This window comes from Tenacibaculum mesophilum (genome assembly GCF_003867075.1).
Lineage (GTDB): Bacteria > Bacteroidota > Bacteroidia > Flavobacteriales > Flavobacteriaceae > Polaribacter > Polaribacter mesophilus.
The window spans coordinates 2133701-2249043 of the sequence record NZ_CP032544.1 but is presented as its reverse complement, the minus strand read 5'-3'; the positions used below and the strand labels follow the sequence as shown (position 1 = coordinate 2249043).

The window sequence follows — 115343 nt, the reverse complement described above, 5'->3', positions numbered from 1 at the left end:
TTTTTGTTTTCTTCAATAAGTACTTTTGTTCTCTTCCTAAAATACCCAATAAATTTATAGTCTACTTGTTTTAGGTTTTTAATAGAATCTCTTAGTTGAATTACTTTGTTAAGCCCACCTTTTAGCTTTAATGAATATTCATTTTTTTTATAGCTAGCTTCTTCATAATCCTCAATAATGTTTGTTAATTCGCCCTCTAGTTCTTTTTTTTCAAGTTCAAAAATTGCCTTGAGTTCAGAATAGTCTCTAGCATTTTGATAAGACAAAAAACCAATAACAAGTATTAGTAAAATTAAGAAGGCAACAAAACTATTATTTTTTATTTTTGAGACTATCATCATTTTAAAGGGTATAAAAAAAGGGGACGCTCTGTGCTAATATACTATTTATTTTTTAACACATTTATAAATAAAAGCAGGTGGAAAGTTTAATGGTTCAAAGCTCAAATTTATGTTGTCTCCAAAAACTTCTTTTAGTTTTTTGTAGTAAGTTAAGCTATACTGATATTGAATAAATAGTCCAGATGGAGCTAAAAAGTTATAGCTTTTTGTTAAGATAGCGTGCGATATTTCTTTTGGGATTATGGTAAGGGGCAAGCTAGAAACAATGTAGTTGGCTTTTGAAAAACCAAGCTTTTGTATTTCAAGTTTTATGTTTTCTGCAGAAGCCTTTAAAACAACTAATTGTGGATGTTGTATTTTTTTTAATTCTCTATAGAAAGCATCATTTATTTCAAAACATATTAATATGGTGTTGGGTTGAAGTTTTTTTAGTAAATATTGTGTTATGGCTCCGTTTCCAGGTCCTAACTCTACAATAACTTCAGCAGACTTAAAATCAATTTCTTTTAGCATCTTGTTAGCTAGGTATCTAGAGCTTGGAACAACTGTGCCTGATGTTTTGTAATTTTTTACAGCTTCTTTAAAAAAATTAAACTTTTTACTCAAAATATAATTTATTGTTGTTTTTTGTATCTTCCTATGTTAAAAAAGGCTTGTAAAGATGCAATTTTTAAAAGAGATATTCTACTTATTCTACCCCAAATTATGTGTAAATTGTGAAAAAACGTTATTACAAAATGAAACACTTCTCTGTGTTATTTGTAAAAACGACTTGCCAATTATAGACGATAATAAGCATATAAATGTTACATTAATGTCAAATTTTTATGGGAAAGTATCAATACAAGCAGTACATTCTTTTCTTTTTTACAGGAAGAAAGGAGTTACCCAAAAATTGATCCATCAATTAAAGTATAAAAATCAGCCAGAAATTGGAATATTTATTGCTGACTGGTTTGGAGAACGATTAAAAACATTAAATACTTTTATAGATATAGACTATATTATTCCAGTACCATTACATTTAAAAAAGCTTAAAAGTAGAGGATATAATCAAGTAACCATGTTTGGAAAACGATTAAGTGATATTTTGAATGTAGAGTATAAGCCAGATATTCTTATAAGAACTTCCAAAACTAAAACGCAAACATTAAAACAACGATTTGAACGGTTTTCTAATAACAAAACAAAGTTTAAACTTGTAGATACAACACTTTTTGAAAATAAACATATTTTACTTATTGATGATGTTATTACAACAGGAGCAACATTAGAAGCTTGTGCAAACGAACTTTTAAAAACGCAAAACATAAAGATAAGTGTTGCTACAATGGCGTATACACAAAAAGACTAATACCATTCCATCTTAATTTACTACTTTTGAAAATGGATTTTAAACCAATAATTTGTGAAAAATAAACACTTTATTTTAGTAACTCTTTTCGCTTTTTTAATAAGTAGTTGTGCACGTAAAGGACGACCAGAAGGAGGTCCAAAGGATGAAACCGCACCAATAATGGTTACTGCAAATCCTCCTTATGAAACTATTCATTTTAAAGATGATAACATTCGTATTTATTTTGATGAGTATATTGTTTTAAAAGACCTACAAAAACAGTTGGTAGTTTCTCCGCCAATGAAAAATCCACCGTTAATTACACCACAAGGAACACCAAGTAAGTATATTAATATTAAAATATTAGATACGTTACAGAAAAATACCACCTATACTTTTAACTTTGGAAATGCAGTTCAAGATAACAACGAAAACAACAAGTTAGAGAGCTTTAAGTATGTGTTTTCAACAGGAGACTATATTGATTCTTTAAAAATTAAAGGTGCAGTAGCTGATGCTTTTGATAAAAAAGAGGTGAAAGAAGTTAGTGTTTTGTTATATAAGATTGATAGTACCTACAACGATTCTATTGTTTTTAAGAAAAAGCCAAATTATGTAACAAGCACGCTAGATTCTACAAATTTTGAGTTTAGTAATTTACGTGAAGGAAAATATTTAATGCTAGCATTAAAAGAGCCTTCAAGTGATTATATTTTTAATAGTAGAACAGATAAAATTGGTTTTGTAGTAGATACAATTACGTTACCAAAAGATACTTTGCTAAACAAACCTATTCGTTTTTTTAAAGAAATTCAGCCATATGAGTTTAAAAGAGGAAAAGAAGTAACAAAAGGAAAAATTCAGTTTGGTTTTGAAGGGAAGCAGGAAGATATGAGTATTGAACTGTTATCGGAAGTTCCGCAAGATTACAAGTCGTTTACTCAGTTTGAGGAAGATAAAGATACACTCAATTATTGGTATACACCTGTAGAGAGAGATTCATTGAATTTTATAGTAAATAATCAGAATTTTAAAGATACTGTTACAGTGTTTTTAAGAAAAAAGAAAATTGACTCTTTATCTGTGTCATCTAGTGTAAGTGGAGTTCTTAACCTGAAAGATACTATGTTTATTAAAACAAATAACCCAATTGTTTCTTTTGATAAATCGAAGTTTTCATTGATAGATAAAGATACTGTTGATGTACCTTTTGAATTGCAAAAGCAGTCGATTAATAAACTAGCTGTATTGTTTGAAAAGAAACCTAAATATGGATACATTTTTAAAGGCTTACCTAAAGGAATAACTGATGTTTTTGAAACTACAAACGATACGTTAGATTATAAATTCACAACGCGTACTGTGGAAGATTATGGAAGTATTGTTTTGGATGTTAAAAACGAAACAGAATATCCTGTTATTATTGAATTATTAAGTCAAGATAAGGTTGTAGAAAAAAGGTATCTTACTTCTTCTAAAAAGATAGAATTTATCTTACTAGAACCCAAGGAATATAGTGTTAGAGCTATAGTTGATGAAAATAACAATCGTATGTGGGATACTGGAAATTTCTTATTAAGAAAAGAGCCAGAGCAAATTATCTATTTAGAAACTGTATTTAAACTAAGGGCTAATTGGATACAAAACGAAACATTTGTAATAAAATAGATAATATCATCTTGAAAGAGTAAAGAAACCGAATAGAGAAGCAATTAGTTTCTTTATTCGGTTTCTTATTTACATTATATTTTACTGTTTCTAGAAAATATTACTGTTTTTACAACAATTCTTCACAATAAAAACCATAATGTTGTATTGCTTTTAAAATGGCATCAGCTTTAATCATTTGAGTCTCTACCCGAAGAATATTATCGCAATCTTCTAAGTCAAAATTCCAGCGGTCATTTTTGGTAATCAAACGATTTAAAGTAGGTTGAACAATTTTAATTTCATTGTTTTTTGTAATGGATGTCTTAAATACCAAAACTGTTTTCATTTTAGTTTGATTAACGTTCATAAAAATATGGAGGTTCAATACCTAAAGCGCGCAAATACACATAGGCTTGTCCGCGATGATGGATTTCGTTGTCAATAAAATAGAATATTGATGACCAAACCGTACCTTCATATTGACCAAATATTTTAATGTTTTGTTGAAACTGCTCTGGTTTTATCTGTGCCCAATAAGTATTTATTTCGTCAGTAGCCTTGTCCCAGAGTTCAATAATTTTTGCTTTTTTGTTACCGTGGTCAACCCTTTCAATTAATTCTTGAATTTCTCCAGTAGCAATTTCTTTAATACCAGGTCCAGCTATACCTAAAAGTTCCATAACCATATCAGCAAAAGTACGCATACCTCCTATAGAGTAATTAAAAAAGGCTTCCTCAGGAAAAGCTTCAATAGTTCTTCGGGTTAAACCTCGATGCCCTTGCCAATGTGCTAATAACTCAGAAGGTGTAATTACTTGTTCTAATAATGTGCTTGTTGTTGATTCCATAATTGTAATTTTTATTATTTGAAATCAAAATTAATATGGGGTGGTGACAGCTTTATGTCAGTAGAAAAAAATAAATCTTAAAAAGACTATTGACAAGCGGTTGTCACTTACTGTATGTTACTTTGTATAAAGTATAGTTATTATGTTGAAGCTAAAATTTAAAAAATACTTCAGCCTGAAATCCTATCTTTGGGAAATATGTTATAGCATTATGAGTTTAGACACGGTAAAACGTTTTGATAGAATTGTGGCAATACTTATTCAGTTACAATCTAAACGTATAGTAAAAGCACAAGAATTGGCTGATAGATTTGAGGTGAGCCTACGTACTATTTATCGTGATATACGAACCCTTGAAGCATCAGGTGTGCCCATAATAAGTGAGGCTGGTGTTGGTTATTCTATTATGGAAGGGTACCGTTTGCCTCCTGTTATGTTTACTAGAGAAGAAGTAGGAAGTTTTGTGGCTGCCGAAAAACTAATGCAGAAGTTTGTAGATAAATCATTAGGGAATTATTATGAGTCTGCTATGATGAAGTTAAAATCAGTGTTGCGTGGTCGTGAAAAAGATTGGATTTCTGCCTTAGAATCACAAATATTAGTGGACCCTACAAATAAATTGTTCAACGATAGTTTACCAAATGCACTTGAAACCTTGTTTGAAAGTATTGCTGAAAAAAGGCAGGTATTTTTAAAATATCAGGCGGTAAATAGAGAAACACCTTCTAAACGTTTTGTGGAACCTGTGGGTATTTATCACGAATCAGGATTTTGGTATGTATTGGCTTTTTGTCATTTAAGAAGCGACTACAGGCAATTTAGAACCGATAGAATGTTAGCGATAAAATCAACTGAACATAATTTTACTAGAGAACATATTACGTTAGATGAATACCGAAGCCAGTATGAAAACACACCCAAAACAAAAGTTGTTATTTCTGTTGATAAAAGTGTGGTGCGATATATTAACAATAGTAAAATGCAACATGGTTTTATCTCTGAAAAAGTAAAAGGAAACCAAGTGGAAATGACATTTATGACTTGCTATGTTGAACACGGTTTTTCAAGGTGGTACATTGTGTTTTCAGATTATGCCAAAATAATTGAACCTGAAAGTTTAAAACTTCAAGTAAAAGAGATTTTAGAAAAGGCAATTACAAAACTTTAATGCGCCTCTAACCAGTTTGCTCCTGTATCTATTTCAACATCTAACGGAACGCTCATTTTAAAAGCGTTTTCCATTTCCTGTTTAATAATCGGTTTAATAATATCTAATTCATCTTTATGAGCATCAAAAACCAATTCATCATGTACTTGTAGTAACATTTTCGACTTGAAGTTTTCTTGTTCAAATCGCTTGTAAATATTAATCATGGCAAGTTTAATGATGTCGGCAGCTGAACCTTGAATAGGAGCGTTCACAGCATTTCTTTCTGCAGCACCACGAACAATAGCATTACGAGAATTGATGTCTTTTAAATAACGACGACGATGTAAAACGGTTTCAACATATCCGTGTTCACGAGCAAAATCTACCTGCTTAGAAATATAATTTCGTAGTTTCGGATAGGTTGCATAATAGGTGTCAATCAACTCTTTTGCCTCTTTACGAGATAAATCGGTTTGATTGCTCAATCCGAAGGCAGAAACTCCATAAATAATTCCGAAGTTTACAGTTTTAGCATTGCTACGTTGCTCGCGGGTTACTTCCTCAATAGGAACATTAAATACTTTTGCAGCAGTAGAAGCGTGAATGTCTTCACCGTGTTGAAAGGCTTTAATCATGGTTTCTTCCTCACTTAAAGCAGCGATAATTCGTAATTCAATTTGACTGTAATCAGCCGCTAGCAATACATAGTCTTCATTTCTCGGAATAAAAGCTTTTCGTACTTCTTGCCCACGTTTTGTACGGATAGGAATGTTCTGTAAGTTCGGATTGTTAGAACTTAAGCGTCCTGTAGCTGCTACAGCCTGAGCGTATACTGTGTGTACTCTCCCAGTTTTAGGGTTAATTTCATTAGGAAGTGCATCAACATAAGTGCTTTGTAGTTTTTTATACTGACGATATTCTAAAATATCAGCAACTATTTGATGATCTTTCGCTAAATAAGAAAGTACATCTTCTGCTGTAGAATACTGCCCTGTTTTAGTTTTTTTAGGTTTATCAACTAGTTTTAACTTGTCAAATAAGATAGGACCTAATTGCTTTGGAGATGCAATGTTAAATTCTTCACCGGCTTGTTCGTATATGTTTTGCTCAAGTTGTGAGATGTCTTTAGATAAGGCTTTCGAAAGTGTTTTTAAGAAGTCAGTATCTAAATTAATACCTTCAATTTCCATAGCTGTTAATACAGAAACTAATGGTGTTTCTACTTCGTTGAATAACTTGGTAACATTGCCACTTTCCAACTCCTTAGAAAAGTGCTCTTTTAATTGATAGGTGATGTCTGCATCTTCAACTGCATATTCGGTTTGTTTTGGTAACTCAACTTGTCGCATTGAAAGTTGATTTTTACCTTTTTTACCAATCAATTCTGTAATAGAAACTGGTTGATAATTTAAGTAGGTTTCAGCAAGTACATCCATATTATGACGCATATCAGGATTGATAAGGTAATGCGCAATCATGGTGTCAAACAAATTCCCTTTTACAGGCATGTTGTAATTTGACAATACTTTGATATCGTATTTTAAATTGTGGCCTATCTTTTCAATGTTTACAGCTTCAAAAAATGGACGAAATTCTTCTAAGATAACTTTTGTTTCTTCTTGATCTTCCGGAAATGAAACATAATAGCCTTTACCAGCTTCCCATGAAAAAGCAATTCCAATTAGCTCAACTTCTAAGGCCTTTAATCCAGTTGTTTCAGTATCAAAACACACAGAATTTTGTTGCATTAATTTCTCTAACAATAATTTTCTTGAAAGAGGTGTATCTATTAATTGATAGAAATGATTCGTGTTTTCAATGGTTTTAAAGCCATTAATATTTGTGTCTTTAGTAGCACTTCCACCACCAGGAGCTGCAAATAAATCAAATTGACCTGCGGCACTAGTCTTTGTTGTTTTAGGTTTTTCTACTACAGCAGTAGTTTCTTCAGAAGGAGCAAATGTTTTTAAGAAGTTTTCCGTTAAACGACGAAATTCTAATTCAGTAAAAATTTCTTTGGTAGCTTCAACATTGGGTTGCTCAAAAACCAATTTATCCAATTCTAACTCAACAGGAACATCTAGCATAATGGTTGCTAGTTTTTTAGAAAGCAAGCCTAATTCTTGATTAGCTTCTACCTTTTCTCTCATTTTTCCTTTTAACTCATGGATGTTTTCAAACAAACCTTCCATACTACCATAAGCAGCAAGAAACTTCTTGGCTGTTTTTTCACCAACACCAGGTAATCCAGGGATATTATCAACAGAATCCCCCATCATTCCCAAAAAGTCAATTACTTGCAACGGGTTTTCCACACCAAACTTAGTTTTCACTTCTTCAACACCCCACTTTTCATATCCATTTCCCATACGAGGTGGGCGGTACATAAAAATATTATCAGAAACCAGTTGGGCAAAATCTTTATCAGGCGTTACCATGTAGGTGTGTAGTCCTTCTTTCTCAGCTTTTTTAGCCAGCGTACCAATAATATCATCGGCTTCGTACCCTTCTTTTACAATGGCAGGTATGTTCATGGCTCCTAATATTTTTTCAATGTAAGGCACAGCTAAACGAATGGCTTCAGGTGTTTCTTGTCGGTTTGCTTTATAATCTTCAAAAGCTTCAACGCGGTCAGTACTTCCTCCTTTGTCGAAACAAACGGCTAAATAATCTGGCTTTTCACGCTTTATTACATCTAGTAAAGAGTTGGTAAACCCCATAATAGCTGAGGTGTCTAACCCTTTAGAGTTGATACGTGGGTTTTTAATAAAGGCATAATACCCTCTAAAAATTAAAGCGTACGCGTCGAGTAAAAAAAGTCGTTTTTGATTTGCCATGTTAAGTCTTAAGCCTATTGAAATAAAATGTTGATATCGATTTGTTTACAGAAAAAGTAGAAAAACTATCGTTTCTATGAACTTTGGAGGTAAAGCTACAAAACTTTAACAAGATGTTAAAAATCAATTTTAAGAATCGCAGTATCTTTGTTTCTCCTTAAAAATGAAATAGATGTCTCGTTGGTTAGTAACAGTTATTATAATATCCGCAATAATTATTGTGTTTGAAGCGTATGCTTTTCAAGCAATAAAAACACTTACAAGAAGTAAAATTATTCGTTATGGATGGTTGTTAATTGGGGTATTAGCTTACATACACTTTTTTTATGTGATTTTTGGTTACGATAGGAGTTCGGGGCAAACAAGAGAGTTTCAATGGGCAATGGGAATGCTTTTACTTGTTTTAGTTCCTAAGGTGGTGATTTTTTTATTAATGTTTGGAGAAGATGTGGTTAGATGGTCTCAAAAAGGAATCTCATTTTTGTTTAAAGAAGAAACCAAAGACTTGGTTGGTAGAAGAGCTTTCATATCAAAACTAGCTTTAGGACTGGCAGCACTACCGTTTGCAAGTATGTTGTATGGTATTTTTAAAGGAAAATACAATTACAAAGTGCTTAAATACCAGTTAAGTTTTAAAGATTTACCAGAAGCTTTTGATGGTTTTACTATATCTCACATTACTGATATTCACTCAGGAAGTTTTGATAATAAAGAAAAAATTAAATATGGAGTAGATTTAATTAACGAGCAAAAATCTGACATGATTTTATTTACGGGAGATATTGTAAATAATTTTGCACACGAAATGGATGATTGGATTTCTGTTTTTTCAAAGTTAGAGGCACCTGTTGGAAAATACTCAGTATTAGGTAATCATGATTATGGTGATTATTCTGATTGGAAAACTCCAGAAGATAAAAAAGCAAATTTCAAAGCAGTAAAAGATATTCATCCAAAAATAGGATTTGAATTATTATTAAATGAGCATAAATACATTGAAAAAGACGGACAAAAAATAGCATTGATTGGAGTAGAGAACTGGGGAAAGGGCTTTAATAAAGCAGGAGATCTTAAAAAAGCATCAGAAGGGGTAAGTAAAGATGATTTTAAAATTTTACTGTCCCACGACCCAAGTCATTGGGAATATAAAATAAAACAAGACGATTTTAATTATCATTTAACTTTAAGCGGACATACGCATGGTTTACAATTTGGGATTGAAATTCCTGGTTGGATAAAATGGAGCCCATCAAAATATGTTTATAAACAATGGGCAGGGTTATATAAAGAGTTTAATAGGTACATCAATGTGAATAGAGGGTTTGGTTACCATGCCTTTCCTGGTAGAGTAGGGATTTGGCCTGAAATTACCGTAATTGAGCTAAAAAAAGCTTGATTTTTCAGTATTTTTAAGATTATCATAATAATTACCTAACAAAAAATTAGTAATTTTAGGCACTTTACTGATAAAACTTATGCAAAAGATGACAAAGTTTGGTGAAATTATAAGCATTAACAAACCTGTGTTAATCGATTTTTATGCAGATTGGAGTGAACTAGAACCTAGTTTAGATACACTTCGTGATGTAGCTGCTGCATTAGGAGACAAAGCCAAGGTGATTAAAATAGATATTAACAAGAATGAAATTCTTGCAGATGCCTTACGTGTTAAAGGAAATCCAACTTTTATGATTTATAAAAATGGAGAGATGAAATGGCGCCAAACTGGAGAGCAAGACGCTAATACGTTAATAGGCTTAGTTCAGCAGTTTGTTTAAGAAATTGCCTTAAACTTATAACCTTGTAACGAAAATTCTTCTAGAACTTTTGGAAGCACATAATATAACTTGTCGCTAGCTTTTATACTATCGTGAAAAACGATAATACTCCCATTTTCTACATTTCTGAGTACATTTTGTAAACATTTTTCTTTAGTAATAGTCGGGTCAAAATCTGCTGACAATACATCCCACATAATAATTTTATAACCATTAGCAAGAAGTTGTTTGGCTTGTTTTCTTTTTATTTTTCCGTAAGGAGGGCGAAATAGTTTTGCAAGAAGTTGTTTGGCTTGTTTTCTTTTTATTTTTCCGTAAGGAGGGCGAAATAGTTTTGTTTTTTGATGCGATAATAAGTTTTCGCATTTGTTTATGTTGTTAATATAAGTTGTATTGCTGTTTTTCCAGCCGTTTAAATGATTAAAAGTGTGGTTTCCTACCGAATGTCCTTCATTAACAATTCTTGAAAAAACAGCGGGGTATTTTCGAATATTATCACCAATACAAAAAAAAGTAGCTTTTGCATTGAATAGGTGAAGTTGGTCAAGTACAAATTCTGTTACTTTTGGAATAGGTCCATCATCAAAGGTTAGAAATATTTCTTTTTGAGTAGAAAAAAAAGACCACGTATATTTAGCGAATAAACGTTTAAGTATACGTGGTGTCTTTATAAAATATAACCTCATTAAATTAAGGCTTAATAGTATCGAGTTCTTGCGGAAGCTCAGGCTCTTCTTCAGGCATTAAATGACTAAATAGACGAGCATGTGTTATATAATCTTCAAAAAACTTTTTACCATAATCTTCATCTTTGTCATATCGAGTAATTTGCTGAACTAAGTTTTGATACATGTACAGAGTTGTTTCTAAATTATCGATGATTAAATCAATGTCCTGAGTATTAAATGTGCTATAATACTTTAACTTCTGTTGGAAAATATCAGCTAAGGTTTCGGCAGTTTCTCTAGCTTTATTAATATCACCAATACGATAATACAATTCTGGATAGCCTAAAGAGAAATTGTAGTGATCAAAATCTTTAATAGGCATTTTGTGTAACGATAAATCTAACACGTCTTTTGCATTTACAGAATCTCCTTTTTGTAAGAATTCTTCAGATAAACGAATTAAGTTATTACGTAATGAAATTGCGTTACGCTTACTTTGCTCATCTAGGTAAATTTCTCCGTTATTGATTGTTTTCCAATCCCATTTTTTAACATTGTTATACATTTTTTCAGGATCTATGCGTCCCATGTCAAAAATTGTTCGCCCTTTATTAGATGTTTTTATAGGTACTAATTTGTACGCCATTCCATCTAATTGTAAGTAATCTTTTAGCCAAATGTATTCTTCATCAGCATTTGCACCACCAGTAAAGTAAATAGGTCGCTTCCAGTCGAAATTATTTAAAATGTCTAGCATTAAAAGTCTTGCTTTAGATAAACCTCTATCATCAACAGTAATGTCAATATAATCTACCATTTTATCAGCATCTTTTTGTGCTACTAATCCAGTTTTTAAAGCATTTTCTTTGTTAACAGGAATACGAATTCTGTTGGTTGGATAAAATTTTTCCTTAGCGCCATCTCCTGCGTCTAAATAAGTGGCATCATTATCACTAGCTATCCAACGCATAAAATCTTTTATATTAAGTAAAGAATCTTTTAACTGTGGAAGTGGGTAGTAGTATGCCATATCCAAGGTTCCATACTTGTACTGATCGTGTGTTAACTGTGATGGAATAGGGTCAGCATCATAGGTTTTCTTTTTCATTTGATCGATGTACCAATCTGTTTGAAAAAGACTTGTGTTTACTATTTTAATATCTCTGCGAACACCTTCTACTTGTTGCATGTACCAAAGAGGGAAAGTGTCATTGTCTCCAATAGTAAAGATAATCGCATTCGGGTCACAACTTTCTAGATAGGTTTGTGCATTTAGCTGTGCTAAATAACGGTCAGCTCTATCGTGATCATCCCAATTTTGGAAGCCCATTAAAGCAGGGACAGCTAGTAATGAAACCACTGAAACAGCAATTGCAACTACCTTTTTAGGAGCATACTTTTTAAAGTAATCATAAAGGGCAAGTACTCCAAAACCAATCCAAATAGCAAATACATAAAAGGAACCAACTACCGCATAATCACGTTCACGAGGTTCAAAAGGTTTTGGGTTCGTGTAAAATATGATAGCTAATCCTGTGAATAAAAAGAACAGTGTTAACACATAAAAATTCTTCTTATCTCTATTGAGTTGATATAACAAACCAATAAGCCCTAAAATAAAAGGTAAAAAGAAGTAAGTGTTACGTCCCTTATTGTTTTTAATATCATCAGGTAAGTTTTGTTGTGAGCCTAAGCGAGCCTCATCAATAAAATCAATACCGCTTAACCAGTTTCCATTTTCAATATCTAGATGTCCTTGAATATCGTTTTGACGACCTACAAAGTTCCACATAAAATAACGCCCGTACATATATCCAAATTGAAAATCAACCATGAATTTTATGTTTTCTAAAAACGTTGGACGTCTTTTACTTCGAGCAGGAATTCCAGCAATACTTTTGTATTGTTGTTCAGAAGCAGGATTTACCATACGAGGAATAAACCCTTTGTGTTTGCTTGAGTAATTAGGAAGTACATTTTTGTACCTGTTTACAATAACATACTTGCCATCTATTTTTTCGTACTTAGGTTTATCGTCTTTATAAGGATTGTCGGCATCTTGTTCTCTATCATAAGCTACAGAATAGTAATTATCATAAAAAACATTTGCATCACCATATTGTTCACGATTGTAGTATGCTAGTAGTTCACGCGCACTTGATGGGTTGTTCTCGTTAATAATGGTATCAGCATTCGCACGTATTGGTAACATTAACCAAGACGAGAAACCAATCATTATGAATAATACTGAAAGCACTAAAGTATTTGCAGTAACTAAGTTCTTTTTACGTGTATATTTTAATCCGTAAAAGAATAAAGCTATTAAAACAATTCCAGCTATAATAGTTCCTGAATTATAAGGTAGTCCTACTTGGTTGATAAAGAATAACTCAGCAACACTAAAGAATTTTAAAGTGAAAGGGAATAAAAACTTAAACACAAACGCTAAAACTAATATTGCAACTAGTGTAGCAATTGCAGTTGTTTTGATGTTGATATCCTTATATGTTTTGAAGAAATATACCAAAACAATTGATGGAATTACTAATAAGGATAATATGTGAACTCCAAAAGATAATCCAACTACAAAACTTATCAATACCAACCATTTATTTCCTCTAGGAGTATTTAATTCACTTTCCCATCGTAACCCTAACCAAAATAGTAGCGCCATTAAGAAAGAAGACATAGCATACACTTCCCCTTCAACAGCACTAAACCAAAAACTATCTGAAAAAGTATACGCTAAAGCACCTACTAATCCGCTTCCTAATACAGCAATAGCTTCATTATTGCCCAGTTTTCCGTTTTTTATAGCCATTCTTCTAGCTAAATTGGTAATTGTCCAAAACATGAAAAGGATAGTAAAAGCACTTGCCAATCCAGACATAAAGTTGACCATTTTTGCCAACTGACTAGGGTCACTAGTAAACATAGCGAAAAAAGCACCTAACATTTGAAATAAAGGAGCACCAGGAGGGTGTCCAACTTCTAAATTTACAGCAGTTGCGATATATTCTCCACAATCCCATGAACTCACTGTGGGTTCAAGAGTTAAGGTATAAGTGATTAACGCTACTGCAAACGAAACCCATCCTAAAATGATGTTCCACTTTTTATAGTTAAACTCAGTCATAGTTTTTTGTCTAGATATAAAGTACGAATGTATTAATTACTAATGATTTTTTCGTTGAAAACAAAAATATAATTTTAACAGTTTCTCTAAAATAGCGACTTATATAAAGTTCTGTTAAATGAAATTTTTGAGGTTGAAAAAGAAGTAAACGAAAAAAAGCATAAAAAATTTGCTGAAATATAATTTTGTTCTATATTTGCACCCGCAATAAGCAATTGGCCTATGGTGTAATGGTAACACACCGGTTTTTGGTACCGATATTCAAGGTTCGAGTCCTTGTAGGCCAACAAAATCCTTACGAGTTTCGTGAGGATTTTTTTATAAAAAGTGTTTAATGATTTCTAAATATAAAACTTTGTTTTTATATTTGCACTGTAAACATTGGCCCATGGTGTAATGGTAACACACCGGTTTTTGGTACCGATATTCAAGGTTCGAGTCCTTGTGGGCCAACTAAAAAGTCTTAACTGAATAAGTTAAGGCTTTTTTGTTTGTAACAAATTCATACAATAGTCGTCTTCAATTAAAACACTATTATTATGAAACGAATTGCAACCATCTTTTTCTGCTTTTTTGTGTTAAGTTCTTTTGCGCAAAAAGAAAACTTTAAAACATTTTATCAATCTAATAAAGATAGAGCAGAGGTATCTTTAAATATTCCTAGTTTTTTTGCCAATATGTTCATCTCTGATGAAGATACTGATGAGTTTGGAGTTTTCTTAAAGAAATCTAAAAACTATAAAATTATGGTGTTCAATAACAACATGGCTTCAGTACAAAAAGATTTTAAAAAGTTTGCACGAAGAAATAAATTGAAAACTTTAGTAAGAGTAAAAGACGGTAAGGAAAGGGTAACGGTGTATTTTAGAGAAAGAAAAGACCGTATTAAAGAAATTATCGTCAATGTTCATGATAAAAGTGACGAAATGGTATTATTAGGAATTAAAACCAACCTTACCATGGATGAATTATCTGCTATGGTAGAAGCATCTACAAAAAATAAAAGTATAGCTTCAAATTAGAAGACTTCTATGTTCCCTGAGCGTAGTCGAAGGGAAGTATATAAAGTAGCATTATAGAAAACCCCGACATTTTACAGTCGGAGTTTTTTGTTATTTAACCCACAAGTTCTTTTAGGTTCTCTACTACTTTTTTACTATTTCCAATAAAAATTTGGTCATCAACAATAAAAACTGGGCGTTTTAAAAATGTATATTCATCTAAAATATACTGTTTGTAATCAGCTTCCGTTAAATTTTGATTCTTTAAATCCATTTCTCGATACAGTTTAGCACGTTTATTAAATAAACTTTCGTAGCTGTCTGTTAACTCGCGCATTGATTCCAGCTGAGCAACTGTAATTGGGTTGGTTTTTATTTCTTGCTTTTCAAATCCGTCAATATTTACTTCTTTTAAAATTCTTCGACAAGTATCACAAGTTTGTAAAAAATAAACTTTTTTCATCTGTTTACGTTTTTATTGTATTAGCTATAGTTTAGTTTTAACCATTAAATAACAAACACTCATTGTAGGTTTTCATGGCTAAATAGGTATCTTTGAAATAGCTAAAATAACTAGAAAAATGAACAAACAATTTGAAGTTTTAAAAAAATCGAGAACGTTAGTTTTAAAAAGAATAGAAGGTTTATCGCATGAACAATTACATATAATTCCAGAAGGATTTAATAACAACATTGCTTGGAATGTAGCACACTTAGTGGTTACACAGCAACTATTGCATTATAAAATGTCTGGATTGGATTGCTTAGCACCTGATGAGTTAATTGAAGGATACAGAAAAGGAACATTTCCTACCAAAGATTTTACTGAAGAAGAATTTGAAGAAGTAAAAGAACTGTTAATTGGATTACCAGATACTTTAGAAGAAGATTTTGAAGCAGGAATTTTTAAAACGTATGAAGAATACGAAACCAGTACAGGTTTTGTGATAGATTCTTTTGAAAGCGCTATGGCTTTTAATAATTTACACGAAGGTATGCATTTAGGTATTATTATGAATTTGACCAAATTGGTGTAAACCTAACGAGACAGGTATACATTCAGGTGAAAAAAATGTCAAAGCATGAAATTCAATACGAAAACAATACATGGAGGTCAAAAACCTGAAGAAGCTACAGGTGCAGTAATGCCTCCTATATTTCAAACATCAACCTACGCACAGTCGAGTCCAGGTGTTAACAAAGGATATGCGTATTCACGTTCAGCTAATCCAACGCGTACTGCTTTAGAAAGTGCGTTTGCTACTCTTGAAAACGGAACACACGGATTTGCTTTTTCTTCTGGTTTATCGGCGATAGATTGTGTGTTGAGAACGTTAAATTCAGGTGATGAGGTAATTGCAGGAGATGATATTTACGGAGGAACATATCGAATGTTTACGAACATGTTTGAAAAATATGGATTGAAATTTCGGTATGTGGATATGAATGAGGTTACGAATGTAACCAATGCTATTTCTGAAAAAACAAAACTCATTTGGATAGAAACACCGACCAATCCGCTAATGAAAATTGCGGATATTGAGGAAATTACCAAAGCAGTAAAAAATATAAAAACATCTATTGTAGTTGCGGTTGATAACACGTTTGCAACCCCTTATTTACAGCGTCCGTTAGATTTGGGAGTTGATATAGTGATGCATTCGGCAACAAAATATTTAGGAGGGCATTCTGATTTGGTGATGGGAGCTTTAATGGTAAAGGATGTTAAACTTGCAGAACAATTACATTTTATTCAGTTTGCAGCAGGAGCTATTGCAGGACCTATGGATTCGTTTTTAGCGCTTCGAGGAATAAAAACGTTGCATTTACGTATGCAACGTCATAGTGAAAATGGAAAAGCTGTCGCTGAGTTTTTAGTAAAGCACCCAAAAGTAAGCGAAGTATTTTATCCTGGGCTGAAAAGTCACCCTAATCATGAAGTTGCCAAAAAGCAAATGGATGATTTTGGAGGCATGGTTTCTTTCAGATTGAAAGATGAGAGTAAACAAGCTGCTTTAACTTTTTTAGAAAACACTCAACTATTTACGTTAGCAGAATCGTTAGGCGGTGTTGAAAGTTTGGTAAGTCATCCAGTAAGCATGACACATGCATCCATTCCTGAAGAGGAACGTTTGAAAATAGGAATTACTGATTCTTTAATTCGTTTAAGTGTTGGAGTAGAGGATATAGAGGATTTATTAGCAGATTTAGAACAAGCGCTTTCTAAATAAATAAGACAATCAAGAATAAAAATGTAAAAAATCGAAGCATCAAACCTTCGGTTTTTTATGTTACAGAGTATAAAATATACCGTTCGGTATATTTTGTGTATATTTGTATCTCAAACTTTTTTAAAAAATGTCTAAATCTGAAAGAACAAAGGCTTTTATAATAGAAACAGTAGCTCCTATTTTTAATAAGAATGGCTATGCAGCTATGAGCTTATCTAAAATTACAGAGGCTACAGGTTTGACTAAAGGAGCCATTTACGGACATTTTGAAAACAAAGAAGAGTTAGCCATAGAATCGTTTAAGTTTTCAGTAAGAAAAGTACTAAAAGACCTTAATGAAACTGTTAATAAGGGTGAGACACCTATAGAAATGTTACTTAATGTGGCACTTTTTTATGAAGGTTATTATGAATATAATAAGCAATTTGGCGGTTGCCCTATTTTAAACATCGGTGTAGATGCTAATAATCAAAATAAGGTAATTGCTCAACTGGTTCAATCGTACAATCACAGAATTTTAGAACAGTTTTCTATACTCATTGAAAAAGCAAAAGAAGCCAATGAGATTAAAAATTCAATAGATAGTATGTTATATGCTAAACGCTTTTTTTACATGATTGAAGGAGCGGTATATATGACACATATAATGAAAGATGACTGTTACTTAAAAGATGTATCTACAGTACTACAACAAATTATAAAACAAGAATTACAGAAATAACTATTTTTTTAACCAAAAATATACCGAATGGTATATTTCAAACTTAATACCATGGAAATACCAAAAATTTTAGAAAGTAAAACAAAAATCAGATTTCAAGATTGCGATCCTTTTAATCATTTAAATAATGCATCTTATTTTAATTACCTTATCAATGCTAGAGAAGATCAATTAATAGCTAATTATAATTTGGATATATACCAACACGGAAAAGAAAGAGGAAAGAGCTGGGTGGTAGGTTCACATCAAATAGCTTATTTAAAACCAGCAACCTTAATGGAAACAGTAACAATAGATTCTCAGTTACTTAATTATGGAGAAAGAAATTTGTTAGTTGAAATACGTATGTGGAATGAAGAGAAAACAGAATTGAAAGCGATACTTTGGAGCTCTTTCGTGTATTTTGATTTGATAAAATTATCTACAGCAAAACACTCCGAAGATTTACTAGAATTATTTGAAAATGCAGTATTACCAATAGAACAAGCTAGTTTTGAAGAAAGAACAAAAAGTTTTCGATATCAAAAAGTATCATAAAAAAAAGACCTGCATTTTGCAGGTCTTTTTTATTTATTGCAAAAGCTAAAATTATTTAGCAGCTGCATATCTTCTTTCTACTTCGTTCCAGTTGATTACTTTAAAGAAAGCTTCGATATAATCAGGACGACGGTTTTGGTAGTTTAAGTAATAAGCGTGTTCCCAAACGTCTAATCCTAAGATAGGAGTTCCGCCACAAGTAACACCAGGCATTAATGGGTTGTCTTGGTTAGGAGTAGAGCAAACTTCTATTTTTCCTCCTTTGTGTACACATAACCAAGCCCATCCTGAACCAAATTGTGTCGCAGCTGCTTTAGAAAAAGCATCGATAAAAGCTTCTTTTGAACCAAACTCAGCTTCGATAGCATCTTTTAATTCTCCAGATAAATAACCTCTATCTTCTGGGTTCATTACTGTCCAGAATAAAGAGTGGTTATAAAATCCACCTCCGTTATTACGAACACCAGCGTTGTTCATGTCTAAGTTAGTTAAAATATCTTCGATAGATTTTCCTTCTAAATCAGTACCTTCAATAGCAGCATTTAATTTAGTAGTATATCCGTTGTGGTGCTTGCTATGGTGAATTTCCATAGTTCTAGCATCTATATGTGGTTCTAAAGCGTCGTAAGCGTATCCTAATTCTGGTAAGTTAAAAGCCATAATTATTTGTTTTTTAATAGATTAATTTTTTCGTTTTTCCGAATGTAAATTTAACCCAAAAAAATAAGGCAAACAACTGTTTGCCTTATGGATAATTTATTTGAGTATAAATAATAACTATTCTTTAGTATACTGGTTTATCATCAGATGAAAATTTAGTCATAAACTCTTCCGCTTTTTCAACCATTTGTATACTTCCACAATAAAAAGGTACACGTTGATGTAACTCGGTAGGTTTAATATCTAAAATACGAGTAAACCCATCAGAAGCTTTACCACCTGCTTGCTCACAAATAAACGCCATAGGATTACATTCGTATAATAAACGTAACTTTCCTTTTGGTGTTATAGCAGTAGCAGGATAAATATATACACCACCTTTTATCATATTTCTATGAAAATCTGAAACTAACGAGCCAATATAACGTGCTGTATACGGACGGTTATCTGCTTCGTTTAATTCTTTACAGTGAATTAAGAAACGTTTCATTCCTTCTTGGAAATGTGTGAAATACCCTTCACTTACTGAGTAAATTCTACCAATTTCAGGATAATTCATGTTAGGGTGCGATAAGTAAAAAGTACCAATAGCAGGATTTAACGTAAATCCATTCACTCCATTACCAGTAGTAAAAACTAACATAGTTGAGGTGCCGTAAGCTACATAACCAGCGGCTACTTGCTCACTACCTTTTTGTAAGAAATCTTCTTTGGTAACAGGAGTTCCAACAGGAGAAATTCTTCTGTAAATAGAAAAAATAGTTCCTACAGAAACATTTACATCAATGTTAGATGACCCATCTAAAGGATCCATTAACAACACATATTTATTTTCGTTGGCTTTGTTTTGACCTTCAACTACAACAAAGTCGTCTTCTTCTTCACTAGCAATACCACAAACAATTTCACGATTAATCAATGTTTGCTTAAATAAATCGTTCGCTAAAACATCTAGTTTTTGTTGTGCTTCACCTTGTACATTAATGTCACCAGCAGCTCCAGTAATATCAACCAATCCAGCTTTTCTAATTTCATGGTTTACTACTTTAGCAGCTAAACGGATAGAATTTATTAAGCGAGATAATTCACCAGAAGAATATTTAAAGTCTTTTTGTTTGCTGATGATAAACTCACCCAGCGTCATATGCTTGTTACTCATGTCAAATTTTTGTGTTGTGCGTACAAAGATGCCAACTTTTATTTAGTATTTTAAAATTTTCAACAAAAAAATATGATGTGTTTTAATTTTTCATTTGTTTTATCAGAAAGTTTTAAGAGAAGTATCTTTACCAAAAAAAGTAAGAAATGAGTTTTATTATCAGACCTGGAGAGCAAAAAGATGCTCAAGCTATATTAGATTTAATCGTCGAATTAGCTGTTTTTGAGAAGGAACCCAACGCGGTTAAAATTACGGTAGAAGACATTATTAAAGATGGTTTTTCTGAAAAACCGAAGTTTAAAACCTTTGTAGCTGAAGAAGATAATAAGATTATAGGTATGGCGTTGTTTTATGAACGCTATTCTACATGGAAAGGAAAAGCAATTCATTTAGAAGATCTAATGGTAACGCAATCTAAAAGAGGTATTGGAGCAGGAAAAGCATTGTATAGTGCTGTTATGAATTATGCACATAAAAACAATTGTAAAAGAGTGGCGTGGGAAGTATTAGATTGGAATACAGGGGCTGTTGATTTTTACAAAAGTACAGGCGCAACGGTATATGATGAGTGGAGAGTATGTCATATGAATGAACAAAGCTTAGAACAATTTTGTAATGAGAATATTTAAGTTTGGAGGAGCATCAGTAAAAGATGCGAATGGAGTAAAAAATGTTGCAAAAGTATTGCAACATGAAGGCACAGAAAATACGTTAGTTGTAATTTCTGCCATGGGAAAAATGACCAATGCTTTTGAGCAAGTGGTTGATGATTATTTCTATAAAAAGGAAAGCCTTAAAGATTCTTTGAGCTTTGTAGAAGACTTCCATCAAAAAATGTTGAACAATTTGTTCAGCACAAACCATGAATTATATAATAAAGTAAATCATTTATTTGGTGAATTGAGTGGTTTCATGGCTCGAAACACTTCTAAAGATTATAATTATGTGTATGATCAAATGGTTGGTTTTGGAGAGTTATTATCTACCACTATAGTAAGTGCTTATTTATCTGAAATAGGAGTAGAGAACCAATGGTTAGATGTAAGAGAGTACATAAAAACTGACGGTACTTATCGTGATGCTAAAATTAATTGGGAGCAGACACAACAACAAATTCAAGAAAAAGTAGATGTATCTAAATTAAATATTACACAAGGATTTTTAGGAGGGTTTGGTACAGAAACAACAACGTTAGGAAGAGAAGGATCTGATTATACCGCAGGTATTTTTGCCTATTGTTTGGATGCTGATAGTGTTACTATTTGGAAAGATGTACAAGGAGTATTAAATGCAGACCCTAGAGTGTTTTCAGAAACAGCTTTGTTACAAGAAATTTCGTATACTGAAGCTATTGAAATGGCTTTTTATGGAGCCTCGGTAATTCACCCAAAAACAATTCAACCTTTAGAACAAAAGAACATCCCATTATATGTGCGTTCGTTTGAAGATGTTACAAAATTAGGAACATGTGTTGGGAGAGGGAAAAAAATAACACCAGAAGTTCCTTGTTTTATCGTAAAGAAAAATCAAATTTTAGTAGCAATTTCAGCAAAAGATTTCTCTTTTATGGTAGAAGATAATATTAGTGATGTTTTTAAGAAGTTACACGACTATAATTTAAAAGTAAACTTAATTCAAAATTCAGCGATCAGTTTTTCTGTTTGTATAGAAGATAAGTACAATAATTTTGAGAATTTTTACAACGATTTAAAAGGGGCTTATAAAATAAGAGCTTATAAGGATACTACTTTATACACAATTCGTCATTTTAATGATGAAGCGATAAAAACGATAAGAAAGCGAGGAAAATCAATCATTCGTCAAATAAATACTGAAACAGCACAGTTAGTGATTCAAGAAAACATGTAAAGCTTGCAAAAAATCGATTATATTTGCAGTTATGTCAATTGATAACTATGTATGGGATTAGTAACACCTAAAGAAGTTGCAAAAGCAATAGGAGCCGACAAGTTCGGCGTTTTCGGAACGTTTTCAGGTTGGTTGCTGATGAAAGTTTTGCGAATTTCTACCGCCAATGAAATTTATAACAAGCACAAGCACAAAAAAGATTTACCTTTTTTAAATGGTTTGCTTGATGAGTTTCAAATAGAGTTTGAAATTCCTGAAGAAGATTTAAAACGTATTCCTAAGGAAGGACCTTTTATAACAATTTCTAACCATCCGCTTGGAGGGATAGATGGTATTTTATTATTAAAACTCTTATTAGAGCACAGAGCTGATTACAAGATTATAGCGAACTTTTTATTGCACAGAATAGAGCCTTTAAAGCCTTATGTAATGCCAGTAAATCCTTTTGAGAATCATAAGGATGCTAAATCGAGTGTAGCAGGAATTAAAAATGCCTTATTACATTTAAGAGAAGGAAAGCCGTTAGGGCTTTTTCCAGCAGGAGAAGTATCTACGTATCGTGATGGAAAATTAATGGTTGATAAAGAATGGGAGCAAGGGGCTGTACGCTTGATAAAAAAAGCGAAAGTACCTGTTATTCCTATTTACTTTCACGCTAAAAATAGTCAGTTGTTTTACACATTGTCTAAGATTAGTGATACGCTAAGAACTGCAAAGCTTCCGTCAGAATTATTATCTCAGAAAAATAGAGTTATCAAAGTAAGAATTGGTAAACCAATTTCAGTAAAAGACCAAGATTCATTTACTGAAATACCTGATTTTTACCAGTTTTTACGTAGAAAAACGTATATGTTGGCGAATCCGTATGAGAAAGCATCTCCGAAAATATTGTCAACACACAATTTAAAAATTCCGAAGAAAGCCAAAAAAATCACTTCTCAAAAATCACCAGAGTTATTTGTAAAAGAAGTTGACGCTTTACGAGAAAAAGGAAGTAGATTATTACAGAGTAAGAACTACGAGGTGTTTTTTGCAAGTGCAAAAGAGATACCAAATATTTTACATGAAATAGGGCGCTTACGTGAAATTACCTTTAGAGAAGTAGGAGAAGGAACAAATAAACCTATTGATTTAGATAGGTTTGATAAATATTATCACCACTTATTTTTATGGGATGACCAACAAAACAGATTGGTTGGAGCCTATAGAATGGGCTTAGGAAAAGATATTTTTAAGAAACACGGAATAAATGGTTTTTATATTCAAACATTATTTAGAATAGAGCCAGAATTGTATCCAATGATGGAAAAAACCATTGAAATGGGACGTGCCTTTATTATTAAAGAATATCAACAAAAACCAATGCCATTATTTTTATTGTGGAAAGGGATTGTACATGTTACATTACGTTACCCAGAACATAAATATTTAATGGGAGGAGTAAGCATAAGTAATCAGTTTTCTGAATTCTCAAAATCGTTAATGATTGAGTTTATGAAATCTCATTATTACGATCCGTATGTAGCACAATATATTCACCCTAAGAAAGAATTCAAGGTGAAATTAAAAGATGCTGATAAAGATTTTGTATTTGATGCTACTGAGGCTGATATGCAAAAATTTGATAAAATTATAGACGAATTGGAGCCAGGAGAATTACGTATTCCGGTATTGATTAAGAAGTACGTAAAACAGAATGCTCGTTTAGTTGCATTTAATGTAGATCCGAAGTTTAATAACGCTATTGATGGGTTAATGTATATAAAGGTAGCAGATATACCAGAAAGCACTGTAAAACCTGTTATGGAAGAATTTCAAGAAGAATTAGAACGTCGCGCAGCAGAGAATTTAAATAAGTAGAAGCCAAGTTAAAAATAGCATAAACTAAAAAAGCATCGTACTACTCAGTACGATGCTTTTTTAGTTTGTATTGCTTATAGGTTATTTGAATAACCTAAATATATCGTTTCCGTTGGCAAATAATAATAAGGCAATTAATAAGATAAATCCTGTAATTTGAGCATATTCTAAGAACTTATCACCTGGTTTTTTACCAGTAATCATTTCCCATAAGGTAAATACCACGTGACCACCGTCTAAGGCAGGAATTGGTAATAAGTTCATAAATCCTAACATGATAGATAAGAATGCGGTGATACTCCAAAATGTTTGCCAGCTAAACTCTGAAGGGAATATACTTCCAATAGAAATAAATCCACCTAAACCTTTGTAAGCACCTGTACTAGGATTTAAAATCTTTTTCATTTGCTTAATATAGTTGGTTAAGGTTGTCCAAGCTTTATTTGTACCAGCTGGAATAGCCTCTCCAAAAGAATAGGTTCTTTCAGCTAAATTGTAATACCCTAGTTTTTCTAAATCTGTTAAAGGTAAGCTTGTAGCATAAATTCCTAGTTTTCCTTCGTCAGAAACTTTAGCAGGAATAGTAATGTTTTGGCTATTTCGTTTAACAGTAACATTTATTTCCTGTCCTTTTTTACTTTCTAAAATTACTTGAACTTGATCAAAATAAGGAGTAGAAACGCCATCAATAGCGGTTATAATATCTTTCTTTTGTAACTCACTTTTACTATTTGGAGAGTCTTCAGGAACTTGTCCAATTACAAAAGGTTGCCTGTACATTATAAAAGCTCCAGCATCTTTGCCTCTGTCAACTAATTTCGAGATAAAATCTGTAGGAATTTCTTTTTCAAGAACAGTTCCGTTTCTTTCTATTGTGTAATTAGTACCATTGATGAACTCTAAAGGAAGCTCTCCAAACTTCTCAATTTTTTGTCCGTCAATAGTTAAGATTTTATCTCCTGTTTCTAAACCTAAATCTTTTCCTAATTGATCTTGAACCCAAACTCCATCTTTTAAGCTTTCATTCGGTAAGTATTTCTCACCATAAGCCCACATTAAACATATATAAATTAAAATACCTAGTATAAAGTTTACAATAACACCACCTAACATAATAATTAAACGTTGCCATGCAGGTTTAGAACGAAATTCCCAAGGTTGCGCAGGTTTTTGCATTTGTTCAGTATCCATGCTCTCATCAATCATTCCCGCAATCTTCACATAACCTCCTAACGGAATCCAACCAATACCATAAACAGTTTCTCCTACTTTCTTTTTAAATAAAGAGAATTTATAATCGAAAAACAGATAGAATTTTTCTACTCGGGTTTTGAATAATTTGGCAGGAATAAAGTGTCCTAATTCGTGCAAAACGATTAAGAGCGATAAGCTTAAAATAAACTGTGATGCTTTTATTAAAATCTCCATAAATGGTGTTCGTCTAAATTTAAAATCTGACAAATGTACGTTTTTAACAACAGTTGTAAAAGTTTGCACGTAAGTTAGCCTTTGGTTTTAACAAAGTTTTTAGGATAGTGGTTTATAAACGCTGTTTTTAGTCGTATTTTTGTAGAAAATTTTAGTACTGTGGATATTAAATTCTTTAAAAAATCAAAAAGCACCTTAATTTTTATTTTAGTTTTTTGTGCTATTGGAGTTCCTGTTTTTTATCATTTGGTAAAAGTTGATAACAAACTGCCTATTTATAACCCTGCTGATATTAACCCTAAATTGGTGGATAGTTCTGTAAGAAACAGAACAAAAAACCATAGAGTAGGTGAGTTTTCCTTAATTAACCAGAATGGAGATACGATTACGAATGCTGATTATAAAGGAAAGATTTATATAGCCGATTTCTTTTTTACCCGTTGTCAAACTATTTGTATTGCGATGGCGTATAATATGAGTGAGTTGCAAGAGCATTATAAAAATGATGACGACATCATGTTTTTATCACACTCCGTGACTCCAGTAATGGATAGCGTTCCACAATTACGAAAGTACGCTACTGAAAAAGGGGTGATTGATGGAAAATGGAATGTAACTACAGGAAAGAAGAAACATATTTACAACTTAGCACGTAAACACTATTTTGCTGTATTGGATGAAGGTGATGGCGGAGAAAGTGATTGGGTTCACACAGAGAATTTTGTGTTAATTGATAAAGAAGGACGCATAAGAGGTTCGTATGATGGAACTAAAAAAGAAAATATGCAGAAAATTATTGATGATATTACACTGCTTAAAGAAGAGTATAAAAAGTAATTTGCAGAGGAGGTTTCTACAAAAGACACATATGAGTTGAAAAAAAGACCTTGATGTTTTTACAAAAACATCAAGGTCTTTTGGTTAAAACGTCTTGATGAGTTTTACTTCCTATTTCCATCCCCATCAAAGTTCTTATTTATTTCTTGTTCGGTTTTAACAACCGATACAGCTAATGATAATAACATAATTGCCATAGGTTGCCATGTTAATTCTTTTGATATAAAGGCTAAAACCAAAGCAGCAACTAACGAAATTGCTGAATACTTCATAAACTCTTTGGTGAAAAAAGTATTGGCAAATTGCCAAATAGTATCATTTTTCATAGTTTTATTAGTACGATACCCATAAATAGCATTGATTTTTTTAGGTGGAAAAAAATGAAAAATAATACTGAATAAAAAAAGCAATCCGTTTATAGAAAGCACATAATAAAATGGATTCATGGTTTAATTTTTAATAGAATTTATAATTCCTTTTAACAAGGTATTTACGTCTGCGTTTTTGGTAAGTCCTGTACGAACTACAACCAAATCTTGACTAGGCAAAATAAATACATTTTGACCTTTATATCCGTTAAAAGAAAACATATTTTTTGGAGCATCAGGATAACGCCCACCAGCATTTAACCAAATTTGTGCCCCATACCAACCATCAGAAGTTGGAGTAGGCGTTGTAGCGTAGTTTACCCAGTCTTTATCAAACAAATGTTCTCCGTTCCACTCTCCGTTATGTAAGTATAACAAACCAAGTTTAGCCCAATCTCTTGCCGTTGCCCAGGCGTATGAAGAGCCTACAAAGTGGTTACTCATATCCGTTTCAACAATCATTGAGTTCATGCCTATTTTATCAATCAAACCACTATACCAAAAATCAAGATACTCTTGGTGTGTGTTGAATTTTGTTCGTAAAATACCCGATAACAAATTAGACGTTCCAGAAGAATAATTCCAAGTTTCGTTTGGTTTTCCTACCAATGGTTTGTTTACTTGAACTTTGGTCATGTCTTTTTCTAAAAACAACATTTTAGTAACATCAGAAATGGTATTATAATCTTCTTCCCATTCCAAACCGGAATTCATTTGTAATAAATTATGAATTGTAATGTTTTTACGGTCGTCATTTTTCCATTCAGAAAATAAGTTGTCTTCTTGAACATCAACTTTCCCTTGACATTTTAAAATCCCGAACAATGTTCCTGTAATACTTTTGGTCATAGACCAACCTAACTGCTTCGATTCTTTGGTAAAACCAGTATCATATTTTTCAAAAATAATCTTGTCTTTATATACCACTACTACTGAGCGTGTTTGATTTCTATCATTAAAAATAGTATCAATAGTTTCGTTTAGTTTTGTATAATCAATGTTAGCGAAAATAGTGTCCTTATGATCTGCATTTCCATAAGGAAAAGGAGTGATATTATCAGGTTCAGAACGTTTTGGAGTAAGTTGAGGTTTGGTAATATCAAAATCATTAGTAACCAAAACAGCTCCAAGGCCTTCTCTATAAATAGCTTTTCTTTTTAGCAATCCATATACAGAACCAGTAGCTGATTTTTCTTCTGTATTAATTTTATCAGAAGTAATATTTATGGGAGAAAAATTATTGTCATTAGCATCGGTAAAAGCTAAGCTTCTTCCTGCTAGAAATACTGATGAAGCGGTATTTTTAGCGGAGTATCCTGCCAAAATATTTAACTTCGGATAGTTGTAAAAAACAGCAATTGTTAAAGCAATTAAAACGAGTAAAAGAATTCTTTTTAAATTTTTCATGGAATGGGTTTCTAGCAAATGTAAGAATTTAATTGTTTGATGTTTGTATTTAAAACGCAAGCCCTACCTTTGTACTAAATTTGATATTTTATATGTTTAGTATAGATAAAATTCGCGCTGATTTTCCTATTTTACAAAGAGAAGTACATGGAAAAAAATTAGTGTATTTAGATAACGGAGCAACTTCACAAACACCACAGGTAGTAATTGACACTATTGTAGATTATTACTCTAATTACAATGCAAATATTCATAGAGGTGTACATACATTAAGTCAGGAAGCTACTGATAAGTATGAGGAAGCAAGGATTAAGATTCAAAAACATTTCAATGCGAAGCATTCGTATGAAATTATTTTAACTTCAGGAACAACACATGGGGTTAATATTGTAGCATCTGGTTTTGCTTCTATTTTACAAGAAGGAGATGAAATAATTGTTTCAGCTTTAGAGCATCATTCTAACATTGTGCCTTGGCAAATGTTATGTGAAAAAACAGGAGCTATTTTAAAAGTAATTCCGATGGATGAAGATGGTTCTTTACGCATGGACCTATACCATGAATTATTGAACCCAAAAACAAAATTAGTTTTTTGTAACCACGTGTCGAATGCATTAGGAACAATTAATCCAATAAAAGAAATTATTCATGCAGCACATAAGTTTGGAGCTTATGTATTGATTGATGGTGCACAAGCAGTACCGCATATAAAACCTGATGTACAAGCATTAGATGCCGATTTTTATGTAGCTTCAGCTCATAAAATGTGCGGACCAACAGGTGTTGGAATGTTGTATGGTAAAGAAGAGCTATTGCAGTTATTACCACCATACCAAGGAGGAGGAGAAATGATTGAAACCGTAACTTTTGAAAAAACTACGTATGCAGGATTGCCTCATAAGTTTGAAGCGGGTACACCTAATATTTGTGGAGGAATAGCTTTTGGAGTTGCTGTTGATTATATGAATTCAGTTGGTTTTGACAACATAGAAAAGCAAGAAAACGAACTGTTATCGTACGCAACCCAAGAATTAGAAAAAATAGATGGATTAAAAATCTATGGAACAACTAACAAAACATCTGTTATCTCTTTTAATTTAGAAGGAATACACCCGTATGATGTTGGAGCTATTTTAGATAAGTTAGGTGTTGCTGTTCGTACAGGTCACCATTGTGCACAACCTATTATGGATTTTTATTGTATTCCAGGAACAGTGAGAGCTTCTTTTTCTTTTTATAATACCAAAGAAGAAGTTGATGTATTGGTAAACGCAGTTAAGAAAGCGCAAATGATGTTAAGTTAGAAGAATTTAGCATAAGAATATAAAAAAGCCTCCATTTGGAGGCTTTTTTAGTTTATAATAGTTTTTTTACTAATCTCTTGACATAAATATTTGTAATACATACCAGAATAATAGCATTAAAGAAGCAAATAAGCCTAATGCTGCAGGAATGTAATCATCCGTAGAAAACTTGTGAACTAAGTTAGATGTTTGGTATAAAATAGAACCAGCAGCTAACACACACATTCCAACAGAAAACCACAAACCTAAATTAAATCCGAATAAAGCACCAGCGATAATTAATCCGATAGCGATAAAGAATCCAACAGATAATCCAGCTCTAATAAAAGAAAAATCCTTTTTAGTAATAAAAACGATTGATGAAATTCCAACAAACAATGCTAACGTAACAATTCCTGCTTGTTTTATAACATCAAAGTTATTGGTATAAGAAATAGCAATGTAAATTAAAGGGATAAAAATAAATGCTTCAGCAAAGATATACCCTGAATATGCTAAGTATTGTAAGTTTTTGTCAGAAGTTTTTAAGGCAGTACTTTCTGCATAGTTTGTAATTAACATAAAACCACCCAGTAACAATAACCATTTATAACCTTGGGTCATTGATAAGGCAAATTCTACAATCGTAGCACTTTGTAAAAATAAATATTCAAACAAAACAAACAATAATACGCCACCAGCAACGTGCGCATAGGTTTTTTTGTAAAAAGCAATTCTGTCAGTTTCTGATACTTGTGCAACAAGCACTTTTGGTTCAAATGAGTTTTCCATAATTAATTTTTTAAATACGATGTAAAGATATGTTTTTTAGGTGATTTTAAATTTATCTTTCCATGTTGTAGAAAATGCAATTTAAGTGTATTAAAAATGTCGTATTTAAAACTTATATTGTTTAAAATTGACGTTTTTTTATTGTTTTTGTTAAATTTTAACATTCTAAGATTGTTAGGATAAGGGTGTTCCCAAGTGATAAAACCTAATAAATTAACTTTTTTTTAACTTTTATTTAGCGTTTAAAAAAAATCATATATTGCATATCGTTAAAAAACCCTTCAAATAACTATCAAATTTATAGGTATTTAACAATTTAATTGATGATATCTTTTTTTTTGAGTTTTTTAACAAGTTTGTTGCCTTATGGGCAGTTTTATCAATAACTAATTTTTTAATTATTCACAACATGAAAAGAATTTTTTTAACACTAGCTGTAGCAGCCTCAGTTTTAGTAGGATGTCAGGAAAACTCTAAAGACGAAGCTTTAGACCCTCAAGAATCAATTGATATGAGTGACTTTTATGTAGAAACAGAAGAAGTTTCTCATAGAGGAGGGTCAGAACAATGCCACTCAATGAGAGTTTTAAACAGGCAAGTAAAAGAAAATCCAGGGTTATACAAAAAAATGTATGATATTGAGTATGCTACAAGAAAAATAACAACAAAGAAAGGTAAACCAGGGGGAGGAAGTACTGGAGGAGATGTAGATGTAGCTCCAATAGAAGATGGTTTAGGAACTATTAATATTCCTGTATATGTACATATTGTTTTACCAAACTCTAATAGTGTTACAAATTCTCAAATTCAAGCACAAATGAATGTATTGAATGACGACTTTAGTAATCCAAATACAAATCAACTTCCTTCAGGGGCTTCGGATTTTATCAACGATGCAACTGATACAGGAATCCAGTTTACATTAGCAGGTACTTTTAGGCATGATGACTCTAGGTCATCTTGGGGAACTAACGATGCTGTTAAGGCTGCTTATCCTCCAATTACACCAGAAACACACTTAAATGTTTGGGTATGTGAAATAGGAGGAGGTATCTTAGGATATGCTCAATTTCCAGGAGGTTCTTTATCTACAGATGGTGTAGTGTTATTAGCAGGAACTTTACCAGGAGGGTCTTCTGCTCCATATAATATGGGTAGAACTGCAACCCATGAGGTTGGTCATTACTTAAATTTACGTCACATTTGGGGAGACGGAAGATGTCGTCAAGACGATTTCGTAGCTGATACTCCATCTTCTGATGCCTCAAACTACGGATGTCCAACGTATCCAGATGTTAGCTGTAAATCTGCTGATATGACAATGAACTATATGGATTATACAAACGATGCTTGTATGTATATGTTTACTGATGGTCAGCGTAACAGAATGAGAGCTTTATTTGCTTCAGGAGGAGCGAGGTCTTCTATGATATAAGTTTAATAAGTCTTTTTTTAAGACGTTCTCAATAATTATTTTAAAACCAAGAGATGTACATCTCTTGGTTTTTTTTACTTTTATGCGGATAAATAATAACTTTTTATTTTGAAAAACATTAAATTCCCAACTCCGCATACTATCTTATTATTAATTGCTGGGTTGGTAGCTATTTTAACATGGTTTGTACCAGCAGGTAAGTTTGACACGTTACAGTATCAGAAAAACAATAATTCATTCACGTATTCACACTTAGAGGAAGAGAAAACAATACAGGCAAGTCAAGAAACATTAGAAGGCTTAGGAATTAAAATTCCATTAGAAAAGTTTATCAACGGTGATATCGCAAAACCAATCAGTGTACCAGGAACGTATACTCAGCTAGATCCAAAACCACAGGGTTTTTTAGACTTTTTTAAATCGCCAATAAAAGGAATCATTCAATCGTCAGATATTATTTTATTTGTCCTGATTTTAGGAGGAATTATAGGAATAATGAATTTCACAGGTGCTTTTGATGCTGGAATAGCTTGGTTAGCAAAAACATTGAAAGGAAAAGAGTACTGGCTTATATTTGTGGTAACAACCTTAATAGCTGTAGGAGGTACAACTTTTGGGTTGGCAGAAGAAACCATTGCCTTTTATCCAATACTAATTCCTATATTTTTAGCAGCAAAATACGATGCTATAGTAGCTTTAGCTTGTGTGTATATTGGGTCGTCGATTGGTACAATGTGTTCAACGGTAAACCCGTTTAGTGTTATTATTGCTTCAGATGCAGCAGGAATTAATTGGACTACTGGCTTTACAGGGAGGTTGTTAATGCTAATTGGAGGAATTATAATATGTGTAATTTATATTTTACGTTATGCAAACAAAGTTCAAAAAGACCCAACAAAATCCATTATTTACGATCAAAAAGAAATGATTGAAAGTCTTTTTGGCAGTTCAACATCAAGTACACATAGCTTAACAGGTAGACTACGAATTATATTAACCATTTTTACCATGTGTTTTGTAATTATGATTTATGGAGTATCTCGTTTAGGATGGTGGTTTGAAGAAATGACTGTGGTGTTTTTAATAGGTGCTATTTTAATAGGTTTTTTAGCTAAGATGAAAGAAGAAAACTTTGTAAACACGTTTATTAAAGGAGCAGGAGATTTATTAGGAGTTGCTTTTATTATCGGTATTGCACGAGGAGTTTCCGTATTAATGGAACAAGGTTTAATAAGCGACACTATTTTACAACACGCAAGCGAGTTTACTACAGGAATGTCTAAAGGAATTTTTACCAATGTAATGTTATTCATTTATTCAGGACTATCATTTTTTATTCCAAGTTCATCAGGAATGGCAGTATTAACGATGCCCATCATGTCTCCGTTGGCAGATACAGTTGGTGTTGGTAGAGAAGTTATTGTAAATACCTATCAATATGGTATGGGGTTGTTTGCTTTTATCAACCCAACAGGCTTAATTTTGGCATCTTTAGCCATTGTGAAAGTAGGATATGATAAATGGTTAAAGTTTGTAATTCCGTTAGTAATTATCTTAACAATTTTTACAATGCTAGTTTTAACCGCCCAAGTATACTTGTAAATAATGAAACAAATTTATGCGCTGTTTTTCTTGATATTTTTCTTCGGATGCAAGCCAGAAACTAAACTGACCAATATGAAAGAGAAAGTTGTAATCGCTCATCGAGGAGCCTCAGGATACTTACCAGAACACACGATGGAAGCCAAAGCCATGGCATACGCAATGAATCCTGATTATATAGAACAAGATTTAGTATTGAGTAAAGATAACATCCCAATTGTGATTCATGATATTTATTTGGATGATGTTACTGATGTTGCTGAAAAATATCCAGAAAAAAAACGAGAAGATGAACGTTTTTATGTAATTGATTTTACGTTTGGAGAATTACAAAAACTAAATGTAACAGAACGTTTTAATCCGAAAACAGGAGAACAAGTGTACCCGAATCGATTTCCGAAGGGGAGAGGCAACTTTAAATTACACTCTTTACAAGAGGAAATAGAGCTAATTCAAGGACTAAATGCTTCTACAGGAAAAAATATCGGAATTTATCCAGAAATTAAAAACCCAGCATTTCATCATAAATATGGAAAAGATATTGCTAAAATTTCGTTGGATATCCTTTCAAGCTATGGCTACAAAACAACGAACGATAAATGTATGTTTCAATGTTTTGATGCGAAAGAATTGGAAAGAGTTCGAAAAGAATTGAAGTCCGAACTATTCTTGGTACAATTAATTGAGTTCCCTGAGGAAACCAAAGAATTAGTACATTTAGCATCGTATGCAGACGGGTTGGGACCTTGGTACAAGCAAATTTTAGATAAAAAAGTAGGAGAGAAGTGGCAGTTTACAACACTAGTTAAAGATGCTCACAAATTAGGACTACAAGTACATCCATATACTTTTAGAGCAGATCAACTGGGTGAATTTTCTTCTTTTGAAGAAATGATGCAAGTACTGTTTTTTGAAGCAAATGTTGATGGCGGTTTTACCGATTTTCCAGATAAAATGGGTCAGTTTTTAGCTACACAGTAACCTCTAACAATTTTTTTCTATATACTGAAAGTAGTTTTGATTTAGAAATAAAACCAATGTACACTCTGTTTTTTACCACGGGTAAATTCCATGCGCCACTTTCTTTAAATTTTTGCATGACTTTTTCAGTGGTGTCATTATAAAAAATAATTGCCGGAGCAATTTTCATAATATCTCTTACCTTCGTAGTTTCATATAATTCTTGATTAAACATCATAGGGCGGATATCATCTAATAAAACAATCCCCATAAACTTATCTTCATTATCAACCACAGGAAAAATATTACGTTTTGATTTGGCAACTGCTTTTTTTAGCATATCTCCAAGACTCATTTCAGGATGAATTTTTACAAAGTTTTTTTCAATAATTTGACTCGTTTTCATCATCATCATCACATTTTTATCTTTGTTATGCGTAATTAACTCGCCACGTTCTGCTAGTTCAATTGTGTAAATAGAATTTGATACAAAATACTTGGTAATAGCATAGGAAACAGCAGAAACAAGCATTAATGGAACAAATAAATCATAACCTCCAGTTATTTCAGCAATTAAGAAAATAGCCGTTAAAGGTGCGTGTAAAACACCAGCCATTAAGCCCGTCATACCAATCAATGTGAAGTTAGTTTCTGAGACATCAAACCCGAATTGATTGATAATTTTAGCAGTAACATTTCCCAAAGCACTTCCCATAACAAGTGTAGGAATAAAAATACCACCAACTCCGCCAGCAGCAAAAGTAGTAGTCATGGCAATTACTTTAAAAACACCAATAATTAACAGAAAAATAATAACCATCCAAACATTATTAAAATCAATGTTGTAATGAATATTCTTAAGAGCGGCACTGGCATTTTCAGACAATAAATTGTTGATAATTCCATAACCTTCACCAAATAAAGGAGGAATTAAAAACAGCATTATACCAATTGCAATTCCACCAAATACTAATCGTTTAAAAGGAGTGTATTTTTTGAAAAAATTAATAATTCTAAAATAGATTTTAGAAAAATATACAGAAGAAAACCCTGTAAAAATAGCCAAGGCTATGTAAAAGATAAGATCGTTAATTTCAAAAGCATCTTGTAGTTGTACACTAAATAATACATCTTTTCCTAAAAAGAAATAAGAAGTAATCACCGCTGAAACCGATGCTAATAATAAAGGAACTAAAGATGCAAAAGCAAGATCCAAACTAAAAATTTCCACTGCAAAAATGATAGCAGCAATAGGAGCTTTGAACATTGAAGACATCGCACCAGCGGTAGCACAACCAATTAGCAGCATACGAGTTCTCATATTCATATGAAAAAGCCTAGCAACACCAGAGCCTAAGGCAGCACCAGTACTTACAGCAGGGCCTTGTAGCCCTACAGAACCTCCAAAACCTACAGTTATAGGAGCGGTAATTAATGAAGCATAAATTTTATAACGTTCAATAATTCCATTCTTTTTAGAAATAGATTGTAAAGTAGTAGAAATACCATGATCAATATCTTTTCTAATTAGATATTTTTTAATGTAATACACTAAAAATAACCCGATGATAGGAAAAATAAAGTATAATGAATGATGATAATCTTTAATAAGTCCATCTTCTAAAATACGATGGAAGTAAAAAGTAAGGTTCTTAAGAATTAAGGTACCAATACCCGCTAAAAACCCTACTAAAATGCTTAAAACATATACAAACTGTCGTTCAGAGATATGTTTGTATCTCCAAATTAATATTTTTTTATAAGCTTCTTTAGATGTAGGCATTGTGTTCTAGATGCTTAGTTAATTTTTGAAAAGCTAAATATGAATAATTAAAGATATAATTTATTAAGAAAAGTTGTAGGTTTTTATAAAAAAGAAAAATCCCATTCTAATTCTAGAACGGGATTTTTTATTGGTTATTACGAAGTAAATTGTATTCGATGTGGTAACCCTCTTGTTTTGTAACAAGGTAGACTACCCTTTGATATCTAGTTTAATGCTCAATTCTTGTAATTGCTCATCGTCTATAGTTGCAGGAGCATCAATCATTACATCGCGTCCTGAGTTGTTTTTAGGGAAAGCAATAAAATCACGAATGGTTTCTTGACCTCCTAAAATAGCTACCAAACGATCTAAACCGAAAGCTAAACCTCCGTGAGGTGGTGCTCCGTATTCAAAAGCATCCATTAAGAATCCAAACTGAGCTTTTGCCTCTTCTTCGGTAAATCCTAAATGCTTAAACATGATAGCTTGTGTTTCTTTATCATGAATTCTAATAGAACCTCCACCAATTTCGTTTCCGTTTAACACTAAATCGTAAGCATTTGCTTTTACAGCTCCTGGATCAGTATCTAATAATGCTAACTGACCTGGTTTTGGAGAAGTAAATGGGTGGTGCATTGCGTGGTAGTGCCCTGTTTCTTCATCTAATTCTAGTAATGGGAAATCGATTACCCATAACGGAGCAAACTCGTTTGGTTTACGCAAACCTAAACGTTCTGCTAGTTCCATACGTAACGCACTTAATTGCGCGCGAACTTTGTTAGTATTTCCTGAAAGGATACAGATTAAATCTCCAGCCTTCGCTCCTGTAGCTTCAGCCCATTTAGCTAAATCTTCTTGGTCGTAGAACTTGTCTACCGATGATTTAAAACTTCCATCTTCGTTGCATTTCACGTACACCATTCCTAAAGCTCCTACTTGCGGACGCTTTACCCAATCGATTAACTTATCAATCTCTTTACGAGTGTATGAAGCGCCTCCTGGTACAGCAATACCTACAACTAATTCAGCATCGTTAAATACTTTAAAATCTTTGTGTTGCGCTACTTCGTTTAATTCACCAAATTCCATCTCAAAACGGATGTCTGGTTTATCATTTCCGTATTTACGCATAGCTTCATCAAACGTAATTCTTGGGAATTTGTCTACTTCAACTCCGTTAATTTCTTTTAATAAATGACGTGTCATTCCTTCAAAAATTTCTAACACATCCTCTTGCTCAACAAATGCCATTTCACAGTCTATCTGTGTAAATTCTGGTTGACGGTCGGCACGTAAATCTTCATCTCTAAAACACTTTACAATTTGGAAGTATTTATCCATACCACCTACCATTAACAATTGTTTAAAAGTTTGTGGTGATTGTGGTAAGGCATAAAACTGACCAGCATTCATACGAGAAGGTACTAAGAAATCTCGTGCTCCTTCTGGAGTGGATTTGATTAAATATGGAGTTTCCACATCAATAAATCCTTTGTCAGATAAATATTTACGAACTTCCATCGATACTTTATGACGGAAAACTAAGCTGTTTTTAACTGGGTTACGACGAATATCTAAATAACGATATTTCATACGTAAATCTTCACCTCCATCTGTTTCATCTTCTATTGTAAAAGGTGGTAATTTAGCTTCGTTTAAAATTTCTAAACTAGATACTAAAACCTCTACATCACCTGTTGGAATATTTGCGTTTTTAGATTGACGCTCAATAACTTTTCCAGTAACTTGCACTACAAACTCACGCCCTAAAGTTTTTGCCTTCTCCATTAAGTCTTTAGAAGTGCGTTCCTCGTCGAAGATTAACTGTGTAATTCCGTAACGGTCACGTAAATCTACCCAAATCATAAAACCCTTATCACGTGATTTTTGTACCCATCCAGAAAGGGTAACTTCAGTATTAATGTGCGATGCTCTTAACTCACCACAAGTATGCGTTCTGTACATTTTTAAAAATTTTATTCTCGCATAGCGAGATTTCTTACAAATTGTCATTCCGAACTTGTTTCGGAATCTAGAAATTTTTGCTGTGCAAATTTAACTATAAATGTTAGTTTGTAAAAAATTACCACGACTTAGTTTTTATGACTTTAAATCATTTGTTTTGCAGTATAAAAACCTTTTTCAAATGACATTAGACGTATTTAAACAAACCATACAAAATACACCAAAAAAAGTTGAGTTTTCTGACACTATTTCGGTAATTGAAAGCCTGTATAGTTTCACTCCTACTGCCTTTAAAAATGGAAGTTTATACAACGAAGCTGAAAAAAATCAAGGTTCGTGTAAAATATTTTCGTTTGCTATACAGCAGGGATTTAGTAAAGAAGAAACCTTAGCGTGTTTTGGAAAATATTATTTTGAAGATGTGTTATATAATCCAGAAGGAACAGATCATCAAAATATTAGAAACTTTATAAAAACAGGTTTTGAAGGCTTGCTTTTTGAAGGAGAGCCCTTGGCTAAACATTAAAAGCTCCTCTTTTTAACTTCTGAAAATACTTAGCAGCTTCTCTCTTTACTTTTGGCGCTAAAATTAGTGTTGAAAGCACAGTAGGAATTGCCATTAAAGCATACGCACTGTCAATTAGGTTAATAACAAAGTCTAATTTTATAATAGAAGCAATTACAATAGTAATGATGTAAATATAATTGTATGATTTTCCAATCTTGGTGTTAGTTAAAAAGCTTAAACAACTCAATCCATAAAAAGAGTAGGTGAACAGTGTTGAGAAAGCAAATATTAATACACAAATGGTTAAAATAATACTTCCAATCTTGTAAGGAAGTACCGCATCAAATGCAGCCAGTGTCATAGAAATTCCATTACCTTCAAAATTTTCCCAAACTCCTGAGGCTAAAATGGCTAATGCAGTTAAAGAACAAACTAACAAGGTGTCAATAGCAGGCCCCAGCATAGCGACTAATCCTTCACGGATTGGTTCTTTGGTTTTTGCAGTCCCATGCATCATAGGTGCAGTACCTAAGCCAGCTTCGTTAGAAAAAGCAGCACGTTTTACTCCAGTGATTATCAAAACCCCTAAAGCACCACCTAAAACAGATTTTCCTGAAAAAGCATCCTCAAAAATTAAAGAAAAAATAGATGGAACTTGTTCTAATCGCAAAAATAAAATGGTTAAAACAGTAAGTAAATAAATCACAACCATTATAGGAACTAATTTTCCTGCAACACTACCAATTCGTTTAATTCCACCAAAAATAACCATGGCCACTATAATAGCAGTAGAAATACCTAATAGTAATTTAGCTGTAAAATGGCTAGATTCTTGTATTTGAAAAACATCTACTAAGGTTTGTGTTAGTTGGTTGGCCTGAAATGCAGGTAGTGTACCTATCAATCCAGCTGCTGAGAAGAATAGTGCTAAAGGTTTCCATTTTTTTCCTAAACCCTCAGTAATTACATACATAGGCCCTCCTTTTACGTTTCCGTTTTCATCTTTTCCGCGATACATTACTGATAAGCTACAGGTGAAAAATTTGGTAGCCATACCTACAAAAGCACTAATCCACATCCAAAAAATAGCACCCGGACCACCTGTTGCAATAGCAATGGCAACACCACTAATATTTCCCATTCCTACCGTAGCTGCAATAGCAGATGATAAGGCTTCGTAATGTGATAAATCTCCAGGAGAGTCTACTTTGTCATATTTTCCTCTTAAAATAGCAATAGCATGACCAATGTACCTGAACGGAATTAACCCTGAATAGATAAAAAGGTATAATCCACCACCAATTAATAAAATTAGTAAGGGAATTCCCCATACCCAAGAAGAAAATTGAGCAATTGAGTCTTGAATGTTTAAAAACATGAAATAGGATTTTTACGAAAGTACTAAAAAGTGATAGTAAAAAAAGAACGATAGCTGTGATTTAACAACTATCGTTCTTTTGTGAATTTTTATTTACAAACAATTCCTTTTTTTCCTAAGAATTCAATGTCTCTTAAAAAGCCTTTTTGAATGGTTTCTGCTTGAAAAATAAAAGTTTTATCATGTAGTCTGTTGTCTTCAAAAAATGTTACCTGAAAACGGTTGTCTAAATCGAACAATTCAGGTTGCATTAATTCAAACTTTTGATAACTATTTGCAGGAAGAGTATCTATTTTTCTTCTGAAAATAGAAGTAGTTTTAGTATCTGAAAATCCTTGTGAAACAATTACGACCATTTCTAAATCAACATCTTTTCTGTTTAGAATATATACATTCCAATCCTCTTTACCATCAATTTCATTAGTTTCTAAAACTACTGCGATTTCTACACCTGTTACCTTAGGGATTTCAATATCTTTTCTCATTGAAAACTTTTTAAAATGGAAAGACGAAAGTTTAACGCTTTCGTCTTTTATTTTTTGAATTTATCTTTAAAATTAAATTACAGATTTAAACTGTTCTAAGAAACGTTTGTCATTTTCATAGAACATACGAATATCTGGAATTTGGTATAATAACATTGCAATACGTTCAATACCCATTCCGAAAGCATAACCACTATATTTTGTAGGGTCGATATTACAGTTCTTTAAAACATTAGGATCTACCATACCGCATCCCATAATTTCTAACCAACCAGTTCCCTTGGTAATTCTGTAATCGGTTTCAGTTTCTAATCCCCAGTAAATGTCTACTTCTGCACTTGGCTCAGTAAATGGGAAGTACGACGGACGTAAACGTATTTTAGATTTACCAAACATTTCTTTGGTAAAGTATAATAAGGTTTGTTTTAAATCGGCAAAAGAAACGTCAGTATCTATATATAACCCTTCTACTTGGTGGAAAATACAGTGTGCACGTGCTGAAATATCTTCGTTTCTAAACACACGTCCTGGAGAAATGGTACGAATTGGAGGTTCGTTGTTTTCCATATAACGCACCTGAACTGATGAGGTATGTGTTCTTAGTAATGTGTCAGGATTCTTTTCAATAAAGAAAGTATCCTGCATATCACGCGCTGGGTGATATTCTGGTAAATTTAAAGCAGTAAAGTTGTGCCAATCATCTTCAATTTCTGGTCCTTCAGAAACAGTAAAACCAATACGGTTAAATACTTCTATAATTTGATTCTTTACTAAAGAAATCGGGTGTCGAGAACCTAAGTTGATTGGTTCAGATGGACGCGTTAAATCACCATAAACACCTTTTTCCTCAACAGCATTCTCAATAGCCTCTTTTAAAGAATTTACTTTATCTTCAGCTGAAGTTTTAAGTAAATTTATGGTTTGCCCAAATTCTTTCTTTTGGTCGTTAGGTACATTTTTAAATTCAGTAAATAAATCTTTTAAAATTCCTTTACTTCCTAAATATTTAATTCTAAATGTTTCAATTTCTTCTTTTGAAGTGGTATTAAAAGCTTTTACCTCTTCAATCAATTCTTTTACCTTGTCTAACATAATCTTTCCAAAAGTTAAGGTGCAAATTTACGTTTTTTTGTCTAAAAAAAAGGACTTTTAATAGGGTTTGCATAAACACCAATAAAATAAGGGAAATAAACGGTAAAATAGAAATTAACGAATAGTAAAATAATTATATTTGCATAGTAAAATTGTTAATATTATAAAATAACAGAACAACAACTAAGTTTATGGAATCTAACATACAAGCATTTATGGATTACGTAAAAGAACGTAATGCATACGAACCAGAGTTTTTGCAAGCTGTACATGAAGTAGCAGAAACAGTAATTCCGTTTATAGAAAATAATCCAAAATATCAGGGTAAGAAATTACTAGAGCGTATGGTTGAACCTGAACGTACTATTATGTTTAGAGTGCCTTGGGTTGATGATAACGGAGAAACTCAAGTAAACAGAGGATATAGAGTTGAGTTTAACTCAGCAATTGGTCCTTATAAAGGAGGGTTACGTTTTCATCCTTCAGTAAACTTATCAATCTTAAAATTTTTAGGATTTGAGCAAGTTTTCAAAAACTCATTAACAACCTTACCAATGGGTGGTGGTAAAGGAGGATCTGACTTTAACCCTAAAGGAAAGTCTGACCGTGAAGTAATGGCTTTTTGTCAATCATTTATGACAGAGTTAGCACGTCATATTGGACCTGATACTGATGTTCCTGCTGGAGATATTGGTGTTGGAGGTCGTGAAATTGGTTACATGTTTGGTCAATACAAGCGTTTACGTAACGAATTTACTGGAGTATTAACTGGTAAAGGAGCTTCTTGGGGAGGTTCATTAATCCGTCCTGAAGCTACAGGTTATGGTGATGTTTACTTTGCAGAAAACATGTTAAAAACCAAAGGAGATTCTTTCGAGGGTAAAACTGTAGTTGTTTCTGGTTCTGGTAACGTAGCGCAATATGCTACTGAAAAAGCAACTCAATTAGGAGCTAAAGTGGTTACTTTATCTGATTCATCAGGTTATATCTATGATGAAGACGGTATTGATGCTGAAAAATTAGCTTTTGTACAAGAGTTAAAGAATGTAAAACGTGGAAGAATCCATGAATACGTAGAAAAATACCCATCAGCAAAATTCTTCAAAGGTGAAAGACCTTGGGGAACTAAGTGTGATGTGGCTTTGCCATGTGCAACTCAAAATGAGTTAAATGGAGATGAAGCAAAAGTATTAGTTGATAATGGATGTATTTGTGTTGCAGAAGGAGCAAACATGCCATCTACTCCAGAAGCTATTGAAGTATTCCAAAATGCAAAAATCTTATTTGCACCAGGTAAAGCTTCAAATGCAGGAGGTGTAGCAACATCTGGATTAGAAATGTCTCAAAACTCTTTACGTTTGTCTTGGACTCGTGAAGAAGTAGATAGTAAGTTACATTCTATTATGAATAATATTCACGAAGCTTGTGTAAAATATGGTACACAAGAAGGTGGGTATGTTGATTATGTAAAAGGAGCAAATATTGCTGGTTTTGTTAAGGTTGCTGATGCAATGTTGGATCAAGGAGCGGTATAATTTTATAGATAATAACATTAAAGCCTCATAGAAATATTTCTATGAGGCTTTTTTATTAGGGGATAATCGGTAAGTAATTACTTACTACTACTTTTCTGTATAGTTAAAGGCATTTTATAAATATGGTTTTTTAACTTAAATTCATTATTTATAAACTTATAATTTAATCTGCTTTTTACATAGTGACAAACTTGTTCAGTATCACAGTTAACATTCAAAATAACTATTTCTCCGTTTTTGTTTATTAAAAATTCTACGGTAGTTTTTACTTCTTTATCTAGAACAAAGTTAGGGTTACCTAATAGTTCAACGATTTTTGTTCTAATTTTCTCTTTTGCAGGATTTTCGTTTGTTGAAAAAACTGAAGTACTCATTAGAGTGACGAACATTAATACAAATAACTTTTTCATTTTTTAGAGTTTTAGGGTTTGTTTTAAGTTTGTTTGTTAAAATTTAACACTGTAAAAGTATTGTAAATGAGGCTTTTAATTGGATGTTGGTAATTAATAAAATATTGTTTTAAAGTAAAATAAATAAGCGCCTTATAACTGTTTTACAAATAATTAATATTGAATATATTTCTTTTTTTAAGTTTCTTTTTTGATGAATTTTAAACAGTTTAGTGATTTTTATTAAAATATATAAGATTGTTTTTTAAAATTTATCGAATACCTAAATACTTAAGGTTAGCTTTATGTTATAAAGCTTGCTTGATTTTTGTATTTTCGAATGATAATTTTTTTAAATGACAGCAAATAAGAGAAAAAATAGATATACGATTGCTTTTTATAATGTTGAAAATTTATTCGATACTGTAGATAATCCAAATACTTTTGATGATGATTTTACACCAAATGGTAAACTAAGATGGAATAGAAAAAAGTATGGTCATAAACTTAGAAAAATAACATCTGTTATTAGTCAGTTAGGAAATAACCAATCAGCATATCCACCTGTTATTATAGGATTGGTTGAGGTTGAAAATGCCATTGTTGTAAACGATTTAGTAAAGCACAAAAACCTGTCAAGATTTAATTATGATTATGTTCATTACGATTCACCAGACGAAAGAGGTATTGATGTTGCTTTGATGTATAACAAAGATTTTTTTAAGGTTATATTTTCAGAAACGCATTCACTTTTATTAAACGATGAAGAAGGTGGGGTAGATTATACGCGTGATTTATTAGTGGTTAAAGGGATGCTTAATGATGAAATAGTATACGTTTTAGTTAACCATTGGCCTTCACGTAGAGAAGGGGTGTCAGAAACTGAAAATAATAGGATAAAAGCAGCCCAATTGACTCGAAGTGTTATGGATAAGATTAAAGAAGAAGAAAGTACTGCAAAGTTTATTATTATGGGAGATTTTAATGATAACCCCGTAAATAAAAGTGTTGAAGAGTATTTGATGTCAGATGATTTGTATAACCCAATGAAGCCTTTATATAAAAGAGGTAAAGGAACAACCACTCATTTCAAAGAATGGCATTTATTTGATCAGATTATGTTTTCTAGAGATTTTTTTGATGAGAAAAAAAGTAAGTACACATTTTTAGATGCAAAAATTTATAATAGAGATTGGTTAAAAATATTCAATGGGAAATATGAAGGAAGTCCGTTTAGAACTTTTATAGGACCTTTTTATAAGGGCGGGTTTTCAGATCATTTTCCTGTTTATATTACTCTAGAAAAAGATAGATAAAAAAATCCTGAGAAAACTCTCAGGATTTGTATTTTGAATAAAATCAATTGTTACTCTACAGTAACCGATTTTGCTAAGTTTCTTGGTTGGTCAACATTTTTATCCAACATTACTGCTATATGGTATGAAAGTAATTGGAGTGGTATTGTAGTTAATAAAGGAGAAAAAGCTTCTTCTGTATCTGGTATTTCAATTACATGGTCAGCTATTTCCTTAACTGTTTCATCACCTTCCGTAACAATTGCTACTATTTTACCGCTACGAGACTTAATTTCTTGAATATTACTTACTACTTTTTCGTAATGTCCTCTACTTGTTGCAATGACAAAAACAGGCATGTTTTCATCAATTAAGGCAATCGGTCCGTGTTTCATTTCAGCAGCAGGATACCCTTCAGCATGAATGTAAGAGATTTCTTTTAGTTTTAAAGCCCCTTCTAAAGCAACAGGAAAGTTAAACCCTCTACCTAAATACAAACAGTTTTTAGCGTCTTTATATACGGCTGCTATTTCTTTAACTTGGGAATCAATTTTCAATAAACTTTCTACCTGAGTAGGAATTTGTTGCATCGTTTGTAAATAAGTATTTACTGCAGATGTTGATAAAGTTCCTTTAGCTTGTGCTAGTTTTAAAGCAATTAGAGAAAGTACTGTTATCTGTGTTGTGAATGCTTTAGTTGAAGCTACTCCAATTTCTGGACCAGCATGCGTATAAGCACCAGCATGTGTTTCCCTAGCAATTGAAGAGCCTACTACGTTACAAATACCAAAAACAAAAGCTCCTTTAGATTTAGCAAGTTTAATAGCAGCTAAAGTATCAGCTGTTTCACCAGACTGAGAAATGGCAATTACTACATCTTTTGGGGTAATAATAGGATTACGATATCTAAACTCTGAGGCATATTCAACTTCAACAGGAATACGTGCCATATCTTCAAAAAGATATTCTCCAACCAACCCTGCATGCCAAGAAGTACCACAAGCTACAACGATAATTCTGTCTGCGTTTAAGAATTTAGACATATTATCATCAACACCAGCCATTCGTATAATTCCCTCATTAGCTAACATTCTTCCCCTGTAAGTATCTATAATAGCTTTAGGTTGTTCATATATTTCTTTCAACATAAAGTGATCATAACCACCTTTTTCTATCTGTTCAAGACTTAATTGTAGTTTTTGAATATTCGCATCAATTTCTTTATCACTCTCAATTTTACGAACTTTAATCCCTTTATCCTTTTTTATAATAGCTAATTCACCATCTTCAAGGTAAATAGCATCTTTTGTATATTCAATAAAAGGAGAAGCATCAGAAGCTACGAAAAACTCTTCGTTGTTTTTTCCAACCCCAATAGCAATAGGGCTACCTAATCGAGCTACGACTAATTCATTAGGTTTTGTTTTGTCAAAAACAGCAATTGCATAAGCTCCAATTACATTGGTTAAAGCTAATTGAACAGCTTTTCCTAATTTACATTCCTCGCTTTTTTTTATTTCTTCAATAAGGTTTACTAAAACCTCAGTATCGGTATCACTTTTAAATTCATAGCCTCTAGAAAGCAATTCTTTTTTAATGGTATCATAGTTTTCTATAATTCCATTATGAACAATTACAAGATTTTCAGATTGAGAAAAATGAGGATGAGAATTTATATCATTAGGAACGCCATGTGTTGCCCAACGAGTATGTCCAATGCCTATTTTGCCATTTTTTCTTTTTTCTTCTTTGTTTGTAATTGTCTCTAAATCAGAAACTTTTCCTTTGGTTTTTGATAAGTGCATTGTTTCACCATCATACATCATGATTCCCGCACTATCATAACCTCTATATTCTAAACGCTTTAATCCATTAATTACAATTGGATAAGCTTCTCTATGTCCAATATATCCAGTAATTCCACACATACAACTTACTTTTCTTTTGAATATGATATTTTTAAAACAGCTCTTTTAGTTCCGTTAGTAGTCTCATTACCATCTAACAATGTTACAGCCCTTGGGTTCCAGTTATAGGATTTAACAGAGGTTGTTAAAACATTATTAACTACAGGGGCATCTGTAGGATTGTATACTTTTAAAACTAAAGGATCAGTAGTTGTGTTTTCTTCTCCCGATAATAGTTTGGAAATGTAATCGGTAATTCTAAAAGTATATTTTTCAGGGTTATCATCGTCAGTTTTCTTTAAAACTCCGCTAAATGAAGCTGGATCAACATAAGCATCTGTTAACTGAGTTGGTGAAATGCCGCCTGCCTCGTTTTTCTTATTTTGATATAAGAATAATTGCTGAGGAATAACATTGGCATCATTATTAATTGTTTGGTTTATATAAAAAGTAAGTGAGGCATCGTTGATTAGCCAGTTATTACTTTTTAATTCTTGAACTTTTGTCTCGTCTAAAATTTCAACTTCTGCAATCCTACCAGCTGTTCCTTGAATAACAAAGTTGTTAGCGGGAGCTGGATTTGCAGCAGGAGTCATTTTATAAATACTATTTCTTACACCAGAAAGAGGAAAGCTATATGTGCCCTCAGTGGTTTTTTTTATAGTTGTTCCATCAATATCAGATTTAGTGTACAGGAAATCTACAGATGGAGTAGGTGAAGAAGCTAGATTTAAAGGAACTAGTGACCCATCACTTCCTGTAGCGACTATTTTAATTCCTCTAAAATAATTGTCAAAAGCTTCCTTAGATGCAAATTCTACTCTATGAAATTTATCCCAAAATAATGCTTTCATTTTTGTTATATCCAATGGAATTGCTAAAAATGGAACCTTAAGGTTTTGAGAGTTTAAAGCTCTGACAGTATCTTTGTAAGTTGTTGTGCTTGTTAATGAAGAAGACCTGTCAATTCTGTCAAAAATAAAAGTAGTATCTGTGGCTTTAGGTTTTAATTCATAAATACCTCCTTCACTTAATACGTTGTCACCTAAATATTCATTATCAGAAAAAAAAGTATTTCTTTTAGACGGATCACTAGGGTTTAATGTATTTAAATATGTTTCATTTTCTAGTACCTGAACATTAGTTGCTATATCAGGATTACCTAAAATAGAATCTAATTTAAAACTAGTAACGCCATCGGTTGTGCCTAAAGAAGTAGCTTGGTATGGAATTTTTAAGATAACCTTATCAAGGTTAAATACAGTGGTATCTGTGTCTTTATTATTTAAGTTTGGTATATAACCAAGTTGAGAAATGATTGACGCTTCAATTTTTTCAGCATTAGGATTGTTATACACTCCTAGCCAATAATCACTAATAGTAGCGTTAATATTATCAGCTTGTACATTTTTTGTGTCTATTGGAGTTATTTTAACATCCAATAGAATTTCTCCTGTTTCAAACTTGTCATTATTAATAACATTTGTCCCAACTTCACTAAAGTCTTTTTCACAAGATGTAATAGTTACTAAACATAGCAAGCTAATACCAAGTACACCAATTTTTCTAATCATTATTCGCTTAATTCTAAAACGTTATCTTTATAAAATTCTAAATATGCTTCAGTTAAGGTTTCTTCCGATTGAAAATCTAAAACTTTTACATTATTGTTATTAATATAGGTTTCAACTTCTTCCGGTAAAACTTCACTGCCTTTTATGATAGCATCTGAGTTTTCAATAGCACTTTTCAAAATGTTTAAATGACTCGGTGTTTCGATAGTTGCTACCTTTGATTCCTCAATCTTATCAAAACGAACTTTATTAGCCATTTCTTTATTTAAATCTTCAATGTCACTATTGTAAAGCGAAGTTACAATCTTACTTTCTGCAAACAAAGGTTCTTCTTTATAATATTCTCTTAAATATAGAGGTAATAAAGATGCCATCCATCCATGAACATGAATAATATCAGGAGCCCAGTTTAATTTTTTAACGGTTTCAACTACACCTTTAGCGAAGAAAATCATACGCTCATCGTTATCTTCAAAAAGCTTATCGTCTTCGTCAGAATAAACTGCTTTACGCTTAAAATATTCATCATTGTCAATAAAGTATACTTGCATTCTTTCTTTAGGAATGGATGCAACCTTAATTATTAAAGGCATATCCATGTCGTTAATAATTAGGTTCATACCCGATAGACGAATAACTTCGTGTAACTGATGCCTTCGCTCATTAATCACCCCAAATCGAGGCATGAAAATACGGGTTTGAATTCCTTTAGAATGTGCATTTTTAGCAACGTTAAATGCGGTAGACGATAATTCTGTTTCTGGTAAATATGGTGTTACCTCTGATGAAACATATAAAATTCTCTTATCCTTCATTAAATCGGTCTCTTTTATTGAAGGTGCAAAAATACGAAAATTAATGCAAAAATCGTGTTAAATTGCTAATTTTGCATGCATTTCAATTAAATAACAATGAAAATTTTCACAAGAAAATCTGAAATAAAAGAGTTTTTATCATCTCAAAAAAAGGATAAAAAATCAATCGGGTTTGTTCCAACTATGGGGGCTCTTCATCAAGGGCATTTATCGCTTATTAGAAGAGCAAAAAAGAAGAATGATATTGCAGTAGTTAGTGTTTTTGTAAATCCTACACAGTTTGATAATAAAGAAGATTTAGATAAATATCCCAAGACTTATGAAAGTGATGTGGAGTTGTTAACGTCTGCTAATTGTGATGTGTTGTTCTTTCCTTCAGTAGAAGAAATATATGCCGAAAATATTACATCAGAAAAGTTTGATTTTGATGGGCTAGAACATCAAATGGAAGGGAGGTTTAGAGATGGTCATTTTGATGGTGTTGGAACAATAGTAAAAACGTTATTTGAAATAGTAGAACCAGATACTGCTTATTTTGGTGAAAAAGATTTTCAGCAATTGCAAATTATTAAAAAGTTAGTAGAAAAATATAACTTACCAGTAAAAATTAAAGGAAGACCAATTTTTAGAGAAGATGATGGGTTGGCTATGAGTTCTCGAAATACGAGATTAACAAAAGAATACCGTGAAGCTGCACCATTTATCTATAAAACATTAAAAAAAGCAAAAAAGAAATTTGGAGTAAAAGATCCAAAAGAGTTAACAAAATGGGTGAAAAAACAATTTAAAAATCATCCGTTACTTGAATTAGAATATTTTACCATTGCAGATGAAAAAACATTGCAAACGGTAACAGAGACTAAAGAAAATATGAAGTATCGTGCGTTTATAGCTGTTTTTGCTGGAGACATTCGCTTGATAGATAATATTCGTTTAAAGAGTTAATGTTTGAGCTTAAGAATGAGCTTTGTAATAATGTTAAAATCATCAAAAAACAATCTAGTATTCATTAAAAAACAATTATTTTTGCAGCATGTTAGTACAAGTAGTAAAATCTAAAATACACCGCGTTAAAGTAACCAACGCGGATTTAAATTATATAGGAAGTATCACCATTGATGAAGATTTAATGGATGCTGCTGGAATTATTGAAGGAGAACGTGTACAGATTGTGAATAACAATAATGGAGAGCGTTTAGAAACCTATGCAATTCCAGGACCAAGAAAGAGTGGTGAAATTACTTTGAATGGAGCAGCAGCTCGTAGGGTTCAAAAAGGAGATGTACTTATCTTAATTGTATATGCTTTTATGGAGTTAGAAGAAGCCAAAAAGTTTAAACCACAATTAGTATTTCCTAACGAAGAAAACAACTTGCTAGAATAGTTTGAGTATATCAGTAAAGAAAATCACAAAAATACTATTACCTCTCATTTTGGGAGGTTTTTTAGTTTGGTATTCATTGTCAAAAATTTCAATTGAAACCTTAGTACAATATTTTAAAGATGCTAATTACGGATGGATAGCTTTAGGACTGTTTTTTGGGGTGTTAAGTCACTTATCTCGTGCTTATCGTTGGAAGTTTTTGTTGGAGCCTATGGGGTATAAACCAGATTTTGGCAATAGTACTATGGCGGTTTTAGTAGCGTATTTGGTAAATTATGCAGTGCCAAGAGCAGGGGAAGTGTCTCGTGCAGCTGTAATGACTAATTATGAAAACATTCCGTTTGAAAAAGGTTTTGGTACTATTGTTGCCGAACGAATGGCAGATTTAATCATGATGCTTAGCATCATAGTAATCACACTTTTTGTACAGTTTGATTTTATTTTTGAATTACTAACCGAGAATTTTAATCCAATGAAAATTGGAATTCTTATTGGTGGTTTGGTTTTAGTGTTTATGATTTTTACAAGGTTTGTAAAAAAAGCGCAATCAGGAATTGGACTAAAAATCAAAAATTTTGTAGCAGGATTAATTGAGGGAGTAACCAGTATTTTGAAAATGCAACATAAATGGGCATTCATATTTCATACCGTATTTATTTGGGTAATGTATGTGTTAATGTTTTGGGCAACCATTCCAGCAATTGATGGATTACAGGTTCCGTTAGGAGGTGTTTTAATCGGGTTTATCGCTGGTGGATTTGCGATTGCGGCGACTAATGGAGGGATAGGATTGTATCCTGTTGCCGTAGCTGGAGCTTTGGCTTTATTTGGAATTGCAGAAGAACCTGCAACAGCCTTTGGTTGGATTATGTGGACAGCTCAAACGGCTATGATTATTGTCTTTGGAGGGTTAGCATTTTTGTTCTTACCCATCTATAATAAAAACAAATAGTTTTCTTTTCTTTGTAAGTAAATCTTACAAATCGAATGGCAAAAACCAAAACAACTTTTTTCTGTCAAAACTGTGGCGCGCAACACGCGCAATGGGTAGGGCAATGTGGCTCATGTAAAGAATGGAACACTATTGTTGAAGAAGTGATTCAAAAAGAAGAAAAAAGAAGTTGGAAATCGCCATCAAACACACAAAAAAGAATAGCGAAACCTTTACGAGTTGAAGATATTCAATTGAATCCAGAAGAGCGATTTGGCACCAAGAATCAAGAGTTAGATACTGTTTTAGGTGGCGGATTGGTGAAAGGAGCGGTAGTGTTATTAGGCGGAGAACCAGGAATTGGTAAATCTACGTTGTTGTTACAAATTGCTTTACAAATTCCGCAAAAAGTATTGTATGTGTCTGGAGAAGAAAGTCAGTCGCAGATAAAAATGCGTGCTGAACGTATCGAAGGAAAAAATCCTAACTGTTTAATTCTTACTGAAACGAATACCCAACAGATTTTTAAAAATATTGAAGAAGTTCAGCCAGATGTGTTGGTAATAGATTCTATCCAAACCTTACATACGAATACGATTGAAGCTTCTCCAGGAAGTATTTCGCAAATACGAGAAACTTCCGCAGAACTCATCAAATTTGCGAAGGAAACAGCAACTCCCGTATTATTAATCGGGCATATTAATAAAGAAGGACATATTGCGGGGCCTAAGATTTTAGAGCACATGGTAGATGTGGTGTTACAGTTTGAAGGCGACCGAAACCATACCTACCGTATTTTACGCTCACAAAAAAATCGTTTTGGTTCTACGGCTGAATTAGGAATCTACGAAATGTTATCAGATGGATTGCGGGAAGTGTCGAATCCTTCTGAAATTTTAATTTCGAAAAAAGATGCTGATTTAAGTGGAACTGCGATTGCATCCACCTTAGAAGGTATTCGTCCGTTAATGATAGAAATTCAAGCCTTAGTTTCAACAGCGGTTTATGGAACACCACAAAGAACTACCACAGGATATAACTTAAAACGCTTGCATATGATTTTGGCGGTGTTAGAAAAGCGTGCAGGATTCAAGTTAGGAGCGAAAGATGTATTTTTAAATGTAACAGGTGGAATTCATGTAGACGATCCAGCAATAGATTTAGCGGTGGTAGCAGCGATTTTATCATCAAACCAAGATTTAGCCATCAATCCAGATGTGTGTTTTGCAGCTGAAGTTGGTTTAGCAGGCGAAATTCGTCCTGTTTCTAAAATAGATCAACGAATAACCGAAGCTGAAAAGTTAGGGTATAAAACATTTGTGACTTCAAAATACAACAAGATTACTAGCAAAAATAATTCTATAAAACTGATTTTAGTGAGTAAGATTGAAGAGGCTTTTGCTACCTTATTTGCGTAAATTAATTCAAATGTGGGTTAGACTGTTAAAATGTCACGTCGAGTGATTCCGATACTATATCGGAATTGTATCGAGACGTCATTAGTTGGTTTTCGATACATCTCCCTTTAGTCGATACTCGAACTGACAGCATTTTTTTGTATTGTTTACATTAAATTATTCTTTCTTTTTCTTGCCAAAAAGTCGGTTAAAAAAACCTTTAACTCCTTTTTCTCTGTATGGAGGACAGTCAATTGACGAAGAAATCTCTTCAGGAATATCGAAAGGAGTTAAATATTTATTTCTTAACTCAGGATTGTTTTCAATTTCTTTAAGAATGTTCGCTACAATAGGTAGCGCTAAAGAAGAACCAGAACCATTTCCGCTCGTAAAATGCACATCGTTTTTAGAAGTCCCTACCCAAGTTCCGAGAACAATATTCGGTGTATAAGCCATAAACCAAGCATTGGTGTAGTTTTGAGCAGTACCCGTTTTACTGGCTAACGGACTTTTAATTTTATACCTGTTTCGTATGCTAGCTCCTGTTCCTTGTTCTACAGCTTGTTGTAATATGGTGGTTAAGGTTTGCGCGCTTTCTTTAGTGAATACTCTTTCGGGTTTTTTCGCTTCGCTTTCATAAATAATATTTCCTTCCTTGTCGGTAATTTTATGAATCATGTACACATCATTCATTTCACCATTATTAGCAAAGGCACCGTAAGCTCTTGTGGCTTCAAAAAGCGATACATCAAGTGTTCCCAAGGCAATGGAGGGAGCATTGTTAGGAAATTCAGGAAAGTTCAAAGCTTTGCAGGTAGTAATAAGCCTCTCTTTTTCTAGTTTAAAATATAAATTAACGGTAGGAATGTTCATAGATTTTATCAAGGCATACCACATGGCAACTTTTTTATCGGGAGTTGAGCTATGGTCGGCATTTTTCGGTTCCCAATTATCGTATTCTGGATAAGTTTTTTCTTCGTTTTCAAAATAATCACACGGAGCAATTCCATTTTCTAATGCTGTAGCGTACAAGAATGGTTTAAATGCCGAGGCTATTTGGCGGTGTGATAGCACCATATCAAAAGGAAGCGTGTTAAAATTGTTGCCACCTACCCAACTCAAAACAGCTCCGTTTTTCGGATTCGTAACCAAAACAGAAGCATTTAGCATTTTATCGTAATACCAAAGACTGTCAATTTTGTTGCCTATGATGTTTTTTGTACTATCCCAGTCAAATAGTTGGATAGTTCTCTTTTGCTTATCTTTTTCTGTAAACTGCTGCTTTTTTAACCATCTATTTTTTAGTTTGTTTGAAGCTAATTCTTTGTCTAATTGTTTTTGTTTGATAATGAGCTGTTCTTTAGCAGCTTTTTCTGCAATTTGTTGAATTTCATAATTCAGTGTCGTATAAATTTTTAAACCGTCTGTTTTTAAGTTGTAATTAGTGTTTGCAGTGTCATTAATAGCTTTTATAATTTCTAAAGCTTTTTTCTTAACTTGATAAGTGAAATAACCAGCGGTGGCATTTACATCAAGGTTTTTGTAGTTAAGTGTAATAGGTAGTTTTTGTAAACTGTCGGTAACCTTATTACTTATATACGATTCGCTATTCATTAACTGAAGAACCGTATTACGACGTTTTTTGGCATTTTCTGGATTCAAGCGTGGATTGTAATACGTATTGGCTTTTAACATTCCCACAAGTACGGCAGACTCCTCAATGTTTAATTCGCTAACTGATTTGTTAAAAAACCGATTGGTGGCTGATTCTATTCCGAAACTATTTTCGCCAAAAGGAACAGAATTAAAATACAGTTGTAGTATTTCATCTTTGCTATATAGGTTTTCCATTCGACTCGCAATGATGAGTTCTTTTATTTTATTGATGGGCATACTCAAAAAACCGTGGTATTTTCTTCCGTAGAGGTTTTTAATTAACTGTTGCGTAATGGTACTTCCACCGCCTCCAGAAGCATCTTGTAGTAAGATACTTCTAAAGAAAACACGTGCATAACTTTGACCATCGTAGCCATTATGGGAATAGAATCGTTTATCTTCTGTAGCTATTAACGCTTCTTTTAAGTAATTTGGAATTTGTTCTAGTCGAACATTGGTTCTGTTTTCAGCAAATAGTTTACCTATAATTATCTCGTCTGATGAATAAATTAAAGAAGCTTCTTCATTGATGATAGATGTCAATTCTTCTTTATTAGGGAGCTTCCCAAAGACTTCAAAATATACTAACGAAAATAATACTACTACTAAAAGAACTCCAAACAGTATTAATCCTGTAGCGTATTTTAACAAAAGAGTTAATTTCTTACTTCCTTTAAGTTGAAGTTGTATTTCTTTCAATATTTTCATTGTACAAAATAACGAATTCTAGTTGGTAAAATTGTAAGAGTGTAATATAATGGTTTGGGTTAAGAGAGATGTGATTAGAAATTGGTTTTAATTTGTTAGAGCGCTTTCAATTATAGAAAAAGTTTTATCTACGGGGTTTATTTCTGCTTTTATTCCGTAGGGAATTGTGAAAGTAGGGCAAGTATGTCCAAAATCCATTTCTGTAATTATTGGTAAATCTGTTAAACCAGCTTCGTCTCTAATTACTTGAATTAATGCTTTCTCATATTCTACTACATATTGATTATTGTAAGGTCTACCAACTATTAATCCTTTAATATTATGTATAATACCGGAAGCAACATAGTTTCTTAAAATCCAAAGAAAATAATGGGGAGGCATCATTGCTTCTGATGTTTCAAAAAACAATATTTTACCTTTCCAATCTGAAGGGCTTACCCATAATTTTGTGTCTTTTAAGGTTTCTAAAACATCAAAACACCCCCCTAATAGCTCTCCAGATACTGTTTTTGTACCCTGTAAAAACTTCCATCCATTGGGTTTTGTTAATTGTCTTGATATATTTTGGTTTTCTGGATTCTCCCATTCTAATCGTTCAGATGTCCAACCTTCAGTATTAGGGCTAATTTTCCCTATAATTTTATTAGAAAATAAAGTTTGGTTAATGTCATCTATTTGGTATTGATGCATTCCATTATTTTCAGCAAATCCAACAAGTGTTGAAGTTCCATAAAAAGATGTTACTCCCGCTTTATAAAAACAAAAATGTGTTACAGTAGAATCTGAGAAACCAATAAAAATTTTCGGGTTTTTTCTAATAATATCTAAATCGATAAAAGGTAGCATTCTTATGCTGTCGTCTCCTCCAATGTTAGAAATGATTGCTTTTATAGACTTGTCCTCAAGAGCTTCCATTAAGTCTTCAGCTCTTGCTTTTGGGTTTTCATAAATCCATTTAGCAGGTTTTAACGCATTTCTAGTTTCAACAACTTCTAAATCAAAATTATCTTGTATCTGTTTTTTTCCTGTTTGATATCTATTAGGTATTTCTCCAGCACCTCCCCATGATAAAGAAATTGTAGCTACTTTATCTCCTTTTTGTAATTTTTTTGGTTTTATCATGGTTGTTTTTAAAAGTGTTTTTATGGTTGTAAGTTTATAAAAAACTTTATTTTTTGGAGGCGAAGTTAACCTTTTTTGCAATAAAAAACCTCGCTTTAGCGAGGTTCAGAACTAAAGTAGTTTACGTCTAACAACATCCACCACCATCGTAATGATAGGTAGATTCTGAGAAAAATATATCGTCTCTTCCTAACGCTTTTAAAGCTGCGGCTGTTTTATCACAAATCGCTAAGGGTTGATTTTTTAATAAGGTGTGTCCTGCTCCGTCATCAAAATAGTCTTCATCTCCAAAGTAAATGGCAGCTTTACCTGTAAATACACATGGACCATCAGCAGGCATTGGATCTTTAATCGCAGCTACTTCAATCGATTCGATATAAATCAATTCATCGGTAGGGTAATTTTTGGGGTCTAAAATTCTGTATGGTTTACGTGCTCTAATTTCAATAGTTCCAAAACCAGCATCCGTCAGCATTTTTACGTATTCCTTAATCGGTAAACTTCCGCTTAAGCATAAGGCACGTAAACGTTCGTCATTACGCAAGGTTTCGTTCATAGGTTGCTCACACGTAGGATCACTCATAACCAAACGTCCGTGAGGTTTTAACACGCGGTACATTTCAGCAATGGCTTTTTTCAGTTCTTCAGCTTTAAAAATGTTAAACAAACAGTTTTGAGCAGCTACATCAATAGAGTTGTCCTCCACAGGTAAGTGTAAAGCATCACCTTTTCGTAAATCGACAAACTCACTTTTAAACCAAGGATTTTGAGCTTCTGCTTCCACAAAATTTTTTCGAGAAGCCTCTAGCATTTCATCTACCACATCAATTCCAATCACTCCGTTTTTCTGACGTGAGAAATAAGAGAATTGTAACAATTCCATTCCGCCACCAACACCTACATATAATATTTTAGGATTGTTGGTTAAATCACGAGCATGTACGGTAGAACCACATCCGTAGTTCATTTCTTGCATGATTTTCGGAATTTTTAATCCTGGTAACTCCCAAATAGGGTTTGTTGTACAGCATAAACCAACATCAGGGGTTAACGCTGCTTCTTTGTATACATTTTTGGTGGTTTCTAAGTAACTCATATTTTTTAAGATTAAAGACCGCTACGCTGTTAGATAAAAGAATAAAGGCTTGTGTTGTTTGTCTAGGTTCTTGATTCTAATAGTCTTGCTTTATAATTTGTTTTGTTATTTCGAGCCTTTCGACTGCCGCTTAAGACATGCTAAAGCGAGAAACCTCAAGGTTGGATGCTACTTCCATTAAAAAGATTCCTTCACTATGTTCGGAATGATGTTATAATTCATTAATTAATTCTTTAAAAAGCGTGATCATTTTAGGTTCTGCTTTTCCTGCAACTTCAATGATTTCGGTAATATTTACAGGTTGTAAATTTTTGGGATCGCATTCATCGGTTAATACCGAAACAGCTGCACACGGAATGTTGAGTTGTTTTGCTACGATAACTTCAGGAACAGTGCTCATTCCTACCGCATCTACTTCTAAAATTTGTAACATTCTATACTCAGCTCTAGTTTCCAATTGCGGACCTACAACACTAGCATATATACCTTCTTTCAGGTCTATGTCGTTAGCTTTAGCAATAGCTTTCATTTGAGTGTTCAATTTTTTTGAATATGGTTCTAACATATCGGCAAAAATATTTCCAAACTCATTTGCTCCTTTAAAGGCTAGAGGAGAACCTCCTTGTAAATTCAAATGATCTTCCAATAGCATTAGATCCCCCTTTTTATAAGAAAGGTTGATAGCGCCTGCAGCATTAGAAACTAACAAAGTTCTAATACCTAGTGCGTGCATAGTTCTAATACCGTAGGTCACTTCCCATAGATTATACCCTTCGTACATATGAAAACGACCAGACATAACCACTACTTTTTTACCCGATAAGGTTCCGTAGATTAATTTTCCTGAATGAAATTCTACAGTTGCTTGTGGAAAGTGTGGAATGTCAGCATACGGTACTTCTTGTTCAATGGTTATTTCATCGACTAATTTCCCTAAACCTGTTCCTAAAACAATTCCTATTTCTGGGTTGGTAATTCCTTTGTGTTGAAGAAATTCTTGTGTTTCTTGTAGTTGTTGTTTTTTTAGCATTTTATATTGTGTTTGTCATTGCGAGCGATAGCGAAGCAATCTTTAAGTTATGACTTCGAGATAGGCAGGTTACTTCGTTCGTATACTCCCTTGTAATGACGGTTAGTTTAAAAATTGATTGAATACTGGGTTGTTTTTGATGTCGTCAAAAACATCTACATCATTTAAGGTTTCTAACAAATGTACTGATTCGTTTTGTAAATCGTTTAAGGTATCTTTTCTAACAGTTGAGGTTCCCCAGTCTTTATTTTGAAAAATATTAGCATGGAGTTTTTTCATGCCTAATAGGTAATAACCACCATCTTCTGCAGGTCCCATAACTACATCATTAGAATTCAATTTTTCAAAAGCTTCATTGATGTGCTCGGAAGTTAAATCAGGTAGATCACTACCAATAATTACAACTTTTTCATATCCAGTAGAAAATGCTTGTTGAAAAGCGTTGTGCATTCGTATACCTAAATCGTTTCCTTCTTGCAGGTGCTTTTGATATACTGGAGCATTCCAAATATCATTTTCGTGAACTTTTACCGAGTAGTATACAGCTTTATCGCAAGTTAAATTTTGGGTAACTTGTTTTGTGTGTTCTAATAAGAATTTATAAATATCTAACGCAGCTTCGTCTCCAATTGTTTTAGCTAAACGTGTTTTTACTTTACCTAATTCTGGGTTTCTAGTAAATATTAGAAGAAGATTTCTCGACTGCTCTCGAAATGACACTTCATTTTGATTATTCATATATTTTTTCTCCTTTGTGTAACCATTTACTCCATTCTTTATTGAAAGCATGGACTTTTTCTGTAGGTTTGTTTTGTAGGTTAACGATTGTGTTTCCTTGGTTTTTCCATTCGAAAATACCACCATATAGGTTAAAAATGTTGATAAAACCTTCTTTTTGTAGTTTTTCGGCAATGTCTTCTGAACGAATTCCTAAAGAACAATATACTACAATTTTGGTATTCTTGTTTTTAGGAAGTTTTGCTAAGGTGTTTTCTAAATTAAAAAGATCATAACCGACACAAATAGCATTTTTAAGATGACTGACTTTGAATTCTCTAGGTTCACGAGCGTCGAGTATAATTGTGTTGTCACCTTGAGCGGAGTCGAAAGGCTTTTCTTTTTGTAGTTCACTAACAGAAATATACGGAACACTTTCAGTATTATATTTTTTCAATAACTGTTCTAGGTTCTTTTGAGAAAAAGAATTTATGGATATTAATAATATGAGAAAGAAGAGGTTTTTCATATCTAAAAAACATTCACGGTGTTTGATAAAATCTATAGAGAATTAAAGTGATTATATCTCGATACAATTTTTCTTCCAAAATGTCAGAAAAACCACTCGATGTGACATTATTTTACTTTTACATAACTTCATTGTTTTATTAATTCATTGAGCTATGCTACGGTTCCTTGACAACTACTTCCTGCACCAGCGGTACAACCATAACAGTGTTGATTGATAATGATATTTCTGTTTTGTAATAATGCTTCGTTGTATTCAGAAATGTGCTGTGATTTGCTTGCTACTTTTAGATTTAGCATTTGATTGAAATCGCAATCATATAAATATCCGTCCCAACTTACCGATAGTGTGTTGGTACACATTACATTTTCTACTGCCATAGGATTGTAGGCTTCTACTAACGAATACATATAATCTTCATAATTTTCGGAAGCAATTAAGTAATCTAAAAATCGACTGATAGGTAAATTGGTAATAGCAAAAAGTGAATTGAAAATAATATCAAAATCTTCTTTCAAAGCTTTTTTAAAATCAGCTTCCAAAGCTGCTTGGTCTCCTGGTAAGAAAGCTCCTGATGGATTATAGACTAAATCTAGTTGTAAGCCAGTTCCTTCAATTCCATATCCCACAGCATTTAGCATTTTTAAAGCTTCAATAGATTTGTCGAAAACACCATCACCGCGTTGTTTGTCGGTTTTTCCACGAGTCCAGTGAGGCATAGAAGAAACTACATGTACATTGTGCTTTTTAAAAAACTCGGGTAAATCGTAATACTTTTTATTCGCTCTAATAATAGTTAAGTTAGAGCGCACAATAAAATCTTTAATTCCTGCTTTGGAAGCTTCTTCTACAAACCATCGAAAATTCGGATTCATTTCAGGAGCTCCACCCGTTAAATCCAGGGTGTGTGCTCCAGTTTTTCGAATCACATCTAAACATTGCTCCATGGTTTCTGTGGTCATAATTTCTTTTCGGTCAGGACCAGCATCAACATGGCAATGTGCACAAACTTGATTACACATGTACCCTAAATTAATTTGAAGAATTTCTAATTTTTTAGGATGTAATGGAAACTGATTGGTCTCTTTGAGTTTTTTGGCAAACGTAGGTAATTCACCATCAGCAAAAATTCCGTTTGAGATGATTTCAAGCTGGCGTTGCGTGTTAGCTAAATCGTTGTTTCTAGATTTTAAAGATTTTTTCATTATCCTTTCTATAAAGCTGAAATAAGGTCAGCTTCTCATCTTTTTTAGTGTTTAATATCCTTTGACTAGTTCCTAATGTAGTTTCAATCAAAATACACTTTGATTGAAACTAATGCTCGGGATAAGCGATTCACATAATTTTGATTTTCAAAATTAGTTTTCTGCTTACATTTCTAATTTATTGACTTTATTCATCATTTGAACCCCGTGTACTAAAGTTGCTCCACTTTTAATGGCAGCTCCTACATGAATGGCTTCCATCATTTCCTCTTTAGTAATACCTCGTTGTAATCCGTCTTTAGTGTATGCATCAATACAATAAGGGCATTGTTCAGTATGTGCAACAGCTAAAGCGATTAAGCTTTTTTCACGTGCGGTTAGAGCTCCTTCTTCAAAGACTTTTCCGTAATAATCAAAGAACTTGTTTCCTAATTCTTCACTCCATTCTGTTATTTTGCTAAACTTTCGTAAGTCGGCTGGATCGTAGTATGTTTTTGACATGTTATTTCATTTCTATTAAAAAAGTAAAAATACCAAATTGTTTTCACTGCTGTTTTACAAAAGGGTAATGAGATTATTTTCCATTTAAAGACCAATCGTATTTTAAATAACTAACCTTTGCTTTTTGATTAATTTTTACATTTGAGTATTGATTCAGAAAATTGATTAAGTCTCCTTTTTTTGTGAAATCTCCTTGAAACCATTCGAATATTTTAGATAATTGGATGTTATTTTCTGAGATTTTATTTCTTGAAGAATCATTGATAAACTTTTTCATTAAAAGAGTAGTTTTTGATTCATAATTTTTTTCTGTGAAGGCATAATTTGGTAATTGAGGACAAGAGCCTGATGCGCAGTTTACAGCGACATGAATTTTTGGGTCGCTATATTTTTTACGTAAAATTTCATGTTCAATTTGATTTAAGGTATAGGTTTTACCGCCAACTTTTGCAAAAGGAATACTCCATGCGTCTTTACCTTTCTTTTTAATATTCATAATGCTTTTAAGAGGATAATTGTCCAAAATTAGTTGAATGGTGTACGCATTATATGCGTTTGCCCAAAAGGCTTTAGCTTTTGAAGTTGACCAAGATTTTTGAGGTTTTATGTTTGCTAACTCATTTAAATAAGCTTGAAGTTTAGCTTTGTCTTGTTTAAACCCTTTGTAGTTAACGCTTCCTTTTGTATTTACATGTTTTTTTAGTAACGCATCAAAAGTGTTGGTTTGAGCAGTAGAGTTTAAGAAGAAAGCTAAACTTAACAGTAAAAATATATTTCGCATGATTTTCGATTTTAAAGTTTAGACGTAGGTTTTGAGGGAACATTACAGAGGATGTTTTTAAAAGTTTGATACAAAAAAACCTTAACATTTATTTGTTAAGGTTTTAAAATTATTGTTTTCCCTGAAGTTTTATATTGAAGTACCATTCATGTTTTATCCAAGTATTCCAGTTTTTCAGATTATTATTTAAGGATATATTGGACTGACCAGAGTAACCTTGTCCAAAACAAAGTCCGTTTCCACTATTAATGTATGCGGAAGAGCCTGTATTTACACCTAAGTTAGCTCCGTCAATCAAGTACCATGTGAATATATATTCAGTATTTGCTTCAAAAAATAGTTGTAAATCAGAAAGATTAAAGTCAACCCATCCACCAAGAAATGTTGAGTCTAACTCTGTTATGGCAGTGGAAACTATTTCACCTCTTATGTTTCTAATGTCTAGGTTTAGTTTAATTGTCTTATTATGTGGAGTTCCAGTTTCATGATGTTTAAAGTTGCTTTCTAGTTTAACACTAAAAGAGGATAACTCTGTGTCGTTTTGGAATAATACACTTTGACCAGTTCCTAGGTTTCTATCGTATGGTGATATATCTGGAGCGTTAGTTCTGTTGTCTCCGCCAAACCATTTATTAGCATTTGATTGATTACAGGTGTTTGAAAAAGAGTTGCTAACGTGTTCTAGAATTACGGTGTAAGTTTTTTCAACGCCATTTTCTGCCTTAACTGTAAAGTTAACAGGGGAAGAGTAATCTATTATATCGCTTGGTAGAGGAGAAATTGAAGCTTTTTCTGATATGTTTATTTCAGTTGTTAGGTTAGAGAGGTTTAAAAAAGTAGGAAGTTTTTTTGTTATTTTATTTTCTATATTATCAATACTTGTTACTAATGTTTGATTTGTTGTTTTAATTTTAAAAGAAATGATATCGTTTTGGTCGCTTAATTCTCTTTTAATATCAATAGTATAGGTTTTAGTAGTGCCATTTTCTGCGGTTACAGTAAAAGTTAGTGGTTTGTTTATTTTTGTGATTGATTTTGGATCTGGGTTTATGGTGGATTTTTCAGAAATAAATACTTCTAATTCAACATCGTCCAGTTCTACGTAGTCGGGAATTAGACCTATAATAGAGTCTTCTGAAATTTCAAAATTTTTAATAAAATTTCCTTTTTTGATAGAAAAGCTTAGTATTTCATTTTCGTTACTTGAAATGTAATTATTTATTAGTATGTATTCTTTGTTACAAGACAAAGTAACTATTAGGACTGTTATAAGAAAAAATAGGGCTGTATTCCTTTTCATAATTTTTAATTTTAAAAGCTAAGATAGGTGTAAATTTTATAAAACAAAAAAGCCTTAACAAATAAATGTTAAGGCTTTTGTACTGAAGGCGGGACTTGAACCCGCACGGGCATTACGGCCCATTGGATTTTAAGTCCAACGTGTCTACCAATTCCACCACTTCAGCGTATGTGCTTTGTTAATGACTACTTTTAAAATGAAACCTCACTCATATAAGTGAGGTTTCTTGGTACTGAAGGCGGGACTTGAACCCGCACGAGCATTACGGCTCATTGGATTTTAAGTCCAACGTGTCTACCAATTCCACCACTTCAGCATACTCTTTTATAAAAAGGATTGAGCGAAAGACGGGATTTGAACCCGCGACCCTCACCTTGGCAAGGTGATGCTCTACCCCTGAGCTACTTTCGCGTAGTCATTTTTTATTTTAATGAACGTGCATTACTGCGAATGCGGGTGCAAATATAACACCATTTTTTTAATTACAAAGCAGTTTTCATTTTTTTTTAATTTTAATTCCAATAAAATTTTATGGTTGTTCAATAAGAATGGAATATCTTTGCAGAAATTTTTTAAAATTAGAAGTGGATTCTGTTTCATCTGTACATACTAAAACTTCCATAAAATCAATAGTTAAAGACTTTAAACAGTTAACGAAAGTTGGGTTGTCTATTAGTGTGGTTTTTACTTCTATCACTGGATATTTATTAGGGGCAGAATCGATTAATTACACTACAATAATTTTATTAGCTTTAGGAGGATATTTAATGGTTGGAGCGTCAAATGCTTTTAACCAAGTAATAGAAAAGGATATTGACGCCGTAATGCAACGTACTAAAAACCGTCCTTTACCTTCTGGAAGAATGTCAGCAACTGTAGCTTTAATTATTGCTACACTATTTACTGTTGCTGGTATTGCTATATTATACGTAATCGATCCTAAATGTGCCTTATTTGGCGCAATTTCCATCTTTTTATATACAAGTGCTTACACACCGTTAAAAGCTGTAACACCTTTGGCTGTTTTTGTAGGGGCTATTCCTGGGGCTATTCCTTTTATGTTAGGTTGGGTAGCTGCAACAGGAAAATTTGGTATAGAAGCAGGGTTTTTATTTATGATTCAGTTTTTTTGGCAATTTCCACACTTTTGGGCTATTGGGTGGCTTCAGTTTGAGGAGTACAATAAAGCAGGGTTGCATATGCTTCCAATGGATAAGAAAGACAAAGGAGCTGTTGTTCAGATTATCTTTTATACATGTATTATGATTTTAATGTCGATTGCGCCTGTATTAAAGGTGACGGGAGATTTTTATATATATCCTATAACAGCAGTAATTATTTTATTATTAGGAGTGTTGATGTTGTATTACGCGATACAGTTATACAAAACAGAAAAAAATACAGATGCTCGTAAGTTAATGTTAGCGAGTGTTTTTTACATTACAATTGTACCCATTATTTATGTGGTAGATAAATTTTTACACTAATGAGTGAACAAACGTTACAAGAAGAGTTAAAAGTAGCAAAACGTAAATCGGCAAAACCTATGTTGTGGATTTCCATGATTAGTATGGTAATGTTTTTTGCAGGGTTAACAAGTGCTTATGTTGTTAGTATGAACCGTGAAGATTGGGTGACGTTTGATTTACCTCAAGCTTTTTACATAAGTACTGTATTAATAGTGTTGAGTAGTGTTACGCTGTTTTTTTCTCAAAAACTATTAAAAAAAGATAATATACAAGCTTCGTTTACTTTATTACTAATTACTTTAGTCTTAGGGTTAGGTTTTGTATGGTATCAATATGTAGGGTTTAACGAGCTAAAAGCTGTAGGGCTTTACTTTACAGGTCCTGAAAGCACAGTGTCTACATCATTTATTATAGGAATTACGTTTATGCATGTTTTACACCTATTAGCGGGTGTAATAGTGCTTTTTGTCGTTATTTATAATCATTTTAAAAAGAAGTATTCTTCAGCTGATATGCTTGGATTTGAACTAGGTGCAATCTTTTGGCATTTCGTTGATGTGCTATGGATTTATCTATTTTTCTTTTTCTATTTTATTAGATGATGAAAAATGCGTAATTTTGGCGCACTGATTTAACAAAAATTAACAATAAGAGATTTATGGGAGCAAATATTGCTGTAAATTCTGACAACAAAGAGACCTGGGGCGGAGGTGGTGTAAAACCATTTGGAGCTAGTTATGGTAAAATGATGATGTGGTTTTTCATCGTATCAGATGCATTAACTTTTTCGGGCTTTTTAGCAGCGTATGGTTTAACACGTTTTAAATTTATTGATTCTTGGCCTATTGCTGATGAGGTATTTACACACTTTCCTGGATTACACGGTGTACATGCACCGATGTACTATGTAGCATTAATGACATTTATTTTAATTGTATCGTCGGTAACAATGGTGTTAGCTGTAGATGCAGGTCATAAAATGCAAAAGAAAAAAGTAGCTTGGTATATGTTTGCTACTATCGTTTTTGGTATTATTTTCGTTGGGTCACAGGCTTGGGAATGGAAAAACTTTATTAATGGTTCTTATGGAGCTGTAAAGTCTGCAGATAATCATATTTTACAGTTTGTAAAAGATGGTCATCAAATTGCATTAGCAGATTTTGTTCATAACGATAGAAAAGATGAAAGAATACAACACACCAGAGAAAATGGTTTATGGTTTCAAAATGAAGCAACTATTTCTCAGTATTCAGTAGCTCAGGTACAAGAAGCTTTTAAAGCAGATCCATCTTTATTAATAAGAATTGAAAAAATTAATCCTGAAACGAAACAAAAAATTGTTTTGTCAAGAGAAGAAAGTATTGCAAAGTTAGCTACAGCTACAAAAGTTGTTGAAGGTGCTAACTTAATAGAAAATGAGTATGGAAATCCTATCTTTGCTGATTTCTTTTTCTTTATTACAGGATTTCACGGATTTCACGTATTTTCAGGTATTATTTTAAATATCATTATTTTCTTTAACGTTGTATTAGGTACCTACGAACGTAGAGGACACTACGAAATGGTTGAGAAGGTAGGTTTATATTGGCACTTTGTAGATTTAGTTTGGGTATTTGTATTTACTTTCTTCTACTTAGTATAATTAAAAAAACAATAGTAAAAATGGGTCACGCACACGAATCAAATACAAAAAGAATTTGGGTTGTTTTAGCAATCTTAACAATAGTTACAACAGTAGAGGTAGTATTAGGTATTATTAAACCAGCATCTTTACACCTACATGGTTGGGGTACTAGTTGGTTAAACTGGATATTTATAATATTAACAATCGTAAAAGCATACTATATAGCATGGGCTTTTATGCATTTAGAAGGAGAAAAGCCATGGCTTAGACGTTCTATAGTTTGGACGGGAGTTTTCTTAATTTGCTATTTAGTTACACTCGTTTTAATTGAAGGTGATTACTTATTTGAAACATTATCACCATTAGTAAAATGGTAATCGTATAAAAACAGTTAAAAGGTGGTGTAAACCACCTTTTTTTATATAAGAACATTAAAAATGAATAAAACGAAAAGAAACATAGTGTTATTTGCACTGTTTATTGTGCCGCTATTGTTTTATATATTTTTGTCATTAGGAATTAATAACTTTGCTAAGTTACCTGTACTAACAGAAAATGTAATTGATGTCTCATCAATTAGTAATAAAGATCAGTTTGATAAGAGAATATCAATAGTTACCTTTATAGGAAGTAATGTACAAGACACAAAAGGAGAATTATTTAATCTCAATGAAAAAATCTATAAACCATTTTATGGATTCAAAGACTTTCAGCTAGTTGTTATTGCTTCTAAAGAAGCAAAAGAAGAAGTAGAAAAACTTCAGAAGGAAATAGGAGTTTATACCAATATGATAAAATGGAACTTTATCTTTGCTAGTGATGCTGAAATTGAGGTACTGTATGATAGCTTTAAAACAAACCAATCATTAGATAGAAATTTACATTCTTCAAAAGCTTTTATAATTGATAAAAATGGGAGCTTAAGAGGCAGAACAGATGATGAAGATAGTTTAGGAGGAAAGTTGTTTGGTTATAATATGAAGTCTGTAGCTGAATTAAACAATAAAATGAAAGATGATGTTAAGGTAGTATTGGCTGAATATCGTTTGGCATTAAAAAAGAATAACGCAGATAGAGAAATTTAAGGAAGACTCACATGAAAAAACAAAATTATTCATACATAGGTATTTCACTAATAGTATTGCTTTTTGGTATTTATGCAATTCCTAAGATTATAGCACATTTTCAAACAGCAAATCTGCATAAATTTAATAAAGTACCCGACTTCGAATTTATCAATCAAGACGGTGAAACAATCACCAATAAGGACTACGAAGGAAAAGTATATGTAGTTGAGTTCTTTTTTGCCACTTGTCCTACTATCTGTCCTTTAATGAATGCACAAATGGTAGAAATTCAAAATGAATTTATGGGGAATCCTAATTTTGGTATAGCATCATTTTCAATTACTCCAGAAATTGACACACCACACCAATTGAAAGAATATGCTAAGAATAATGGTATAAACCATAGAAACTGGCATTTACTTACTGGAAAACCAGAGGATATTGTATATGATTTGTCAAATGAAGGTTTTAAGCTGTATGCAGGGAAAGGAGAAGCTAGCCATGGTGGATTTGAACATTCTGGTTTGTTTGCATTAGTAGATAAAGATGGATATATCCGTTCAAGATTTGATGAACATGGAAATCCAATTATGTATTACAGAGCCTTAGATGAACATAATTTCGGAAACCAAATTAGTGAGTTAAAAGAAGATATTAAGTTATTACTGAAAGAGTAACATGAGTGCAACAGAAGAAAAAAAATATAAAAAATTTATTACTATAGTTTCTATCGTAATCCCTATAGCAGTAGCTGCTCTATTTGGAATTAAAATACCTAATGTAGAACCATTGTCTTTTTTACCGCCTATTTATGCTAGTATAAATGGTTTTACGGCTATGTTGCTCGTCGCTTCAGTAGTTGCAATCAAAAACGGAAAAATAAAATTACATGAACAGCTAAATACCACAGCTATTGTTTGTTCAGCACTATTCTTAGTGATGTATGTAGCATATCACATGACTTCAGATTCTACTAAATTTGGAGGAGAAGGAATAATTAAATATGTGTATTTTTTCATTTTAATTACTCATATATTATTGTCAATAATCATTATTCCATTTGTATTGATAACTTTTATGAGGGCTCGTTTGGGTAATTTTCCTGAACATAAAAAAATAGCAAAAATTACATTTCCCTTATGGTTATATGTAGCGGTTACTGGAGTAGTTGTTTATTTAATGATATCACCTTATTATGTTTAAAAAGATTATATTTTTAATATTACTTGGTTTTTCTTTCAATACTTCAGCACAATGTGCAATGTGTAAGGCAGTGATAGAAGGAGGAAATGAAACTATTGCTGAAGGAGTAAATAATGGAATAACTTATTTAATGGTGTTTCCATATATATTAGTCGGACTTTTATTTTACTTTATTTATCGTCACAAAAAGAAAGCAAAAAATTAGTTTTCCTAAAAATCAAGAATTTTTTGTAACATTTTTTTGTTTTAATCGTCACATAGTAGCAATAAATAAAATAACTTACCATATTTACATATTAAGTTATAAAATTGTTTGCTAGCTTTTGTAATTAATAGAAAAGCGATATATTTCTACTTTTAGAAATATCAACTAACTGAGTTTAAATAAAAAATATTGATCTTTTGAAAACTAAAATTGCATTATTTGCAGCTATTTTTACTTCTGTAGCTGTTTTTTCACAAAAACAATGGACACTTAAAGAGTGTGTAGATTACGCATTAAAAAATAATATAACAGTTAAGCAAAACCGCTTAAATATTGAGATTGCTGAAGCAGATGTTAAAAGTAATAAAGCTAATTTTTTACCAAGTATAAATGCTTCAACATCAGGAAACCTTTCTACTGGGTCTTCATTTGACCCTGTATCTCAAAACAGAACAGAAAATACAACCCTATTTGGAGGGGCGTTAGGTGTAAATGCTAGTTATACGGTTTTTAATGGTTTTAAAAACTTAAATCAAAAAAAGCAAGCAGTATTAGGAGTAGAAGGGAGTAAACTAGATTTAGCCAAAGTAGAAAATGATATTTCACTTAATGTAGTTAATGAGTATTTAAATGTATTATTTGCTAAAGAAAATTTATCAGTAGCTAAGGTGCAAGCAGAAATCAGTAAAAAGCAAATTGAAAGAGCAAGAGCTCAGTTTGAAGGAGGAGTAATACCCAAAGGAGATTTATTAAACGTCGAATCTACGGCTGCAAATGATGTTCAAAATGTAGTACTACAAGAAAATACTTTGAGTATAGCTTTATTAAGATTAAGTCAATTATTACAAATTCCTTCCAAAGATTTTAATGTAGCAGATATTGAAGTAGGGTCTCCTTCAGCAGCATTATTATATGATAACGCAAATGTGGTATATGAAAAAGCATTAACTGTTTGGCCAGATATAGAAAGAGCTAAATTAGATGTTGAAAGCACTAAATTAGGTGTTGAAATTGCTAAATCAGGATATTATCCTACTATCAATGCTTCTTTAGGAGCCAACACAAATTATAGGTATTTTTTAGATCCTTCAGCTCCAGCAGGTAGGCTTTTAGATCAGTTAGATGGTAATTTAGGTTTTAGCCTAGGATTTAGCGTTAATATTCCAATTTTTAATGGGTTTAGAAATGATGCTAATGTTGAACGATCTATTGTAAATAATTCAATTAGTGAATTTAGATTGGAAAGTCAAAAATTACAGTTGCAACAAGAAATTGAAAGAGCTTTTTTAGATGCTAAAGCAGCTGCTAAAACATATGAAGCAGCACAAGTATCATTAGAGGCTCAAAAAGAAGCCTTTAAAAATGCACAAGTTAGTTATGACTATGGATCAATGACTCAATTTGATTTTGATCAAGTACGTAATCGATTAGTAAATGCAGAAGGAGCAATGATTAGGGCTAAATATGATTATGTATTTAAAACGAAAGTATTGAAATTTTATTACGGGGAGTCAATTGTTGACTAACTAAGAAAAATTTATTTATTGTTGAAAAAGCCTTGTTAGAATTTTACTAATGAGGTTTTTCTTTATAATGTATCTTTGCCAAAAATAAATTTTCAGATTTGGCAACAATCTTACACATAGAAACAGCAACAAAAAACTGTTCGGTTAGCGTAGCAATAAAAGGAGAGCTTTTAGCTTTACAAGAGTTAAATGATGGAAATTATTCACATGCTGAAAAGCTGCATCCATTTATTCAACAAGTAATGAAAAAAGCAAAGCTTTCTTTTAATGATATTGATGCTGTTGCAGTAAGTAAAGGTCCTGGTTCTTATACAGGACTACGTATTGGAGTGTCAGCAGCAAAAGGATTATGTTTTGCTTTTGACAAGCCTTTAATATCTATTGAAACATTACAATCATTAGCTCATAAAGTTTCTGTAAAGGAAGGAGTTGTTGTCCCGATGTTAGACGCACGTCGTATGGAAGTATATGCAGCTGTATATAATTCTAAATACGAACAGGTAAGAGATATAAAAGCAGAAATCATAAATGAAAGTTCTTTTGAAGAATATTTATCTAAAGGGAAGGTATACTTTATAGGTGATGGAGCAGAAAAGTGTAAAGGAATAATTGTGAACGAAAATGCAGTTTTTATTGATGGAGAGTTTCCTTCTGCAAAAGAAATGGTTCAGTTAAGTTTAGATAAGTACAAAAAAAACGACATCGAAGATGTCGCTTATTTTGAACCTTTTTATTTAAAAGATTTTGTAGTTACGCCTGAAAAAAAACGTTAACCCTCTTTGTGGATTTCTACTGAGTGAGGGTAAGGAATTTCAATTCCAGCATTATCTAAGGCTATTTTTGTGTTTTCAGTTATATCAAAGTATACAGCCCAATAATCTTCTGTTTTAGACCAAGGTCTCACAGCAAAATTTACAGAACTATCTGCCAATTCAGATACATTTACTGTAGGAGCAGGGTCTTTTAATACTTTTGGGTGCGAGGTAATAACATTCATTAATATTTCTTTGGTTTGTTTAATATCAGCATCGTAAGAAACACCAAAGGTTAAATCTACTCTACGTGTACCTTCGGCAGAGTAATTAACAATGTTTCCATTAGATAAAGAACCATTAGGTATAATTATTTCTTTGTTAGATAAGCCCGTAAGCTTGGTAGTAAATATTTCTATTTCTTTTACAACACCAATTTCACCTTGAGCCTCTATTAAATCTCCAATCTTAAAAGGTTTAAAAAGCATAATTAAAACACCGCCAGCAAAATTACCTAAAGAACCTTGTAAAGCAAGACCAACAGCCAAACCAGCTGAGGCTAAAATAGCAGCAAAAGACGTGGTTTCAACACCTAGTTTTGCTATTACTGTGATTATTAAAAGGATTTTTAAAGTCCAATGTAGTAAATTAACTAAGAACTTTTGTAGCGTAATGTCTACTTCTCTTTTAATCATTATTTTTCTTGTAGCTTTAAGTAGTAGTCCAATAATGTAAGAACCTACAATGTAAATAATAATAGCCATAATCGCTTTCGGAGCGTATGTCATTATTAAATCTTGAAATTTTTCAAAATACTTTTCCATTTTTATGGTAAATTTTAGTTGTTAATAAATGATTTTTAATAAGTAGCGGTTAGATTTTATAGTATTAAACTGATTAAACCTAATAAAGCAGGAATAGACTGAATGACAAAAATACGAGGTTTTTTTGTAGAAAAAGAACCATAAAGACCAGCAATAAAAACACAAATCAAGAAAAATATTCCCACATCAATTTTTTGTGATAAAATAGACCAAGTTAAACCAGCTGCAAGAAAGCCGTTGTATAACCCTTGATTAGCGGCTAATACTTTTGTTTCCTCAGCAAAATCTTTTGATTTTAAACCAAAGGTTTTTATTCCTTTAGGTTTGGTCCATAAAAGCATCTCTAGTACAAGAATATATAAATGAATAATAGCTACTAGAGTTAAAAGAGAATATTGTATAATGTTCATGATAATTAATAAAGATGAAATATGCTGCTCGAGCAACTACTAAAACCGCATATAGTAAGTGACTAGTTTATATTGATGTTAACTTACTTCAAAAGTTACTTTTAGGTTTACTCTAAACTCAGTTACTTCATCATCATTAACAACCACACTTTGTGATTGTACAAAAGCAGATTTAATTCCTTTTACAGATTTAGAAGCTTGTTTAATGGCTTTTCTAGTAGCATCTTCCCAGCTTTTTTCAGAGTTTGCTAAAATTTCAATAACTTTCATTACTGCCATAATAATTTTTTTAAAGATTAATACATGTAAATATAAGCTTTTAATAATGTTTTTATGTAGATGAAATATCTAATGTTAATTTAATGTTATGTAAATGTTTTTAATATGTAAATTTTTTGTATATTTGTGTTAAGAGGTATTAACTTTAAAAGATTTACATTATGAAAAAATTAATAATAGCAGTTTGTATGTTGTCGGTTTCATTTATGCAAGCTCAAGACGTGGAACCAAAATATGAAGTTGAAGGAGACTTAGTAAAAGCTACTTATTTTTATAAAGATGGCACTATTAAAGAGCAAGGTTTTTTCAAAGATAAAAAGTTAACAGGTACTTGGACTTCTTTTGATAAAAAAGGAAATAAAGTAACTATCGGTCATTATGAAGCAGGAAAAAAAGTAGGTAAATGGTTTATGTGGAAAGAAGATGGGTTAAAAGAAATTGATTTTAAAGACAATGCCATAGCAAGCGTACAAACTTGGAAGGAAGAGACCAAAATGGCAGTGAAATAAGTTAATATTTTGCAGAATAAGAAAATTAGACCGAGTATTTTAGATACTCGGTTTTTTTATTTTCTACCAAAATCAGCAGGGATTTCACCCCAAGCCTTAGTTTCCCACTTTAATAACGGGTTTTTATAAGAATTCTCTTCCAACCATTTTTCAGCACGTCTAATTAAATCTAAAATTTCTTTATTAGAACTATCAAATGTAATATTGGTTCTGCATTGCTTCTTTTTAACCCAACTCATAGCGATTTTAGAGTCAGAATAAATAGGGAGAGAATCCATATTTTTACTTTTTAACAAAGCAATTCCATGTACAAGAGCTAAGAACTCACCAATATTATTAGTGCCGTTATTAAATGGTCCCATTTTAAATATTTCTTTCTTGTTATGAGTTAATACCCCTCTGTATTCCATTAAGCCAGGGTTTCCGGCACAAGCAGCGTCAACAGAAATGCTTTCTAAGATGGGAGAGCCGTATTTGGCTTTTTCTTTTGCGGAAAGGCTTATTTTTTTAGTATCTTTTCCTTTATAGTCATTATAGCTTTTTTTTAAGGCTAATTCAGCTTCGTTTTTATCAGCAAAAGCTTTGTATTGTGCACCAGTAAAACCATCAATTTGCTTTTTACAAGTATCCCAAGATGAAAAAACACCTGTTTTTTTTCCCTTCCAAACTACATAATATTTTTTCTTCTTACTCATTCTGTAAAATAACCTCTTCTATAACCTTTGGGAAATGTTTATATTCTAATTCATGAACTTTCTTTGCTATAGTCTCTGGAGTATCATTAAATGAAATAGCTGTTTTAGCTTGGAAGATAATAGCACCTTCGTCATAATTTTCATTCACGTAATGTATAGTAATACCTGTTTCAGTTTCATTGTTTTCTTTTATAGCATTATGTACGTTCATTCCGTACATTCCTTTTCCTCCATATTTTGGTAATAAAGCAGGGTGTATATTTATTATTTTATTAGGGAAAGCTTCCACAATTTTAGAAGGAATACGCCATAAAAAACCAGCTAATACAATAATATCAGCTTCAGCGAGTAAAAAGTTTAAAACAGTGTCATCTTTACTAAAGCTTTCTCTATCAAATAAAGATGCATCAATGTTTAGTCGTTCGCAACGGTCAAAAACTTTGGCACGTTGGTTGTTAGAAAGCACATGAGTAACAATTGCAGTTTTAGTGGAGTTGAAGTGTTTTATGATGTTTTCGGCATTGGAACCCGAACCAGAAGCAAAAATAACGATGCGTTTCATGTTAAAATTTAGTTGTTTTGTTACTACAAAAAAAAGAATAATTATTAACAATGGTGGTGTATGTAGCAAAATATTCAGGTATTTTTTTTATTTTAGACATCACATTTTTGAGCAAAAATTAGAATTAATAACTAAGATTTGTATTTTTGCCTCGATTTTAAATTTTAAAACAAACAAATTATGTCAGACATTGCATCAAGAGTAAAAGCAATTATCGTAGACAAATTAGGAGTAGACGATAACGAAGTAACTAACGAAGCAAGCTTCACAAACGATTTAGGAGCAGATTCTTTAGATACGGTTGAGTTAATCATGGAATTCGAAAAAGAATTTGATATTCAAATTCCAGATGATCAGGCAGAAAACATTGGTACTGTAGGTCAAGCGATTAGCTATATTGAAGACGCAAAAAAATAAGATTATATGCAATTAAAACGAGTTGTAGTAACTGGACTTGGCGCATTAACGCCAATAGGAAACAATAAAGAAGAGTATTGGAATAGCTTGGTTAACGGAGTTAGCGGAGCAGCACCTATAACGTATTTTGATGCTGCCAAGTTCAAAACTCGTTTCGCATGTGAGCTTAAAAATTTCAACGCGACCGATTTTATAAATAGAAAAGAGGCGCGTAAAATGGATAAGTTTACGCAATATGCGATGGTTGCTTCAGATGAAGCAATTGCTGATGCTAAGCTAAATCTAGATGATGTTAACAAATTAAGAGTTGGTGTTATTTGGGGAGCTGGTATTGGAGGATTGGAAACGTTTCAAAATGAGGTGTTAAACTATGCTGAAGGAGATGGATCTCCTCGTTTCAATCCTTTTTTTATTCCAAAAATGATTGCAGATATTGCCCCTGGGAATATTTCTATTAAAAATGGATTTATGGGGCCTAACTATACTACGGTATCTGCTTGTGCATCGTCTGCAAATGCTATGATTGATGCTTTGAACTATATTCGACTAGGTCATTGTGATGTAGTTGTAACAGGGGGAAGTGAAGCTGCTGTTACAATTGCAGGTATGGGTGGTTTTAACGCTATGCACGCCCTATCTACTAGAAATGAAAGTCCAGAAACAGCTTCAAGACCATTTGATGCTGAACGTGATGGATTCGTTTTAGGAGAAGGTGCAGGAGCTATAGTTTTAGAAGAGTATGAACATGCTAAGGCTAGAGGAGCAAAGATTTACGCTGAAGTTATTGGTGGAGGGTTATCGTCAGATGCTTACCATATGACAGCACCTCACCCAGATGGAATAGGTGTAATTGCAGTAATGAAAAACTGCTTAGAAAACGCAGGTATAAAACCTGAAGATGTAGATCATATTAATACACATGGGACTTCAACACCTTTAGGAGATGTTGCTGAATTAAAAGCAATATCTGAAGTTTTTGGAGATCATGCAAAGAACATTAATATTAACTCAACAAAGTCTATGACTGGACACTTGTTGGGGGCTGCAGGTGCTATTGAAGCAATAGCATCATTATTAGCAATGGAACATGGTGTTGTTCCTCCAACAATTAATCATGTTAATGTTGATGAAAACATCAATCCAGAATTAAACCTAACGTTGAATAATGCTCAAAAAAGAGATATTAAAGTTGCTATGAGCAACACATTTGGTTTCGGTGGGCATAATGCTTGTATAGCCTTTAGAAAACTAGATTAATCTTTTATGAATTTTCTTCGTAGAATTGTTAAACCCCAAAACAAAGAGGATGAAAACTTCTACTACGAATTAAAAGAGCTGCTTAATTTTAAACCAATTAAGTTATCGTATTATAAAAAAGCATTTACGCACAGATCTTTAAAATTAGTAGATAGTAAAGGGCATCCAATAAACTACGAACGGTTAGAGTTTTTAGGTGACGCTATTTTAGGAACTGTAATTGCTTCCTATTTATTTAAAAAAGTACCTGAAGGAGATGAAGGGTATTTAACACAAATGCGATCTAAAATAGTAAGTAGAGAGCATTTAAATAGCTTAGGTAAAGATCTAGAGTTGATCAGATTTATAAAGAGTAATATTTCTAAAGAGCACGTTAGCAATAATATTCACGGAAATATTTTTGAAGCTCTGGTAGGTGCAATTTACTTAGATAGAGGATACAATTATTGCCACCAGTTTATTTACGAGCAAGTAATAATGCCTTATGTAGATATTGAAAGATTAGAAGGTAAAATATCTAGTTATAAAGGTTTTGTTATAGAATGGTGTCAAAAGCAGAAGAAAAAGTATAAGTTTGAATCATACGAAGACTCAGGTAACCAGAGTAAAAAACATTTTAGTGTACGCGTAAGTATTGATGGTAGTATTGTAGCTAAGGGAAGAGCTACCTCTAAGAAAAAAGCAGAAGAAATTGCTGCTAAAAGGGTTTATTTTGCAATGCAAAAACAAATGCTAAAATCTTAACGTATAAACAATAAACGTTTTCATAAATTTTACATAGTATTTTCTATACATTTCTTAATTTAGCAAAAGCAAATAATTGTTTTTATGCCTATTTACGAGGTGAATATAGATGAGTTTTCTAATTATAATTATAGATTAATTGGAATTCATACAACTCTAAGTGAGTATAAATTAGCGTATTTACTAAATAAATTTTTACAAATTAAATTTAATAGAGCAACTTATGATTTAGATTTTGTTACAAAAGGAAATCAATCATCTTATGCAATATATGAGTATACTAATACGAAATTATATCAAGATTGGTTTTTAATAGCAAATGTATATAAGTCAACTCTTGAAGCAGAATCAATAAGTCTTTTTAATCAAAGTGATTCAATTACACGTTTGATACCAGAAAAGAAGAAGGTTGACTTTTTCTTAAAACTAGAAGGAGATTTTGATCATAACTCAATTGTAAAGATTATAGACATAATAAAAAAAATCCCTCAAATAATAACCTCTTATGAAATAGAGGTAGATTCATTAAAATCGAAAGATTTTTTAATTTTTTAATATATGCCACACAACAAGAAAACAAAAATTGTAGCAACATTAGGACCAGCAACAAATACAAAAGAAATTTTGGCCAATATGGCAGCAGCTGGTGTAAATGTTTTTAGAATTAATTTTTCACATGCCGATTATGAAGTAGTAAAAGAACGCATACGTCAAATACGTGAAATAAATGATGAAAGAGGTTATAACGTAGCAATATTAGCAGATTTACAAGGGCCAAAGCTTAGAGTTGGTGTAATGCAAGAGGGAGTAGAATTAAAAGCAGGTGATACGTTTACTTTTACCACCGAAAAATGTGAAGGAACACAAGAGAAAGCTTTTATGACCTATCAGCATTTTCCTAAAGATGTAAAAGTAGGAGAGAAGATTTTAGTTGATGATGGTAAACTGATGTTTGAAGTAACAGCAACAAATAAAGAAAATGAAGTTGTTACCAAAGTAATAGTAGGAGGAGCATTAAAATCTAAAAAAGGAGTTAATCTTCCAAACACTAAAATTTCTTTACCAGCTTTAACAGAAAAGGATAAAAAAGATGTAGTTTTCGCATTAGAGCAAGAAGTAGATTGGATAGCTCTTTCATTTGTACGAACACCTGAAGACTTACGTATTTTGCGTGATATCATTAAACAGAAATCACGTTATAGAGTTCCTGTAATAGCAAAAATAGAAAAACCTGAAGCTGTTGAAAATATAGATGCTTTAATCCCGTATTGCGACGGTTTAATGGTAGCGCGTGGTGATTTAGGAGTTGAAGTACCAATGCAAGATGTACCATTAATTCAAAAAATGTTAGTCCGTAGAGCTAAGCAAGCAAGAATTCCGGTAATTATTGCTACTCAAATGATGGAAACCATGATTGAAAACTCTGTACCAACAAGAGCAGAGGTAAATGATGTAGCAAACTCTATTATGGATGGTGCAGATGCTGTAATGCTTTCAGGGGAAACTTCAGTAGGAAAACACCCAATAAGAGTTATTCAAAAAATGACAGAAATTATTGGAAGTGTAGAATTTTCAGATTTAATAAAAGTTCCGCAAGAGCCACCTCACATCCGTACCAAAAGATTTATAACTAAATCTGTATGCCATCATGCAGCTCTTATGGCAGATGATATTAATGCGGCAGCAATATCGACTTTAACTAATAGTGGATATACTGCTTTTCAAATTTCTGCTTGGAGACCAAAATCACACGTATTAGCGTTTTCATCTGAGAAAAGAATCTTAGGAAAGTTAAACCTTCTGTGGGGGGTTAGAGCCTATTTTTACGATAGAGAACTAAGTACCGATGATACTATTGAAGATATTAACGAAATAGCTAAAGAAAAAGGCTATGTAAAAACAGGAGATTTTATGATAAACTTATCATCAATGCCTGTAAAAGCAAAAGGTATGGTAAACACATTACGTGTTTCTCATATTGACTAAATAAAGGCAATAAAATTATACAAAAGCTCAACTTTTAAGTTGAGCTTTTGTATATTCTATAATTTAAGTTTTCGAGTACAAATAATAGCATCGTTAACCACAAAAGGCATTGGCATCATTATTTCACTTCTAGGTCGTATAGTAAACTTAGGATGCGATAATAAATCATTAGATATTTCATTAATTACAATATCAGGTTGGGTATTTTTATCAATTGTAAAAGAAATAGTCAAATCCTTATCAGTATTTGCCATTTGATAAATTAATAGCGTTCCTTTATCGGCCGTAAAGGCTTTTCCTTTATCGTACAAAGTTCCGTTAACAGTAAAATTAGTTAACTCTATTTGGGTATTTGTGTACAACTCATATTTATCAATGTTTCGCGTAGGTGTAATTGTGAATGAAACATTTCGTTGACTATTAATAATGGTATCTTGATGAATCTTGATGTTAGAAATACGAATGTTTTTATTTTCTGCTTTTTGGTAATAATTAAAAGAAGTGTTGTATTTACTTTTTCCAGCCATTAAATCGGCACCACCTTGTTTAGATTCATCGTTAAAATATTGTTTCGTATACCCATCTAATGTTTTATTATGACTTGCCCAATACGAGGAGTTAGAGTCAGAATTTTGAATAAAAACTAAGCTATTAGGCTTTTTCTTTTCTATTGAAAAACCGCTATTAAATGTTGCATAACCAAAGAATAATAACGCAAGAAAACCAGTTAATGTTTGCCATCCGTTTTTAGTTTTTTCCTGATAAAAAACAGGAAGCATCAATCCGAAAAGAAACACTAAAAGTATGGCAGAAATAAATAATGTTTTTAAACCTAACGCTACAGGAAATAACTGAACCATAGGAGCAATCATATATATACTAGGAATAGATATAATTGCAAATAACGCAGCTCTAGATGCTTTGTTAATATTCATGAAAAGTAAGATTACTAAAATGAATAAAGAAGCGAAAACAGGAATAATAAAGAAACCAGCCCCTGGTAAATTCATGTAAATTATAACATTTATAACTAATCCAAAAGTTATGGGAGCGATTAGTAAATCGATGGCTTTGGCTTCTTTTAGCTTATTATATACTTTAAAAAGAATCCAAAGATTTAAAAGAACAAAAGCAATAATGTATTGATATCCGTTATAGGTAAAACCATGCAGCATATCGGTATATTGTGGATGGATAATCAACAATAATTGCCACAGTCCGTATGAAATAGCGATGCACAATACTAAAGATAGTATATAAGGAATAAAACCTTTTAAAAGACCTATTACAGTCATCTTCTTCTTGTATATACCTACCACAACCAGCACTATAAATAACAAAAAGGCAATGATTAGCATTGGCAGCACCCAAGAAAACGGGTACGTTAGTAACTTAGTAAAAGGAAAGTTTACATAAATGTAATCAGTGTCACTGTTTAAGTTCGTTAAATCAGCATTTGCAAAATAGTTTAACGAAGTGGTAAAATAATCTGCTTGATGTAAGAGTGTTTCTCTATTTAATCTTTCGTAGGAATCTTGTTCGGTGTGATAGTCAAAATGATCATCAATAAAAGCAAAATTAAACCCGTTAATATTCCCTTTTTCTCTAAAAACAGTTAAATCGGTATCGTTAGGAAGCTTTTTATATACATCATACATTAAAGAGTTGGCAGCTGGATAATTTGGATTTGCATTTAAAAATTCAGTTAATAACGTTTTGTTTTTCCCATTAGTTTCCATCAACATATAACTAGAACCACCGCTACCACGAGCTTCAAAATTTAGCACTAACCCAACATCTTTTGCCCAAGGATGATTTTCAACAAAAGCTTGTGCTCCTAAAAGTCCTAATTCTTCAGCATCCGAAAAAAGTATAATAATATCGTTTTTAGGCGTCTTATTTGCGGCTAGGTAAGCTCTTATACCTTCTAAAATAGTTACGACACCAGAGCCAGCGTCACTTGCACCTAAAGAGGAGTGTGGATTAGAGTCGTAATGAGTTAAAAGTAATAAAGCTTTGCCGTTCTCAGTTCCTTTAATTTTAGCAATAATATTTTCTGTAGTAGTTGCTGCCCTCCATTTTTTATTAATAGCAGTTTGATATTGAATTTCAGGCTCTAAATTCAGTTTTTGTAACTCTTGAACTAGATAATTTTGTACATTTTTGTGTTCTTCAGAACCTGTATGATGCGGTTTTTGAGAGATGTTTTTTAAATGATACAGTGCATTATCTATTGAAAACTCAGTAGCACTAATTTCTTTTTTTGAAGAAGTTGCACTTGGAAGTATAGTGTAAAAACTCCAGTAAACGGTTAAAATAATAATGAGAACTGCCAGGTAATTTCTTGATGATTTCATAGTAGGACTTTAGTATTTATAAAAGTAAGTAATTTATTTTTTAAGAAGAAAAAACATAATCAATTAAAAATCAGTATATTTAATAGCAAATTTTAAGATTATGGCAATTAAAAGTTTTCAAGGAAAGAGATCGAGTACACCACAAGAAGAGAAGGTGCCAATGCTAGTATCAGATTATATGAGCACAAAGTTAATTACATTTAAAGAAGAACAACCTATTGAAGATGCGATAGATATACTTATTAAGCATAAAATATCGGGAGGACCTGTTGTTAATGAAAAAAATGAATTGGTAGGAATTATTTCAGAAGGTGATTGTATAAAACAAATATCAGAAAGCAGGTATCACAACTCACCAACAGGTAAGAACAATACCGTTGGAAAAGCCATGGTGAAAGAAGTTGAAACGATTGATGGTAATATGAATATTTTAGATGCTGCCAATAAATTTTTACAATCACGTAGAAGACGTTTCCCTATTGTTCAAAATGGTAAGCTAGCAGGACAAATCAGTCAAAAAGATGTACTTATTGCAGCCATGAAATTAAAAGGGAATACGTGGAAGTAATTAATCTTGTTTTACCAATAAATAAATTTCATTATCCAACTCTAAATATCCTTGGTCGTATACATAAAAATAGGTGTTTCCTGTTTTTGTAGTATAAAGGGATGTAATAAATTTAAAGTCAAAACCTCTATCAAATAATTTACGACGGGTTACTTTTGTTTTACCAGAAGTATTTAATTCGGAAAGAATTTTATAGTTTTTTCGTAAGCGGTTGTTGGTGTTTCGTATTAGGTTCTTACTTTCTTTATTAACTTTATTATTAAAGGCGTTTCGGCAGTAATCGGAACAGAATTTTTTATCAATTCTTCCAATTACTTTCTCACCACACTCTAAACATTTTTTATTTTCCATAATCTGATTTTTTAAGTTCGTACCAGTTAACATCTACACCCTTATAACCAAACTGGTTTATAAACTGTAATCCTATTTTTTGTAGAATTTTGTTAGAACCAATATTTTCTACATCAGCTGCACCATAAATAATATCATAATTCATTTGTTTAAAACCGAAGTCTAAACAAGCAAAAGCAGATTCGGAAGCATAACCTTTACCCCAAAAACGCGGAATAAAACGATAACCAATATCAATAAAATTAGTAAAACCATTTAATGCTTCTTTTTCTCCCGTGTTGAGTTTTAATCCAGACCATCCTATGAATTCTCCTGATGCTTTTTCAAAAGCCGCAAACCTACCAATACCCCTTTCTTTATATTGTTCTTCAAAAAAGGTTATAATGTCTTCAGCTTGTTTGTAAGTTGTTATAGGATTCTTTCCTAAATATTTATGCACTTCAGGATTAGAATCTAACTCAAAAACCCCTTCTGTTTCACTTTCTCTAAATTCTCTTAAAATTAAACGTTCGGTTTCTAAATAAAATTTCATGCTAAATGTTTGTTTTCAAAGGTATAAAATATAATTAAACGATTACATTCAATTACAAACGAAAACAAATGTTTACTAATCGTTTTTAATTTGCATGCTGTATCATCTTTGCAGAGTCAATTCGTTTGAATGGCAAATTCTTAACTGTTTAACATTAAAAAAATATTATGAACGCACTAAAAAACAGAGTACAGTTAATAGGTAATTTAGGAAACACTCCAGAAATCATCACTTTAGATTCTGGAAAGAAACTAGCAAAATTTGCTATTGCAACTAATGAGACTTATAAAAATGCACAAGGAGAAAAGATAACCGATACCCAATGGCATAATATTGTTGCTTGGAATAAAACAGCAGAAATAATAGAAAAATACCTAGAAAAAGGAAAAGAAGTAATGATTGAAGGTAGATTGACTTCTCGCTCTTTTGAAGATAAAGAAGGTAATAAACGTTATATAACAGAAGTAGTTTGTAATGAATTATTAATGTTAGGGAGCAAGTAAAACGACTAAAACACTGATAATCAATATCAAAAAAAATAAAGATAAATGTAGCTATTTTTTTTAAAAAAATACTTAATAATATTTTTAAAACATGTAATTTTGCCGGCCGTTCCCCCGATGATATCTAATTCGTAAGAATACTCTTAATCCTTATTATTTTAATAATATATAATTATTTATATGAGAAAGTATTTTTTAGTGATTTTTTTGTTGTCATCTTTAAGTTTTTATGCTCAAAAAGAAGTGTGTGAATCTCCAGATGATTCTTTTATGGATGTAAATAGTATAACAAAGTGTACTATAGAACCTGTAAAAAACTCAAAGAAAAAGGCAGATAGACAAATTAAAGTTAAAATATCAGCAAGCAAAAGATATCTTAAAAAAAGAGTCCTTAAAAAAAAGGCACAAGCTATAAATTCAGTTAGTACTTTAAATGTTAACGAGGTTTCAACTACACAACCTGTAGATATTGAAAATAAAAACCTAACATCAGGGTATGAAAATAATTTAACAAGAATAACAGAAATGTTATCTAAAGAAGAGTTATCAAAAGCAACTAAACTTTATTATACAGAAAAAATACCTTCTTTTGATAAATGTAAAAATACCAAGAAAAAAGAGAGACTTGATTGTTTTAATTTAGAGATGGTTAATCACATTAATAAACATTTTCGCTATCCAGGAGAAGCTGTAAGAAACCAAATTCAAGGAGAAGTTTGGATTCGTTTCGTTATAGATAGAGATGGTTATGTAACAAATATTAAAACTTTAGGCCCTGACGGAGGAGAAATTCTTAATGAAGAAGCAAAACGAGTGGTATCTATGCTACCTCGCTTCGAACCAGGGAAAAATAATGGAAAACGTGTACCTGTAAAATATGGTTTTCCAATAAACTTTTCATTAGAAGAATAAAAATCAATTAAATTTAAAATGTTAAAAAAACAATTAGTAATGATTGTTTTTACCTTGGCTATGCTATCAAGTTATGCTCAGGTAAAAATATCAGGTTCTGTGTATGATGAATATTTAGAACCGTTTTACAATGCAAAAATTTCAAATGGAGAAACATTTGTTGTTTCAGATGAAGAAGGAAATTTCTCAATCCTTTTACCGAGCAATACGTTACCTCAAACAATAACAATTTCTGCTTTTGGGTTTAATACAGAAGAGGTTTCAATTGTTTCTTTCGAGAAAAAAATAAATGTTGTTTTAAAAGAAAACTTGTTATTAGACCAAGTCGTTATATCAGCTTCTAGAACACCAGAAAAAATTATTGAATCTCCTGTTACCATAGAAAGATTAGGGTTAACCGATATTAAAAAGAGTAGCTCAAATTCATTTTATGATGCCTTGGTAAACTTAAAAGGTGTTGATGCTAGAGAAGTTAGTTATGGATACAAATCTATAAATACTAGAGGATTTGCTGATTTTAATAATTCAAGGTTTGTTCAGTTAGTAGATGGTATGGATACAGCAGCACCAGCTTTAAATACTAGTGCTGGTAATTTATCTGGTGTATCAGAACTAGACATTTTAAGTGTAGAGATACTACCAGGAGCATCTTCAGCATTATATGGTGCCAATGCTTATAATGGTATTATGATAATGGATACCAAAAACCCTTTTAATCATACAGGAATAAGTGTTTTAGCAAAAGGAGGAATGACCAGTCAAGAAGCAGCAGGAAACAGTCCTTTTTATGATGTAAGTACTCGAATGGCCTATAAGTTTAGTGATGCTTTCGCTGCAAAAGTAAACTTCTCTTATTTTGAAGCAGAAGAATGGCATGCTACCGACAATAGAAACAAAAGAATTGATACCAACGAAATTATTAATGGAAGTTTTGATGCTCCTTTAAGCTTAGATTATGATGGTATAAATATGTATGGAGATGAAGATTTTGCTGATTTAGCTAGCTCAACTCCTGTGCTTGTATATTTAGGGTATTTAGATGCTTCATCACTAGATGAAGATTCTACATTAAACTTCCCTGTAGGAACACATATTAGTAGAAAAGGGTATTCAGAAAGAGAATTAGTTAAAGATTACAAATCTAAAAACTTAAAATTTTCAACCTCTTTACATTATAGACCCTTTAAAGATGAATCATTAGAAATTCAATTAGCTACAAGAATAGCAATGGGAGATAATATGTTTCAAGGAGCTGCTTCAAGGTTTGCGCAACGTAACTATTATATTGGACAATCTAAATTAGAAATAAAAGGAGATAATTTCTTTGTAAGAGGTTATTATACACGTAATGACGCTGGTGATACTTACGATTTAACAAGAACAGCTCAAAGACTAAATTCTTTAGCTGATGCTAAGATTCCTGTTTTATCTGGTACAACTTACAGACCAAGCTGGGGAGATTATTATGCAATACAGTATATGGATTTAGTTAATAATAACTCATCTTTAATAGGAGCTTCAGGTAATCCTTTTAATGTAAGTGATGTTGATTCAAGAGTTATAGCAATGTCTAGAGAATTTGCAGATCAATATAGGTTAAACCCAGGTACTGCTGAATTTACCAATGGGTTTAATTCAATTACATCAACCTTAATAACTGAAGGAGGTAGTAAAATTTACGATAAAAGTGCTTATGCGCATGTAGATGCAAACTACAACTTTAGAAGCTTACTTAATGATTGGGCAGATGTTCAAGTAGGAGGTTCTTATAGAAACTATAATCCAGAATCAAAAGGAACAATATTTAATGATGCTAACGAAGAAATTAGTATTGAAGAATATGGTTTTTATACTCAACTTCAAAAGAAATTTTTAAATGACAGATTAAAGTTTACAGGTTCTATCCGTTACGATAAATCTGAGAATTTTTCTCCAAACTATTCTCCAAGATTAGCGCTTAATTATGCTTTAGGAGAAGAAAAACTACATATAATTAGGGCATCTTATCAAACAGGTTTTAGAAACCCAACAATTCAAGAACAATATATGTTTTTGCCTTCTGCAAGAAAAACTACTATAGGTTCTACAGCAGATAACCTAAGAAGAATAGGCATCCCTACTGTTAGTAGATATGAAGATCCTACTACGGGTAATACTGTAACAGAAAATTCTATTACGACAGGAGATGATATAATTAATAATGCTTTATTAACAAGGTCTGTATATGATTTAGATTTTATTAACGATAAAGGACAAAATATTAAATCTGATTATAAAGAGATACAACCAGAAGAGGTAAAAACATTTGAATTAGGTTATAGAAGCCTTTTAAACATTAATGATACTAATTTAGATATAGATTTTAACGCTTTTTATAGTATCCATAATGACTTTGTATTCTTTCAAGATGTAGTAGTGCCTAATATTGGAAATGTTATAGCAACAGGACAATTAGACCCTTTAGCTGCTGAAGCAGTTAGAACGGGAAGTGTAACAGAGTTTAACTTAATAACCAATGCTAAATCTAAGATAAACTCTTATGGTGTGGGTATAGGGCTTAACACAAAGCTATTTAGAAACTTTAATATAGGTGCAAATTATAACTTCACAGATTTTGAAATGAAGGAAGATTTAGATTTTGGATCTTTTGAACCTAACTTTAACACACCAAAACATAGTGTTAAAATCCAGTTTGGTAATGAAAAGCTTTTCAAAAATTTTGGATTTAACATCAATGCACGATGGAGAGATAAATACAGATGGGTGTCTACTTTTGTAAAGGGAGATGTAAAAGCAAGAACTGTTTTAGATGCACAATTAAATTATCGTGTACCTAGTTTAAAATCGAAGTTTAAAATAGGTGGAACAAATTTATTTGGAGAAGAATATCAACATGCTCCTGGTTTAGGAAACATAGGTAGTTTGTATTATCTTTCTTGGATTATTAATAACTAAAATAATAGTATTTTGCATACAAAAAACGAGCTAATTTAATTAGCTCGTTTTTTTTAGTTAAAAACTCATACTTAATTGAATACGTTTTCTTGTAATATCTACCTCCAATACCTTAACTTGAACGTGTTGATGTAAACTTACATGTTCGTTAACATCTTTTACAAAAGAATCAGAAAGGTTAGAAACATGTACCAAACCACTTTCTTTAATACCTATATCAACAAAGCAACCAAAATTTGTAATGTTATTTACAATTCCGGGTAGTACCATGCCTGTTTGTACATCATCTATTGTTTTAATATGTTCGTTAAAACTAAAAGCTTTGGCTTTTTCACGAGGGTCTAATCCTGGTTTTTCTAACTCTTTTACAATATCTTGTAGCGTAGGTAACCCGTAAGAATCGGTTACATATTGCTGGAGCTTAATTTGTTTTAAAACAGAAGAATTACCAATCAAATCATCTACTTTTTTACCAACGTCTTTGGCTATTTGTTTTACTAAAGCATAGCGCTCTGGATGTACAGCAGAATCATCTAGTGGATTATCGCTGTTTTTAATTCGTAGGAACCCAGCAGATTGCTCAAATGCTTTTCCTCCCAAACGAGGGACTTTCTTTATTGTTGTTCTATTGGAAAAAGCTCCATTTTCATTTCTGTAATTCACTATATTTTCAGCCAATTTAGGACCAATACCAGAAACATAACTTAACAGAGAAGCACTAGCAGTGTTAATGTTAACACCTACTTTGTTTACACAATGTTCTACTACAGTGTCTAATGATTTTTTTAGTTGTGTTTGGTCTACATCATGTTGATATTGCCCAACCCCAATCGATTTTGCTTCTATCTTTACCAGTTCAGCTAAAGGGTCAGCTAATCTACGACCGATTGAAACAGCTCCACGAACAGTTACATCATAATTAGGGAACTCATCTCGTGCAATTTTAGAAGCCGAATAAATAGAAGCACCAGCTTCACTTACAACAAATACTTCTACGGGATTTTTAAAATATACACTTTTTACCAATCGTTCAGTTTCTCTTGAAGCGGTTCCGTTACCTATAGCAATAGCTTCTATTTTATAAGCATTAGCTAAAGAGCTAAGTTTATTTATTGCTTCTTTTGATTGATGTTGAGGTGCGTGTGGAAAAATAGTTTCGTTATGTAATAAATCTCCTTGAGCACTTAAACAAACCACTTTACACCCTGTTCTAAATCCTGGATCAATAGCTAAAATTCGTTTTTCACCAAGAGGAGAGCCTAATAGTAATTGTTGAAGGTTTTTAGCAAATACCTTAATGGCACTTTCATCTGCCTTTTCTTTAGCTATAGACAAAGCTTCATTTGATAATGCAGGAAAAAGCAAACGCTTATAAGCATCAGCAATAGCTAATTCAATTTGTTCAGCACATTCGTTATGCGAACGAATAATTCTGTCTTCTATTTTTTGAATAGCTCGTTCATCATCAATACTAATTTTTACACGAATAAAACCTTCTTTTTCGGCGCGCAAAATAGCTAACAATCTATGTGAAGGAATGCGATTTAGATTTTCTTCCCAGTCAAAATAATCTTTAAATTTTTGGGTAGCATCCTCGTCTTTTTTAGTTTTGATAACCTTGGTAGCAATGGTTGCAAAACGCTCTAATTGGTAACGAATGTTATTACGGACATCCGTTCGTTCGTTAATCCATTCAGAAATAATATGACGGGCACCTTCTAAAGCATCGTCTATTTGTTCTACTTCGTTCGAAAGGTATTTTGAAGCAGTAAATTCCAAATCGTTTACTCGCTGACTCATAATCATCTTCGCCAACGGTTCTAACCCGTTTTTACGAGCTGTTTCTGCTTTGGTTTTTCGTTTCTTTTTATAAGGAAGGTATAAATCTTCTAGTGTAGTTAAGTCTTCTGTCTTTTCAATTTTTGCTTTTAACTCATCGGTTAAAACTTCTTGCTCTTCTAAAGCTTTTAAAATGGCTGCTTTACGTTTCTCTATTGCTTCAAACTGTTCTTTAAGTTGTACAATTTGACCTATTTCAACTTCATCTAAATTACCTGTTTTTTCTTTTCGGTAACGGGATATAAAAGGAATGGTACAATCTTCATTTAATAATTCAATCGTATTTTGAATTGATTTTTGTGAGATTTGCGTACGAGAGGTTATATAGGAGATAAGTTGCATTGAAAATTATTTTAAATAAAAAACCTCGCATGAATAGCGAGGTTTCAAATATAGTAAAAGGTTAATTTATCTTGTGAATTTTCTTAAGTGATATGTTTTGTCGCTAGGGGTATAATCACTTCTAATATAAAAATCTTTATATTTAAAAATAGTGTAGGCAATATCGCTTTTTCTAGGGGTACTTTTTATTTTATCAAAAATATTCCTAGGTATTTTGGTGTCTTTAATGTGCTCAAAACCTGTGTCAAATAAACATTCAATTTGAGTTGATTTTGTATTGGTGAAAGAATTATATGCAAACATGGTAGGGTTAAAGAAAAGGTTCACATTTACACTTCCTAGGCTAGCTATTGGTCCACCTATTCCTCCAAAACCTGCCATCATCATTGGAGCAGCAGACCTTTGTTCAACATACCCCCCTAAAGTAAACAAGTAACTGTTTTTATTTTTAATGACTGAAATACCAATTTTACCAGTAGTTATTTTACGTAAAAATTTCTTAGTTTTTTCTAGCTCTCTATAACCGTTATAAAAGCCTCCTTTTTGAATGATTGGAGAGTTTTTAAAGAGTATTTCCTCATCTTTACTAGCAGCATATTCTTTTATAAAATTCCCAGTTGCTAAGTCTAAGATGTACATTGATAAAACATCCTTCGTAGCTGCTACTACTGCTATTTTATTGTCAAAAATAAAAGAATTGGTTTTTTTTCTTCCTGATTTAATATTAGAAAGAGGTTTGTTGAAAGTTGCTGTTGAAACTTTATAGTTTGTTAAGTTTACAGTAAATAATTGAGTTATATTTTTATTATTATCAAAAGAAATAATAAGGTTATTATCTTTTAAATACATTTTGGCAGTCTCAGAAACTGATTCAATCGAGTTAGGTGTATTTTCTTCAAACTTTTTGATAGGTGAGTAGTTAAAAGGTAATAACAGATCTACAACTCTTACTTTTTTATTCTTTTCGTTAAGAAGTCTTAGCTCAGAAATGTCTAGTGGAATGTATTGTAAGTTACCATCTTCATTAATATAGTTTAGATATACATTGCCATTTATTTTGTTTCCAGAAATGATATAAAACTTATTTTTTAATGATATTGTTTGGATAAAAGTTTGTCCAGAAGGAAGTAAAAACTCTTTTACTGTGTTTTTTTTATTATTAAAAGAAAAACTTACTGCAGCAAATTGTGTGTTACTTTTATTGGTTAAAAATATTTTATATTCATTATTGTAAATACTGCTTCCCAAAAGTATTTTATACTTCCTTTTCTTAGTTTCAGATGAAAGTTGACCGGTTAATTTAAAATCGTCATTAAATTTATATGCGTAGACATTTTTAGCATCAGCAATTAAAATAGCCAAGTCATTATTTTCAGTATTTACAACAGGAATTACATCTTTAATGTCTGTTGAGTTTTCTTTTAAAAAGTTTTTAAAACTAGCAATTTCTGTTTGAGCAAATAAAGAATTACACATAAATCCTATTAAAAACAGGATGTTGATACAATTTTTTTTCATTTTTAGTTATTAAGAGGTATAAAAAACCTCGCATTTAAGCGAGGTTGCGAATATAATAAAAGCTGTTTTTGTTTAGGCTATAAACTCTCCGTTATTCACCTTTTCAGAAGGTTGAACAAAAGCTAATTTACCATCAGGAGTATCTGTCATTAAAATCATTCCTTGACTTTCTACACCACGTAATTTTCTAGGAGCTAAATTACACAATACAGATACTTGCTGACCAACGATATCTTCTGGTTTAAAGCTTTCTGCAATACCAGAAACAATCGTACGTGTATCAATACCAACATCGACGGTAAGCTTTAGTAGCTTTTTTGTTTTAGCTACTTTTTCAGCAGCAACAATAGTCCCTATTCGAATATCCATTTTTGTAAAATCATCAAATTGGATAGTTTCTTTTTGAGGCTCAACTACTTTGTTAGCAGCTTCATTTGCTTTCTTGGTAGCTTCTAACTTGTCTAACTGTGTTTGAATTGTAGTATCTTCAATCTTAGAAAATAATAATTCAGCTTTTCCTTCTTGTATTTTATGTTCCGCAGGTAATAATACTTCTTTTTCAGAAATTTCATTCCAAGTTAAACTACCATCTATATTTAAGATTTGTTTTAATTTAGAAGAAGTAAAAGGTAAGAAAGGTTCGCTTAAAACAGATAAGGCTGTTGAGATTTGTAAGGCTACATACATTATAGTTTTTACACGTTCTTCATCTTTTTTAATTAATATCCAAGGTTCTTCATCAGCTAAATACTTGTTACCTAATCGAGCTAAATTCATCATTTCTTGAGATGCTTCTCTAAAACGATAACGTTCTATAGATTTAGCAATTATATCAGGGAACTGTTTTAATTGTTCTAAGGTATCTTTATCAACTTCTGATAAATCACCAGCTGCAGGAATTACTCCGTTGTAGTATTTGTTTGTTAATACTACCACACGATTGATGAAATTTCCAAAAATAGCAACTAACTCGTTATTGTTTTTTGCTTGAAAATCTTTCCAAGTAAAATCATTATCTTTATTTTCAGGAGCGTTAGCTGTTAAGGTATAACGTAATACATCTTGTTGGTCAGGAAATTCTTCTAAGTACTCATGTAACCAAACTGCCCAATTTTTAGAAGTTGATAGCTTATTTCCTTCCAAGTTTAAAAACTCGTTTGCTGGTACATTTTCAGGTAAAATGAAATCTCCATGTGCCTTTAACATTGCAGGGAAAATAATACAGTGAAATACAATATTATCTTTACCAATAAAGTGGACTAATTTAGTATCATCTTTTTTCCAATAATCTTCCCAGTTTTTACCTTCTCGTTCTGCCCATTCTTTAGTAGAAGAGATATAACCAATAGGAGCATCGAACCATACATATAATACTTTTCCATCAGCACCTTCCACAGGAACAGGAATCCCCCAGTCCAAATCACGGGTTACCGCACGAGGACGTAAACCGTCATCAATCCAAGATTTACATTGTCCTAATACATTTGGTTTCCAGTCATTTTTATGACTTTCTAAAATCCACTCACGTAAAAAAGCTTCGTGTTTATCTAATGGTAAAAACCAGTGCTTAGTTTCTTTTAAGGTAGGAACATTTCCAGTAATAGCTGATTTAGGATTGATTAAATCAGTAGCATTATGACTTGTACCACATTTTTCACATTGGTCTCCATAACTTTCTTCGTTTCCACATTTAGGGCACGTACCAATTACAAAACGATCTGCTAAAAACTGATTAGCCTCTTCGTCATATAGTTGTTGAGTAACTTCTTCAACAAATTCACCATCATTGTATAATTTGATAAAGAAATCTGATGCTGTTTTATGATGAATTTCAGCCGAGGTACGCGAGTAATTATCAAAAGAAATACCGAAATCTTCAAACGATTTTTTAATGATTCCGTTGTACTTATCAATAATAGCTTGTGGAGTAACACCTTCTTTTTTAGCACGCATTGGTATCGCAACTCCGTGTTCATCAGAACCACAAATATAGGCTACGTCTTTTCCTTTTTGACGCAGATAACGCGCATAAATATCTCCAGGAACATACACTCCTGCCAAATGACCAATATGGATTGGTCCATTTGTATAAGGTAATGCTGCTGTAATTGTATATCTTTTTGGTGTACTCATGTTTTTCTACTAAAATTAAAGCGCAAAAGTACGAAAAAGCAATTTTTTATACTGTTATAAATTAGGTACATTTGATGGACTTTAGACTTTTAAAGTCAAGAAAAGAGACTTGTTTATGGAAAAAAGAATTTTCACCTTATTTTTTATACTGATAATTATATCAGGTTATGCACAAAATAAAACGATGAAGTTAACCACACCACCCTATTTGCAAAAGGGAGATACGATTGCAATTGTTGCTCCTGCTGGAATATTAAAAAATCGTAAACAAACCATTGATAAAGCTAAAAAATTAGCAGAAATTTGGGGGTTAAAGGTAGTGTATGGGAAGCATATGTTTAATCAGAATGATCATTTTGCAGGTACTGATGAAGAACGTTGTCAAGATTTTCAAGACGCGTTAGACAATCCTAATATTAAGGCTATTTGGAGTGCACGCGGAGGATATGGTTCTGTGAGGATTTTAGATAGATTAGATTTTACTAATTTTAAAAAACATCCAAAATGGATTATTGGGTATTCTGATGTTACAGCATTTCATAATCATATTCATAATTTAGGTATTGAAACAATGCATGCGATGATGGGAACAAGTATGGAAGAAGATCCAAAAGATCTTGTGCAAACAATCGCTACTTTTAAGAAAGCATTATTTGGAGAAAAATTACGCTATGAAGTTCCTGCTTCACAAGAGAATAAAGTAGGTGAGGTTTCAGGAGAATTAGTGGGAGGTAATATTGCTATTTTGGCTTCGATGTTAGGGTCGGACAGTCAAATTTCTACAGATGGAAAAGTTTTGTTTATTGAAGAAATAGGAGAATATAAGTACTCGATAGATAGAATGTTACAAAGTTTAAGGCGAGCAGGGTATTTTACTAAAGTTAAAGCGATTATTGTGGGAGATATGACTAAGATTAAGAGAAATACCACTCCTTGGGGAAGTTCAATAGAACAATTAATTTTGGACGTTGTTCCTAAAGATATCCCTATATTATTTAATTTTCCTGCAGGTCATGAACCAGATAATAGAGCATTGATAATGGGTAGAGAAGTTAAATTATCGATAAGTAAGAATAAGCAGTGTTTGGTAGAATTTAATTAACTGTTTTTTGTTTTACATGTGTTTATTCCTAACAACTTGTATAGTGGGCAAAAATTTATTAAACTAGTAACCAAAAGTATAATTGCTAATACAAGTAAGATATTACCAAAAATTCCTGTAATAAATTCAAAGTAAGATAGCATAGCCATTATAAGAGCAATGAAAGTTCTAATAGCTTTATCAATGTTTCCTATGTTTTTTTTCATGATAAAAAGATTTACGGTTACTCAAATATAAGTTTTTAAATGGCACAACACAATGAACTTGGTAAGAAGGGAGAGCAACTAGCAATAGATTATCTTGTTAAAAATGGGTACACTATTGTTGAAAAAAATTACTGTTTCCAAAAAGCAGAGGTTGATATTATTGCTCAAAAAAAAGATGTATTGGTTGTTATTGAGGTTAAAACAAGATCTACATCTTATTTTGGAAATCCACAAGACTTTGTGAACTCAAAGAAAATAAAGCTATTAGTTACTGCTATTGATAATTATGTAAATGAACGAGGGTTAGATGTTGAAATACGGTTTGATATCATTGCTATCATTAAACAACGAAATGAGTTTGTAATAGAGCATATTGAAGATGCATTTTTATATTTTTAAAAAAGAAAAAGCTCAACAAATTTGTTGAGCTTTTTCTTTACGTTATATTGATATTTATTTCTTATCGCTATTGAAATATTTTTCTACGTCTTCAACGTGATCAGGCATAGCAATAATATTTTTGTCTTTGTCTAATACGAAATAAGACGGAGTACCAAGTAGGTTATATTTTTTTACGGTTTCGTTGTCAAACTTATACTCAGGATGTGTTCCAATAGCATTGTGCCATCCTGGTAAATTCTTAACAAACTCGTCCCATTCATTTTCTTCATTTTCAATACCAAAAGAAACTACCGATACTTCTTTATGAGTTTGCATAAACTTATAAAGTTCTGGAATTTCTTTTATACAGTGTGGGCAACCAGTACTCCAGAATACTAACAAATACTTGTTTCCATCATTTAATGTTGATAATTTATATTCTTTATCTCCTTCTTTCCAAGAAAAATCAGGTGCCACTCTACCTACTGTTGCAAGTAAGATGTCTAGTTTTTCCTTTTTAAAATCAACATCTTGATCTTCAACAGGAAGTTTGTCATAATATTCAGCAAACATCCAGTCTACTGCAGGCCCGTTACGTTTTTCAGTAAGAGCACTAATTAAATAATCGATAACTGCTTTTTCTAACTTGTCAGAAGAAATTTTCTTCATAACATTGGTAATAGATTCCTTTATTAATTTTTGTTGAACATCCTTATCTTCAGAATAATTTAGGTAAAAAACATAATCGTTAATTCGGTCAATCAAAAAAGAAGAATTGTATAGTTTGTCACTTTTAAAATCTACATACTCAAAAAAGTTTTCACTAGTAGCAGATAAATAATCTTGAACATTATCATGAGGGTTAGATGAATTATAACGGCGAGAGGCTTTTATAAAACTATTTACTAACATTCCTTCAGACTTATTTTCATACATTTCTTGAACATCTTCTAACTCTTTAAGCTCTTTTTTGTATGCTTTTTTTGTGTCTTTTGATTTAGTTTCAATATAAGAAGCTTGTAATGAATCTATCTTTTTTTGAACAGCATTATATGCTTGTAAGTATTCATTGTATAATTTGTTTTCTCTAGAGCTAGTAAATAAAACCGATTGGTCCGGATATTTTGGATTAAAAACAAATTCAACATTTTCTTTATTAAAGAAAAAATCAACAAAACCTGCACCAGAATTTCTATAAGTAGCTCTGTAAGCACCTGGAGTTGCTGTATTAGGTAGTTCAAAACTAAATTTACCTAAAACTTGTTTTTCACCGCTTATAGCTACAGTATCAAATTTAATGGTGGCATTGGCAAGAAACTTTTGTTTTGCTCCCTCAATTTTATATAAAATAACCCAATCTCCTTTGTCTGGAGGGGTCATGGTACCTTTAACAGTATACTGTGCATTTGCAAGTGATGTGGTGAATATTAATAGAGCCAGTAATTTTTTCATCATAATATTTAAAAAGGGTTATTAATAAGGTTTTAAAACTAGTCATTTACGAACTTCTATCCAAGAAGTGTACCACTTTTATTTTATCTTGTGTATTTTAGAAACGTTTTTTTAATCATTTGAAAACATGAACTTTAAAGAACAAATATTTTGGGTAACAGGTGCGTCTTCAGGAATCGGTAAATCTCTAGTCATTGAGTTATCTAATTATGAAGCAAAATTAATTATATCATCAAGAAATGAAAGCATTTTAAGAGAAGTGAAAAAGAGTTGTAAATTTCCTGAAAAAGTTATGATTTTACCTTTAGATTTAGAAGATTATGAAAAACTTCATGAGAGGGTAATCAAAGCAATTTCATTTTTTGGAAGAGTAGATGTTTTAGTGAACAACGGAGGAATAAGTCAACGATCGCTAGTGAAAAATACTTCAATAAAAGTTGATAAACGTTTGATGGATATTAATTATTTAGGAACTGTGGCGCTGACAAAAGCCTTGTTACCTCATTTTATTGACAATAAATCAGGGCATTTTGTTGTAACCACGAGTATTGTTGGTAAAATAGGAACTCCATTACGTTCTACGTACGCTGCTACGAAACATGCTTTACATGGTTTTTTTGATAGTTTGAGAGCAGAACATTATAAAGACAACATTGCTGTTACTTTAATTTATCCAGGATTTGTAACTACCAATGTGTCGAAAAATGCATTAACAGGAAATGGTACCCCGCAAAGTACAATGGACATAGCGACAGCAAATGGTATAGATCCAGATAGATTTGCTAGAATGATGTTAAAAGCTATAAAGAATAAAAAAGAAGAAGTTTATATAGCAGGTGTGAAGGAAAAGTTAGGTGTATATACGAAACGTTTTTTCCCTAAGTTATTATCAAAAATGATTCGGAAATTAAGTGTTACTTAATCAAAAAAATTAATCAGTTCAAAATAATTAATGATGGCTTCTTTCATTAAAACAGATTGTTCCCCAGGTTTTAAATTAGGTAATTCTGTTAAAGTTTTATAATGAGGCCATCCATCGTCATCAAAAAAATCGAATTCATAGTATCCGTAAGGTTCCAATAACTTACAAATAGCAATATGCATAAGGTTTACCTTTTCATCTTTTTTAAACTTACGATGCCCTTGTCCCAATTCTTGAACGCCAATTAGGTAGATAACTCCATCTATATTAAGCTCATCACCGTCAGCAAATTGTTGTGATAATTGAGTTATTACAAAATCCCACTTTTCTTTTAAATTGATTTCTTTTGCCATTTGTGCTTTTTGAAAAAGCAAAGATACAAATGAGTTATGTATATTTGAGCATAGATTTTATAGTAGAAGGCTTTTATATTTATGAATACTTTTGATATTATTATTGCAGCATTACTACTTTTTGGCTTTGTAAGAGGTTTAATGAAAGGGTTGTTTGTAGAGGTTGCTTCACTAGTTGCTTTGGTTGCAGGAGTTTATGGGGCTATCCATTTTTCGTACTTTATTGGAGATTGGTTGAAAACTAGTGTTACTTGGGATGAAAAGTATATTTCTTTGGCGGCTTTTGCTGGAACTTTTGTGGTCATAATTGTAGCTATAGCACTATTAGGGAAAATTTTAACCAAAATAGCTGATTTTGCAGCTTTAGGAATTTTGAACAAAATTTTAGGTGGTGTTTTCGGTGCTTTAAAAATTGGATTAATTTTAAGTGTAGTTTTTATTTTCTTCGGAAAAATGAATGATACTATTCCGTTTGTAAAAGAGAAAAGCCTAGAAGAGTCTATTTTATTTAAATCAGTAAAGAAGATTGCTCCAACGATTTTTCCTTCGATTATAAAAGACCAAGAAACACAAGAAAATGAAGATAATAAAGAGCTAGAAATAACAATATAAAAGCAGATAATCTTTTTACTCAATTTTATATTTAGTCTAAATGATAAATTTCCATAATATCTTCTAAGATTTGCTCAAAATCGATATTTAAATCGATGAGGTTTCCTGTTTTGATATCAAAAACCCAACCGTGTACTTTTAGACCTCTATCTCTGTATGCTTTTTGTACAGCAGCAGTTTTAATAAGGTTAACACATTGCTCTTGTACGTTTAAATCAACCAAACGATTGTAGCGGGCATCTTCATCTTCTATTGCATTTAGTTCCTCTTTGTGTAAACGGTATACATCTCTGATATAGCGTAGTCATGGATTTAGCAATCCTAAATCAGCAGACTGCATTGCGGCTTTAACTCCGCCACATGAGTAGTGACCACAAACTACAATATGATTTACTTTTAAATGTTCAACAGCATATTCAATAACGGAAGCAGAATTTAAATCGATTGCAGGAACCATATTAGCAATGTTTCTGTGTACAAAAACGTCACCAGGGCTTAGTCCCATCAAATCTTCTGCTGAAACTCTACTATCAGAACAACCTATATACAAAAGCTCCGGACTTTGTCCTTCGTTTAATTTTTTAAAGTAATCTTTATTGGTAGACAGTTTACTTTTTACCCACTCTTTATTATTTTCAAAAATTTTAGATAGATTCATTAGTATAAAATATTTGTTAGAAGAATCTTTAGCGGTTGCTTATATACTAAGCATAACAGTTTTCGAAGTTAATAAAAAAGAGAACCTAAAACTAAGTTTAGATTCTCTTTATAATATAGTTTAAAGTTGGTGTTCTTTATTCAAAAAAAGTAACAGCACCATCTTTAATGTCGTACATAGCTCCAACAATCATAATTTCACCATTTTTATGCATTTCAGCTAGTACTTCACTTTCGTTTAAAATTCTATCAATAGTTAACTGTACATTCTTTTCTGCAACGTTATTTACAAACTCTAAATTAGAAGAGTTTCTTAAACTTTCATCTTTAGGTTCAGTTACAGCTTCAACAGCAGGTTTAATTTTACCTAACATGTTGGTTAAGTTACCTAACTGAGCATTGTCACAAGCTCCTTTAACAGCCCCACAACTAGTATGTCCTAAAACAACGATTAATTTAGTACCTGCTAATTTACAAGCAAACTCCATACTACCTAAAATATCTTCGTTTACAAAATTACCGGCAATTCTTGCGCTAAAAATATCACCTAAACCTTGATCAAAAACTAATTCGGCTGAAACTCTAGAATCAATACAACTTAAAATAGTAGCAAAAGGAAATTGCCCTTCTCTAGTATCGTTGACTTGCTCTAATAAATTACGATTAGCTTTTAAGTTATTTTGAAATCTTAAGTTTCCTTCTTTTAAATATTGTAATGACTTTTCAGGTGTCATAGTGGCTTGTGTTTCTTTAGTATGTGCTTTCATTATATTTTTTATAAGATTATTTATGTCGTTTTAAGAATTTACGAAGTTAAAAAGTTTATGCTGCTTTTGGTCTAAGTTTAAAAAACTTAATAAAACTTTCTGGGTTTTCTACAATACCACGTTCTGAAATAAGTTTAATATTAATATTTCTTTCTTTAGCTTTAAAAGCAAAGTCTTCTAAAATTTCGATAATGTCGTTATCTAAGTATCTAGTTTTTCTTACATCTAATTCTAAATGAGTGTTTTCAGGTAAGCTATCTAATTCTTTTAAAATAGCTCCTTTGTTAAAGAAAGTAACCTCTTCTGCAAGTGTCATTTTTATCTTGTGTATTCCGTTGCTTTTATCCTCAATATGTAAGAAGTGAGAGTTTTGGTAACTTTTTATCAAAATAACAAAAACACCGACAGCTAATCCTAAAGAAATTCCTGTAAGTAAATCAGTAAAAACAATACCTAAAACTGTTACAATAAAAGGAATGAACTGTTTCCATCCTAAAATAAACATTTGCTTAAATAAACTTGGTTTGGCTAATTTATAACCTACTACTAATAATATAGCTGCTAATACAGATAATGGAATTTTATTTAATAAAGTAGGTATTAGTATTACTGAAATTAATAAGAAGAAACCATGTATAATCGCAGACATTTTAGATTTACCTCCTGATTGAATATTTGCAGAACTTCTTACAATTACTTGAGTAATAGGTAGCCCTCCAATTATACCAGATAAAATATTTCCTGTTCCCTGTGCTAGTAATTCTCTGTTTGTTGGGGTTACATTTTTTTCAGGATCTAATTTGTCAGTAGCTTCAACACAAAGTAGCGTTTCTAAACTGGCTACTAGTGCAATTGTAAATGCGGTTACCCAAACTTCGTAGTTGGCAATAGCACTAAAATTAGGAAAGGTAAATTGCCCTAAGAAAGAATCAAAACTTTCAGGAATAGGTACGCTTACTAAATGAGATGCTTGTATTGCCAATGTTTCATTTCCTTGTGTTAGAGTAAAAAAGACAATTCCCATAACAACTGCTACTAATGGTCCTTGAATTAACTGAAATATTTTTCCTTTTTTACTTAAAACTCTATCCCAGAGAATTAATATTGCTAATCCAATAAAACCAATAATCATTGATCCTATAGTGATATTGTCAGTAATACTTAAAAGAGCTGAAAAAGTATTCTCTCCTGAAGGTTCAATAAAACTATCAGCACCTTCTGGTTCAGCGTCATATCCGAAAAAATGAGGAATTTGCTTTAAGATAATAATAATACCAATACCAGTAAGCATTCCTTTAATTACAGATGATGGAAAATAATAGCCAATTACACCAGCCTTAAGAATACCAAAAAGAATTTGGATAATTCCACCTAGTACAACTGCAACTAAGAAGTTTTCATAACCACCTAAATTACCAATAGCAGTTAATACAATAGCAGCTAAACCAGCTGCAGGACCGCTAACTCCTATTTTAGAGCCACTCAAGGCACCTACTACAATACCTCCTACAATTCCTGCAATTACACCAGAAAAAAGAGGAGCTCCACTAGCCAAAGCAATACCTAAACATAAAGGTAAGGCAACAAAGAATACGACAATACTTGCGGGCAAGTCGCTTTTAATAGTTTTAAACATGATATATGTGTTTGTTAAACTCTAAATAAAATTTTAGAGTATGTTTTAATTTTAAAAATGATTGATTTATTAGCAATAGAAACTTAAAATATATCAAGGAAAGTAATAGTACTCTTACTGTACATTGAAATATTTTTCATTTTTTTAGCTAATCACCTTATATGAGGTGGTTTACCTGTGTTATTATGCAATAAGTAATTCTGGAGGAGGGGTAAGAATTTTTGGATATTGTGAAACGTAGTTTTTAGATTGAAAACGAACGTTTTTCTTTTTTTGAATTTTCTTATATAAAAAAGAAGTGTAGTCTTCGTTAGGATGAGCTTTTAATTCAGCTACTTTAACGTGTTTAGTATTTTCTTCTTCTTCGCTAAGATTTAAAAATATAGTAATATCTTGATCTTTATCAACTAACGTAATAATCGAGGGCGTAATAATTATGCCTGTGAATAAGACGATGAAAAAGATAGCTATTTTGGATTTCAAGATACTTTTTTATTTGTTCACTGGTAAAAGTAATTAAATTTTTGAAGAAAAATGTTATAGTTCTTTTAAAGTTTTAGTTTTTACCCATCCAATTTTACCGTCAGTTAACTTTAACTTTTTCCAATTATCTACAGAGTCTAATATATTAACTTTAGTTCCTTCGTGTAGTGTAAAAATCTCATTAGAATTATTAGTAGGTTCATTTTTAACAGAAACTTCTTCGCTATAAATAATGGCCTCAATATTGTTTTGGGCTTGGTTATATTGAATGTATGTTATAGCTAAAGAGGATGTTAGAAATAGAAATGAGATAATACTAGTTGTAAAGTAGGTTCTTTTTTTACTTGGAGTATAAGAAAAATAAAACAGTAAAAATAAAATAGAAGCCATAAAAGAAAATACAACAGTAATTACAGCCCACGTATTATAAGTAAACTTTTGTAAATAGTTTTCATTAAGCTTCTGAAATACTGATTTTGGCAATGCCTCAACTCTATCAAGAGTTAAACGTTTTGCTATAACTAAGTTGTTTTTTGCATCCTCGTTTAAAGGGTTTAACTGTAATGCTTTTTCGTAATTATAAATAGTAGGAGCTATTTTATTGAGTTTATAGTAACAGTTAGCTAAGTTGTAATAAACTTCAGATGAAGCTAGGTTTTCATTTTCTATTTGCTCATATAATTTAATAGCTTCTTCGTACTTTCCTTCTTTATATAAAGAATTAGCACTTAAAAATAAATCATTGGCATTTTGTGCCAACATACTAATTGACACAAATAAGAATAAATATATAACTAAATTTCTCATTATAACTGTCTGTCTAATTGCGTTATTACTTGTTTTGCTTTTTCATATTCTTCCTTCATTTGTGTATTGGTAATTGGAGTATATCTAGCAAAATCACAATTGTTAAATACTTCAATAAAGTTGCTAATGGTTTCTTTGCTAACATTTTTATTAGCTAGTAAATCAGTAATTTTTTCACGACTTATATCAGAAGTTTCTACGCCTAGTTTAGCCTTCAAGTAATTATGTAAAGCTCTTTCTAAGGCTTCATAAAAAGCTTCTTTATTTCCTAATTGTTTTTGTGCTTCCGATAAGTATTTCTTGGCGAGTTTGTCTGCCTTTCGTAGCTTGTTTCCTAGCACATCACTATTACGTTCTTCTCTCTTTTTCTGAATAATAATTCCAATAGGAATTGTTAAAATAGGAAGCAACAAAAGAATATAAAATAATGTAGATTTAAAGAAATCTTCAGTTTTTATAGGTTGTAAGTTAGTAGATGTTTGGATGTATCTGAAATCGCTACCCGTAACTTTTACGTCTTGTTTAGCAACTGCATTAGTATCTGAATCTGTCGGAATTTCTTTTCCTTCCAAAACATCAACATATAAATCATCTGTAGTGATGGTTTGATACACTTTTTCTTTTGGGTTAAAGTAAGAAAAGCTAGTTTTTGGAATTCTATATTTTCCTTTGAATTCCGGAACAACAGTGTAATTATCTGTAATAGATCCAGATAGTCCTGTTCCAGTAATACGAACGCTTTCTTTTCTTTCTGGTTGATAAACCTCTAGTTCTTTAGGGGTTTCAATTTTTGGGAGTTCAAAAAGTTTTAAATTTCCTTTTCCTTTCACAGAAACCTTAATTTGCGATGATTCGTTAGCCTTTAAGGTATTCTTGCTTAAAGAAACATCGAATGAAAACTGACCAACAGCACCAGTAAAGTCTTTTGGTTTGTTATTCATAGGTAAGGCCTGAGCATTAACTATTTTCTTAGCAGAAGAGAATTCTTTACGGACTTGACGTGTAATTACGTTTCCAAAAAAGTCAGCTCTTCCAGTAGGAACTGCTACAACAATATCCATCTTCATAGGGTCTATTGTTAGCTTACCAGATGTTGTTGGAATTAATAAAGCTTTGTGTAATACAGCATAACGATATTGCTCTCCATTGTATGTTCCAGTTTTAACAGGCATTCCGTTACGTTTAATTTCTTGGTTCCAGAAACCATTGTATTGTGGAGCTTCTGTTATGGCATTATCGTAAATTCCAACATTATCGCTAAAATATAATCGATATTCTACATAAATACCTTCACCAACATAAGGTTGAGATTTGGAAACTTCAGCAACTAAATGAATGTTCTGTTCTGCAATGTAATTAGGATCGTTCGGGTTTTTAGGGATGTCTACAGCATCTAGAACGATAACTTTTATAGGGTTAGAGGTGAGTGTCTTTCCATCAATTTCAATACTCGCAGAAGGAATGTTAAATTCTCCTTTTCTCTTAGGTTGTAAAATGTAAGTGTATGATTGATTAAAGGAAACCTTACCGTTAATCCAAGATTGACTTACTGATTGACTAGGACCACCAACTATTTTAAAGTTTGTGAAGCTTGGTGCTTTGAAATTATCGGCTCCTTGTTTGTTTATTGAAAACTCAATACGTAATCGTTGGTTTACACCTAACTTATTTTTACTAACGGTGGCCGTTAATGCAGCATCTTGTGCATGAATGGTAAATGTTATAAAACTAACTAATAACGATATGTATATTTTTAACTTCATGTTAATTTTCAAAATTGTCTAAAAATAAATAAGATTTTAAAAACTGTAAAATTACCAGTCTTTTTCTTGTTTTACTTTTCTTCCTTTTGATTTTTTCGCATTCATTTTTTTCTGCGTCTTGTTTTCCTCATTGTTTAAACTCTCTAACAATTGTTTCATTTGTTCAGGAGTCATCTTACCTTGTTGAGGTTTAGGTTTTTGATTTTGTTTGTCTTTTTGGTCTTGATTAGGTTTTTGTTGATCTTTTTGATCGTCATTTTTCTGATCTTTTTGATCATCTTTTTTATCCTTATCGTCTCCTTTTTGATCTTTATTTTTATCGTTTTGTTTGTCTTTGTCGTTTTTTTTCTGCTGATCTTTCTGATCTTTATTTTTTTCGTCTTTATTTTTATCCTTGTTATCTTTTTGATTTTGTTGTTGCTTTTTAGCTTCTTTTTGAGCAACAGCTAAATTATAACGTGTTTCATCATCATTTGGGTTTCTACGTAAGGAATTTTTAAAAGCTTCAACTGCTTGTTCATACTGTTTTTGCTCCATCATTGCGTTACCAATGTTATGATATGCTTCAGCCTGAGCCATCTTGTCTTTTGAAGTTTCAGTGGTTACTTTAAACTGTTCTACAGCTTCTTTGTATTTCTTTTCTTGGTATAAAGTATTACCAAAATTATAACTTGCTTTTTCATACTTACTATTCTTACCTAAAGCTTTCCGGTAAGCAATAGCAGCATCACTAAACTTTTGTTTATTGTATAACTTGTTTCCTTCTCGTAACAAAGCACGTGCTTCACGTTGTAGTTTAAGTGTGTCTTGCTGTGCATTGACCGCCGTAGAAACAGTAAGGACTATAATGAATATTAAATTTTGTAAACTTTTCATACTACATGTTAAGATTCTTCGTTAAACAAATCTACTTTCTTCAACCATTTGGTTTTCTTATCAAACAAAAACATATCTAGAATCAAAAACAATAGTCCAATACCTACAAACCATTGAAATTGGTCTTTATAATCAGAAAACTGTTTTGTTTCAAATTCATTTTTTTGTGCGTTTCCAATAATCTTCTCAATGGCTTCTACTGGATTTTCAGTTTTATTACCATCAAAATATTGTCCGTCAGAAGCATCAGCAATTCCTTGTAAAACATCAGGTTTTCTTTGGGTAATTACTGTTTCTCCCATTCTGTCTTTTTTATAACCAATAAGCGCGCCATTTAATTTGATAGGTATTGGCCCTCCTTTTTCGGTTCCTACACCTACGGTATATACTTTAACACCTTCGTTAGCGATGTTTTGGGCAACTTGTTTAGTTTCTTCTTGATGATCTTCACCATCTGAAATAATTATTAAAAAACGATTTGTTTGTTCGTCGTTATCATAATAAGTATTTGCCAAATTTAAAGCTTCATTAATGGCTGTACCTTGACTTGAAACCATGTCTGGGTTTGCATTTTGCAAAAACATTTTTGCTGCAGCATGGTCGGTAGTAATAGGGAGTAGGGGATATGCATTACCTGCATAGATAATAATACCAACTCTATCACTGCCTAACTTATCAATAGTTTTAGATATAATTTGTTTTGCTTTTTCTAATCTATTAGGTGCAATATCTTCTGCTAACATACTCTTAGAAACGTCTAAAGCAAACACCACATCAACACCTTCTCTTTTCACAGTTTTTAGTTTTGTTCCCATTTTAGGATTAACTAATGATAGAATTAAAAATGATAATCCTACCAAAAAGAAAACAAGTTTTAGTACCGATTTAAAGGTTGATGTATTTGGTGCTATTTTAGATAAAAGCAACGGGTTAGCAAACTTTTTTTGAGTTCGTTTTTTCCACCATAAAACTAATAGGAAAACCACAATTATTACAGGAATAATTGCAAAAAGATAAAAATATATTGGTTCTTCTAGTTTGTACATCTTGCTTAAATAAAACTTTTAAATAACGTGTTTTTTAGGGTGAATTCTAAAAGTAAAAATATCCCTGCTAAGAAAACTAAAAAACGATATTTTTCAGAGTAATTATAATACTTGAACTCTTCGATTTTAGTTTTTTCTAACTTGTCAATCTCGTCATAAATTTCTTTTAACTTAGTGTTATTAGTTGCTCTAAAATATTTACCACTAGTTTCGCTGGCAATGTGCTTTAGCAAATCTTCGTCAATTTCAACAGGTTGATTTTTAAATGAAATTTTTCCTGTTCTTGGGTCTTTAGCCCATGGAAAAGGAGCCATCCCGTTAGTTCCAATTCCGATAGTATAAACCTTAATTCCGTTTCCTTTTGCTAAATCAGTAGCTGTTTTAGGATCAACAAAACCAGCATTGTTTACACCGTCTGTCAATAAGATAATAACTTTACTTTTGGCTTTACTATCTTTTAGTCTATTAACAGCAGAACCTAGGCCCATTCCAATAGCAGTTCCACCCTCTAACTGTCCCCATTTAATTTCTGAAATGGTTCTTTTTACAATAGATTTATCACTGGTAATTGGAGTTTGTGTAAAACTTTCTCCTGCATATACTACGATACCAATACGATCATTAGGGCGTCGGTTTATAAAATCGGTAGCTACTCTTTTTAAGGCTTCTAATCGGTTTGGTTTAAGGTCTTTTGCTAGCATACTAGCCGAAACATCAACAGCCATTACGATATCAATACCTCTATTTGTTTTTGTTTTCTTACTAACAGCTACATTTCTAGGGCGTGCTAAAGCAACTATTAAGCAGGTTAATGCCAGTAGTCTTAAGAACGGTAGTATGGGTTTGAGTTTGGGTAAAATAGAACCTTGTATTTTAAAACCTTTAGTACTTGGCATTCTAAGTTGAGCACCATCTTTTTTTCGAGTATAAAAACTCCAAAAAGCTAACAGAGGAATTAATACTAGCAACCATAAAAACTCGGGACTATGAAACTCGAAATTATTCCACTTCATCATCATCTTCTTGTTTTTTGGGTTTTAAATTATCTATAATAAGCTTTGCGTCTTTTCGGTCTTCCTCTATTTCGTGAGATAAAGGTTTTGATTTCGCAAATTTTACTAGGTCAGATTCTTGTAAAAGACCTTTTAATTTATCAATAATTTCTCTCGAAGTTTTTATTGACTTTGTGTCATTGAAGTCTTTTAAAACGTCAATTAATTCATCAGTAGTGCTTTCTAGGGCTGGAACATGTAGCTCTCGTTCAATATAACCTCTTACAATGTCTGTTAATTCACTATAATATTTTTTAACCTGATTATTTTGCCATAATAGTTTTTTGTCCAGTTCCTCCAGTTTTTGCATAGCTTCTTCATAAGGAGGTAATAAAGGGATAATAACTTTTTCTTCTTGTTCTTTTTTCTTTTTGAAAACAAAGAAATAAAGTAATAACACTATGACAAGAATAGCTATTATGATCCACCAAATGTATTGTTTGAAATCATCAAGCTGATAAGGTTCTCCTTTAATTCCCTTAATTGGAAATTTTTTAACCTTCGTAGTGTCGATAGGAACAGTAGCTACATTAATCAATAAACTATCGGTTAAATAAGCTTGATTTCTAATAAATATTTGTTGTTGAGGAATGTAAAATGCACCACTATCAAACCCTGTTAAAATGTATTTTTGAATGAGCTTGTTTTCAATAGTGTCGATTTTGAGTGTATCTATTACCTCTAACCCTTTTAGATTTTCTAACTTAGGAATGATAACATTCTCAGTTTCGTCAACAGATATTTTATATAGAAACTGCTCACCAATTCTAATATTTGTGGTGTCAATTTCTGCTTTTACCTGAGGTTGTTGTGCAAAGGCAAAAGAAGTTAAAAACAAGCATATGTAAAGTAGTTTGTGTTTCATTGTTTGTTCTTATCCTTTTCGTTTAAAATAACCTAATAGCTTTCGTACATAACTTTCGTCAACTCTAGTGTTGATAGTTCCTGCACCACTCTTGGTAAAAGTGGTTTCAAAATAATTAGACAAACGTAAAGCATTTGTCTTGTAATGAGTTCTAACAGATTTAGAACTAGTGTTAACTAGCTGTGTTTTTCCTGTTTCAGCATCTATCATAGGAACCATTCCTAAATTAGGAATTTCTTCATCATGTTTGTCATATACACGAATACCAGTAACATCATGTTTATTACCAACAATTTTTAGTGTACGCTCGTAATTATCATCCATAAAGTCAGAAAGCATAAAAACAATTGCTTTCTTTTTCATGATGTTGGATAAAAATTTGAGAGCTTCACTAATATTGGTTTGTCTACTTTTTGGTTGAAATTCAATAAGCTCACGAATAATTCGTAATACGTGACTTTTTCCTTTTTTAGGAGGAATGTATAGTTCAACTTGATCAGAGAACAGGATTAAACCAACTTTATCGTTGTTTTGAATTGCAGAAAAGGCTAGTGTTGCGGCAATTTCTGTTACGGTATCTTTTTTAAATTGTTCAGAAGTACCAAAAAATTCAGAGCCAGAAATATCGACTACCAACATCATGGTAAGCTCACGCTCTTCCTCAAAAACTTTTACATAGGGTTCGTTATAGCGAGCAGTTACATTCCAGTCAATTGCTCTAATATCATCTCCGTATTGATATTGACGTACTTCAGAGAAAGTCATACCTCTACCTTTAAAGGTAGAGTGGTATTCTCCTCCAAAAATATGATTAGACAACCTACGTGTCTTTATTTCTATTTTTCGAACTTTTTTTAGTAACTCTTTTGTATCCATGTTTTCAATTGTCAGTTAACAGTTATCAATAATCAGTAAAGTATTTTTGGCTGATAATTGCTCATTGATAATTGATTAAGGCACTTGTACTTCGTTAATAATAGAGTTAATAATATCTATTGAAGTAATATTTTCAGCTTCAGCTTCGTAAGTAATACCAATTCTATGACGTAACACATCGTTTACGACTGCTCGAACATCTTCAGGAATCACATATCCTCTTCGTTTAATAAAGGCGTAGCATTTTGCAGCTTTAGCCAATGCAATACTACCACGTGGAGAAGATCCAAAGCTAATAAGAGGTTTTAATTTTTCTAAATTATATTTTTCAGGGTAACGAGTTGCGAAAATAATATCCAAGATATATTTTTCTATTTTTTCATCCATATAAACTTCGTTAACTACATTACGAGCTTTAATGATTTGTTCTATTGAAATTACAGGATTTACTTTTTGAAAGCCACCGTTTAAGTTTTGACGCATAATAAGTTGCTCGTCTTGTAATTTTGGATAATCAATTACAGTTTTTAGCATAAAACGGTCTACTTGTGCCTCAGGAAGTGGGTATGTTCCTTCTTGTTCTACCGGGTTTTGAGTAGCCATTACCAAGAATGGTTCATCCAATTTAAAAGTTTCATCTCCAATGGTAATTTGACGCTCTTGCATAGCTTCTAGTAAGGCAGACTGTACTTTAGCAGGAGCACGGTTAATCTCATCGGCTAGTACAAAATTGGCGAAAATTGGTCCTTTTTTAATAGAAAAATCGTTTTCTTTTACATTGTATATCATAGTACCTACTACATCGGCAGGTAATAAATCTGGAGTAAATTGAACGCGACTAAAACTTCCGTCAACAGCTTTAGAAAGTGTGTTAATAGCTAAGGTTTTTGCTAAACCAGGTACACCTTCTAATAAAATATGTCCATTTCCTAAAAGACCGATGAGTAATCGTTCAATCATGTATTTCTGACCTACAATTACTTTGTTCATTTCTGTAGTTAACAAGTCTACAAAAGCACTTTCTCTTTCTATTTTTTCATTGATGGCTCTTACGTCTATATCCATAGTAATTGAAATAAATTAGAATTTTTATGAAACAAAGCTACAATAATAGTGTTTTTTTAGTTGTTAAAAGTTGGTTAAACCTTGTATTTACAAGCTAAAAGGTGTGGTTCTTTAAAGTTAAGTTTTTGACTATGTGCTTTATGTGTTTGAAAATAAGTTGTTTATAATTTGTTTTTATGAATAAAAAAAATGAAATTTAACTTCTACTAACTTTAAACTTAAATTTTATGAAGAAAATGTCTTTTAGCAAAACGTTGCTAATTAACGCACTTATTTTTCTGTTTTCTGGTTTTGTTTACGGGCAAACAATAAAAGGAAAAATTGTGGATGTAAATGGAGAAAGTATTCCTTTTGCAAATATTATAGAGAAAGGAACAACAAATGGTACCACTTCTAAAGAGAATGGTGAATTTAGTTTAAATATAAAAAAACTACCAGCAGTAGTAACAATATCTTCATTGGGGTTTGTTACAGTAGAAAGAAATATTGCAGATACGAATACTTTTTTACAGGTAACACTACGAGAAGATTCTGATGTTTTAGAAGAAGTAGTGATTTCGGGGTTAGCAACTACAACGAAAAGATCTAATTTAGCGAACACAGTTTCGACAATTTCAGCTGCTGAATTAACACAAGTCACATCACAATCGGGTTTTGATAGTGCATTATCAGGAAAGTTCACTGGAGCAGAGATAAAAGCGAATTCAGGGGCTCCAGGGGGAGGAATTTCTATGAGATTAAGAGGTGTTACTTCTATTTTTGGAGATCAACAACCGTTATTTGTGGTAGATGGTGTGTATGTTGACAACTCATCAATTTCTTCTGGAAATAACATTGTAAGTGAAGCTGCTGGAGGTGGTAATCCTTCATCAAATCAGGATGACGCTTCTAATAGGATTGCAGATATTGACCCTGAAGATATAGAGACTGTAGAAATACTGAAAGGTGCCTCAGCGGCAGCTCTCTACGGATCAAGAGCGGCAGGAGGTGTTGTTATTATTACAACAAAAAGAGGTAAAGAAGGTAAACCTAGAGTATCCTTTTCACAAACTGTAGGTTTGAGAAGTCCAACAAGGTTATTAGGTTTAAGAGACTGGGATGATTCAGAAGTTGTTGCTTTAGGAGGACCAGCGAATGCAAAACTAAGAGACTATGAAGCAGAGCTATTTGATCATACTAGAATTTCTACAACAACAAGGTTTACAACATCAGGAGGTTCAGAAAGAAGCGATTACTTTTTTGGAGTAACTTATAAAGATGAACCTGGATTAGTTGAAAATACAGGCTATGAAAAAGCAGCGGCTCGTTTAAATATAGGTCAAAAATTTACAGATTGGTTAGATTTATATGTCACGTCAAATTATATAAGCTCTCAAGCAGATAGAGGTTTTTTTAATAACGGTAATGCCAATAGAACTATAGGGTACGCCCTAGCTTTTACTTATCCATGGGAAAACTTATCTCCTACAGATGGAGTCTATCCTTTTGGAGGTGCTGGTTCAAATGTATTAGAAACAATAGCACTAACTACTAATAGAGAAAACGTAAATAGGTTTATTGGTAGTGCTAAGTCTAATATCAAAATTCTTAACGGAGAAAAAAATAGACTCAAGTTGGTGCTTGAAGCGGGGTTTGATCAGTACACACTTCGTACAACAAGTATTTTCCCTAGAGAATTAACTTATTTTAGAGATAGATCTACTTTAAAAGGAGCTTCAATATCTGGAACGACGAGAAATACTAATTATAACTTATCTGCCTTTTTAGTTCATAATTTAAGTTTAAATAATGGGTTACAGTTCACAACTCAAACAGGAACCTTTTTTCAAGATTTTGACCGTAACACTGTTATTAGTGTAGGAACAGGTTTCAACACCTCATTAACAAGTTTATCGTTGGCGGAAAATTTATCGTCTCAGCAAGTTGTTAGGCTTCAGAGAGATACAGGGTTTTTTGTGCAGGAAGAAATAAATTATGACGATAAAATAATTGGTACTATTGGTATTAGAGGAGATAAGTCAACCAATAATGGTATTTCAGATAAGATGTATTATTACCCTAAAGCAAACTTAGCAATTAATTTACATAAGTTTAGTTTTTGGGATATAAAAGAAATTACTAGTTTAAAACCTAGGATTGCCTATGGAGAAGCAGGAAGATTCCCTAACTTTAATGATCAATTTACTTTGGCTGCACCACAATTTATAGGAGGTGTCTCTGGTTTTGCTCCTGGAACTTTTAAAGGAGACCCTACCATAGGGCCAGAACGTCAAAAAGAATTAGAATATGGATTAGATTTAGGTCTGTTTGATAATAGGTTTACATTAGAAGCTACGGTATACAACAAAAAAATAAGCGATCTACTTATTCAAGAAAATTTTCCAACATCATCTGGTTTTACAAGAAAAATTAAAAATGGAGGAGAGCTTGAGAATACAGGTATAGAATTAGGTTTAAATGCGAACTTTATTGAAAAAGAAGATTTTTCTTGGAATGCAAACTTTAAATGGTGGAAAAACAAATCTAAAATTAATAAGTTAGACGTTCCTGCCTTTACAGAAGGAGGTTTTGCGGCTTTCTTAGGAACTTTTTTAATACAAGAGGGTAAGAGTGCTACGCAAATTGTAGGGACTTATCCTAGCGGACTTACTCCAGAAGAAATAGCTGTAATTGATCCTGATGGAGATGGATTTGCTGTTTATGGTAATGCAGAACCAGATTTTCAAATGTCATGGCAAAACAACATACGTTATAAAAACTTCGATTTATCATTTTTATGGCACTGGAAAAAAGGAGGAGACGGTATTAATTTAACAACTTTTTTATATGATAATGCTGGAACTACATGGGATTTTGATGATACTGATTTAGACCCAACAGGTACGCTTACCAATGGGCCTTATAGACTGGGGCAGATAGGAATAGGAAATACAGCACCATTAGTAGAAGATGCGGGTTATCTTCGGTTAAGAGAAGTAGGTCTTTTTTATACATTTGATGAAGGAGTGTTTAAAGGAGTAGAAAAAGTTAAAGTAGGGATATCTGGTAGAAACTTAATCAATATTTTTGATTATAATAGTTATGATCCTGAAGCATCGAACTTTGGAAATAATGTATTAGCTAATAATGTTGAGGTTACTCCTTATCCTGCATCTAAATTTGTTAATTTTCATCTAAAAGTTAACTTTTAATCTCCTAAAATAAATTATCATGAAAAATATATTCTATAAATTAATATTAATCGTTTTTATTCCTTTTATTCAAAGTTGTGAATTAGAGGAGTTGCCTAATCAAAATGCTCCTACATTAGACTCTTATGTAGATGGAGCATCTGCGGCCGATGTAGAAGCTTTGGCTGTAGGTTTGGAAGCTGTAATGAGAAATGATTTAGACTTTCATTATGAAACGGTAGCTTATTTAGCAAGAGAGTACTATGATTTGTCTAAAGCAGACCCAAGATATACAGGAGAGATTTTAAAAGGACCTTTAGATAATAACGGATTTTTAACAACCCGTTCTTTTGCGGCTTGGTATAGAATTGTTAAAGCAGCAAATGTTTTAATTACCGCTGTAGAAAACTCAAATGCAGGGTTTTCTGAGGAAGAAAAAAACTCTTATTATGGGTATGCTAAGACAATAAAGGCATACGCTCTTTTAATGGCAGCAAACAGGCAATATACAAATGGAATTAGATTAGATGTAGAAGATCCAGATAACCTAGGCCCTTTTGTAGGGTATGATGAAGCTTTAGTTGCAATAAAAAATTTATTAAATGAAGCTAAAAGCGATTTAGAAGCTTCTTCTAGTAATTTTCTATTTCTTTTTAGCTCAGGGTATAATGATTTAAAGCCTATGGATCCATCAGATTCAAGTAAGAAGCTACCTCTCTTACCAAGCGGTTTTTTAAAGTTTAATAGGGCAATTGCTGCACGGGTTGCACTATATCAAAATAATATGTCAGAAGTGTTGTCAATGTTGAATGATTCTTTTTTAGATTTAAATGGCACTATGTCATTTGGGGTATCTCATATTTTTGGATTGACAGGTAATGATATTAAGAATGACTTATTTTATGTATTACAAACAGGGAATAATTTTGTAATTCATAATTCGTGGATTACAGATGCAGAATCTGGAGATAATCGTGTTTCTAGTAAGTCTATACAGTTAAGTGAACCTGCCTCTTTTGATGGGCTTACAGGGACGCATCAAATCTCTGTGTATAAAAGCAATACAGATCCTGTGTATCTTGTCAGGAATGAAGAACTGATTTTAATGTATGCTGAAGCTAATATAGGTACAAACAATGCAGAGGCTATTACTGCTATCAATATTGTTAGAAATGCTGCTGGTTTGCTAGATTACTCTGGAGGTACTTCAGATAGCGAGTTAGTAGAAGAAGTTTTAAAACAAAGAAGATACTCTTTACTAGGGGAGGGACATCGATGGATTGATTTAAGGCGTTTAAATAGATTGAATTCGACCTATATCCCACTAGATAGATCAGGAGATAATATTATTGATGCCTTTCCAACACCATTTAGTGAGAATGCTAATTAACAATATAGTTTGTTTTTAATTGTGATATTTGATAATGAAAAGGCACCTTATTAAGGTGTCTTTTTTTATAAGCTATTTCTTCATTTATAAAAAATAATAAATAGGATGTAAATTCAATCACCAAAAAAGTTATGTATTTATATCCAACTATTTTATAAAAAGTGTTCGTGTGATGGATTAAAATAGTAGTAAAAGATAACAAATGTTTTTAAAAGAAATTAGGATGAAGAAATTCTAAATATATGATAGTTTTAAGAAGGTTGAATTTTTATTGAAATACATAGGTTTCTTATTGGTTTTAATGAATATTCTTTTTTTTCTTAATGTGTTGTGAATGATTTATTTATATATATTCTTGTTGCGAGTTGTAAATATTAGTATGTTTATAGTAAATTAACTTTTTTAACATAAAAAAATAAAATAAATACAGTTATGAAGCAAAAAATAAAACTACTTGTTTGTGTTTTATTGATGTCGGTTACATCAATAATTGGTCAAACGATAAAAGGAAAAATTACAGATACTAATGGAATAGGTTTGCCTTTTGTAAACGTAATAGAAAAAGGAACTACTAATGGTATAACTACTGATGATAATGGAGAATATTTTTTAAAAGTAAGTAAATTACCTGCTACTGTTATAGTTTCTTCAGTGGGCTTTAGAACGAAAGAATTAATAGTTACAGATGATTCTTATCTTACAATTGTAATTGAAGAATCAAGTGAGTCTTTAGAAGAGGTAGTAATTGTAGGTTCTCGTAATAAAGGAAGGGTCGCAATAGATTCTCCCGTGGCTATTGATGTGTTAGATGTTTCCAAACTAACAGAGTCAGCACCACAAGTTACAGTGACAGAAATTTTAAATTATGCAGCTCCCTCTTTTAACTCTAATCCTCAATCAATTTCAGATGGTACAGATCATATTGCGCCAGCAGCATTAAGAGGATTAGGTCCAGATCAAGTGTTAGTGTTAATTAATGGGAAGAGGCGTCACAAAACAGCTTTAGTAAATGTAAATGGTACTTTTGGTAGAGGTTCAGTGGGTACAGATATGACAACAATTCCTTCAATGGCTATTGAAAGAATAGAAATTCTTAGAGATGGTGCTGCCGCTCAATACGGTTCTGATGCTATTGCAGGAATCATAAATATTGTCCTAAAAAAATCTACAAATAAGTTAGAAGTTAACCTAACAACAGGTGCTAATTTTACAAGTGAAAGTAGTCCAGAAAGAGAGATAGACGGAGAAAAATTAAACTTGGGATTAAATTATGGGGTGCCAATTGGTAAAGATGGTGGGTTTATAAATTTTACTGGAAACTTTGATTTTAGAGGATGGACTAATAGAATGCAAGAATGGGAAGG

110 protein-coding genes, 5 tRNA genes and 1 pseudogene (2 of these 116 running past the window's edge) are annotated in these 115343 nt (G+C 32.1%); 54 read left to right on the top strand and 62 right to left on the bottom strand.

Annotated elements, in window-relative coordinates; all coding sequences use genetic code 11:
• Positions 1–341: the 5' portion of a hypothetical protein gene (locus D6200_RS10170; RefSeq protein ID WP_073182438.1), read on the bottom strand. 562 nt of this gene lie to the left of the window's left edge; 341 of the gene's 903 nt are visible here — the first part of the coding sequence; the start codon lies at positions 339–341; its stop codon lies beyond the left edge, outside the window.
• A gap of 45 nt (positions 342–386) precedes the next feature.
• Positions 387–947: a class I SAM-dependent methyltransferase gene (locus D6200_RS10165; RefSeq protein WP_047788176.1), complete on the bottom strand. Its 561-nt coding sequence runs from the start codon at positions 945–947 to the stop codon at positions 387–389.
• A gap of 208 nt (positions 948–1155) precedes the next feature.
• On the opposite strand from D6200_RS10165, the gene D6200_RS10160 reads away from it, so the two are divergent.
• Together D6200_RS10160 and D6200_RS10155 are read left to right on the top strand one after the other, a co-directional pair.
• Positions 1156–1695 carry a ComF family protein gene (locus tag D6200_RS10160; protein ID WP_240627174.1) on the top strand — a complete coding sequence of 180 codons (540 nt, stop codon included), beginning with the start codon at positions 1156–1158 and terminating at the stop codon, positions 1693–1695.
• A 54-nt stretch (positions 1696–1749) separates the two neighbouring features.
• Positions 1750–3345, top strand: coding sequence for an Ig-like domain-containing protein (locus tag D6200_RS10155; RefSeq protein WP_047788178.1), 1596 nt, complete (start codon positions 1750–1752; stop codon positions 3343–3345).
• Between the two features lie 109 nt (positions 3346–3454).
• Here the strand turns inward: D6200_RS10155 and D6200_RS10150 are convergent, their stop codons facing one another.
• Positions 3455–3673, bottom strand: a complete 219-nt coding sequence (locus D6200_RS10150) for a hypothetical protein (protein WP_073182745.1) — start codon at positions 3671–3673, stop codon at positions 3455–3457.
• 10 nt (positions 3674–3683) lie between these two features.
• Positions 3684–4175 (bottom strand): DinB family protein, encoded by a 492-nt coding sequence (locus D6200_RS10145; protein WP_073182440.1) that lies wholly within the window; start codon positions 4173–4175, stop codon positions 3684–3686.
• Positions 4176–4386: 211 nt separating this feature from the next.
• Here D6200_RS10145 and D6200_RS10140 point away from each other — a divergent pair, with 211 nt between their 5' ends.
• The gene (locus D6200_RS10140; RefSeq protein WP_073182441.1) at positions 4387–5343 is read left to right on the top strand and encodes a helix-turn-helix transcriptional regulator; all 957 of its coding nucleotides are present in this window, start codon (positions 4387–4389) and stop codon (positions 5341–5343) included.
• On the opposite strand, the gene polA is transcribed toward D6200_RS10140, so the two are convergent.
• Positions 5340–8162: a DNA polymerase I gene (gene polA, locus D6200_RS10135; protein ID WP_073182442.1), complete on the bottom strand. Its 2823-nt coding sequence runs from the start codon at positions 8160–8162 to the stop codon at positions 5340–5342. The two genes, D6200_RS10140 and polA, sit on opposite strands and share 4 nt — an antisense overlap.
• A gap of 172 nt (positions 8163–8334) precedes the next feature.
• Between polA and D6200_RS10130 the strand changes: the two genes are divergently transcribed.
• Both D6200_RS10130 and D6200_RS10125 read left to right on the top strand, forming a co-directional pair.
• A complete protein-coding gene (locus tag D6200_RS10130; RefSeq protein WP_073182443.1) occupies positions 8335–9558 on the top strand; it encodes a metallophosphoesterase in 1224 nt (407 codons plus the stop codon).
• Positions 9559–9646: 88 nt separating this feature from the next.
• Positions 9647–9940 carry a thioredoxin family protein gene (locus D6200_RS10125; protein WP_047788184.1) on the top strand — a complete coding sequence of 98 codons (294 nt, stop codon included), beginning with the start codon at positions 9647–9649 and terminating at the stop codon, positions 9938–9940.
• On the opposite strand, the gene D6200_RS10120 is transcribed toward D6200_RS10125, so the two are convergent.
• Together D6200_RS10120 and D6200_RS10115 are read right to left on the bottom strand one after the other, a co-directional pair.
• Positions 9937–10626, bottom strand: coding sequence for a polysaccharide deacetylase family protein (locus tag D6200_RS10120; RefSeq protein WP_073182444.1), 690 nt, complete (start codon positions 10624–10626; stop codon positions 9937–9939). The two genes, D6200_RS10125 and D6200_RS10120, sit on opposite strands and share 4 nt — an antisense overlap.
• A 4-nt stretch (positions 10627–10630) precedes the next feature.
• Positions 10631–13744 (bottom strand): DUF2723 domain-containing protein, encoded by a 3114-nt coding sequence (locus tag D6200_RS10115; protein ID WP_073182445.1) that lies wholly within the window; start codon positions 13742–13744, stop codon positions 10631–10633.
• A 216-nt stretch (positions 13745–13960) separates the two neighbouring features.
• Between D6200_RS10115 and D6200_RS10110 the strand changes: the two genes are divergently transcribed.
• From D6200_RS10110 to D6200_RS10100, 3 genes are all read left to right on the top strand, one after another.
• A tRNA-Gln gene (locus D6200_RS10110) sits at positions 13961–14031 on the top strand.
• A 95-nt stretch (positions 14032–14126) separates the two neighbouring features.
• A tRNA-Gln gene (locus D6200_RS10105) sits at positions 14127–14197 on the top strand.
• Between the two features lie 86 nt (positions 14198–14283).
• Positions 14284–14766 carry a DUF4252 domain-containing protein gene (locus D6200_RS10100; protein ID WP_073182446.1) on the top strand — a complete coding sequence of 161 codons (483 nt, stop codon included), beginning with the start codon at positions 14284–14286 and terminating at the stop codon, positions 14764–14766.
• A 94-nt stretch (positions 14767–14860) separates the two neighbouring features.
• Here the strand turns inward: D6200_RS10100 and D6200_RS10095 are convergent, their stop codons facing one another.
• Positions 14861–15208, bottom strand: coding sequence for an arsenate reductase family protein (locus tag D6200_RS10095; protein WP_073182447.1), 348 nt, complete (start codon positions 15206–15208; stop codon positions 14861–14863).
• A gap of 118 nt (positions 15209–15326) precedes the next feature.
• On the opposite strand from D6200_RS10095, the gene D6200_RS10090 reads away from it, so the two are divergent.
• From D6200_RS10090 to D6200_RS10075, 4 genes are all read left to right on the top strand, one after another.
• Positions 15327–15782, top strand: a complete 456-nt coding sequence (locus D6200_RS10090) for a DinB family protein (RefSeq protein WP_073182448.1) — start codon at positions 15327–15329, stop codon at positions 15780–15782.
• Between the two features lie 45 nt (positions 15783–15827).
• Positions 15828–16976, top strand: a complete 1149-nt coding sequence (locus tag D6200_RS10085) for a cystathionine gamma-synthase (RefSeq protein WP_073182449.1) — start codon at positions 15828–15830, stop codon at positions 16974–16976.
• 127 nt (positions 16977–17103) lie between these two features.
• Positions 17104–17697, top strand: coding sequence for a TetR/AcrR family transcriptional regulator (locus tag D6200_RS10080; RefSeq protein ID WP_073182450.1), 594 nt, complete (start codon positions 17104–17106; stop codon positions 17695–17697).
• 51 nt (positions 17698–17748) lie between these two features.
• Complete coding sequence (locus tag D6200_RS10075; protein ID WP_073182451.1) at positions 17749–18234, top strand: acyl-CoA thioesterase; 486 nt, start codon at positions 17749–17751, stop codon at positions 18232–18234.
• Positions 18235–18285: 51 nt separating this feature from the next.
• Here the strand turns inward: D6200_RS10075 and D6200_RS10070 are convergent, their stop codons facing one another.
• Together D6200_RS10070 and fbp are read right to left on the bottom strand one after the other, a co-directional pair.
• Positions 18286–18894 (bottom strand): superoxide dismutase, encoded by a 609-nt coding sequence (locus D6200_RS10070; protein ID WP_073182452.1) that lies wholly within the window; start codon positions 18892–18894, stop codon positions 18286–18288.
• 124 nt (positions 18895–19018) lie between these two features.
• On the bottom strand, positions 19019–20053 hold the full coding sequence (gene fbp, locus D6200_RS10065) for a class 1 fructose-bisphosphatase (RefSeq protein ID WP_073182453.1): 1035 nt from the start codon (positions 20051–20053) through the stop codon (positions 19019–19021).
• Between the two features lie 146 nt (positions 20054–20199).
• Here fbp and D6200_RS10060 point away from each other — a divergent pair, with 146 nt between their 5' ends.
• The 3 genes from D6200_RS10060 to D6200_RS10050 are packed head-to-tail and all read left to right on the top strand — an operon-like array spanning position 20200 to position 23782.
• Positions 20200–20682 (top strand): GNAT family N-acetyltransferase, encoded by a 483-nt coding sequence (locus tag D6200_RS10060; protein ID WP_073182454.1) that lies wholly within the window; start codon positions 20200–20202, stop codon positions 20680–20682.
• Positions 20669–21922, top strand: coding sequence for an aspartate kinase (locus tag D6200_RS10055; RefSeq protein WP_073182455.1), 1254 nt, complete (start codon positions 20669–20671; stop codon positions 21920–21922). Before D6200_RS10060 ends, D6200_RS10055 begins: the two co-directional genes overlap by 14 nt.
• A gap of 51 nt (positions 21923–21973) precedes the next feature.
• Entirely contained in the window at positions 21974–23782 is a 1809-nt protein-coding gene (locus D6200_RS10050) for a GNAT family N-acyltransferase (RefSeq protein ID WP_073182456.1), read from the top strand.
• Positions 23783–23863: 81 nt separating this feature from the next.
• Here D6200_RS10050 and rseP read toward each other — a convergent pair whose 3' ends face one another.
• The gene (gene rseP, locus D6200_RS10045; protein WP_047788199.1) at positions 23864–25210 is read right to left on the bottom strand and encodes an RIP metalloprotease RseP; all 1347 of its coding nucleotides are present in this window, start codon (positions 25208–25210) and stop codon (positions 23864–23866) included.
• A gap of 159 nt (positions 25211–25369) precedes the next feature.
• On the opposite strand from rseP, the gene D6200_RS10040 reads away from it, so the two are divergent.
• Entirely contained in the window at positions 25370–26047 is a 678-nt protein-coding gene (locus tag D6200_RS10040) for an SCO family protein (protein ID WP_073182457.1), read from the top strand.
• 104 nt (positions 26048–26151) lie between these two features.
• On the opposite strand, the gene D6200_RS10035 is transcribed toward D6200_RS10040, so the two are convergent.
• Together D6200_RS10035 and D6200_RS10030 are read right to left on the bottom strand one after the other, a co-directional pair.
• Entirely contained in the window at positions 26152–26493 is a 342-nt protein-coding gene (locus D6200_RS10035) for an SdpI family protein (RefSeq protein ID WP_073182458.1), read from the bottom strand.
• A gap of 3 nt (positions 26494–26496) precedes the next feature.
• Positions 26497–27822 (bottom strand): serine hydrolase domain-containing protein, encoded by a 1326-nt coding sequence (locus D6200_RS10030; protein WP_073182459.1) that lies wholly within the window; start codon positions 27820–27822, stop codon positions 26497–26499.
• A gap of 92 nt (positions 27823–27914) precedes the next feature.
• Between D6200_RS10030 and D6200_RS10025 the strand changes: the two genes are divergently transcribed.
• Positions 27915–29126 (top strand): aminotransferase class V-fold PLP-dependent enzyme, encoded by a 1212-nt coding sequence (locus D6200_RS10025; RefSeq protein ID WP_073182460.1) that lies wholly within the window; start codon positions 27915–27917, stop codon positions 29124–29126.
• Positions 29127–29195: 69 nt separating this feature from the next.
• Here D6200_RS10025 and D6200_RS10020 read toward each other — a convergent pair whose 3' ends face one another.
• Positions 29196–29897, bottom strand: coding sequence for a Bax inhibitor-1/YccA family protein (locus tag D6200_RS10020; RefSeq protein WP_082118594.1), 702 nt, complete (start codon positions 29895–29897; stop codon positions 29196–29198).
• A gap of 409 nt (positions 29898–30306) precedes the next feature.
• On the opposite strand from D6200_RS10020, the gene D6200_RS10015 reads away from it, so the two are divergent.
• The 3 genes from D6200_RS10015 (at position 30307) to glpQ (ending at position 33915) form a co-directional block, all read left to right on the top strand.
• Positions 30307–31332, top strand: a complete 1026-nt coding sequence (locus D6200_RS10015) for a zinc metalloprotease (RefSeq protein WP_073182461.1) — start codon at positions 30307–30309, stop codon at positions 31330–31332.
• Positions 31333–31440: 108 nt separating this feature from the next.
• Entirely contained in the window at positions 31441–32934 is a 1494-nt protein-coding gene (locus D6200_RS10010) for a YfcC family protein (RefSeq protein WP_073182462.1), read from the top strand.
• Between the two features lie 75 nt (positions 32935–33009).
• Positions 33010–33915 (top strand): glycerophosphodiester phosphodiesterase, encoded by a 906-nt coding sequence (glpQ, locus tag D6200_RS10005; protein ID WP_240627173.1) that lies wholly within the window; start codon positions 33010–33012, stop codon positions 33913–33915.
• Here glpQ and D6200_RS10000 read toward each other — a convergent pair.
• Complete coding sequence (locus D6200_RS10000; protein WP_073182464.1) at positions 33905–35677, bottom strand: chloride channel protein; 1773 nt, start codon at positions 35675–35677, stop codon at positions 33905–33907. The two genes, glpQ and D6200_RS10000, sit on opposite strands and share 11 nt — an antisense overlap.
• Positions 35678–35869: 192 nt before the next feature.
• Entirely contained in the window at positions 35870–37624 is a 1755-nt protein-coding gene (gene aspS, locus D6200_RS09995) for an aspartate--tRNA ligase (RefSeq protein ID WP_073182465.1), read from the bottom strand.
• A 181-nt stretch (positions 37625–37805) separates the two neighbouring features.
• On the opposite strand from aspS, the gene D6200_RS09990 reads away from it, so the two are divergent.
• Positions 37806–38150 carry a HopJ type III effector protein gene (locus tag D6200_RS09990; RefSeq protein WP_047788373.1) on the top strand — a complete coding sequence of 115 codons (345 nt, stop codon included), beginning with the start codon at positions 37806–37808 and terminating at the stop codon, positions 38148–38150.
• Here the strand turns inward: D6200_RS09990 and D6200_RS09985 are convergent.
• From D6200_RS09985 to pheS, 3 genes are all read right to left on the bottom strand, one after another.
• Positions 38140–39510, bottom strand: coding sequence for an alanine/glycine:cation symporter family protein (locus tag D6200_RS09985; protein ID WP_073182466.1), 1371 nt, complete (start codon positions 39508–39510; stop codon positions 38140–38142). The genes D6200_RS09990 and D6200_RS09985 overlap by 11 nt on opposite strands.
• A gap of 89 nt (positions 39511–39599) precedes the next feature.
• The gene (locus D6200_RS09980) at positions 39600–39995 is read right to left on the bottom strand and encodes a hypothetical protein (protein WP_073182467.1); all 396 of its coding nucleotides are present in this window, start codon (positions 39993–39995) and stop codon (positions 39600–39602) included.
• Positions 39996–40067: 72 nt separating this feature from the next.
• Positions 40068–41087 (bottom strand): phenylalanine--tRNA ligase subunit alpha, encoded by a 1020-nt coding sequence (gene pheS, locus D6200_RS09975; RefSeq protein ID WP_073182468.1) that lies wholly within the window; start codon positions 41085–41087, stop codon positions 40068–40070.
• Between the two features lie 191 nt (positions 41088–41278).
• Here pheS and gdhA point away from each other — a divergent pair, with 191 nt between their 5' ends.
• Complete coding sequence (gene gdhA, locus D6200_RS09970; protein WP_047788213.1) at positions 41279–42622, top strand: NADP-specific glutamate dehydrogenase; 1344 nt, start codon at positions 41279–41281, stop codon at positions 42620–42622.
• A gap of 77 nt (positions 42623–42699) precedes the next feature.
• Here gdhA and D6200_RS09965 read toward each other — a convergent pair whose 3' ends face one another.
• Positions 42700–43032 (bottom strand): hypothetical protein, encoded by a 333-nt coding sequence (locus D6200_RS09965; protein WP_125064411.1) that lies wholly within the window; start codon positions 43030–43032, stop codon positions 42700–42702.
• A 335-nt stretch (positions 43033–43367) separates the two neighbouring features.
• On the opposite strand from D6200_RS09965, the gene D6200_RS09960 reads away from it, so the two are divergent.
• The gene (locus D6200_RS09960) at positions 43368–44327 is read left to right on the top strand and encodes an endonuclease/exonuclease/phosphatase family protein (protein WP_047788215.1); all 960 of its coding nucleotides are present in this window, start codon (positions 43368–43370) and stop codon (positions 44325–44327) included.
• Positions 44328–44377: 50 nt separating this feature from the next.
• On the opposite strand, the gene glmS is transcribed toward D6200_RS09960, so the two are convergent.
• From glmS to D6200_RS09945, 3 genes are read right to left on the bottom strand one after another with little or no spacing between them, the layout of a single operon-like run.
• Positions 44378–46234, bottom strand: a complete 1857-nt coding sequence (glmS, locus tag D6200_RS09955; RefSeq protein WP_047788216.1) for a glutamine--fructose-6-phosphate transaminase (isomerizing) — start codon at positions 46232–46234, stop codon at positions 44378–44380.
• A gap of 5 nt (positions 46235–46239) precedes the next feature.
• Positions 46240–47787 carry a DUF4270 family protein gene (locus D6200_RS09950; RefSeq protein WP_073182469.1) on the bottom strand — a complete coding sequence of 516 codons (1548 nt, stop codon included), beginning with the start codon at positions 47785–47787 and terminating at the stop codon, positions 46240–46242.
• Positions 47787–48602 (bottom strand): glycogen/starch synthase, encoded by an 816-nt coding sequence (locus D6200_RS09945; protein ID WP_073182470.1) that lies wholly within the window; start codon positions 48600–48602, stop codon positions 47787–47789. The genes D6200_RS09950 and D6200_RS09945 overlap by 1 nt, the downstream gene beginning before the upstream one ends.
• 96 nt (positions 48603–48698) lie before the next feature.
• On the opposite strand from D6200_RS09945, the gene panC reads away from it, so the two are divergent.
• From panC to radA, 4 genes are all read left to right on the top strand, one after another.
• Positions 48699–49547 carry a pantoate--beta-alanine ligase gene (gene panC, locus D6200_RS09940; protein ID WP_073182471.1) on the top strand — a complete coding sequence of 283 codons (849 nt, stop codon included), beginning with the start codon at positions 48699–48701 and terminating at the stop codon, positions 49545–49547.
• Between the two features lie 88 nt (positions 49548–49635).
• Positions 49636–49986 carry an aspartate 1-decarboxylase gene (panD, locus tag D6200_RS09935; RefSeq protein WP_028891458.1) on the top strand — a complete coding sequence of 117 codons (351 nt, stop codon included), beginning with the start codon at positions 49636–49638 and terminating at the stop codon, positions 49984–49986.
• A 1-nt stretch (position 49987) separates the two neighbouring features.
• Entirely contained in the window at positions 49988–50938 is a 951-nt protein-coding gene (locus D6200_RS09930) for a lysylphosphatidylglycerol synthase transmembrane domain-containing protein (RefSeq protein ID WP_073182472.1), read from the top strand.
• 35 nt (positions 50939–50973) lie between these two features.
• Entirely contained in the window at positions 50974–52335 is a 1362-nt protein-coding gene (gene radA, locus D6200_RS09925; protein ID WP_073182473.1) for a DNA repair protein RadA, read from the top strand.
• 156 nt (positions 52336–52491) lie between these two features.
• On the opposite strand, the gene D6200_RS09920 is transcribed toward radA, so the two are convergent.
• The 13 genes from D6200_RS09920 to D6200_RS09860 form a co-directional block, all read right to left on the bottom strand.
• Positions 52492–54678 carry a transglycosylase domain-containing protein gene (locus D6200_RS09920; protein WP_073182474.1) on the bottom strand — a complete coding sequence of 729 codons (2187 nt, stop codon included), beginning with the start codon at positions 54676–54678 and terminating at the stop codon, positions 52492–52494.
• 87 nt (positions 54679–54765) lie between these two features.
• Positions 54766–55800: a S66 family peptidase gene (locus tag D6200_RS09915; protein ID WP_073182748.1), complete on the bottom strand. Its 1035-nt coding sequence runs from the start codon at positions 55798–55800 to the stop codon at positions 54766–54768.
• 127 nt (positions 55801–55927) lie between these two features.
• Complete coding sequence (gene arsM / locus D6200_RS09910; protein WP_073182475.1) at positions 55928–56896, bottom strand: arsenosugar biosynthesis arsenite methyltransferase ArsM; 969 nt, start codon at positions 56894–56896, stop codon at positions 55928–55930.
• Between the two features lie 211 nt (positions 56897–57107).
• On the bottom strand, positions 57108–57926 hold the full coding sequence (locus D6200_RS09905; protein ID WP_073182476.1) for a purine-nucleoside phosphorylase: 819 nt from the start codon (positions 57924–57926) through the stop codon (positions 57108–57110).
• A 102-nt stretch (positions 57927–58028) separates the two neighbouring features.
• Entirely contained in the window at positions 58029–58664 is a 636-nt protein-coding gene (locus D6200_RS09900; RefSeq protein ID WP_047788226.1) for a TIGR04282 family arsenosugar biosynthesis glycosyltransferase, read from the bottom strand.
• Positions 58657–59172, bottom strand: a complete 516-nt coding sequence (locus D6200_RS09895) for a rhodanese-like domain-containing protein (protein WP_073182477.1) — start codon at positions 59170–59172, stop codon at positions 58657–58659. The genes D6200_RS09900 and D6200_RS09895 overlap by 8 nt, the downstream gene beginning before the upstream one ends.
• Before the next feature lie 152 nt (positions 59173–59324).
• Positions 59325–60380, bottom strand: coding sequence for an arsenosugar biosynthesis radical SAM (seleno)protein ArsS (arsS, locus tag D6200_RS09890; protein ID WP_125064410.1), 1056 nt, complete (start codon positions 60378–60380; stop codon positions 59325–59327).
• A gap of 162 nt (positions 60381–60542) precedes the next feature.
• Positions 60543–60878, bottom strand: coding sequence for an arsenosugar biosynthesis-associated peroxidase-like protein (locus D6200_RS09885; protein ID WP_047788229.1), 336 nt, complete (start codon positions 60876–60878; stop codon positions 60543–60545).
• 73 nt (positions 60879–60951) lie between these two features.
• Complete coding sequence (locus D6200_RS09880) at positions 60952–61659, bottom strand: DUF547 domain-containing protein (protein WP_047788230.1); 708 nt, start codon at positions 61657–61659, stop codon at positions 60952–60954.
• 109 nt (positions 61660–61768) lie between these two features.
• Positions 61769–62959: a DUF5018 domain-containing protein gene (locus tag D6200_RS09875; RefSeq protein WP_083574786.1), complete on the bottom strand. Its 1191-nt coding sequence runs from the start codon at positions 62957–62959 to the stop codon at positions 61769–61771.
• Positions 62960–63039: 80 nt separating this feature from the next.
• A tRNA-Leu gene (locus D6200_RS09870) sits at positions 63040–63125 on the bottom strand.
• Between the two features lie 61 nt (positions 63126–63186).
• Positions 63187–63275: transfer RNA gene (locus tag D6200_RS09865), tRNA-Leu, on the bottom strand.
• Positions 63276–63298: 23 nt separating this feature from the next.
• Positions 63299–63370: transfer RNA gene (locus D6200_RS09860), tRNA-Gly, on the bottom strand.
• 137 nt (positions 63371–63507) lie between these two features.
• Between D6200_RS09860 and cyoE the strand changes: the two genes are divergently transcribed.
• The 10 genes from cyoE to tsaB all read left to right on the top strand — a co-directional run bounded on the left by cyoE (position 63508) and on the right by tsaB (position 70826).
• A complete protein-coding gene (cyoE, locus tag D6200_RS09855; protein WP_073182480.1) occupies positions 63508–64446 on the top strand; it encodes a heme o synthase in 939 nt (312 codons plus the stop codon).
• Positions 64446–65030 (top strand): cytochrome c oxidase subunit 3, encoded by a 585-nt coding sequence (locus D6200_RS09850; RefSeq protein ID WP_047788232.1) that lies wholly within the window; start codon positions 64446–64448, stop codon positions 65028–65030. The genes cyoE and D6200_RS09850 overlap by 1 nt, the downstream gene beginning before the upstream one ends.
• Positions 65031–65086: 56 nt before the next feature.
• On the top strand, positions 65087–66070 hold the full coding sequence (locus tag D6200_RS09845) for a cytochrome c oxidase subunit 3 (protein WP_047788233.1): 984 nt from the start codon (positions 65087–65089) through the stop codon (positions 66068–66070).
• A 20-nt stretch (positions 66071–66090) separates the two neighbouring features.
• Positions 66091–66429 (top strand): cytochrome C oxidase subunit IV family protein, encoded by a 339-nt coding sequence (locus D6200_RS09840; RefSeq protein ID WP_047788234.1) that lies wholly within the window; start codon positions 66091–66093, stop codon positions 66427–66429.
• A 60-nt stretch (positions 66430–66489) separates the two neighbouring features.
• Positions 66490–67137 carry a hypothetical protein gene (locus D6200_RS09835; RefSeq protein ID WP_073182481.1) on the top strand — a complete coding sequence of 216 codons (648 nt, stop codon included), beginning with the start codon at positions 66490–66492 and terminating at the stop codon, positions 67135–67137.
• 11 nt (positions 67138–67148) lie between these two features.
• On the top strand, positions 67149–67796 hold the full coding sequence (locus D6200_RS09830) for an SCO family protein (RefSeq protein ID WP_073182482.1): 648 nt from the start codon (positions 67149–67151) through the stop codon (positions 67794–67796).
• 1 nt (position 67797) lies between these two features.
• Positions 67798–68322: a DUF420 domain-containing protein gene (locus D6200_RS09825; protein WP_047788237.1), complete on the top strand. Its 525-nt coding sequence runs from the start codon at positions 67798–67800 to the stop codon at positions 68320–68322.
• Positions 68315–68527 carry a hypothetical protein gene (locus D6200_RS09820; protein WP_047788238.1) on the top strand — a complete coding sequence of 71 codons (213 nt, stop codon included), beginning with the start codon at positions 68315–68317 and terminating at the stop codon, positions 68525–68527. Before D6200_RS09825 ends, D6200_RS09820 begins: the two co-directional genes overlap by 8 nt.
• Before the next feature lie 197 nt (positions 68528–68724).
• Positions 68725–70053: a TolC family protein gene (locus D6200_RS09815; RefSeq protein ID WP_047788239.1), complete on the top strand. Its 1329-nt coding sequence runs from the start codon at positions 68725–68727 to the stop codon at positions 70051–70053.
• 98 nt (positions 70054–70151) lie between these two features.
• Entirely contained in the window at positions 70152–70826 is a 675-nt protein-coding gene (tsaB, locus tag D6200_RS09810) for a tRNA (adenosine(37)-N6)-threonylcarbamoyltransferase complex dimerization subunit type 1 TsaB (protein ID WP_073182483.1), read from the top strand.
• On the opposite strand, the gene D6200_RS09805 is transcribed toward tsaB, so the two are convergent.
• The 3 genes from D6200_RS09805 to D6200_RS09795 form a co-directional block, all read right to left on the bottom strand.
• Positions 70823–71629 (bottom strand): mechanosensitive ion channel family protein, encoded by an 807-nt coding sequence (locus tag D6200_RS09805; protein ID WP_047788241.1) that lies wholly within the window; start codon positions 71627–71629, stop codon positions 70823–70825. The two genes, tsaB and D6200_RS09805, sit on opposite strands and share 4 nt — an antisense overlap.
• Positions 71630–71685: 56 nt before the next feature.
• Positions 71686–72039, bottom strand: coding sequence for a DUF1304 domain-containing protein (locus D6200_RS09800; RefSeq protein WP_047788242.1), 354 nt, complete (start codon positions 72037–72039; stop codon positions 71686–71688).
• A 78-nt stretch (positions 72040–72117) separates the two neighbouring features.
• Complete coding sequence (locus D6200_RS09795; protein ID WP_073182484.1) at positions 72118–72318, bottom strand: dodecin family protein; 201 nt, start codon at positions 72316–72318, stop codon at positions 72118–72120.
• 161 nt (positions 72319–72479) lie between these two features.
• On the opposite strand from D6200_RS09795, the gene D6200_RS09790 reads away from it, so the two are divergent.
• A complete protein-coding gene (locus D6200_RS09790; protein ID WP_047788243.1) occupies positions 72480–72827 on the top strand; it encodes a toxin-antitoxin system YwqK family antitoxin in 348 nt (115 codons plus the stop codon).
• A 56-nt stretch (positions 72828–72883) separates the two neighbouring features.
• Here the strand turns inward: D6200_RS09790 and D6200_RS09785 are convergent, their stop codons facing one another.
• Both D6200_RS09785 and purN read right to left on the bottom strand, forming a co-directional pair.
• Positions 72884–73522, bottom strand: coding sequence for a ribonuclease H1 domain-containing protein (locus D6200_RS09785; RefSeq protein ID WP_047788244.1), 639 nt, complete (start codon positions 73520–73522; stop codon positions 72884–72886).
• On the bottom strand, positions 73515–74084 hold the full coding sequence (gene purN, locus D6200_RS09780; RefSeq protein WP_073182485.1) for a phosphoribosylglycinamide formyltransferase: 570 nt from the start codon (positions 74082–74084) through the stop codon (positions 73515–73517). Before purN ends, D6200_RS09785 begins: the two co-directional genes overlap by 8 nt.
• Positions 74085–74264: 180 nt before the next feature.
• Between purN and D6200_RS09775 the strand changes: the two genes are divergently transcribed.
• The 5 genes from D6200_RS09775 to pyk all read left to right on the top strand — a co-directional run bounded on the left by D6200_RS09775 (position 74265) and on the right by pyk (position 78488).
• Positions 74265–74501 carry an acyl carrier protein gene (locus D6200_RS09775; protein ID WP_028891431.1) on the top strand — a complete coding sequence of 79 codons (237 nt, stop codon included), beginning with the start codon at positions 74265–74267 and terminating at the stop codon, positions 74499–74501.
• A gap of 6 nt (positions 74502–74507) precedes the next feature.
• Positions 74508–75758 carry a beta-ketoacyl-ACP synthase II gene (gene fabF / locus D6200_RS09770; RefSeq protein WP_073182486.1) on the top strand — a complete coding sequence of 417 codons (1251 nt, stop codon included), beginning with the start codon at positions 74508–74510 and terminating at the stop codon, positions 75756–75758.
• A 6-nt stretch (positions 75759–75764) separates the two neighbouring features.
• Positions 75765–76502 (top strand): ribonuclease III, encoded by a 738-nt coding sequence (rnc, locus tag D6200_RS09765; RefSeq protein WP_047788247.1) that lies wholly within the window; start codon positions 75765–75767, stop codon positions 76500–76502.
• Positions 76503–76586: 84 nt separating this feature from the next.
• Complete coding sequence (locus tag D6200_RS09760) at positions 76587–77057, top strand: IPExxxVDY family protein (RefSeq protein ID WP_073182487.1); 471 nt, start codon at positions 76587–76589, stop codon at positions 77055–77057.
• A gap of 3 nt (positions 77058–77060) precedes the next feature.
• Entirely contained in the window at positions 77061–78488 is a 1428-nt protein-coding gene (gene pyk / locus D6200_RS09755) for a pyruvate kinase (RefSeq protein ID WP_047788249.1), read from the top strand.
• 56 nt (positions 78489–78544) lie between these two features.
• On the opposite strand, the gene D6200_RS09750 is transcribed toward pyk, so the two are convergent.
• A complete protein-coding gene (locus D6200_RS09750) occupies positions 78545–80845 on the bottom strand; it encodes a M20/M25/M40 family metallo-hydrolase (RefSeq protein WP_073182488.1) in 2301 nt (766 codons plus the stop codon).
• 100 nt (positions 80846–80945) lie between these two features.
• On the opposite strand from D6200_RS09750, the gene D6200_RS09745 reads away from it, so the two are divergent.
• On the top strand, positions 80946–81413 hold the full coding sequence (locus tag D6200_RS09745) for a CBS domain-containing protein (RefSeq protein ID WP_073182489.1): 468 nt from the start codon (positions 80946–80948) through the stop codon (positions 81411–81413).
• Here D6200_RS09745 and D6200_RS09740 read toward each other — a convergent pair whose 3' ends face one another.
• Together D6200_RS09740 and D6200_RS09735 are read right to left on the bottom strand one after the other, a co-directional pair.
• Positions 81414–81764, bottom strand: coding sequence for a hypothetical protein (locus tag D6200_RS09740; protein WP_073182750.1), 351 nt, complete (start codon positions 81762–81764; stop codon positions 81414–81416). It abuts the gene before it with no gap.
• A complete protein-coding gene (locus D6200_RS09735; RefSeq protein ID WP_073182490.1) occupies positions 81754–82296 on the bottom strand; it encodes a GNAT family N-acetyltransferase in 543 nt (180 codons plus the stop codon). The genes D6200_RS09740 and D6200_RS09735 overlap by 11 nt, the downstream gene beginning before the upstream one ends.
• Positions 82297–82463: 167 nt before the next feature.
• Between D6200_RS09735 and D6200_RS09730 the strand changes: the two genes are divergently transcribed.
• From D6200_RS09730 to D6200_RS09720, 3 genes are all read left to right on the top strand, one after another.
• Positions 82464–82799, top strand: a complete 336-nt coding sequence (locus tag D6200_RS09730) for a single-stranded DNA-binding protein (protein WP_073182491.1) — start codon at positions 82464–82466, stop codon at positions 82797–82799.
• 180 nt (positions 82800–82979) lie between these two features.
• Positions 82980–83711, top strand: coding sequence for an energy transducer TonB (locus tag D6200_RS09725; RefSeq protein WP_073182492.1), 732 nt, complete (start codon positions 82980–82982; stop codon positions 83709–83711).
• A gap of 18 nt (positions 83712–83729) precedes the next feature.
• Positions 83730–86666: a TonB-dependent receptor plug domain-containing protein gene (locus D6200_RS09720; RefSeq protein ID WP_083574787.1), complete on the top strand. Its 2937-nt coding sequence runs from the start codon at positions 83730–83732 to the stop codon at positions 86664–86666.
• Positions 86667–86723: 57 nt separating this feature from the next.
• On the opposite strand, the gene D6200_RS09715 is transcribed toward D6200_RS09720, so the two are convergent.
• From D6200_RS09715 to metG, 3 genes are all read right to left on the bottom strand, one after another.
• A complete protein-coding gene (locus D6200_RS09715; protein WP_073182493.1) occupies positions 86724–88847 on the bottom strand; it encodes a Tex family protein in 2124 nt (707 codons plus the stop codon).
• Positions 88848–88913: 66 nt separating this feature from the next.
• Positions 88914–90365 (bottom strand): hypothetical protein, encoded by a 1452-nt coding sequence (locus D6200_RS09710; protein WP_073182494.1) that lies wholly within the window; start codon positions 90363–90365, stop codon positions 88914–88916.
• Positions 90366–90437: 72 nt separating this feature from the next.
• Positions 90438–92498, bottom strand: coding sequence for a methionine--tRNA ligase (gene metG / locus D6200_RS09705; protein WP_073182495.1), 2061 nt, complete (start codon positions 92496–92498; stop codon positions 90438–90440).
• A 115-nt stretch (positions 92499–92613) separates the two neighbouring features.
• On the opposite strand from metG, the gene D6200_RS09700 reads away from it, so the two are divergent.
• The gene (locus tag D6200_RS09700) at positions 92614–93600 is read left to right on the top strand and encodes a S66 peptidase family protein (RefSeq protein ID WP_083574788.1); all 987 of its coding nucleotides are present in this window, start codon (positions 92614–92616) and stop codon (positions 93598–93600) included.
• Here D6200_RS09700 and D6200_RS09695 read toward each other — a convergent pair.
• The gene (locus D6200_RS09695) at positions 93597–93806 is read right to left on the bottom strand and encodes a YgaP family membrane protein (protein WP_073182496.1); all 210 of its coding nucleotides are present in this window, start codon (positions 93804–93806) and stop codon (positions 93597–93599) included. The genes D6200_RS09700 and D6200_RS09695 overlap by 4 nt on opposite strands.
• Before the next feature lie 39 nt (positions 93807–93845).
• Here D6200_RS09695 and D6200_RS09690 point away from each other — a divergent pair, with 39 nt between their 5' ends.
• Positions 93846–94205: a YraN family protein gene (locus D6200_RS09690; RefSeq protein WP_047788259.1), complete on the top strand. Its 360-nt coding sequence runs from the start codon at positions 93846–93848 to the stop codon at positions 94203–94205.
• Between the two features lie 54 nt (positions 94206–94259).
• Here the strand turns inward: D6200_RS09690 and D6200_RS09685 are convergent, their stop codons facing one another.
• Positions 94260–95642, bottom strand: a complete 1383-nt coding sequence (locus D6200_RS09685; protein ID WP_083574789.1) for a TlpA disulfide reductase family protein — start codon at positions 95640–95642, stop codon at positions 94260–94262.
• 124 nt (positions 95643–95766) lie between these two features.
• Between D6200_RS09685 and D6200_RS09680 the strand changes: the two genes are divergently transcribed.
• Positions 95767–96561 carry an SDR family oxidoreductase gene (locus D6200_RS09680; protein WP_073182498.1) on the top strand — a complete coding sequence of 265 codons (795 nt, stop codon included), beginning with the start codon at positions 95767–95769 and terminating at the stop codon, positions 96559–96561.
• Here D6200_RS09680 and D6200_RS09675 read toward each other — a convergent pair.
• Positions 96558–96914 carry a hypothetical protein gene (locus tag D6200_RS09675; RefSeq protein WP_047788262.1) on the bottom strand — a complete coding sequence of 119 codons (357 nt, stop codon included), beginning with the start codon at positions 96912–96914 and terminating at the stop codon, positions 96558–96560. The two genes, D6200_RS09680 and D6200_RS09675, sit on opposite strands and share 4 nt — an antisense overlap.
• A gap of 81 nt (positions 96915–96995) precedes the next feature.
• Here D6200_RS09675 and D6200_RS09670 point away from each other — a divergent pair, with 81 nt between their 5' ends.
• Positions 96996–97526: a CvpA family protein gene (locus tag D6200_RS09670; RefSeq protein WP_073182499.1), complete on the top strand. Its 531-nt coding sequence runs from the start codon at positions 96996–96998 to the stop codon at positions 97524–97526.
• Between the two features lie 31 nt (positions 97527–97557).
• On the opposite strand, the pseudogene D6200_RS09665 reads toward D6200_RS09670, so the two are convergent.
• From D6200_RS09665 to D6200_RS09610, 12 genes and pseudogenes are all read right to left on the bottom strand, one after another.
• Positions 97558–98184: pseudogene (locus D6200_RS09665) on the bottom strand (carbonic anhydrase).
• A 136-nt stretch (positions 98185–98320) separates the two neighbouring features.
• Complete coding sequence (locus tag D6200_RS09660; RefSeq protein ID WP_047788265.1) at positions 98321–98950, bottom strand: carbonic anhydrase family protein; 630 nt, start codon at positions 98948–98950, stop codon at positions 98321–98323.
• A gap of 55 nt (positions 98951–99005) precedes the next feature.
• Positions 99006–100586, bottom strand: coding sequence for a SulP family inorganic anion transporter (locus D6200_RS09655; protein ID WP_047788266.1), 1581 nt, complete (start codon positions 100584–100586; stop codon positions 99006–99008).
• A gap of 183 nt (positions 100587–100769) precedes the next feature.
• Positions 100770–101069 carry a hypothetical protein gene (locus D6200_RS09650; RefSeq protein ID WP_047788267.1) on the bottom strand — a complete coding sequence of 100 codons (300 nt, stop codon included), beginning with the start codon at positions 101067–101069 and terminating at the stop codon, positions 100770–100772.
• Positions 101070–101123: 54 nt separating this feature from the next.
• The gene (locus tag D6200_RS09645) at positions 101124–101876 is read right to left on the bottom strand and encodes a CDC27 family protein (protein WP_047788268.1); all 753 of its coding nucleotides are present in this window, start codon (positions 101874–101876) and stop codon (positions 101124–101126) included.
• Positions 101876–103639 (bottom strand): BatD family protein, encoded by a 1764-nt coding sequence (locus D6200_RS09640; protein ID WP_073182500.1) that lies wholly within the window; start codon positions 103637–103639, stop codon positions 101876–101878. The genes D6200_RS09645 and D6200_RS09640 overlap by 1 nt, the downstream gene beginning before the upstream one ends.
• Positions 103640–103690: 51 nt before the next feature.
• Positions 103691–104515 (bottom strand): tetratricopeptide repeat protein, encoded by an 825-nt coding sequence (locus tag D6200_RS09635; RefSeq protein ID WP_047788270.1) that lies wholly within the window; start codon positions 104513–104515, stop codon positions 103691–103693.
• 8 nt (positions 104516–104523) lie between these two features.
• Entirely contained in the window at positions 104524–105561 is a 1038-nt protein-coding gene (locus D6200_RS09630; RefSeq protein WP_172644826.1) for a VWA domain-containing protein, read from the bottom strand.
• Positions 105562–105566: 5 nt separating this feature from the next.
• On the bottom strand, positions 105567–106574 hold the full coding sequence (locus D6200_RS09625) for a vWA domain-containing protein (RefSeq protein WP_073182501.1): 1008 nt from the start codon (positions 106572–106574) through the stop codon (positions 105567–105569).
• On the bottom strand, positions 106561–107478 hold the full coding sequence (locus D6200_RS09620) for a hypothetical protein (RefSeq protein ID WP_073182502.1): 918 nt from the start codon (positions 107476–107478) through the stop codon (positions 106561–106563). Before D6200_RS09620 ends, D6200_RS09625 begins: the two co-directional genes overlap by 14 nt.
• A 9-nt stretch (positions 107479–107487) precedes the next feature.
• The gene (locus D6200_RS09615) at positions 107488–108354 is read right to left on the bottom strand and encodes a DUF58 domain-containing protein (RefSeq protein WP_047788274.1); all 867 of its coding nucleotides are present in this window, start codon (positions 108352–108354) and stop codon (positions 107488–107490) included.
• Between the two features lie 75 nt (positions 108355–108429).
• Positions 108430–109419, bottom strand: a complete 990-nt coding sequence (locus tag D6200_RS09610) for an AAA family ATPase (RefSeq protein WP_047788275.1) — start codon at positions 109417–109419, stop codon at positions 108430–108432.
• A 227-nt stretch (positions 109420–109646) separates the two neighbouring features.
• Here D6200_RS09610 and D6200_RS09605 point away from each other — a divergent pair, with 227 nt between their 5' ends.
• From D6200_RS09605 to D6200_RS09595, 3 genes are all read left to right on the top strand, one after another.
• A complete protein-coding gene (locus D6200_RS09605) occupies positions 109647–112610 on the top strand; it encodes a SusC/RagA family TonB-linked outer membrane protein (protein WP_073182503.1) in 2964 nt (987 codons plus the stop codon).
• A 19-nt stretch (positions 112611–112629) separates the two neighbouring features.
• Positions 112630–113979, top strand: coding sequence for a RagB/SusD family nutrient uptake outer membrane protein (locus D6200_RS09600; protein WP_073182504.1), 1350 nt, complete (start codon positions 112630–112632; stop codon positions 113977–113979).
• Between the two features lie 432 nt (positions 113980–114411).
• On the top strand, positions 114412–115343 hold the start of the coding sequence (locus D6200_RS09595; RefSeq protein WP_073182505.1) for a TonB-dependent receptor. The gene runs 1933 nt beyond the window's last position; 932 of the gene's 2865 nt are visible here — the first part of the coding sequence; the start codon lies at positions 114412–114414; its stop codon lies off the right edge, out of view.

Coding starts and splice junctions, on each gene's coding strand:
- D6200_RS10160 (WP_240627174.1), top strand. CDS start 1,156: ATGTCAAATTTTTATGGGAAAGTATCAATACAAGCAGTACATTCTTTT.
- D6200_RS10150 (WP_073182745.1), bottom strand. CDS start 3,673: ATGAAAACAGTTTTGGTATTTAAGACATCCATTACAAAAAACAATGAA.
- D6200_RS10145 (WP_073182440.1), bottom strand. CDS start 4,175: ATGGAATCAACAACAAGCACATTATTAGAACAAGTAATTACACCTTCT.
- D6200_RS10140 (WP_073182441.1), top strand. CDS start 4,387: ATGAGTTTAGACACGGTAAAACGTTTTGATAGAATTGTGGCAATACTT.
- polA (WP_073182442.1), bottom strand. CDS start 8,162: ATGGCAAATCAAAAACGACTTTTTTTACTCGACGCGTACGCTTTAATT.
- D6200_RS10130 (WP_073182443.1), top strand. CDS start 8,335: ATGTCTCGTTGGTTAGTAACAGTTATTATAATATCCGCAATAATTATT.
- D6200_RS10125 (WP_047788184.1), top strand. CDS start 9,647: ATGACAAAGTTTGGTGAAATTATAAGCATTAACAAACCTGTGTTAATC.
- D6200_RS10120 (WP_073182444.1), bottom strand. CDS start 10,626: ATGAGGTTATATTTTATAAAGACACCACGTATACTTAAACGTTTATTC.
- D6200_RS10115 (WP_073182445.1), bottom strand. CDS start 13,744: ATGACTGAGTTTAACTATAAAAAGTGGAACATCATTTTAGGATGGGTT.
- D6200_RS10100 (WP_073182446.1), top strand. CDS start 14,284: ATGAAACGAATTGCAACCATCTTTTTCTGCTTTTTTGTGTTAAGTTCT.
- D6200_RS10095 (WP_073182447.1), bottom strand. CDS start 15,208: ATGAAAAAAGTTTATTTTTTACAAACTTGTGATACTTGTCGAAGAATT.
- D6200_RS10090 (WP_073182448.1), top strand. CDS start 15,327: ATGAACAAACAATTTGAAGTTTTAAAAAAATCGAGAACGTTAGTTTTA.
- D6200_RS10085 (WP_073182449.1), top strand. CDS start 15,828: ATGAAATTCAATACGAAAACAATACATGGAGGTCAAAAACCTGAAGAA.
- D6200_RS10080 (WP_073182450.1), top strand. CDS start 17,104: ATGTCTAAATCTGAAAGAACAAAGGCTTTTATAATAGAAACAGTAGCT.
- D6200_RS10075 (WP_073182451.1), top strand. CDS start 17,749: ATGGAAATACCAAAAATTTTAGAAAGTAAAACAAAAATCAGATTTCAA.
- D6200_RS10070 (WP_073182452.1), bottom strand. CDS start 18,894: ATGGCTTTTAACTTACCAGAATTAGGATACGCTTACGACGCTTTAGAA.
- fbp (WP_073182453.1), bottom strand. CDS start 20,053: ATGAGTAACAAGCATATGACGCTGGGTGAGTTTATCATCAGCAAACAA.
- D6200_RS10060 (WP_073182454.1), top strand. CDS start 20,200: ATGAGTTTTATTATCAGACCTGGAGAGCAAAAAGATGCTCAAGCTATA.
- D6200_RS10055 (WP_073182455.1), top strand. CDS start 20,669: ATGAGAATATTTAAGTTTGGAGGAGCATCAGTAAAAGATGCGAATGGA.
- D6200_RS10050 (WP_073182456.1), top strand. CDS start 21,974: ATGGGATTAGTAACACCTAAAGAAGTTGCAAAAGCAATAGGAGCCGAC.
- rseP (WP_047788199.1), bottom strand. CDS start 25,210: ATGGAGATTTTAATAAAAGCATCACAGTTTATTTTAAGCTTATCGCTC.
- D6200_RS10035 (WP_073182458.1), bottom strand. CDS start 26,493: ATGAATCCATTTTATTATGTGCTTTCTATAAACGGATTGCTTTTTTTA.
- D6200_RS10030 (WP_073182459.1), bottom strand. CDS start 27,822: ATGAAAAATTTAAAAAGAATTCTTTTACTCGTTTTAATTGCTTTAACA.
- D6200_RS10025 (WP_073182460.1), top strand. CDS start 27,915: ATGTTTAGTATAGATAAAATTCGCGCTGATTTTCCTATTTTACAAAGA.
- D6200_RS10020 (WP_082118594.1), bottom strand. CDS start 29,897: ATGGAAAACTCATTTGAACCAAAAGTGCTTGTTGCACAAGTATCAGAA.
- D6200_RS10015 (WP_073182461.1), top strand. CDS start 30,307: ATGAAAAGAATTTTTTTAACACTAGCTGTAGCAGCCTCAGTTTTAGTA.
- glpQ (WP_240627173.1), top strand. CDS start 33,010: ATGAAAGAGAAAGTTGTAATCGCTCATCGAGGAGCCTCAGGATACTTA.
- D6200_RS10000 (WP_073182464.1), bottom strand. CDS start 35,677: ATGCCTACATCTAAAGAAGCTTATAAAAAAATATTAATTTGGAGATAC.
- aspS (WP_073182465.1), bottom strand. CDS start 37,624: ATGTACAGAACGCATACTTGTGGTGAGTTAAGAGCATCGCACATTAAT.
- D6200_RS09990 (WP_047788373.1), top strand. CDS start 37,806: ATGACATTAGACGTATTTAAACAAACCATACAAAATACACCAAAAAAA.
- D6200_RS09985 (WP_073182466.1), bottom strand. CDS start 39,510: ATGTTTTTAAACATTCAAGACTCAATTGCTCAATTTTCTTCTTGGGTA.
- D6200_RS09980 (WP_073182467.1), bottom strand. CDS start 39,995: ATGAGAAAAGATATTGAAATCCCTAAGGTAACAGGTGTAGAAATCGCA.
- pheS (WP_073182468.1), bottom strand. CDS start 41,087: ATGTTAGACAAGGTAAAAGAATTGATTGAAGAGGTAAAAGCTTTTAAT.
- gdhA (WP_047788213.1), top strand. CDS start 41,279: ATGGAATCTAACATACAAGCATTTATGGATTACGTAAAAGAACGTAAT.
- D6200_RS09965 (WP_125064411.1), bottom strand. CDS start 43,032: ATGAAAAAGTTATTTGTATTAATGTTCGTCACTCTAATGAGTACTTCA.
- D6200_RS09960 (WP_047788215.1), top strand. CDS start 43,368: ATGACAGCAAATAAGAGAAAAAATAGATATACGATTGCTTTTTATAAT.
- glmS (WP_047788216.1), bottom strand. CDS start 46,234: ATGTGTGGAATTACTGGATATATTGGACATAGAGAAGCTTATCCAATT.
- D6200_RS09950 (WP_073182469.1), bottom strand. CDS start 47,787: ATGATTAGAAAAATTGGTGTACTTGGTATTAGCTTGCTATGTTTAGTA.
- D6200_RS09945 (WP_073182470.1), bottom strand. CDS start 48,602: ATGAAGGATAAGAGAATTTTATATGTTTCATCAGAGGTAACACCATAT.
- panC (WP_073182471.1), top strand. CDS start 48,699: ATGAAAATTTTCACAAGAAAATCTGAAATAAAAGAGTTTTTATCATCT.
- panD (WP_028891458.1), top strand. CDS start 49,636: ATGTTAGTACAAGTAGTAAAATCTAAAATACACCGCGTTAAAGTAACC.
- radA (WP_073182473.1), top strand. CDS start 50,974: ATGGCAAAAACCAAAACAACTTTTTTCTGTCAAAACTGTGGCGCGCAA.
- D6200_RS09920 (WP_073182474.1), bottom strand. CDS start 54,678: ATGAAAATATTGAAAGAAATACAACTTCAACTTAAAGGAAGTAAGAAA.
- D6200_RS09915 (WP_073182748.1), bottom strand. CDS start 55,800: ATGATAAAACCAAAAAAATTACAAAAAGGAGATAAAGTAGCTACAATT.
- arsM (WP_073182475.1), bottom strand. CDS start 56,896: ATGAGTTACTTAGAAACCACCAAAAATGTATACAAAGAAGCAGCGTTA.
- D6200_RS09905 (WP_073182476.1), bottom strand. CDS start 57,926: ATGCTAAAAAAACAACAACTACAAGAAACACAAGAATTTCTTCAACAC.
- D6200_RS09900 (WP_047788226.1), bottom strand. CDS start 58,664: ATGAATAATCAAAATGAAGTGTCATTTCGAGAGCAGTCGAGAAATCTT.
- D6200_RS09895 (WP_073182477.1), bottom strand. CDS start 59,172: ATGAAAAACCTCTTCTTTCTCATATTATTAATATCCATAAATTCTTTT.
- D6200_RS09885 (WP_047788229.1), bottom strand. CDS start 60,878: ATGTCAAAAACATACTACGATCCAGCCGACTTACGAAAGTTTAGCAAA.
- D6200_RS09880 (WP_047788230.1), bottom strand. CDS start 61,659: ATGCGAAATATATTTTTACTGTTAAGTTTAGCTTTCTTCTTAAACTCT.
- D6200_RS09875 (WP_083574786.1), bottom strand. CDS start 62,959: ATGAAAAGGAATACAGCCCTATTTTTTCTTATAACAGTCCTAATAGTT.
- cyoE (WP_073182480.1), top strand. CDS start 63,508: ATGGAATATCTTTGCAGAAATTTTTTAAAATTAGAAGTGGATTCTGTT.
- D6200_RS09850 (WP_047788232.1), top strand. CDS start 64,446: ATGAGTGAACAAACGTTACAAGAAGAGTTAAAAGTAGCAAAACGTAAA.
- D6200_RS09845 (WP_047788233.1), top strand. CDS start 65,087: ATGGGAGCAAATATTGCTGTAAATTCTGACAACAAAGAGACCTGGGGC.
- D6200_RS09840 (WP_047788234.1), top strand. CDS start 66,091: ATGGGTCACGCACACGAATCAAATACAAAAAGAATTTGGGTTGTTTTA.
- D6200_RS09835 (WP_073182481.1), top strand. CDS start 66,490: ATGAATAAAACGAAAAGAAACATAGTGTTATTTGCACTGTTTATTGTG.
- D6200_RS09830 (WP_073182482.1), top strand. CDS start 67,149: ATGAAAAAACAAAATTATTCATACATAGGTATTTCACTAATAGTATTG.
- D6200_RS09825 (WP_047788237.1), top strand. CDS start 67,798: ATGAGTGCAACAGAAGAAAAAAAATATAAAAAATTTATTACTATAGTT.
- D6200_RS09820 (WP_047788238.1), top strand. CDS start 68,315: ATGTTTAAAAAGATTATATTTTTAATATTACTTGGTTTTTCTTTCAAT.
- D6200_RS09805 (WP_047788241.1), bottom strand. CDS start 71,629: ATGGAAAAGTATTTTGAAAAATTTCAAGATTTAATAATGACATACGCT.
- D6200_RS09800 (WP_047788242.1), bottom strand. CDS start 72,039: ATGAACATTATACAATATTCTCTTTTAACTCTAGTAGCTATTATTCAT.
- D6200_RS09795 (WP_073182484.1), bottom strand. CDS start 72,318: ATGGCAGTAATGAAAGTTATTGAAATTTTAGCAAACTCTGAAAAAAGC.
- D6200_RS09790 (WP_047788243.1), top strand. CDS start 72,480: ATGAAAAAATTAATAATAGCAGTTTGTATGTTGTCGGTTTCATTTATG.
- D6200_RS09785 (WP_047788244.1), bottom strand. CDS start 73,522: ATGAGTAAGAAGAAAAAATATTATGTAGTTTGGAAGGGAAAAAAAACA.
- purN (WP_073182485.1), bottom strand. CDS start 74,084: ATGAAACGCATCGTTATTTTTGCTTCTGGTTCGGGTTCCAATGCCGAA.
- D6200_RS09775 (WP_028891431.1), top strand. CDS start 74,265: ATGTCAGACATTGCATCAAGAGTAAAAGCAATTATCGTAGACAAATTA.
- fabF (WP_073182486.1), top strand. CDS start 74,508: ATGCAATTAAAACGAGTTGTAGTAACTGGACTTGGCGCATTAACGCCA.
- rnc (WP_047788247.1), top strand. CDS start 75,765: ATGAATTTTCTTCGTAGAATTGTTAAACCCCAAAACAAAGAGGATGAA.
- D6200_RS09760 (WP_073182487.1), top strand. CDS start 76,587: ATGCCTATTTACGAGGTGAATATAGATGAGTTTTCTAATTATAATTAT.
- pyk (WP_047788249.1), top strand. CDS start 77,061: ATGCCACACAACAAGAAAACAAAAATTGTAGCAACATTAGGACCAGCA.
- D6200_RS09750 (WP_073182488.1), bottom strand. CDS start 80,845: ATGAAATCATCAAGAAATTACCTGGCAGTTCTCATTATTATTTTAACC.
- D6200_RS09745 (WP_073182489.1), top strand. CDS start 80,946: ATGGCAATTAAAAGTTTTCAAGGAAAGAGATCGAGTACACCACAAGAA.
- D6200_RS09740 (WP_073182750.1), bottom strand. CDS start 81,764: ATGGAAAATAAAAAATGTTTAGAGTGTGGTGAGAAAGTAATTGGAAGA.
- D6200_RS09735 (WP_073182490.1), bottom strand. CDS start 82,296: ATGAAATTTTATTTAGAAACCGAACGTTTAATTTTAAGAGAATTTAGA.
- D6200_RS09730 (WP_073182491.1), top strand. CDS start 82,464: ATGAACGCACTAAAAAACAGAGTACAGTTAATAGGTAATTTAGGAAAC.
- D6200_RS09725 (WP_073182492.1), top strand. CDS start 82,980: ATGAGAAAGTATTTTTTAGTGATTTTTTTGTTGTCATCTTTAAGTTTT.
- D6200_RS09720 (WP_083574787.1), top strand. CDS start 83,730: ATGTTAAAAAAACAATTAGTAATGATTGTTTTTACCTTGGCTATGCTA.
- D6200_RS09715 (WP_073182493.1), bottom strand. CDS start 88,847: ATGCAACTTATCTCCTATATAACCTCTCGTACGCAAATCTCACAAAAA.
- D6200_RS09710 (WP_073182494.1), bottom strand. CDS start 90,365: ATGAAAAAAAATTGTATCAACATCCTGTTTTTAATAGGATTTATGTGT.
- metG (WP_073182495.1), bottom strand. CDS start 92,498: ATGAGTACACCAAAAAGATATACAATTACAGCAGCATTACCTTATACA.
- D6200_RS09700 (WP_083574788.1), top strand. CDS start 92,614: ATGGAAAAAAGAATTTTCACCTTATTTTTTATACTGATAATTATATCA.
- D6200_RS09695 (WP_073182496.1), bottom strand. CDS start 93,806: ATGAAAAAAAACATAGGAAACATTGATAAAGCTATTAGAACTTTCATT.
- D6200_RS09690 (WP_047788259.1), top strand. CDS start 93,846: ATGGCACAACACAATGAACTTGGTAAGAAGGGAGAGCAACTAGCAATA.
- D6200_RS09685 (WP_083574789.1), bottom strand. CDS start 95,642: ATGATGAAAAAATTACTGGCTCTATTAATATTCACCACATCACTTGCA.
- D6200_RS09680 (WP_073182498.1), top strand. CDS start 95,767: ATGAACTTTAAAGAACAAATATTTTGGGTAACAGGTGCGTCTTCAGGA.
- D6200_RS09675 (WP_047788262.1), bottom strand. CDS start 96,914: ATGGCAAAAGAAATCAATTTAAAAGAAAAGTGGGATTTTGTAATAACT.
- D6200_RS09670 (WP_073182499.1), top strand. CDS start 96,996: ATGAATACTTTTGATATTATTATTGCAGCATTACTACTTTTTGGCTTT.
- D6200_RS09660 (WP_047788265.1), bottom strand. CDS start 98,950: ATGAAAGCACATACTAAAGAAACACAAGCCACTATGACACCTGAAAAG.
- D6200_RS09655 (WP_047788266.1), bottom strand. CDS start 100,586: ATGTTTAAAACTATTAAAAGCGACTTGCCCGCAAGTATTGTCGTATTC.
- D6200_RS09645 (WP_047788268.1), bottom strand. CDS start 101,876: ATGAGAAATTTAGTTATATATTTATTCTTATTTGTGTCAATTAGTATG.
- D6200_RS09640 (WP_073182500.1), bottom strand. CDS start 103,639: ATGAAGTTAAAAATATACATATCGTTATTAGTTAGTTTTATAACATTT.
- D6200_RS09635 (WP_047788270.1), bottom strand. CDS start 104,515: ATGAAAAGTTTACAAAATTTAATATTCATTATAGTCCTTACTGTTTCT.
- D6200_RS09630 (WP_172644826.1), bottom strand. CDS start 105,561: ATGTACAAACTAGAAGAACCAATATATTTTTATCTTTTTGCAATTATT.
- D6200_RS09625 (WP_073182501.1), bottom strand. CDS start 106,574: ATGAAGTGGAATAATTTCGAGTTTCATAGTCCCGAGTTTTTATGGTTG.
- D6200_RS09620 (WP_073182502.1), bottom strand. CDS start 107,478: ATGAAACACAAACTACTTTACATATGCTTGTTTTTAACTTCTTTTGCC.
- D6200_RS09615 (WP_047788274.1), bottom strand. CDS start 108,354: ATGGATACAAAAGAGTTACTAAAAAAAGTTCGAAAAATAGAAATAAAG.
- D6200_RS09610 (WP_047788275.1), bottom strand. CDS start 109,419: ATGGATATAGACGTAAGAGCCATCAATGAAAAAATAGAAAGAGAAAGT.
- D6200_RS09605 (WP_073182503.1), top strand. CDS start 109,647: ATGAAGAAAATGTCTTTTAGCAAAACGTTGCTAATTAACGCACTTATT.
- D6200_RS09600 (WP_073182504.1), top strand. CDS start 112,630: ATGAAAAATATATTCTATAAATTAATATTAATCGTTTTTATTCCTTTT.